General features: G+C 48.3%; 79 protein-coding genes, 1 pseudogene and 6 riboswitches. Of the genes and pseudogenes, 29 read left to right on the forward strand and 51 right to left on the reverse strand.

What is annotated here, in order from left to right; genetic code table 11:
* Nucleotides 1-309 precede the first annotated feature (309 nt).
* The 5 genes from B3S86_RS00205 to B3S86_RS00220 form a co-directional block, all read right to left on the reverse strand.
* Complete coding sequence (locus tag B3S86_RS00205) at nucleotides 310-1,230, reverse strand: proline dehydrogenase family protein (protein WP_290747889.1); 921 nt, start codon at nucleotides 1,228-1,230, stop codon at nucleotides 310-312.
* Between the two features lie 75 nt (nucleotides 1,231-1,305).
* Complete coding sequence (locus B3S86_RS00210) at nucleotides 1,306-2,661, reverse strand: NCS2 family permease (RefSeq protein ID WP_052019119.1); 1,356 nt, start codon at nucleotides 2,659-2,661, stop codon at nucleotides 1,306-1,308.
* A gap of 84 nt (nucleotides 2,662-2,745) precedes the next feature.
* A riboswitch (purine riboswitch) is annotated at nucleotides 2,746-2,847 on the reverse strand.
* A gap of 183 nt (nucleotides 2,848-3,030) precedes the next feature.
* Entirely contained in the window at nucleotides 3,031-4,035 is a 1,005-nt protein-coding gene (locus B3S86_RS00215) for a DUF2382 domain-containing protein (RefSeq protein ID WP_290747891.1), read from the reverse strand.
* A 279-nt stretch (nucleotides 4,036-4,314) separates the two neighbouring features.
* Nucleotides 4,315-4,416, reverse strand: a riboswitch (purine riboswitch).
* A 398-nt stretch (nucleotides 4,417-4,814) separates the two neighbouring features.
* Nucleotides 4,815-4,880, reverse strand: a complete 66-nt coding sequence (locus B3S86_RS15375; RefSeq protein ID WP_414651160.1) for a hypothetical protein — start codon at nucleotides 4,878-4,880, stop codon at nucleotides 4,815-4,817.
* Between the two features lie 166 nt (nucleotides 4,881-5,046).
* Nucleotides 5,047-6,099: a hypothetical protein gene (locus B3S86_RS00220; RefSeq protein ID WP_290747893.1), complete on the reverse strand. Its 1,053-nt coding sequence runs from the start codon at nucleotides 6,097-6,099 to the stop codon at nucleotides 5,047-5,049.
* Nucleotides 6,100-6,338: 239 nt separating this feature from the next.
* On the opposite strand from B3S86_RS00220, the pseudogene B3S86_RS00225 reads away from it, so the two are divergent.
* A pseudogene (locus tag B3S86_RS00225) lies at nucleotides 6,339-6,447 on the forward strand (transposase); the annotation flags it as partial.
* Between the two features lie 246 nt (nucleotides 6,448-6,693).
* Here the strand turns inward: B3S86_RS00225 and guaA are convergent.
* From guaA to mtnK, 9 genes are all read right to left on the reverse strand, one after another.
* The gene (gene guaA, locus B3S86_RS00230; RefSeq protein WP_052019142.1) at nucleotides 6,694-8,214 is read right to left on the reverse strand and encodes a glutamine-hydrolyzing GMP synthase; all 1,521 of its coding nucleotides are present in this window, start codon (nucleotides 8,212-8,214) and stop codon (nucleotides 6,694-6,696) included.
* 129 nt (nucleotides 8,215-8,343) lie between these two features.
* Nucleotides 8,344-8,445: riboswitch (purine riboswitch) on the reverse strand.
* Nucleotides 8,446-8,485: 40 nt separating this feature from the next.
* Nucleotides 8,486-10,558, reverse strand: a complete 2,073-nt coding sequence (locus tag B3S86_RS00235; protein ID WP_035410940.1) for a transglutaminaseTgpA domain-containing protein — start codon at nucleotides 10,556-10,558, stop codon at nucleotides 8,486-8,488.
* Nucleotides 10,555-11,637, reverse strand: a complete 1,083-nt coding sequence (locus B3S86_RS00240) for a DUF58 domain-containing protein (RefSeq protein WP_035410944.1) — start codon at nucleotides 11,635-11,637, stop codon at nucleotides 10,555-10,557. Before B3S86_RS00240 ends, B3S86_RS00235 begins: the two co-directional genes overlap by 4 nt.
* Nucleotides 11,634-12,590, reverse strand: coding sequence for an AAA family ATPase (locus B3S86_RS00245; protein ID WP_035410946.1), 957 nt, complete (start codon nucleotides 12,588-12,590; stop codon nucleotides 11,634-11,636). Before B3S86_RS00245 ends, B3S86_RS00240 begins: the two co-directional genes overlap by 4 nt.
* A gap of 364 nt (nucleotides 12,591-12,954) precedes the next feature.
* Complete coding sequence (locus B3S86_RS00250; RefSeq protein ID WP_056063700.1) at nucleotides 12,955-13,959, reverse strand: ABC transporter permease; 1,005 nt, start codon at nucleotides 13,957-13,959, stop codon at nucleotides 12,955-12,957.
* A complete protein-coding gene (locus B3S86_RS00255) occupies nucleotides 13,956-15,464 on the reverse strand; it encodes a sugar ABC transporter ATP-binding protein (protein ID WP_035410952.1) in 1,509 nt (502 codons plus the stop codon). The genes B3S86_RS00250 and B3S86_RS00255 overlap by 4 nt, the downstream gene beginning before the upstream one ends.
* Nucleotides 15,461-16,540, reverse strand: a complete 1,080-nt coding sequence (locus tag B3S86_RS00260) for a sugar ABC transporter substrate-binding protein (RefSeq protein ID WP_290747905.1) — start codon at nucleotides 16,538-16,540, stop codon at nucleotides 15,461-15,463. Before B3S86_RS00260 ends, B3S86_RS00255 begins: the two co-directional genes overlap by 4 nt.
* A gap of 11 nt (nucleotides 16,541-16,551) precedes the next feature.
* Nucleotides 16,552-17,601 carry an S-methyl-5-thioribose-1-phosphate isomerase gene (gene mtnA / locus B3S86_RS00265; RefSeq protein ID WP_290747908.1) on the reverse strand — a complete coding sequence of 350 codons (1,050 nt, stop codon included), beginning with the start codon at nucleotides 17,599-17,601 and terminating at the stop codon, nucleotides 16,552-16,554.
* Entirely contained in the window at nucleotides 17,598-18,764 is a 1,167-nt protein-coding gene (gene mtnK / locus B3S86_RS00270) for an S-methyl-5-thioribose kinase (protein ID WP_290747911.1), read from the reverse strand. Before mtnK ends, mtnA begins: the two co-directional genes overlap by 4 nt.
* Before the next feature lie 77 nt (nucleotides 18,765-18,841).
* Nucleotides 18,842-18,945, reverse strand: a riboswitch (SAM riboswitch).
* 205 nt (nucleotides 18,946-19,150) lie between these two features.
* A riboswitch (SAM riboswitch) is annotated at nucleotides 19,151-19,252 on the forward strand.
* A 70-nt stretch (nucleotides 19,253-19,322) separates the two neighbouring features.
* Between mtnK and B3S86_RS00275 the strand changes: the two genes are divergently transcribed.
* The 6 genes from B3S86_RS00275 (at nucleotide 19,323) to B3S86_RS00300 (ending at nucleotide 23,769) form a co-directional block, all read left to right on the forward strand.
* Entirely contained in the window at nucleotides 19,323-20,513 is a 1,191-nt protein-coding gene (locus tag B3S86_RS00275) for a 2,3-diketo-5-methylthiopentyl-1-phosphate enolase (protein ID WP_290747914.1), read from the forward strand.
* Entirely contained in the window at nucleotides 20,510-21,169 is a 660-nt protein-coding gene (locus B3S86_RS00280) for a 2-hydroxy-3-keto-5-methylthiopentenyl-1-phosphate phosphatase (RefSeq protein ID WP_290747918.1), read from the forward strand. The genes B3S86_RS00275 and B3S86_RS00280 overlap by 4 nt, the downstream gene beginning before the upstream one ends.
* Nucleotides 21,166-21,786: a methylthioribulose 1-phosphate dehydratase gene (locus tag B3S86_RS00285; protein WP_290747921.1), complete on the forward strand. Its 621-nt coding sequence runs from the start codon at nucleotides 21,166-21,168 to the stop codon at nucleotides 21,784-21,786. Before B3S86_RS00280 ends, B3S86_RS00285 begins: the two co-directional genes overlap by 4 nt.
* Before the next feature lie 16 nt (nucleotides 21,787-21,802).
* Nucleotides 21,803-22,339 (forward strand): 1,2-dihydroxy-3-keto-5-methylthiopentene dioxygenase, encoded by a 537-nt coding sequence (locus B3S86_RS00290; RefSeq protein ID WP_035410968.1) that lies wholly within the window; start codon nucleotides 21,803-21,805, stop codon nucleotides 22,337-22,339.
* 125 nt (nucleotides 22,340-22,464) lie between these two features.
* A complete protein-coding gene (locus tag B3S86_RS00295) occupies nucleotides 22,465-22,953 on the forward strand; it encodes an arsinothricin resistance N-acetyltransferase ArsN1 family A (protein WP_056063724.1) in 489 nt (162 codons plus the stop codon).
* 60 nt (nucleotides 22,954-23,013) lie between these two features.
* A complete protein-coding gene (locus tag B3S86_RS00300; protein WP_056063727.1) occupies nucleotides 23,014-23,769 on the forward strand; it encodes an MBL fold metallo-hydrolase in 756 nt (251 codons plus the stop codon).
* Nucleotides 23,770-23,817: 48 nt separating this feature from the next.
* Here the strand turns inward: B3S86_RS00300 and B3S86_RS00305 are convergent, their stop codons facing one another.
* On the reverse strand, nucleotides 23,818-24,456 hold the full coding sequence (locus B3S86_RS00305; protein WP_035410976.1) for a pentapeptide repeat-containing protein: 639 nt from the start codon (nucleotides 24,454-24,456) through the stop codon (nucleotides 23,818-23,820).
* Nucleotides 24,457-24,632: 176 nt separating this feature from the next.
* Between B3S86_RS00305 and B3S86_RS00310 the strand changes: the two genes are divergently transcribed.
* The 8 genes from B3S86_RS00310 to B3S86_RS00345 all read left to right on the forward strand — a co-directional run bounded on the left by B3S86_RS00310 (nucleotide 24,633) and on the right by B3S86_RS00345 (nucleotide 31,159).
* On the forward strand, nucleotides 24,633-25,955 hold the full coding sequence (locus tag B3S86_RS00310; RefSeq protein ID WP_290747927.1) for a DNA polymerase thumb domain-containing protein: 1,323 nt from the start codon (nucleotides 24,633-24,635) through the stop codon (nucleotides 25,953-25,955).
* The gene (locus tag B3S86_RS00315; protein ID WP_214856048.1) at nucleotides 25,939-26,268 is read left to right on the forward strand and encodes a YolD-like family protein; all 330 of its coding nucleotides are present in this window, start codon (nucleotides 25,939-25,941) and stop codon (nucleotides 26,266-26,268) included. Before B3S86_RS00310 ends, B3S86_RS00315 begins: the two co-directional genes overlap by 17 nt.
* Before the next feature lie 51 nt (nucleotides 26,269-26,319).
* The gene (locus B3S86_RS00320) at nucleotides 26,320-27,132 is read left to right on the forward strand and encodes a ZIP family metal transporter (protein ID WP_023467025.1); all 813 of its coding nucleotides are present in this window, start codon (nucleotides 26,320-26,322) and stop codon (nucleotides 27,130-27,132) included.
* A gap of 331 nt (nucleotides 27,133-27,463) precedes the next feature.
* Nucleotides 27,464-28,300 carry an undecaprenyl-diphosphate phosphatase gene (locus tag B3S86_RS00325; protein ID WP_035410984.1) on the forward strand — a complete coding sequence of 279 codons (837 nt, stop codon included), beginning with the start codon at nucleotides 27,464-27,466 and terminating at the stop codon, nucleotides 28,298-28,300.
* Between the two features lie 108 nt (nucleotides 28,301-28,408).
* The gene (locus tag B3S86_RS00330; protein WP_029340715.1) at nucleotides 28,409-29,002 is read left to right on the forward strand and encodes a LemA family protein; all 594 of its coding nucleotides are present in this window, start codon (nucleotides 28,409-28,411) and stop codon (nucleotides 29,000-29,002) included.
* Entirely contained in the window at nucleotides 28,999-29,739 is a 741-nt protein-coding gene (locus B3S86_RS00335) for a TPM domain-containing protein (protein ID WP_290747933.1), read from the forward strand. The genes B3S86_RS00330 and B3S86_RS00335 overlap by 4 nt, the downstream gene beginning before the upstream one ends.
* 17 nt (nucleotides 29,740-29,756) lie before the next feature.
* Nucleotides 29,757-30,020, forward strand: coding sequence for a DUF1294 domain-containing protein (locus B3S86_RS00340; RefSeq protein WP_290747935.1), 264 nt, complete (start codon nucleotides 29,757-29,759; stop codon nucleotides 30,018-30,020).
* A 176-nt stretch (nucleotides 30,021-30,196) separates the two neighbouring features.
* A complete protein-coding gene (locus tag B3S86_RS00345; protein ID WP_290747937.1) occupies nucleotides 30,197-31,159 on the forward strand; it encodes an EAL domain-containing protein in 963 nt (320 codons plus the stop codon).
* Nucleotides 31,160-31,205: 46 nt separating this feature from the next.
* Here B3S86_RS00345 and B3S86_RS00350 read toward each other — a convergent pair whose 3' ends face one another.
* On the reverse strand, nucleotides 31,206-32,231 hold the full coding sequence (locus tag B3S86_RS00350) for an iron-containing alcohol dehydrogenase family protein (RefSeq protein WP_035410994.1): 1,026 nt from the start codon (nucleotides 32,229-32,231) through the stop codon (nucleotides 31,206-31,208).
* Between the two features lie 132 nt (nucleotides 32,232-32,363).
* Here B3S86_RS00350 and B3S86_RS00355 point away from each other — a divergent pair, with 132 nt between their 5' ends.
* On the forward strand, nucleotides 32,364-33,179 hold the full coding sequence (locus tag B3S86_RS00355) for an aldo/keto reductase (protein WP_056063749.1): 816 nt from the start codon (nucleotides 32,364-32,366) through the stop codon (nucleotides 33,177-33,179).
* 111 nt (nucleotides 33,180-33,290) lie between these two features.
* Here the strand turns inward: B3S86_RS00355 and B3S86_RS00360 are convergent, their stop codons facing one another.
* The 3 genes from B3S86_RS00360 to B3S86_RS00370 form a co-directional block, all read right to left on the reverse strand.
* Nucleotides 33,291-34,034 carry a general stress protein gene (locus tag B3S86_RS00360; RefSeq protein ID WP_056063752.1) on the reverse strand — a complete coding sequence of 248 codons (744 nt, stop codon included), beginning with the start codon at nucleotides 34,032-34,034 and terminating at the stop codon, nucleotides 33,291-33,293.
* Between the two features lie 128 nt (nucleotides 34,035-34,162).
* Complete coding sequence (locus B3S86_RS00365; RefSeq protein WP_035411003.1) at nucleotides 34,163-34,480, reverse strand: DMT family transporter; 318 nt, start codon at nucleotides 34,478-34,480, stop codon at nucleotides 34,163-34,165.
* Nucleotides 34,477-34,806: a DMT family transporter gene (locus B3S86_RS00370; RefSeq protein ID WP_290747947.1), complete on the reverse strand. Its 330-nt coding sequence runs from the start codon at nucleotides 34,804-34,806 to the stop codon at nucleotides 34,477-34,479. The genes B3S86_RS00365 and B3S86_RS00370 overlap by 4 nt, the downstream gene beginning before the upstream one ends.
* A 269-nt stretch (nucleotides 34,807-35,075) precedes the next feature.
* On the opposite strand from B3S86_RS00370, the gene B3S86_RS00375 reads away from it, so the two are divergent.
* Together B3S86_RS00375 and B3S86_RS00380 are read left to right on the forward strand one after the other, a co-directional pair.
* Entirely contained in the window at nucleotides 35,076-35,630 is a 555-nt protein-coding gene (locus B3S86_RS00375; protein ID WP_035411009.1) for a GNAT family N-acetyltransferase, read from the forward strand.
* 141 nt (nucleotides 35,631-35,771) lie between these two features.
* The gene (locus tag B3S86_RS00380; RefSeq protein WP_290747951.1) at nucleotides 35,772-38,327 is read left to right on the forward strand and encodes an SH3 domain-containing C40 family peptidase; all 2,556 of its coding nucleotides are present in this window, start codon (nucleotides 35,772-35,774) and stop codon (nucleotides 38,325-38,327) included.
* Nucleotides 38,328-38,382: 55 nt separating this feature from the next.
* Here B3S86_RS00380 and B3S86_RS00385 read toward each other — a convergent pair whose 3' ends face one another.
* The gene (locus B3S86_RS00385; RefSeq protein ID WP_035411012.1) at nucleotides 38,383-38,676 is read right to left on the reverse strand and encodes a putative quinol monooxygenase; all 294 of its coding nucleotides are present in this window, start codon (nucleotides 38,674-38,676) and stop codon (nucleotides 38,383-38,385) included.
* Between the two features lie 77 nt (nucleotides 38,677-38,753).
* Between B3S86_RS00385 and B3S86_RS00390 the strand changes: the two genes are divergently transcribed.
* Complete coding sequence (locus B3S86_RS00390) at nucleotides 38,754-39,932, forward strand: M20 metallopeptidase family protein (protein ID WP_035411015.1); 1,179 nt, start codon at nucleotides 38,754-38,756, stop codon at nucleotides 39,930-39,932.
* Between the two features lie 62 nt (nucleotides 39,933-39,994).
* Nucleotides 39,995-40,098, forward strand: a riboswitch (SAM riboswitch).
* A 94-nt stretch (nucleotides 40,099-40,192) separates the two neighbouring features.
* Entirely contained in the window at nucleotides 40,193-40,723 is a 531-nt protein-coding gene (msrA, locus tag B3S86_RS00395) for a peptide-methionine (S)-S-oxide reductase MsrA (protein WP_056063762.1), read from the forward strand.
* Nucleotides 40,724-40,799: 76 nt separating this feature from the next.
* Here the strand turns inward: msrA and B3S86_RS00400 are convergent, their stop codons facing one another.
* From B3S86_RS00400 to B3S86_RS00415, 4 genes are all read right to left on the reverse strand, one after another.
* On the reverse strand, nucleotides 40,800-41,282 hold the full coding sequence (locus tag B3S86_RS00400) for a DMT family transporter (protein ID WP_214748566.1): 483 nt from the start codon (nucleotides 41,280-41,282) through the stop codon (nucleotides 40,800-40,802).
* A 12-nt stretch (nucleotides 41,283-41,294) separates the two neighbouring features.
* On the reverse strand, nucleotides 41,295-41,963 hold the full coding sequence (locus B3S86_RS00405) for a Crp/Fnr family transcriptional regulator (RefSeq protein ID WP_035399014.1): 669 nt from the start codon (nucleotides 41,961-41,963) through the stop codon (nucleotides 41,295-41,297).
* A gap of 15 nt (nucleotides 41,964-41,978) precedes the next feature.
* Nucleotides 41,979-42,407, reverse strand: coding sequence for a DMT family transporter (locus tag B3S86_RS00410; RefSeq protein WP_035411027.1), 429 nt, complete (start codon nucleotides 42,405-42,407; stop codon nucleotides 41,979-41,981).
* Between the two features lie 135 nt (nucleotides 42,408-42,542).
* Nucleotides 42,543-43,481: an NAD(P)H-dependent flavin oxidoreductase gene (locus B3S86_RS00415; protein ID WP_290747962.1), complete on the reverse strand. Its 939-nt coding sequence runs from the start codon at nucleotides 43,479-43,481 to the stop codon at nucleotides 42,543-42,545.
* Nucleotides 43,482-43,572: 91 nt separating this feature from the next.
* Between B3S86_RS00415 and B3S86_RS00420 the strand changes: the two genes are divergently transcribed.
* Nucleotides 43,573-44,112, forward strand: a complete 540-nt coding sequence (locus B3S86_RS00420) for a gamma carbonic anhydrase family protein (protein WP_290747965.1) — start codon at nucleotides 43,573-43,575, stop codon at nucleotides 44,110-44,112.
* Between the two features lie 46 nt (nucleotides 44,113-44,158).
* Here B3S86_RS00420 and paaX read toward each other — a convergent pair whose 3' ends face one another.
* From paaX to B3S86_RS00480, 12 genes are all read right to left on the reverse strand, one after another.
* A complete protein-coding gene (gene paaX / locus B3S86_RS00425; protein WP_290747967.1) occupies nucleotides 44,159-45,043 on the reverse strand; it encodes a phenylacetic acid degradation operon negative regulatory protein PaaX in 885 nt (294 codons plus the stop codon).
* 73 nt (nucleotides 45,044-45,116) lie between these two features.
* On the reverse strand, nucleotides 45,117-45,884 hold the full coding sequence (locus tag B3S86_RS00430; RefSeq protein ID WP_290747969.1) for an enoyl-CoA hydratase-related protein: 768 nt from the start codon (nucleotides 45,882-45,884) through the stop codon (nucleotides 45,117-45,119).
* On the reverse strand, nucleotides 45,881-47,089 hold the full coding sequence (locus B3S86_RS00435) for an acetyl-CoA C-acyltransferase (protein WP_290747972.1): 1,209 nt from the start codon (nucleotides 47,087-47,089) through the stop codon (nucleotides 45,881-45,883). Before B3S86_RS00435 ends, B3S86_RS00430 begins: the two co-directional genes overlap by 4 nt.
* Complete coding sequence (locus B3S86_RS00440) at nucleotides 47,086-47,952, reverse strand: 3-hydroxyacyl-CoA dehydrogenase (protein ID WP_290747974.1); 867 nt, start codon at nucleotides 47,950-47,952, stop codon at nucleotides 47,086-47,088. Before B3S86_RS00440 ends, B3S86_RS00435 begins: the two co-directional genes overlap by 4 nt.
* Nucleotides 47,953-48,026: 74 nt before the next feature.
* Nucleotides 48,027-49,535 carry an aldehyde dehydrogenase family protein gene (locus B3S86_RS00445; RefSeq protein ID WP_058703594.1) on the reverse strand — a complete coding sequence of 503 codons (1,509 nt, stop codon included), beginning with the start codon at nucleotides 49,533-49,535 and terminating at the stop codon, nucleotides 48,027-48,029.
* A gap of 5 nt (nucleotides 49,536-49,540) precedes the next feature.
* Complete coding sequence (locus tag B3S86_RS00450) at nucleotides 49,541-50,320, reverse strand: enoyl-CoA hydratase/isomerase family protein (RefSeq protein WP_290747981.1); 780 nt, start codon at nucleotides 50,318-50,320, stop codon at nucleotides 49,541-49,543.
* Complete coding sequence (locus B3S86_RS00455) at nucleotides 50,298-50,621, reverse strand: EthD family reductase (protein ID WP_023466996.1); 324 nt, start codon at nucleotides 50,619-50,621, stop codon at nucleotides 50,298-50,300. The genes B3S86_RS00450 and B3S86_RS00455 overlap by 23 nt, the downstream gene beginning before the upstream one ends.
* A 15-nt stretch (nucleotides 50,622-50,636) precedes the next feature.
* The gene (gene paaD / locus B3S86_RS00460; protein ID WP_290747986.1) at nucleotides 50,637-51,128 is read right to left on the reverse strand and encodes a 1,2-phenylacetyl-CoA epoxidase subunit PaaD; all 492 of its coding nucleotides are present in this window, start codon (nucleotides 51,126-51,128) and stop codon (nucleotides 50,637-50,639) included.
* 14 nt (nucleotides 51,129-51,142) lie between these two features.
* A complete protein-coding gene (gene paaC / locus B3S86_RS00465; RefSeq protein ID WP_056063799.1) occupies nucleotides 51,143-51,928 on the reverse strand; it encodes a 1,2-phenylacetyl-CoA epoxidase subunit PaaC in 786 nt (261 codons plus the stop codon).
* Entirely contained in the window at nucleotides 51,925-52,269 is a 345-nt protein-coding gene (paaB, locus tag B3S86_RS00470; protein ID WP_023466991.1) for a 1,2-phenylacetyl-CoA epoxidase subunit PaaB, read from the reverse strand. Before paaB ends, paaC begins: the two co-directional genes overlap by 4 nt.
* A gap of 14 nt (nucleotides 52,270-52,283) precedes the next feature.
* Entirely contained in the window at nucleotides 52,284-53,255 is a 972-nt protein-coding gene (gene paaA, locus B3S86_RS00475) for a 1,2-phenylacetyl-CoA epoxidase subunit PaaA (RefSeq protein WP_035411059.1), read from the reverse strand.
* 18 nt (nucleotides 53,256-53,273) lie between these two features.
* Nucleotides 53,274-54,551 (reverse strand): phenylacetate--CoA ligase family protein, encoded by a 1,278-nt coding sequence (locus B3S86_RS00480; RefSeq protein WP_290747992.1) that lies wholly within the window; start codon nucleotides 54,549-54,551, stop codon nucleotides 53,274-53,276.
* Between the two features lie 330 nt (nucleotides 54,552-54,881).
* Here B3S86_RS00480 and B3S86_RS00485 point away from each other — a divergent pair, with 330 nt between their 5' ends.
* The 7 genes from B3S86_RS00485 (at nucleotide 54,882) to B3S86_RS00515 (ending at nucleotide 61,715) form a co-directional block, all read left to right on the forward strand.
* A complete protein-coding gene (locus B3S86_RS00485) occupies nucleotides 54,882-55,283 on the forward strand; it encodes a thioesterase family protein (RefSeq protein WP_290747994.1) in 402 nt (133 codons plus the stop codon).
* Between the two features lie 37 nt (nucleotides 55,284-55,320).
* On the forward strand, nucleotides 55,321-56,463 hold the full coding sequence (locus B3S86_RS00490) for a Glu/Leu/Phe/Val family dehydrogenase (RefSeq protein ID WP_035411065.1): 1,143 nt from the start codon (nucleotides 55,321-55,323) through the stop codon (nucleotides 56,461-56,463).
* Nucleotides 56,464-56,476: 13 nt separating this feature from the next.
* Entirely contained in the window at nucleotides 56,477-57,526 is a 1,050-nt protein-coding gene (pdhA, locus tag B3S86_RS00495) for a pyruvate dehydrogenase (acetyl-transferring) E1 component subunit alpha (protein ID WP_290747998.1), read from the forward strand.
* A gap of 1 nt (nucleotide 57,527) precedes the next feature.
* The gene (locus B3S86_RS00500) at nucleotides 57,528-58,526 is read left to right on the forward strand and encodes an alpha-ketoacid dehydrogenase subunit beta (RefSeq protein WP_056063806.1); all 999 of its coding nucleotides are present in this window, start codon (nucleotides 57,528-57,530) and stop codon (nucleotides 58,524-58,526) included.
* A gap of 13 nt (nucleotides 58,527-58,539) precedes the next feature.
* Nucleotides 58,540-59,736, forward strand: coding sequence for a dihydrolipoamide acetyltransferase family protein (locus B3S86_RS00505; protein ID WP_290748003.1), 1,197 nt, complete (start codon nucleotides 58,540-58,542; stop codon nucleotides 59,734-59,736).
* A 1-nt stretch (nucleotide 59,737) separates the two neighbouring features.
* Nucleotides 59,738-61,135: a dihydrolipoyl dehydrogenase family protein gene (locus tag B3S86_RS00510; protein ID WP_290748006.1), complete on the forward strand. Its 1,398-nt coding sequence runs from the start codon at nucleotides 59,738-59,740 to the stop codon at nucleotides 61,133-61,135.
* A gap of 79 nt (nucleotides 61,136-61,214) precedes the next feature.
* The gene (locus B3S86_RS00515) at nucleotides 61,215-61,715 is read left to right on the forward strand and encodes a methylated-DNA--[protein]-cysteine S-methyltransferase (RefSeq protein WP_290748008.1); all 501 of its coding nucleotides are present in this window, start codon (nucleotides 61,215-61,217) and stop codon (nucleotides 61,713-61,715) included.
* Nucleotides 61,716-61,795: 80 nt separating this feature from the next.
* On the opposite strand, the gene B3S86_RS00520 is transcribed toward B3S86_RS00515, so the two are convergent.
* From B3S86_RS00520 to B3S86_RS00590, 15 genes are all read right to left on the reverse strand, one after another.
* On the reverse strand, nucleotides 61,796-62,800 hold the full coding sequence (locus B3S86_RS00520; RefSeq protein WP_290748010.1) for an aldose epimerase family protein: 1,005 nt from the start codon (nucleotides 62,798-62,800) through the stop codon (nucleotides 61,796-61,798).
* Nucleotides 62,797-64,293, reverse strand: a complete 1,497-nt coding sequence (locus B3S86_RS00525) for a UDP-glucose--hexose-1-phosphate uridylyltransferase (protein WP_290748014.1) — start codon at nucleotides 64,291-64,293, stop codon at nucleotides 62,797-62,799. Before B3S86_RS00525 ends, B3S86_RS00520 begins: the two co-directional genes overlap by 4 nt.
* Nucleotides 64,294-64,323: 30 nt before the next feature.
* Nucleotides 64,324-65,322 carry a UDP-glucose 4-epimerase GalE gene (gene galE / locus B3S86_RS00530; protein ID WP_290748018.1) on the reverse strand — a complete coding sequence of 333 codons (999 nt, stop codon included), beginning with the start codon at nucleotides 65,320-65,322 and terminating at the stop codon, nucleotides 64,324-64,326.
* Nucleotides 65,323-66,495 carry a galactokinase gene (locus B3S86_RS00535; protein WP_290748020.1) on the reverse strand — a complete coding sequence of 391 codons (1,173 nt, stop codon included), beginning with the start codon at nucleotides 66,493-66,495 and terminating at the stop codon, nucleotides 65,323-65,325.
* Nucleotides 66,492-68,615, reverse strand: coding sequence for an alpha-galactosidase (locus tag B3S86_RS00540; RefSeq protein WP_290748023.1), 2,124 nt, complete (start codon nucleotides 68,613-68,615; stop codon nucleotides 66,492-66,494). Before B3S86_RS00540 ends, B3S86_RS00535 begins: the two co-directional genes overlap by 4 nt.
* 14 nt (nucleotides 68,616-68,629) lie before the next feature.
* Entirely contained in the window at nucleotides 68,630-70,624 is a 1,995-nt protein-coding gene (locus B3S86_RS00545; RefSeq protein WP_290748025.1) for a beta-galactosidase, read from the reverse strand.
* 25 nt (nucleotides 70,625-70,649) lie between these two features.
* Nucleotides 70,650-71,435 carry a carbohydrate ABC transporter permease gene (locus B3S86_RS00550; protein WP_035411101.1) on the reverse strand — a complete coding sequence of 262 codons (786 nt, stop codon included), beginning with the start codon at nucleotides 71,433-71,435 and terminating at the stop codon, nucleotides 70,650-70,652.
* A gap of 13 nt (nucleotides 71,436-71,448) precedes the next feature.
* Nucleotides 71,449-72,411 carry a carbohydrate ABC transporter permease gene (locus B3S86_RS00555; RefSeq protein ID WP_035411105.1) on the reverse strand — a complete coding sequence of 321 codons (963 nt, stop codon included), beginning with the start codon at nucleotides 72,409-72,411 and terminating at the stop codon, nucleotides 71,449-71,451.
* A 72-nt stretch (nucleotides 72,412-72,483) separates the two neighbouring features.
* Complete coding sequence (locus B3S86_RS00560; RefSeq protein WP_056063835.1) at nucleotides 72,484-73,794, reverse strand: ABC transporter substrate-binding protein; 1,311 nt, start codon at nucleotides 73,792-73,794, stop codon at nucleotides 72,484-72,486.
* 29 nt (nucleotides 73,795-73,823) lie between these two features.
* The gene (locus B3S86_RS00565; RefSeq protein ID WP_035411111.1) at nucleotides 73,824-74,306 is read right to left on the reverse strand and encodes a hypothetical protein; all 483 of its coding nucleotides are present in this window, start codon (nucleotides 74,304-74,306) and stop codon (nucleotides 73,824-73,826) included.
* A 420-nt stretch (nucleotides 74,307-74,726) separates the two neighbouring features.
* Nucleotides 74,727-75,887, reverse strand: coding sequence for an ROK family transcriptional regulator (locus B3S86_RS00570; RefSeq protein WP_056063838.1), 1,161 nt, complete (start codon nucleotides 75,885-75,887; stop codon nucleotides 74,727-74,729).
* A 110-nt stretch (nucleotides 75,888-75,997) separates the two neighbouring features.
* Nucleotides 75,998-76,702 (reverse strand): hypothetical protein, encoded by a 705-nt coding sequence (locus B3S86_RS00575; protein ID WP_035411117.1) that lies wholly within the window; start codon nucleotides 76,700-76,702, stop codon nucleotides 75,998-76,000.
* Nucleotides 76,703-77,015: 313 nt separating this feature from the next.
* Entirely contained in the window at nucleotides 77,016-77,864 is an 849-nt protein-coding gene (locus tag B3S86_RS00580; RefSeq protein ID WP_290748041.1) for an MBL fold metallo-hydrolase, read from the reverse strand.
* Nucleotides 77,865-77,948: 84 nt separating this feature from the next.
* Nucleotides 77,949-80,615: an MMPL family transporter gene (locus tag B3S86_RS00585; RefSeq protein ID WP_290748044.1), complete on the reverse strand. Its 2,667-nt coding sequence runs from the start codon at nucleotides 80,613-80,615 to the stop codon at nucleotides 77,949-77,951.
* A 31-nt stretch (nucleotides 80,616-80,646) separates the two neighbouring features.
* Complete coding sequence (locus B3S86_RS00590) at nucleotides 80,647-81,090, reverse strand: MarR family winged helix-turn-helix transcriptional regulator (protein WP_035411126.1); 444 nt, start codon at nucleotides 81,088-81,090, stop codon at nucleotides 80,647-80,649.
* Between the two features lie 134 nt (nucleotides 81,091-81,224).
* On the opposite strand from B3S86_RS00590, the gene B3S86_RS00595 reads away from it, so the two are divergent.
* The gene (locus B3S86_RS00595) at nucleotides 81,225-81,416 is read left to right on the forward strand and encodes a hypothetical protein (RefSeq protein ID WP_035411129.1); all 192 of its coding nucleotides are present in this window, start codon (nucleotides 81,225-81,227) and stop codon (nucleotides 81,414-81,416) included.
* Nucleotides 81,417-81,433: the final 17 nt, after the last annotated feature.

The raw sequence follows: 81,433 nt of genomic DNA on the forward strand, positions 1-81,433 counted from the left end.
TTGCTCGTTGTGTGACCGAAGCCACGATTGACGAAGCTTGCGCTTCATTCGTTTTTGTATTCCGTAGAATACGATTTTTGCCTCATCGTTCAGTTTTCAAAGTTCGTCTGCCGCCTTAGCGACTTTAATAGATTAACAGGTTGTTTTGTTTATGTCAACCATGCTTTTTAAAAAACTTTTCAGCCCCAACGAACCGTTTATAAAAGGCGTCTCGCTGGAACATTTATTAATATAACAACAAAATTCGACAAACACAAGCATTATTTTAAAAAAACTTTGCAAAGAGTTTAAATCCTCTTCGCAAAGTCTTTACCTTCTTAACATGGCGCCTACTATAAACGCGATATTCGCTGGGCGTTCTGCTAGCCGTCTCATCAAATACGTATACCAGTCCAAACCATGCGGAACGTAGATGACGACACGATAACCTTGTCGAACTAACTCTTGTTGTCGTTTTGGTCGCATGCCTTGAAGCATTTGAAATTCAAACCGTGATGGATCAATTTGTTTCATTTGAGTAAAGTCAATGATTTGCTGAATAACTTGTTCATCATGTGTCGCGATTTGCGTGTAGTTGCCTTCTAACAAATTAATCTTTACTAATTGAAGGTACGTCTCATCGACGGTCTTTTTAGGTTGAATATAGGTTTCATCGTCTCCATCGTATGCGCCTTTGACGACACGTACTGTTGCCTGAAGACGTTCTAGATCAAAACGACTGCGGTATACATTTGCCTGTAATGCAATTCCGACGTTCGGATATCGTTCATGCACGCGTTCAAATATTTGCACAATCGACTCAACCATCGTTGCTTCTTCCATGTTGACTGTCACACGCATATTTCTCTGATCAGCAACCTCTGCAATACGACTCAACTGTTGATAGGCGATATCTGGATCAATCCTTAATCCGATTGAAGTAAGTTTTAAAGATACTTGTGCATCTAGATCATATGCTTTGATTTGTCCGATGACTTTGATGCATTCGTTCGCAATCTCTACCGCGTCTTGTTCAGTCTCGATGAATTCGCCTAAACAATCTACTGTCGCCGCTCGTCCATCTTGATTGAACTGTTTGACTGTGTCGAGTGTCTCTTCCGCGCCCTGCCCTCCGACGAACAATGTTCCACCAAGTGGTAACCCGACTTTTCTGGCTAATTGAATCAGTAACTTATTCTCAGCCAAGTACTCGAATACAGGTCCAGTAATCTGCTGTAACATCTGAATCATCCTCTCTCTTCTCCCTTACCCTCTCCCTAACAAAAAAACGTCTTTCTTCTATATAGAAGAAAGACGCAGTTTGAATTAGTGTAACCAGATGAAGTAACCGAGGAATCCAAGTGATAATACGTACATGATTGGGTGTACGTCCTTTGCTCGTCCTTTTGCGATCATCGTGACCGGGTAGAAGAGGAAACCGAATGCAATCCCTGTTGCGATTGAATACGTTAATGGCATCATGATGACGGTCAAGAAAGCCGGAACCGCATACTCGAATTTTTTCCAATCGATTTGAAGCAATGAAGCTGCCATCAATACACCGACGATGATCAATGCGGGAGCTGTGACCGGTGCAGTGATGATCGCGAGTAACGGTGAGAAGAATAAAGCGAGACCGAAGAACAATGCTGTAACGATGGCTGTCATCCCTGAACGACCGCCTGCTGCGACTCCAGCACTGGATTCAACGTATGAAACCGTCGTCGATGTTCCGAGAATCGAACCGGCTACGGTTGCTGTTGAGTCAGCGATTAATGCGCGACCTGCGCGTGGTACTTTATTTTCTTTAATTAAACCCGCTTGGTTTGCTACCGCAACCAACGTGCCCGCCGTATCAAAGAAATCAACGAAGAAGAAAGTCAGGATGACGATCATCATTTGGACCGTGAAGATTTCATTAAAGTGAAGAAATGCCTGTCCGAAGGTCGGTGCAATACTTGGTGGTGCTGAAACGATTTCACCAAAACTAGTCGGAACTGGAATTAATCCGAAAATCATTCCGGCAATGGCTGTTATAATCATTCCGAAGAAAATCGCGCCTTTGACACCGCGTGTCATCAAGACAGCTGATACGACAAGACCGAATACTGCGAGAAGTGTTGTTCCCTTGCTTAGGTCACCGAGCGAAACAAGTGTTGCTTCGTTCGCGACAACTAAACCACCTGTTTTCAAGCCGATAAAGGCGATGAACAAACCGATACCTGCTGCGACTGCCATTTTCAACGGCTCTGGAATCGCATTGATGATCACTTCACGAATGCCTGAAGCCGTTAATACCATGAAGACGAGACCTGAGACGAGAACGCCCGAAAGTGCAGTTTGCCATGGAATACCCATGCCAATGACGACACTATATGCGAAGAAGGCGTTTAAACCCATACCCGGTGCAAGCGCAATTGGATAATTCGCAAATACTCCCATTGTGATGGAACCGATGATTGCGACGAGCGCTGTAGCACCGAATACCGCTCCCGCATCCATGCCTGCCTCTGCTAATGTGTTCGGGTTGACGAATAAGATGTACGCCATCGCGAAGAACGTCGTCATGCCGGCGATGAACTCTGTACGCATGTTCGTACCAAGCCCATTGAAATCAAAGAAACGCGCAATCGCATTTTCTTTTGCTTTCGGTTGGTGTGGCTGTTTCAATTGTGTGCTCATGATTGCCTTCCTTCCAAATAAGCCGTCTCCTTGAAAACAAAAAACGGCCCTTACCTAAGCGGTAAAAGCCGTTTCAATAAGCGCACGATGTTGCGTGTGCGCCGTAGTAGGAACCTTTACGGTGTTCCTGTAGAGACTTCCGGGCCCTATCCCCAGAATTATACGGCATTATTTATGTTTTTTTAGTGGTATGAAAAATAAGAACAGACACATCGTAGCATGCTCAAATTCACGGGTCAACCATAAAAACGAAATTTAACCACTTATTTTATCCGAACGTTCGGTTTTGTAAGCGTTATTTTTGAGTTGTCTTTAATTTGCAGTAAAAAAGGAGATAGCTGATCGCTATCTCCCTCTTAGTTTGGTCCATTACAGTCGTTTATGATCGTCACGGTCTACGTCCGTTCTCGTATCCGTACCTTCATCAATATCTGCTTCCTCGCGTCGTACCGTTTCAGATACAGTTTCTGTATCTCGCACTTTACGTTTTCCAACAACAATTTCTTCAGAGACTACATCTTCTTTTGATACTACTACCTTTTCTTCTGAAAGCGGTACGTGGATGGAGTCGTTCTCATCTACAAAAGCATCTGTTCCCGACGCATTATGATCCACTTTACGCCGTTCCACATAAACTTCTTCCCTCTCTACCGGCACCTCGATCGATTGTTGATCTTCGACTACGTGTTTACTGACGTTTACTTCCCCTGTTTGCACTCTTTCTTTATCTACATTTAACCGTTCTTCATGCAGGCGAAGGCGTTCTTCTTCTGTATCACTGTTCGTTTCAGTAACGCCAGTCCGATCTGCACCAGACCGATCGACCCCTGGAGTATCGTCATAGTCTTGGCTTCGGTCTGCACTTAAAGCGTTGTCGTAGCCTTGGTCTCGATCTGTGCGGGAAAGAGAGCCGTTATCAGAGAGATGGTCGTTGTGATCCCGATTTGCTTCGACTCCCGTGCGATCATATTGATTATCGTTTACTCCAGAAGTTTGGTTGTAGCTTTGACTATGCTTTTCGTAAGAATCGCCATAGTCGCTGTCTACATATAAAACCAGCTTGCCACTTTCTACCTGACGACGGTATTCTTCTGATTCATCATGCGATAAGCCCATTCCGCGGAATGCTTCCGTAGAAGAGTCGTCTGAAAAGGCAGCCATGAATTTCCCCATAAATCCTTGGTGCTCTTGTTCACCGGCAGTATCTACATTGACGTTTGTCTGATTCTCTACCATGGAGAAGGAATGTTTATCTTGAGCCACGACATACATATCTCTTTCGTCATATCCCTGCGCTTTCAATTCGTTTACTTTACTCAGTACTTCCGCTTGGGTATTAAATACTTGGATAAATGTATCTTCTTTTCTCGTCATGATCTCTTCCTCCTTTTTAATAAATGCCACAAAAAATAATATTTAGCTCTTGAAAATCAATCTTATATGCCAACAGTTTGAATTTCCCCTACTTTTTTTCTGATTAAACCTGATTTTTTTGTACATCTTTTTTAATTATTGAAGGCTTTTTGGAATGTATTGATCCTGTTTACTAGAGCATGTTCATTATTAAAATTTTTCCTGTTTAAAACGTTTTAGTCATGCTACGCAACAAGAAAAGACCCTTACCTAAGAAGTAAAAGCCGTTTCAATAAAGGTACGATGTTGTATGTGAGCCATAGTAGGAATCATTACGGTGTTCCTGTAAAGTCTTTCAAACCCTGTCCCCGGAATTATACGATAATATTTTTTATTGATATGAAAAACAAAGACAGCCACATCATAGCATGGTCAAATTTATGACTAAACCATAATCTAGTCGATCGACTTCAGCTCATGCCCAATCTATTATGAGAGCGTGCATCCTATCCGTTTAATGATTTATTATATATTCCAGTAAAAACTAACAAAACATCTCGATACATCTTAATTGAATCTCTCGAATAAATTGATTTTGTCTAATGTCATCCAACAGTTCGATGCGATTGGTTACGAAAAAAGCTCACTTCCATTCACAAATAATGTGAACAAAAGAGAGCTTCATTTTGAAATCGAATTATCGAATTGTTGAAGGTGAAACAGACTTCATTTCACCTATCCCCTTTAACACATTGATAGGACAGGCTTCATGAGACGAATTTTCTCAGCAAGTCTAGTTCTTATTCCCACTCAATCGCTGAAGGTGGTTTCGACGTCACATCGTACAGGACACGGTTAACGAGTATAAAAACTTTGTTATATCGAGGTTTTCAATCCTGTTTTAATTTTTTCGAAAATTTAAAAAATCTAATTTTTCACGATAATTCTACATTTCAACAAAACAAGCAGTCTATTGATTCACAAATGCAATATATTACTTTTAGTACATGTTTGATATATAGTACGGAAGCATTATGTATTGTCTATATTGTCGTTTATATACATTTTCAAATCGCCAACTACTTCCATCGCTAATCGAGCAACCTCTACCAAAAGCGATTCGAAAGCTACTAGATAATCTTGTGCATCAGTCGCTAAGTCATCTTTTATTTCATATGCACTTTGAACAAATTCTTGCACATATTCATCCAGTACATCTTCAGTCATATATATAATATTCTCTTCCATTTTTTCTTGAATAAATTCATTTTCATCAAAATTTACAAGTTCAATTATTTTCGGATCTATTTCATAGTTATCTATTAAGTCTCGAAGATGAGTGATGTTTTCAATTAATCGAAGTTGTTCTGAAGTTAAATTTTCTTCAGAAACGTCATTTTCAATTTCTTTGATTGAATCATTTGTAGCAATAAAAAAATCAATTTTGAAATTATTAAATGCATCTATAACATTTATATCTAAACTCATATCAGTTCCCAAATAGTACTCTCCTTGTTCCCTACCTTGAAAGTCCCATACACCCCAAATATCTTCATGTATCACTGTTATAAGTTCTTCAAGTTCTCTTGCTAAAAATATTAACGGGAAGATATTATATGCATAATATGGTTCTGATACACTTTCGATTTCTTCTTCAATAATACTTTTTATTTGATTAATCATATTTTCATCTTGAAAAATCACCCCTGCTTCAAAATTATTTGCTGACTCAGAAGAATAATTTGCTGAACCAACATAAGCTATGTTGTTGGTCATTATAATTTTTGAGTGATTATCAAAAACGAACATACTTTGAAATTTTGCATTAAAATTTTCGGGATCCAACTTGTCTTTATAATTATCAATTTGGACTTTTGCTCTAGTTTTTGCCCATTCATAGTAGTATTGGTCAAATCTACTCGGAATGTTAGTATACAATTTAATTTCTGTATCAGGTGGGCATTCATTTATCTTTTCCAAAAGCGATTCATCATCTTTAGATATGTTATATGTCACAATATAAATATACTCTGCACTCTGAAAGTCTTCTAATACCTCACTATAACCAAGTTCATCTCTAGTCATAACGAACTTACACCTTCCGTAACCTGATTCTCTTCTCACTTTGAAATCACCATCCCTTAGCTTTATTGAAATCATATCACTTATTGCAAGTAATTATAAAATATAAGAAAAAAATAACCATTCTCAGTCGAAGGTATTCTCACATGGAAAACAACGTATATTTAAGCGAAGTGAAACGGGTAATTGTCAAGGACAAACGGAGTGGTGAGTTGATGAAAAAATAGATCATGGAGAAATAGGGAATCAAAAACAAACCGCAGATCAAGACGTGGATGAGATGGTACCAATCTAATGAACTCTATCGATTTGATCAACCAATTGGAAAACAATATACCTATGGACAAGGTTCTGATTTTGCGAGTGAGAAAAACAAGAGAATACGACAAATGTCTCACCTGAAGATTGAGGAAGAAATCTTTAAAAAGTACTTTGGTCACAAAAAAGCCCCCTTCCATTCACAAATAATGTGAACAAAAGAGAGCTTCATTTTGAAATAGAGTTGTTGAAGGTGAAACAGACTTCCTTTCACCTGTCCCCTTTAAAACGTTGATACCACAAGCTTCATGAGACGAATCGTCTCAGTAAGCCCAGTACTTACTCCCACTCAATCGTTGAAGGTGGTTTCGACGTCACATCGTACAGGACGCGGTTAACATTCTGGACTTCGTTGACGATTCGAACCGAGATCTTCTCAAGCACGTCCCATGGGATACGTGCCCAGTCTGAAGTCATCCCGTCAATTGACGTAACAGCGCGGATTCCGACAGCATAGTCGTATGTCCGCTCATCGCCCATGACACCAACCGAACGGATTGGAGGAAGGACTGTGAAGTACTGCCAGATTTCGCGCTCGAGTCCAGCTTTTTTAATCTCATCACGAAGAATGAAATCAGATTCGCGAACGATTTCGAGTTTCTCATCTGTGATTTCACCAAGGACACGAATCCCGAGACCTGGTCCTGGGAACGGCTGACGCCAGACGATTTCATCAGAAAGACCAAGTTCTTTCCCGAGTTCACGGACTTCATCCTTGAACAACGTGTTGATCGGTTCGATCAATTCAAACTGCATGTCTTCCGGCAGTCCACCGACGTTGTGGTGTGATTTGATTGTTTGTGCCGTATCCGTACCACTCTCGATGATATCCGTATAGAGTGTACCTTGTGCAAGGAAGTCCATATCCGTCAGCTTCGAAGCTTCTTCATCGAAGACATAGACGAACTCGTTGCCGATGATTTTACGTTTTTGCTCCGGATCCGAAATACCACGGAGTTTATCGAGGAAACGATCCTGAGCATCAATCTTGATGACGTTCATGTGGAAGTGATCCGCGAATGTCTTCATGACGCTTTCCGCTTCTCCCTTACGCAGTAAACCGTGATCGACGAACATACATGTCAATTGATCACCGATTGCTTTGTGGATCAAGGCTGCGACGACAGACGAGTCGACACCACCTGAAAGGGCACAAAGAACTTTTTTATCGCCGACTTGTTCTTGGATCTTCGCTACTTCGATTTCGATGAAGTTCTCCATTGACCAGTCGCCTGCACATTTACAGACTTCAAAGAGGAAGTTCTTGAGCAATTCTTTTCCAAAGACCGTATGGTTTACTTCTGGGTGATACTGCACACCATACATTTTCAACTCTTCGTTCTTGATCGAAGCGATTGGACATGACACGTTCGTCCCATCAATAACGAATCCGTTTGGCACAGATGTGACGAGGTCACTGTGACTCATCCAGACCGTTTGTTCTAGCGGTAAGTTCGCATACATCGGTGACGGGTCTTGTAACGTCAATGTGGCTTTTCCATATTCACGATGTCCCGCACGTTCCACTGTTCCGCCGAAATGTTGTGACATGAGCTGCATGCCGTAACAGATTCCGAAGATTGGAATACCGAGGTCGAAGATTTCCGGGTCACACCGGTACGCATCCTCCGCGTAGACGCTACGTGGACCACCTGAGAAGATGATACCAGCAGGTGCGATTTCTTTTACTTCAGCTGCAGTGATTTTATGCGAATGCAATTCACTGTAGACACCAAGGTCCCGAATACGACGTGTGATCAATTGATTGTACTGTCCTCCAAAATCGAGGACGAGAATCATTTCCTGGTCCAAATGTGCTTCCAAATCTGTTCCCGCCTTTCTGATTTCATGCGTACCCTATGAAAAAAGCCCGCTCTTCGCCCATGGATAAAATGGAAAAAGAGCAGGCCGCTTCACAAAAAAATGTATACGAAGGGTCTGCTCCTTCATAGTCAGGTCGTTTAAGGTGACCCGGTAGAGACTCTCGCGCCATATTCGCGAGTATATACAAAGGAGATTGCATGTGTGTGATTTACGTTGTTCCCATTGTACCTGTATCGTTTCGTAAATATCAACCCTCTACATGACGAATGATATTTTCGAAATATTCACGTTTTTTATCAGCCGATAATGATTCTCCACCATAAACCATCCGCTCGTAAGCATCCGTCAACGGTCGCATCGCGTACGTCTCGTAGTACCCATCGACTTCGTGAGCAAGTTCCGCAAGCGTCCGACCATCTTGATAATGGAATCCTTTTTTATCAAGACGCCGCAAGAGATACCGATACATCCGTCGGAATCCTTCCGGTCGTTCAATCTGTCTCCGGAAGAAGAGAATCGCAAGCGTCCGAATAATCGGTTTTCTGAACAAGTAGAGGAACAAGAGAGCAAGTGCCGTCAGGAAGATTGGCCAAAATGGAATTGACTTCTGCTCCGTCTGTCCGGCGCTAGTCGTCTGTTCTTCATCGAGAAGATTTTCTTGAGGACGATTTGGCGTCGTTGTCTCCGTATTATCTTCTGTCTCACGTTGCGGATTTGCTTGTTCCGTCTCGTTGTTCGTTTCCCGATCGATCGTGTATTGTCCTGCTCCATCGAAACTGACTGTCGGTTCAAGCGGTACCCAGCCTGGTCCTTCAATGTAAACTTCGACCCACGAATGGGCATTTTTATTGCGTACTGTATAACTCGTCACGGCAGCTCCGATGACGTCGGATTCGCCCCCCGTGAATCCTTTCACCCAGCGTGCGGGTAACCCAGCTGCCCGAAGTAATACAGTGGCTGATGTCGAGAAGTTATCACAGTATCCGAGTTTCGTCTCGAACAGGAACTGATCGACGTAATCCTGATTTTCTTTCGGTACAGCAACATCTTCTGTATTGTATTCAAAGTTTTCTTCTTCGAAATAATTTTCAATCGCCCGTGCTTTGTCCCATGGTGTCTCCTCACCCTCGACGATTTGTTCCGCTAAATCACGAACTCGTTGCGGTAAACCTTCCGGCAGTTGGAGATACCGCTCCGTTTCATTCTCAGATAAATTGACGGGTTCATCTGTCTGGAGCTGTTCTTCCGTAAAGAGTGGGTACGAATAGTCGATTCGATAGTTCCGTTGACGATCCGCCTCGTCGAGATACGAAATTTTTTGATTCTCGGGGTCAACCAACACATTTTGTCGTTGTTGATTCACTTCGACCCGTACATTGTCACCATTATATGGCACGAATGGTAATTCACGCGCCATTTCAAATGTTGCTGTCTCTTCGCGGGTCTTGACCTCTGTACCGAAGGTCGAGAAAAAACCACGTCCATCGATTTCAGGGTTTGACTTCGATAAGACCCAGCCTTTACCAGTATAGATGTCTTTCGTCTCGACTCGCCAGTAGCGGTTCCCTTCACTTTCGACTTGGAAGACTTCCCGGTCGTCCATTTGGAATGGTCCTCCGAGTTGCTCATCGTTGTTACCGTATCCGACCTTTTGAATCGCATTTGTCGGCTCCCCTTCCCCTTCAAGATCAGACGTCAAATCATACCAACTGTCTTGCCATGTCGCATTGATGACAGGACTTTGGACAGCAGCGACGATAACAGCCCCCATGATGAATAAGGCACTTAGTGGGCGTACGTAGGAAGCACGCGGTCGTTCATTGACCTCCGTCGCATACAGCAATACCAAAGACAAGATGATCGGATAAAGAATGAACGTCTCTCCCGAGTAATCCGTCCAGGTATCGCAATAGGCGATGAACCCGATGACTCCGAAGGCAAGTCCGAAGACGAACCCACGATTCGGGAACGTCCGGCGCGCGAGATAAGCGATCAAGAAACTGATCAAACCAATCGACAGCGCAAAGGCTGGTCGTCCCGGTAATTCACCATTGATGACACTTCGAATATCCGAGCTGATTTCCGTAAAAATTCCCCACGGTGCAGAACCCGGTGTCAAAATCAAGTAGAACGACAATAGTAGCCCCGCGAGACTGCCAAGTAAGAAGTAACGTCGCGCGAGATGCGATAACAGTAAAGGCAGGAACAGCATCGGTAAGAAGGACCAAAGATGCTCGAATGTAGTCAGTTCGAGAAGTGGTGGCATGAAACAAGTCAAAAGGGCTGCTGCGATGGCGTTCCAGATTAATCGTCGTATCATCGCACTCCCCTCCGTTCTGGTGTATAGACATGAACGGTGGCTTCTTGATTAATCTTCGAAATCCATAGTTCATTGTTTGATTCAAGATCCGGTGTGATAAAGAGGACATTCCCGCTCAATCGAAGCGCCTTGGACGAGTACTCCCATGACTCGATGAACGTCCGCGTCCGACTCGGTTGCGCCGTCATCAGGTAATGCGTCAGTTTCGCTCCTTCAAGTGGTAACGACAATGATTGAACGGCATGCCCGACGAGATGGATCCGATAGCTCAGTCGTCGTTTGTTCAACTGATCCGTCGTTTCTGCGAGCATCGAGATGACACGTTCGAAGGCTTCACCCGCCTCCGTTCCCTCATCAAAGACGATCGTCGTCTCCCGTTCTTGCTCTCGTTCGAACGTCTTCGTCATCAACCCTTGGCGTTTCGCTGTCGCTTTCCAGTCAATCTGATTCATCCGATCCCCACTGACGTATTCCCGGACCCCGACGACGGTAAAGGACGACTGGCGAAGATCAAGTGACACCGGTGAGATCCCGCCATCGCCACGGTCTTCCTCATGGGGAAGCTGAACGGCAAGGCGCGCTGGTTCAATCGCAAGATACGTCTCGACCGGAAACATCCGCTTCCGCTTGAATAACCCGAATGGATCCGTGATTTCGACGATACAGCCTGGAATCTGATACACCCCTCGACGAATCGATGGTATCGTGTAATCGATTTGCTCCGTCTTCCGGTAATGGGCTCGGAGTGGACGGCTGATATCGAGTTTTTCTTCACTGAGTTCGTTCGGAATCACCTCCGTCACTTCGACGGCTCCGACGAGAAACGGAAAACGTCGACGAACCCGTAAGGAAACCGGGATATCGGTTCCAGCAACGAGCATCTTGTTCGATACTTCGCGCGTCGCAAGTGCCTGCGTGACGGGCCAAACGAGGAAGAGCGTCCAGTAGACGGTCAGACCAGCCATGACGTAAAACAGCAAGGAAGCGACATTTCCGCCATCAACGCGCGCATATGCCCATAAGGCTGCCGTCGTCAAAAGTAATACAGCGTAACGCCAACCAATTTGCCACTTCGTCATAGGGACTCCACGTCTTGTTGGATCGGTACAGCAACCTCTTTTTTGATCTGTTCTAAAATCCGTTCCGACGATTGACCGTGATAACGCGCATCCGCTGTCAAAATCAGGCGGTGTGACAGGACTGGAATCAAGAGATGTTTAACATCATCCGGCAAAACGAAACTGCGTCCTTCCATGTACGCCCACGCTTGCGCGACCTTCATCAAGGCGATCGAAGAACGAGGACTCGCGCCGAGGTAGAGTGACCCATTCGTCCGTGTCGCTTGAACGAGATGGACGATATATTTTTTGACAGGCTGTGAGACATGGACGTTCTTGACGTCTTCTTTCATTTGGAGCAATTGCTCGCGACCAATTACAGCTTCGAGTGTTTCGATTGGTTCATCCCGTTCAAAACGCGTGAGCAACTTCATTTCTTGCTGGAAATCAGGATAACCCATTTTGACTTTGACGAGAAAACGGTCGAGTTGTGCTTCTGGTAACGGATACGTTCCTTCATGTTCAATCGGGTTTTGTGTCGCCATGACGAAAAAAGGATTCGGAAGCGTATGAATCTCACCATCGACGGTGACGTTCGCTTCCGCCATTCCCTCGAGTAAGGCAGATTGAGTTTTTGGTGATGTTCGGTTGATCTCATCGGCTAAGACGATGTTTCCCATTAAAGGACCCGGTCTATATTCGAACTGGCTTGTTTTCTGATTATACATCGATACACCCGTCAAATCTGACGGAAGTAGGTCTGGCGTGAACTGAACACGTTTGAAGGTCAACCCGATCGATCGGCTGAACGCACGGACGAGCATCGTCTTCCCGACTCCCGGTACGTCTTCTAATAGAACGTGACCGCCCGCTAGTAATGCTGCCAATGATTGTGTGATGACATCTTCCTTACCGATGATGACTTTCTCTACGTTGTCGATAATCGCTTGAATCTCCTTAGTGTATGTTCGCATTGTCAGGCCCCTTGCTCTCATAGTAGTTGAATTTTCTGACTTTTTATATCATCTCATATTCCGCTATACTTTTAAAGAAATACGAGCAGTTTCAAGCACGTGAAAAAGGGGGAACGCCGTAGCGTTTCCCCTTATTTGTTTCAGGAACGAACACATGCCGTGATCCGTTCTTTAACCGTGCAGTTGCACGTAAAACACGAATACATCCGTGTCAATGGACAACGTTCGTCAAGTCCGGTGATCCTCTTCTTTCAGAAGCGACATGCGATCGTTCCCTCTACATTGGTAATCATTCATGTGCATCACCATCCTTTCATATATTGAATATTACCGAATATGTTATAAACGAAACTTCGAATTTTAATTATTTTTTCCGATACCGCGCATAGGTCGTCGCGAGTGCGACCGCAAGGACCAGCCCTTTGATGATATTCAACGAATAGTATGGAACAGACAACATGACAAGACCATTTTCAAGAATCCCGACGAGACAAGCCCCGACGAGTGTGCCAAGGGCATTCGGTTTCCCTTGCCCTGCGAACGATGAGCCGATGAAGGCAGCTGCGACCGCTGGCATCAAGTAACCGGACCCGGCGTTGATTTGCGACGATCCGACTTGTGACGCAAGCAAAATCCCACCGATTGCAGCGAGTAACCCAGCAATCAGATATGCGAGTGCCCGGTAGCGGTTGACACGAATTCCCGTCAGTCGTGCGGCTTCTGGATTTCCACCGATGATATAGAGAAAACGACCGTGTCGCGTATGACTTAAAAAGACATGTGTCATAGCGACGACGACGAGCATGATGACGATGATCCAAGGCGCCTGGCTGATTTTCGCGAACGCCTCCGGAATTGTGCCGACTGTTGGTGTACCGTCTAAGCGTGGCATTCCGGCACTGATTGAACCACCACCGGTATACGTCATCGCGGCACCTTCGACGATGAACATCGTCGCAAGCGTCGCAAACAAATCCGGAATCTTAAACCAGACGATAAGTAAGATGTTCAACAAGGCGACACTTAAAGACAGAAGGAGTGCTAGACCAATCGAAACACCGAGTGGCAGACTGTACCAAACGAAGAATGAGACGACGAAGGAACTTGCAAGTGTTGCAGTTGATCCTACGGATAAGTCAAATCCATTAATCGTCAATGAAACCGTCAAACCAATCGCGATGATCGTCACGATGGAGATACTTCGTAAAATATTAATCAAATTCGTCCCTTGTAGGAATGTTGGAGCCGTCGTCGCAAAAAACAGGACGAGGGCAAGGATCGCGAGGACGATCCCCCAGTCGTTCAAGAATCCAAGGACCGGACGTAAACCTTTCCCCCGATTCGTTTGTTTTGATACTACCTCATTCATCGTTGCCCTCCTCCTGTCGCATACCACAACAAGGTTTCTTCTGATGTATCCGCCGTCTTCGTTTCATGGACAATCCGTCCATCGAACATGACGTAGATTCGGTCCGTGACGGTCAAAAGTTCATCCCATTCACTCGTCGCGTAAAGGATCCCTTTTTGTTGTTGCGCGAGTTCGTCAATCAGACGATAGATATCTTGTTTAGCTCCGACATCGACACCTTTCGTCGGTTCATCTAAGACGAGGACAGAAACATCGGTCAGTAACCATTTTCCGATGGCGACTTTTTGTTGATTCCCACCGGATAGTTGACCTACGTCCTGTTTCACGTCTGCCACTTTGATGCCCAGCTCCTTGACCCATTTCGATGCCTGTTCGACTTCTTTACGACGATCCATCAGTCCCCAGCGGTTGACGAAATCATGAGCTGCCGCTGCTGTCAGGTTTTCTGCGACAGAATCGGCAACAAGAATTCCTTCTTTTCGCCGTTCTTCCGGAACGAGACCGATTCCCGCTTGAATCGCAGCTTGTGGATTGCAAAGGCGATGGGCTTTTCCACCTATACGAACCTCCCCTTCCTGAAACGGGCGATCACCGAATAATGCTTTGCATAATTCCGTTTTACCGGCACCGACAAGACCCGCGATACCAACGACTTCCCCTGCTTGAACCGTCAAGGAGATGTCGCGGACGTCCGCATTCGTGGCACTCTCGACCGTCAGTACGTTCGTCGCATTGATCCGTGACGTTTTCGCGACAGACGTAAGCTTACGCCCGAGCATCTGCTCAACGACAGCTTCCTTCGTGATGTCTGTCAAAAGATGTCGCGAGATGAGTTGACCGTCGCGCATGACCGAGATGGAGTCGCAAATGTCATACAATTCTTGTAGGCGGTGGGAAATGAAAATGATCCCAAGTCCCCGTTCCGCTAAACGACGCACGACTGAAAAGAGATGGCTTGTTTCCGCCTGACTGAGAGGTGCCGTCGGTTCATCCAAAATTAAAAAACGACGTTCCTGAACGAGGGCGCGTGCAATCAATACGAGTTGCTTTTCAGCAAGACGTAATTCTTCGACACGTGTCTTGACGGAAATATCCGCCTGTAATGTCGCTAACGCTTCTTTCGCACGCTGTATGTAACGGCGTTGGGATACCAAACCCGTCATTGTTCCGTCCGTCAACAGATCGAGACAGATATTCTCAGCAACCGTCAAATACGGGACAAGCGCCACATCAACCTCTTGTTGGACGAGATCGATCCCGATTCGTTTTGCATCACGCGGAGATTGAATTGACAGTTCTTTCCCGTCAAGACGGATGATTCCTTCATCCGCTGTTTCCGCTCCAGATAAGACTTTCATCAGCGTCGACTTACCGGCACCATTCGCACCGACAAGCGCATGAATTTCACCAGACTTCACCTCAAAGGAGACTTGCTTGAGTGCCTGGACTCCCGGAAACGCAAGTGAAATCCCGGTCATTTCCAGGTGATGATTGATAGACGTCATTGTTTTTTATGGACGTCACGCAACCGGTCCATCCACGGCTCATTGAATTTATCCGACGTACTCCAACCTTTGATGATCGTATCGAGATTATACATCGTTGTGTCCTGCTTCAATGCCTTCTGCTCAACGAGTTTCGCATCGAGATCAAAGCTATCTGGTGTCTTCTCTCCGGCGATTTTCTTAGCCAGTAGTCGCATGTCCGTTTGTCCAATCAGGAATGGATCCACCGCACTCGTCGAAACCCAGTTGCTGCCTTTCTCACGCATCAGGTTGATGTCCTGATTTGAGACATCGATCGAGATCAATGGGATTTCTTGACGTTTATTATCCTTGAGCGATTTGTAAGCGCCTTTTGCGACTTCGTCCCATGCTCCCCAAACGGCATCAACGCTTCCTTTCGGGTATTTCGCGAGAATGGCATTCATCTTTGTCGCGATATCCCCTTGGACATCTTGGAAGTTCGTCGGTCCAACCGTCTCAAGCGTTTTGATTTTGCCGTCTGCTTCGTACGTCTTATAGATTTCTTGACGACGATCGAGCGGGGCAAAACCTGGTCCGAACCAGAGTTTGATGACACGGACCGGCTTTTTGTCCGTCACCTTCGTCACTTCATCGAGTGATAGCTTCGCAAGTTGATGATCGTTTTGGAACGTTTCCGTCACGTCTTGTAGAGATGCCCCTTTTTTCTTCGTGACCGTATCGAACGTCACGACCTTTAGTCCTTTATCGACTGCTGGTTTGATCATGTCATAGGCATAGTCTTCCTTACCGTGCGAAATGATGAGCCCATCATAATCTTGCTGAATCGCCTGCGCGACCAGTTCCTTGAACTTGACATCGTTACCTTCCGAAATGAACGTGCTGACTTTAAAGCCGAGCGCTTCTCCTTCACTTCGTGCGCCATCAAGGAATTGTTTCGTATGGTCGTCCGATGCGAGGTTACGGATGACGGCGATCTTGACGTCCGATTGAACTCCTTTTGGTACATCCTTGACGACTTTCGTCGTCGCTTCTCCATTCGCACAAGCCGCTAGTAATAAGGCCGGTGCTAGGACGGCGTAAGCTAGTTTTTTCATGAATTGTCTCCTTATCCGAGGGGTTGAAGCCCCGTTAATTGTTCAATCGTTTCTTCATTCGGTTGCGTGATAATACCAAGTTCGGTAATGATGCCCGTGATTAAGGTGTGTGGTGTGACATCAAAGGCCGGGTTGAAGACAGTAACTCCTTCTGGTGCTGTCGCAACACCTTGGACAGTCGTCACTTCCTGCGGATCACGTTCTTCAATTTCGATCGCGTCTCCGGAAACAAGTGAGAAATCAAACGTCGAGAGCGGTGCTGCGACGTAAAACGGGATACCGAAAGCTTGAGCGAGTAATGCTAGTTGGAACGTTCCGATCTTATTCGCCGTATCTCCGTTTCGTGTAATCCGGTCCGCCCCGACGATGATTGCATCGATCTGTTTTTCTTTCAGCGTATGGGCGACCATGTTATCTGTAATTAGCGTGACATCGATGCCGGCACGTTGTAGCTCCCATGTCGTCAGTCGTGCTCCCTGCAGTAATGGTCGCGTCTCACTCGCAAAAACAGATAATTCAATGCCGCGTTCTTTTGCGATATAGAACGGCGCAAGTGCTGTTCCATAAGCAGCGGTCGCAATCGATCCAGCATTACAGATCGTTAGGATCCGGTTGCCTGACTGGAACAATTCCAGTGCATGAATCCCGATTTGACGTGACGTCTGCGCATCCTGATCGTATAAGGCAATCGTCCGCTGCTCGAGCCGTTCGCGGATCTCTTCTACCGACGTCCCGTCTTGAATGATTGGATTCAATTGATCAAGGACATTTCGTAAGTTAACAGCCGTTGGTCGTGTCGCGAGTAACGTCGCTGATGTCTCAAGCAAGGCTTGCTTATAGATCGACAGTTCTGCTTCAAACCGGTACGCCTCTTGAACGAGTACGAATCCGCCAAATAAACTGATCGCAGGCGCCCCTCGGACGCGCAGTTGTTTAATCGCTTCGACCGCTTGTGCAAGATCGGTAATGACTTCATAGTGTTCTTCCTGCGGTAGACGTGTCTGATCGAGAATCGTCAAGACACGGTCTTCATAACGAATACTTTGAACGAATGTACTCATCGGCTAAGTTCCTCCGTTACGTCGAAGTTTCGTAAATCATCAAATGTCCGGCATTCGGTCCGACGTTTGATTAACGCCGATCCTAAACGTAAAGCATGTTGTTTTCGTTCTAGTCGTTCCGTCATAGAACTAATCGTTTCTAAATCAGCGACTGGTGCGAGTCCGATCGTCCGACGAATCAGTTCGCAACCGGCAAAGCCGAGTGCATCCTGCAAGATCGTGCTCAGTACATCGTCGACGAGTCCCGATGTCCGGAATGGTTCGACGGCTTCGCGTTCCCATAAGGCGCGGAACGTCGAAGCGAACGTCAGCCAGAACGTATCGATGTCGCGAATCCGGGCATCACGAAGTGCTGAATAATCCGGGTATGCTGCAAAGAATAAGTGGGCGATGAACTGTCCGACATCGAATCCGAATGGACCATAAAAGGCGAATTCTGGATCGATGACTTTCGTTTCTGTTGCCGAAGCAAAGATGCTTCCTGTATGTAGATCGCCGTGTAGCAACGCATCTCCTTTCGTGATGAAAAGCGCTTCGAGTTTTGCGACTTCGCGTTTCAACTCATCGTCCGCCCACAGACGTGCCACCTCTTCTTCAAGCCCGGCTTCAATCTCGTTCGTCTCCGCGTCATGGAACGGATCCGTGAAGATTAATTTTTCCGTGATGTCGCACAAGTCCGGATTGTAGTACGTTCGGGCGACGCGTTTTTTTTCAACCGGACCAAGCGCAAAGTCCGATGTATGGAATAAAGTCCGAGCGAGATAAGAACCAATATGTTCCGCAAGCAACGGATACTGTTCACCTGCGAGTAAACCGCTTCGAACGATTGTCAGATGTGAAAGATCTTCCATGACCGTATACGCCTCGTCGTGACTAGCATGAAAGACACGCGGTACGAACGGCACGGCATGCCGGGCGAATTCACGGAGTGCGGATTGCTCGATCCACGCCCGCTCGAGTGATAGTGGCCAGCTCTCACCGACGACTTTCGCGTACGGGAGTGCTTGTTTTAGAATCAATCGATGTTCACCTTCTCGAATTCGAAAGACAAGGTTCAGATTGCCGTCGCCAATCTCTTCTGCTTCGACGGTTCCGTCGCCGATCAGTCCTAGTGAGCGGACCCGTTCGATCGCGTCCTGTTCTGTAAATGCTTTGTATGTCATCTCAGTTCCCCCTATGTGATACACGAAAAAGCGCCTCTTTTCGTCATCGAAAAGAGGCGCAGGAAAGTCACTGCGTCCTCTTATCTCTCAGACGAAACGTCTGTTGGATTTAGCACCGTGCCAAGTGGTCGGTTGCTGCGGCGTCATCGGGCCAATTCCCTCTGCCAACTCGCGATAAGAGTCGTATGTAGTTGTCGTGTGTGATATTGATTTGAATCTTACGCAATCCTCTTCCCTGCTGTCAAATCGAAATCAAGCAGAAACGGATATCGTTTTCGCTCCATATATAGAAAGAGTATTTTCAAAAAAATAAATTTTCTAAAAATAGTTTGACAAGTCGTGACTCTCATGTAAAAATTGCAATTAGATTTCACAATTTCATCCAATTCTTATCAAGAGCAGACGGAGGGACAAGCCCTACGATGTCGCAGCAACCGACCTTTTGGCACGGTGCTAATTCTTGCAGCTACTAAGCTGACAGATAAGAGTCCACGTTCGAATCATTCATGGTCTCTTGTCGCTGACAAGAGACCATTTTTTTATTGAAGGAGGAAAGACATGGCTTACATCACAGCTACTTATCAATTGACCGCCCGCGATCGACTGGAGCAACGCGCCGAACAACTCGCGCTTGGTCTGACGGTTGGTTCCTGGACGGAGCTGAATCATCTTGAGCAACAACAACTCGCCTCATTCAAAGGAGAAGTCGTACATACGGAAGAGCGCGACGGTAAAGGCTATATCACGATTCGTTACCCGGAACACAATGTATCGCGCGACTTTTCTGCGATCTTGACGACCGTCTTCGGGAAACTCTCACTCGACGGTGAAATCAAATTAACAGAACTGCTACTACCCGATACATTCACGTCGGATTTTCCAGGTGCGAAGTTCGGGATCGAAGGGGTTCGTTCCTTGATTGGTGTCGAAGATCGTCCACTGTTAATGAGCATCTTCAAAGGGGTCATCGGACGCGATTTATCGTTCCTTCGTGATCAACTCGAAGGACAACTTGCTGGTGGGATCGATCTCGTCAAGGACGATGAGATCCTATATGACAATCCGTTGACACCGACGATTGATCGGGCACGGATAGGACGTGAGGTTATCGATGCTCATTTCCACCGGACCGGTAAACGTGCGTTGTATGCGATCACACTTAGTGGTCCCGTCTTTACGCTCAAGGATCAAGCCAAACGATTGATTGACGCTGGAGCAACTGCTTTCTTGTTGAATACCTTCACATACGGACTCGACGTCTTACGTGAATTGGCAAGTGATCCGGAGATCAACGTTCCCATTTTCAATCATCCGGCTTACAGCGGTGCATTGATTGCTAGCCCGAACCACGGTGTTGCAGCGCCTGTCTTACTTGGCACATTACCGCGCGTTGCTGGTGCAGACTTAACACTATTCCCGTCACCTTACGGCAATGTCGCTCTTCCGAAGGACGTCGCCCGCGGCATCGCGGTCGAAGCGACTCGCCTCGGTCAGACGAAAGCGATTTTCCCTGTCCCTTCAGCCGGTATTCACCCAGGACTCGTTGCTCAACTCGTACGCGACTTCGGGATCGATTCCGTCATCAACGCTGGTGGTGGCGTACATGGTCATCCGCAAGGTGCTGCGGCTGGTGTTATCGCTTTTCGTCAAGCACTTGATGCGGCACTCGCAAATGAATCCCTATCGAATGCTGCGTCACGACATGAAGAATTACGAGTCGCGCTCGACGCTTGGGGGATCAAGTCATGACCTTACGAATTCTTTGTGACTTCGACGGTACCGTGACGATGCAGGATAACATCATTGCACTCATGGAGGTATTTGCGCCAGTGAATGACTTCGAACCGTTGAAACGTGGCGTGCTCGACCGGACGTTATCGATCCAAAGTGGTGTCGGGCAGATGTTCGCGCTTCTGCCGTCCGACGGTAAAGCGGACTATCTTGATTTCTTGATGGAGCGCGCTGTCATTCGCGAAGGATTTTCGGAGTTGCTTCAGTACAGTCGTCGTCAAGGAATCCATTTTTCGATTGTTAGCGGTGGAATGGACTTTTTCGTCGAACCGATCTTAGCACCGTTCCTCGAGCAAGAGCAGATTTACTGTAACATTGCCGATTTCAGTGGTCCATTCGTCCACATCGATTGGCCACACGCCTGCGATGTCCATTGCACGAATGGATGCGGCTGTTGTAAAACATCCGTTGCCCGTACATTATGCAAAGACGATGACGTCATCATCGTCATCGGTGACTCAGTGACGGACTTCGAACTCGCAAAACAAGCGGATCGTGTCTATGCCCGTGATTATCTGATCACGTTGTGTGAAGAAAATGATATCGCCTATACACCTTTTGAGACGTTCCACGATATCGTTCATGATTTAGCACGATCGGAGGTGACGATATGACATTCATGCGACGGTATGAAGAACTACGCGCCATCAAACAAGAACTTGCAGCGCGCGATTGGTTCCCTGGTACGAGTGGTAACCTCGCCATTCGGACGTCCGGTATTCCGATTGAATTTCTTGTGACGGCAAGTGGGAAAGATAAGCGGCAGACGACTCCTGACGACTTCGTTCATGTCGATGCGACCGGTCAATTGATCGGCGAGCAATCCGGGCGCCCTTCTGCTGAGACATTGCTCCATGTCGAAGTGTTCAACCGAACGAACGCCGGATGTTCCCTGCATGTCCATACGATTGCGAACAATGTGATTTCGGAGTTATATGGCGATCAGGGAAGTATCACCTTCTCCGGTCAAGAAATCATCAAGGCACTCGGTCACTGGGAAGAAGATGCGACGGTCACGGTGCCGATCATTCCGAATCACGCGGACATCCCGACACTCGCTGCTGCTTTTGCGCCATATGTCACAGCGGACAGCGGTGCCGTCCTGATTCGCAATCACGGAATCACGGTCTGGGCACCGACCGCCTTTGAAGCAAAGAAACACCTCGAAGCCTTCGAGTTTTTATTCAACTATACGTTGACGTTGCAATCATGCCGTCAATCTATCTATTAAAAGGAGGAATCATCTCATGGCAACAGTCTTATTCCAAGAAACAAACACACGGTATACGGATCAAACGGAAGTCGCTGACTTCCTCGCATCGCGCGGCGTTCTTTACGAACAATGGGACGTCTCAAAACTACCAGCACCTCTCGTCGAGAACTTCACACTGACGGATGCCGACAAACAAACGATTCTCGATACGTTCGCTCCAGAAATCAAAGACGTATCAGAACGTCGTGGATATCAGACAGCTGATATCATTTCACTTTCGGATACGACACCGAACCTTGACGAGTTGCTCGTCAACTTCCAGAAAGAACATCATCACACGGATGATGAAGTCCGTTTCATCGTAAGCGGTCACGGCGTCTTCGCGATCAAAGACGAAGAAGTCGGCTACTATAACATCGAACTCAATCCTGGTGATTTGATTTCTGTTCCTGTCAATACACGCCACTACTTTACGCTCCAAGAGGATCGGAAAGTCGTCGCTGTTCGAATTTTCGTCACGACGGATGGCTGGGTTCCAATTTACGAGAACGAGACATCCACGGTCTCTTAAGAACGACAAAAGCGTTGATTTCTTCTATATAAGGAGAATCGGCGCTTTTTCTTATCTCACAAACATATCACTACATCGACACGTAACAGATATAATGAGGGAAAAGCGATTGGGGAGTGAGCAACATGCATATTCGTCCTGTAACGGAACATGATTTACCCGCCGTTCTATCCATTTATAATGAAGGCATCGAAGACCGAATCGCAACGCTTGAGACGGATCGAAAAGATTTATCGTTCATGACCCAGTGGTATGCAGAGCGTACGCATCGCTACGCTGGATATGTCGCAGAAGATGAGACAGGTGTCCTCGGCTTCATTTCTCTTGATCCGTATAACCCGCGTCCTGTCTATGCGACAGTTGGTGAGATTTCCGTCTACATTACTCGAACACATCGCGGACAAGGGATCGGGACACAGTTGTTAGAAACTGCCGAACAACATGCGCGCGATCATCAGATGCATAAGCTGATTCTCTTTACCTTCCCGTTCAATAAAATCGGACAAAAGCTCTACATCCGTTCCGGATTCCGGATTGTTGGGACATTTAAGGAACAAGGTCGCTTGAACGGCGAATACGTCGACGTCATGGCGATGGAGAAACGCTTACGATAGGATTCATTGAATGCCAGACGGGGAATAATCAATCCGAGTCATTGAGAGAGGATGAACCTAATGGATATTCAACAAATTCGTAATGCGACGCTTGTCGTCACGTATGCCAATCAAGTTTTACTAATCGATCCGTTTCTCGGCGAAAAAGGCAGTCTACCTCCTTTCGGTCAAACGCCGAATGCCGTCGCCAATCCACTCGTCGACTTACCGGTCGATGTTAAGACACTGCTCGATCCTGACGCTGTCTTCGTCACGCATCTGCACGCGGATCATTTCGATGATGCTGCAAAACAATTTCTACCCAAGCATTTGCCATTCTATGCGCAGCAAGAAGAAGACGCACGGCAAATCCGAGAAGCCGGCTTCACGAACGTCTCTTCCTTCGATTCCGGTGTGACGATCGGTGATATCCAGGTCCATCGAACAGGTGGACAGCATGGTGTCGGTGAAATCGGTGAACGAATGGGACATGTCTCCGGACTCGTCCTCACGCATCCGGACGAACCGACGCTTTATATCGCAGGTGATACGATCTGGTGTGACGAGGTCGCGCATGCGATTGAACAACATACACCAGATATCATCGTCGTCAACAGTGGGGCTGCCCAGTTCCTGACGGGAGAACCGATCACGATGTCGCAGCGTGATCTCCTTGCCGTACACGAAGCAGCAGCGGAAGCAACGATCATCGTCTCGCACCTCGAGTCCGTCAATCACTGTCTCCTACGGCGCGACATGATTGCTGACTTTTTAGCTGCTTTCCACCTCTCTGCCCATTTCCTCATTCCGGAAGATGGCGAAACGATGTCATTTTAAGAACAAATCAAAAGTCTCTTTTCGAAATTCATCGAAAAGAGACTTTTTTCATGGAATGACCAATCCTAATAATCGAGCGAAGGCGACTGCTTGTTCTTCCGTAATGACTGCGCCCGGTAAAAATCGCGGATCGATTGTGATACCAGAGAGTTCCGTCTGCCGGAGATCAAGACCTTTTAATGGTGTTTCAATCCATTGGCTATCAGTAAGCCGGACCGCTTCGAGTTTCCAATGGGTCGGTTTCACTTCGAAGAACTGTGCTTCTTTCATCGTCGTTTCACTCCAATGCTGATGACGGACAGTACTACGAATGAACTGGGCATAGTCTGCGAGTCCTTCTTCGATCGTCAGATGATCAAGCGTACAATCTTCAAACTGAACACCCGTCATCCGGCATCCGACGAAAGACACGCGGTGAAAACGGGTTTCTTGGAAGTGACATCCTGTTAAGTCACATTGCTCGAAACGAATATCTTCGAACGAACCGCGGTCAAAGGTGAGGTTCGCGAACGAGACATTTTGAAAACATACTTGATAGGCATCGATACGCTCCGTCAGTTCGACAGGCATCGACTCCTTTTCATAACGTGCTCCTTTCAGATATGGATCGTCGATTTCGACTTGATCGAACGTCTCTGCTTGAAGCGTTTTCGGTAATTCTGGTAAACGGATAACGATCTCTTTCATAGAAATTCCCCCTTTTTCTCTCCTTTAGTGTATCAAACTCCTCTTGCATAAGGGTCAATCGTTCGAATTCCCTCTTTTTTCAACAGTTTTTTATTTTGAGACACTTTGAGACCATGCTATAGTCAAAGAAAATCAAAACAAGAACATATGTTCTTTTATGTAAAGGAGTGATTCAAATGTTTCCTTCCGTCGTTTTACCACAGAATAAACGTATTTTTTGTGTTGACAGTGTTTCCTTCTACGCCAGCTGTGAATGCCAGTATCGCAATCTCCCTCCCTTAACGACACGTCTTGCGGTCGTCTCCGATTTAAGACGAAGCGGATCCGTCATTCTCGCCGCTACTCCCGCCCTAAAAGCGCTTGGAATCAAGACAGCCGGTCGACTGTACGAAATCGAGCAATTACCCTACGCCATTCGTCGTACGATTCAACTCGTCGAACCGCGCATGCTCGCTTATATGAAAACGTCGATTCGTGTTTTAGATGTCCTGCATCAATTTGCCCCACCTGAAGCGATTCGTGTCTATTCGATTGACGAAAGTTTCATTGACATGACTGGAACCGATCGCCTGTTTGGTTCCAATCTGCAAGCTGCCAAAAAGATTCAAGAAGCGATTCTGAAGCAGACCGGCATTCATGTCCGCATCGGGATTGGTCCAAATAACGTCATCGCGAAACTGACGCTTGACTTAATCGGGAAAAAAGAAGGCATCGCACAATGTGGATACGCTGATGTCGCACGACGTCTCCATGATTTTCCGATTCGGAAGATGTGGGGAGTCGGACACCGCATGGAACAACATCTGCAGATGATGGGGATTGAAACGATTGGTGACCTTGCCATGCGCCCAGTCGAAGAGTTACATGAACGCTTCGGTGTCATCGGCGCCGAACTATGGCACCACGCTTGGGGTCTTGACGCGTCACCGACACTGCTTGCCCCTCGCCATTTGTTCGAGAAAGCCCCTCAACGGACGATTGGACACGGTGTGACCTTGATGCAGGACTATTATCAATTCGAACGTATCCGGAATGTGCTCAACGAACTCGTGCAGGATGTTGCGGCACGTTGCCGCTTTTCGAATCAAGTCGGTTGGACTGTTCATATCGGTGTCCGCTATTCTCGAAACGTCGTCCGAAGTGGCTTCTCGCGTCAAGTCCGGTTGCCTTATCCGACATCCGATGAGCGAATCATTCTGCGTCATGTCTTACAATTATTCGAACCGAATTGGCTTGACGGGGAACCCGTTCGTTTTTTATCTGTCGCAGTGGGACATCTAACTGCCGATCAAGGCACCTTACAGTTATCCTTGTTCGAGGATAATACGCGACTCTGGAAGCGGCGGCGGTTATTAAAAGCAATGGACATCGTTAACCTCCGCTACGGAAAAGGAACGATTCGTCTCGCTGTCTCGTTTCTCGATACGAGCATCGCCAAACGGCGGCTTCGTTTCGTTGGCGGTCATCCAGGAGGTGATCTTCATGACAGCGTATCGTGATCGAGGGAATTTAAAGTGGATCCCTTTTCTCATGCCGGAGCACTTGCAATTGCTCCGGGAGTATTATGTCCAAATGCATCAGCTCGACTTGCCTGAAATCGATGAACAACTGCAAGAATCGTGGCACTTTCTACTTCAAGAGGCTTTAATAGAAGGAAACGAACTCGAAATCACGTATTATAAGGAAAGTAGCTACGTGACGGTCGTCGGTTTTGTTGAACGGCTAGAGCCTGAACGTTCTGTTCTCTTTCTGCGTGGTCGTGTTGTAGTAGAAATCTCCTTCACACGAATCGTTCGGATCGAAAACGGGTAAGCTTTCATACAGATAGCCGCTTCAAATCGTGCCCGGAAAGAAGGAATAGTCATGTTGGATTGGTTCACTTCCCTCCCCGTCGTCGTGCAAGCATTACTTGCCGGTATGATGACTTGGGGATTAACCGCACTTGGTGCGGCACTCGTTTTCGTCTTTACAACGATTGAAAAACGCGTCATGAACATGATGCTTGGTTTTGCAGCCGGTGTCATGATCGCCGCTTCATTCTGGTCTTTGCTCGCCCCAGCGATCGAATTCACGGAGCAGGACGGTGGCATCGCGTGGATTCCTGCTGCAATTGGATTCCTTGCGGGTGGATTTTTCGTCCGTCTCCTTGACTTCGTCACACCGCATTTGCACTTATCCGCACCACTTGAAACAGCTGAAGGTCCTTCAACAGGACTTAAGAAAACGACGTTGCTGTTTCTTGCGATCACGTTGCATAACATTCCGGAAGGTCTTGCGATCGGTGTCGCTTTTGGTGCCGCTGCCTTGAATATGGACGGAGCGACCGTCGCCGGGGCTTTGACACTCGCACTCGGGATTGGCATTCAAAACATGCCCGAAGGTGCTGCGTTATCGATTCCGTTACGCGGTGAAGGGATGTCGCGCCGGCGTGCCTTTCATTACGGTCAATTGTCAGCAATCGTTGAACCGATTGCCGCGATGGTCGGTGCGGCGGCTGTCTTCTTCGTTCAACCACTTCTACCATATGCGTTATCGTTTGCTGCTGGTGCGATGATTTTCGTCGTCGTCGAAGAATTGATTCCGGAATCACAAGCAGAGAACGGATCCGATTTAGCGACACTTGGTCTAATGGTCGGTTTCACGGTCATGATGATTCTCGATGTCGCTTTAGGTTGAGCTCAAAAGCAACGAGCAGTGGATTGAATCCTCCACTGCTCGTTTATCTATTCCCATTCGAATCATTATTCAATTTGAAGTTGTCCTGACCTTGTGTGATAAGCGGAGGATTTTATTCAAGATGCCGTCCTACACACAAACTTCGTCTTGAAGTTTGCGTTGCTGTCCTAAGTATTTCGTCTCTCTTGCTTTCTATGATCGAAGTGCGTCTTCACGGATCAGATTGGTCACGTTCCCTCAGACCTGCGCCCGATATTCCGATTGGTTCTATCTCACAAGAATAAAACATGATATGTTTTTACATAGCACATCATTATAGAAGGAGATTACCATGCATATCATTGAACTCTTGAAAGCTCTTTTACTCGGTTTCGTCGAAGGAATGACGGAATTCGCACCTGTCTCTTCAACAGGTCATATGATCATCGTTGATGACATGTGGTTACAAACAACCGAATTTCTCGGTAAATACTCAGCGAACACCTTTAAGGTCGTCATCCAGCTCGGATCAATCCTTGCGGTCATCGTCGTCTTTTGGAAACGTCTCTTCAGTTTGATTGGTCTGTATAAAATTGAAGGAGAACACGATGCGACGGGTACACACAAGTTAAAACTACGTCACGTTTTGATCGGTCTATTACCTGCTGCTATCCTCGGATTATTATTCGAAGACTTCATCGATGAGAACCTCTTCTCGATTGAAACAGTCATCATCGGTCTTGCGGTCGGTGCCCTCTTGATGATTGCAGCCGACAAACTCGGACCAAAGGAACCGAAAACGACATCGCTTGATCAGATTACATATCGCCAAGCAGCATTCGTCGGTCTGTTCCAATGTATTTCCCTTTGGCCTGGCTTCTCCCGTTCTGGTTCAACGATTTCAGGAGGGGTCTTCCTCGGCATGAATCACCGGACGGCAGCTGACTTCACGTTCATCATGGCCGTACCGATCATGTTCGGTGCCAGTTTCCTCTCACTCGTTAAGAACTGGGATAACATTCATGCGAGTGATTTCGGTTTCTATGCCGTCGGATTTATCGCATCGTTCGTGTTTGCTCTCTTATCGATTCGCTTCTTCTTGAAGCTGATCAACAAGATCAAACTCGTCCCGTTCGCGATCTACCGTCTTGTCTTAGCAGCTGTTCTTGCTGTCATCGTCTACATGTAAATTCTAACCGTTAGCTATTTTAGCTGACGGTTTTTTATTTTTTTTGAAACTAATTCATTCGGTTAAGGGTATATAGGGATGAGACATACTTAAAGGAGTGAACGCCATATGGCACGCAGAAGTCGGAGTCGATCAAAACTCCCATTAATCATCGGAGTCGTTGTCGTCGTCGTGATTGCGTTTTTAGCAATCGGCCAATACAACAGCCTCGTCAATGTAGAAGAAGATGTATCGAATAAATGGTCGCAAGTCGATAACCAGATCAAGCGTCGTGCGGATTTAATTCCGAACCTCGTCGAAACGGTCAAAGGTGTCGCGGGTCAAGAAGAAAAAGTATACGGTAAAGTCGCTGAAGCTCAAGCTGGTCTTGCGCGCGCCGCGTCAACCGAACAACGGATTGAAGCCGATCAACAAGTCACGTCTTCGCTTCGTGGATTGATTGCTTTGCAAACCACTTATCCGGAACTAAAATCAAGCGAACGATTCCAATCATTGATGGATACGCTGGAAGGAACAGAAAATCGTCTCGGGATCGCCCGCAAGGATTACAACGATGCCGTGACGCTTTATAACAAAAAACGTCGGAGCTTCCCAACAGCACTCTATGCCTCTGCATTCGGATTTGAGAAAAAGCCGTATTACGAAATTTCAGACAGCGACCGAGAAAATCCGACTGTCGACTTTAACAGTGATTCGAAATGATTCGGCGGTGGACGCGACTTCTGTTGAGCGCGTTCCTCGTCTTCTTCCTCTTCGTTCCGACGGCTAGTGCCGTTTCAGAACGAACGGGAGCAGCCTTTTTCATTCAAGATGATGCTCAGTTGCTCACACCGTCGGAAGAAGCCGAACTCGCGCAACTCGGTCAGGAACTCGAACAGTACACGACGGCGCAAGTCGTGCTGAAGACGGTTTCCGATCTAAAAGGACAGGACTTAAGTTCTTACGCCAATGAAACATTCCGGCGACAAGGAATCGGTCAAAAAGGAAAAGACAATGGTGTACTCGTCGTCGTCGCTCCGAACGAAAAGAATCGCCAATTTCGGATCGAGGTCGGTTATAAACTCGAAGGGGTTCTGACCGATATCACGGCCGGTCGTATCCTCGATCAATACGCGGTTCCTTATAAAGAGAATGGTCAGTATGGAAAAGCAGCAAGCGAAACATACAAAGCTGTCGTCAGTGTCATTTCAAAAGATCAGTCGCTTGAGTCGCAAGACCCTCCGAAATCTCAAAATGATGGTGGACTTCCGCTGTGGACGAAGATTCTGATCGGTGCCGGATTACTGATCTTATTGTTCCTCGACATGAAGTTCACCGGCGGTATGTTCTTCTTTGCGATTTTGAACATTTTTTCCGCGATCATGCGCGGTGGCGGTGGTGGAAACGGCGGTAGTCGTGGTGGTGGCGGAAGTTCCGGCGGCGGTGGTGCCGAACGTTAGAAAAGGAGTCAGTTTTCATGAGGATTATCTTAGGTTATTACATCCTCCTGACACTCATCGGATTTGGCTCGATGTGGCAGGATAAACGTCGAGCACGACAACATGCTTACCGGACACCGGAAGCGACACTATTGACGATTGCTTTTCTCGGTGGTGCGCTCGGTTCTTGGATCGGTATGTATACAGTCCGGCACAAGACACGGAAAGCGAAATTCCAATGGTTGGTGCCACTTGCAGCTATGTTGCATCTCGCTTTTTGGATATTTTACACTTCACAATGAAATCATGTGACCGATAGAGAAGAGAACGTACGGAAATGCATCCGTCGTTCCCTTCTCTTTTTTATATGAGGTCAATGATTATGAAAAATAGGTTTAATTTCTTTTTCTCTCAGGGTAAAGAGTTTAACCAATTTAATAAATACATCTTTTGATGTATCGAGAGGTGGACATCTTTTATGTGGCATCCTTGCGCCGAATGTACGACATCAATCCGTTTCGTCGAAGCTGGAGCACTCCATATCCAATCACCAACACCAGAAATCTATTCCTATCAATCGTTCGAACAACTCGAACAGTTACTAACGTCGCTCTTGCGTGTAGCGGATTATTCGGTATCCTGTCGCGCCACACAATCGCGTTATGTGACAGCACCCATTCTAGCTTCAGCACTTCTAGAACAACTAAAGCATCGGTCAGCAATTGATTTTATCCAACACGGTGTCATGACGAGCCATTTGCAACCGATTTATGATATTCAACAAAATGTACTCGTTGCGAATGAAGCATTACTGCGAGCAGCAGATGACAACACTCCTATCTCACCAGGTGTCCTATTCTCAACAGCATCGAAGATGGGGCTTCATTCTCGGCTTGATCAACGGGCGCGCGAAGAAGCGATTCGCGCGACACATCATATCGGTGGCACAACAAAAACGTTCATCAACTTTCTCCCTTCGACGATCTATAATCCGGAGTACTGCCTGCGCCATACGTTTGAAATCGTTGAGCGTTATCAAGTTGATCCAAGTCGGCTTGTCTTCGAAGTCGTCGAAACGGAAAAAATTGAAGACGTCAACCATTTGAAACACGTCTTCGAACAGTATAAAAAGCAAGGCATTCAAGTGGCACTAGACGATGTCGGCGCTGGTTTCTCAACACTTGATATGTTGTCCTTGCTTCAACCGGATTATATTAAGATCGATCGTTCCTTCATCGATCACTGCGATACGAACTCAGAAAACGAAGCGTTCTTACGAAAAGCCCGTTATCTAACGCGAGAAATGGGGATTCAAATCTTAGCTGAAGGCATCGAACGTCAAGAAGAACTCGATTTTTGCCGCGAACTCGGCTTTGATCTTGGTCAAGGATACCTACTCGGTCGTCCCACTCCTTACGCTCATTTGGCGAAAGCACAATAAAAATACGCACATGGACCGTCTGACGGAACATGTGCGTATTTTTAGGTTAAGAAGTCGAAACGGAAACTGTCTCGTTCTGTGTGATGGCATCGACTAGTTGTTCTGCTGATACGATTGGACGCAACAGACGGCACAGCTCCTCTTTCGATGTTTGAAAAGCAAGTGCTTCGACAATGTTGAGCGAAACTCCGAAATCAGTGAGTGTCGTTGGCTGCTCTTGTGCAAGAAGGTAGTCACGCAACTCTATATAATCATCATCATGTCCGAGCAGCTTCTCTTGGACGAGTAACCCGTAACCGACCTTACTCCCATGTAAGAACGCATGAGTTTCTGGATAAGGAGATAATGCGTTATGTACCGCGTGTCCGATTGCACCGCGTGTCGCCGCATCACCAAAACCTCCAATGCTTCCGGCTAATGGAATGACGGTCTCGACGAGGTATTGGATTTCAGCTGGATATTCACGAAAACGTTTTTCTGTCACATTCGTCGACAAAATGAGGTCCTTGCATCGCTCAGCTGTCCGGAGTGCCGTCTCGATGACGGGATCGCTTGCTGTAGACCCACTCAAGGCACGTGCTTCATACCATTTTGCTAGCGTATCGACGAGTCCGGCGACAAAATAATCATACGGACTCGTTGCGATGATACGATGATCGAGTAAAAGAGCTTCAATCACGACAGGAAACGTGTCAAATCGAATATACTGTCCCTGTTCGTTATACATGACACTGAGCGGAGTCCACGGGGCACAGTTCGAGACAATCGTCGGAATGACGATGACAGGACGTTGTAATTGAAACGCGACCTGTTTTGCCGTATCGATGACACTCCCACCTCCGAGTGCGAGAATCACATCATACGGAGCACATACTTGTTTGAAGAATGCCACCTGTTGATCCGTACAATGTCCTTCAAATAAAAAGCGGGGAACATCCGGTAAAGCAAAAGCAGCTGCTTCGTAGGCTTGACGTCCATGAATCAAGACTGCCGAACGGTTACCTATTATTTCTTCGAGTTGATCGAGTGCGTGTTCCTCATGTATGTATTGTAAAACAGCTTGTCGAATCACAGAATCGCCTCCTAATATTTGTTATCGCTCAGTATACGCAAAAGAACGCGCTTCGGCAATCATTCGATTTTTATAGGAGGAGCGCGTACACTAGACAAGAAAAGAATTTACTATAAAGGAGTCGATGAATCGATGCAACAGATCACGTTAAATAACGGTATCAGTATGCCCCAACTCGGATATGGTGTTTTTAAAGTACCGGAAGAAGAAGTATATGAAGCGGTCAGCGAAGCGCTTCGCGCCGGGTATCGCTCAATCGATACGGCGATGATTTATGAGAACGAAGAAGGCGTCGGTCGTGCTCTGCGTGACTCGGGTATTCCCCGGGAAGAGATCTTTCTGACGACGAAAGTCTGGAATTCCGATCATGGCTATGAAGAGACACTTGCCGCTTTTGAGACGAGTCTGCAAAAGCTCGGCGTTGATTATGTTGATTTGTATCTGATTCATTGGCCAATGCCTAAAGAAGATCGCTATGTCGAGACATGGCGAGCGCTCGAGCATCTCTATGCAGAAGGGAAGACGCGTGCCATCGGTGTCTCGAACTTCCATATTCCTCACTTGGAACGAATTTTAGCCGAAGGATCGGTTGTTCCTGCCGTCAATCAGATTGAACTCCATCCGTTTCTTAGCCAAGAAGCGATTCGAGACTTTTGCCGCAAGCAAGGTATCGTCGTCGAAGCATGGAGTCCGTTGATGAAAGGACGCGATGCGTTGACGCATCCGGTCATCGTCGATATCGCCGACCGTCATCAGAAAACACCTGCTCAAGTCGTTCTCCGTTGGCACTTGCAACATGACATCGTCGCGATTCCGAAATCCGTCACACCAAGCCGGATTCGCGAAAATCTCGATGTCTTCGACTTCAGCTTGTCAGACACTGATATGCAAGCGATTGATCAATTGAACGCTAATGTGCGTACAGGATCAAATCCGGATGATAAATAAAACGAGACGATTCTCGTTTTATCTCCATACAAAAAGAAGGTACTTTTCAGATTTTATCCGAAAGGTACCTTCTTCGATTATGACCCTGACGTGTGATTCCATTCTATTATTTTAGCGGTCTAAATTATTTCCATGGTCTTGCTTGGCAATGTCATTCGATTGATGTTTGGATTGACGATGTTCTTCACCGTCTTGCGTTGCATCCTGTTCTTTTTCCTCGTATTCTGTTTCTGGACGCCGGAAATCATCATCCCGACGCATCGCAATATTCGGTTCTCGGTTTCCATCGAGCTTTTTCGAATGATCGATTGCTTGCTCGTCTTGCGGCATCTTATCGGTACCTGCGCGATGCAAATCAATCTCCGCGTGCTCTTCCTTTGAATCCTTATCAACGTCAAGCGAATTACCTGAGCCAAGCTGTGCGTTAGAATTAGCGTCTGATGACGTATGCGTTTCTTCTCCACTACCATAACGGACTTTTACATCAGGATGTGTGTTGTCTGTATTTAAATGTGGATCGAACTGGATGTCTTGGACTTCAAGTAACAGAACGAAGCCCCCACCTTCGACTTCCGTTTTTCGTTGTTCGATTTCATTATCTGATAGATCAAGTGACTCGAACAGATCATCGACTTCTTGATCACGACCTTTGTTCCCACGAATCCGGTCCATCCAAGACGGTTTTGTTGTCGCGATTTCTGCGTCCATCTGGCTACGGACGAGTGCGATATTCGACTTCTCCTTGACGATCACGTAAAAGTCTTCTTCCCGATGTCCTTGAATGTGTAGTTCGTCCATTTTTGAGATCAATTCGTCTTCTGAATAGAACGTTCCGATATATTGTTTCGTTTTCATGGATGTTCTCCCCTTATTAACACGATTTGTCATGCGTAGCTTCTATAAGGAGTATTTCCTCTTTTGCATTAAAATATGCCAAAAAATATGCGTTCCGTTAAAACGTCATCTGTTTGACATGTAAACGGTCATTCGCCGACAAGTTTTAAACCGATCGTCGCACTTAAGACAAGACCGATACAGACGAGCCGTTTCCAGTCTTTTGATTCGTTATAAAGCACCATGCTGAGAATCGCTCCGCCCGCTGCTCCAATTCCTGTCCAGACCGCGTACGCTGTTCCCATCGGTAAGCCATTCATTGCAAGCGTCAAGAATAGAAAACTGAGTCCGAACCCTGTTCCCATCAACAGTAGATTCTTCGCATTCTTATTTTGATTAAATGTATTGATCAAGACGACACCAAACATCTCAAAGATTCCGGCAATGACTAAATACACCCAACTCATGCTGATTTCTCCTCTCCACTGACTAATTTTAGACCGATGACGCCAACGAGTAAGACAGCGATCAATGCTAATTTCATCACGGAAGCCGCTTGATCGAACAACACGATGTCCGTCAAGACCGTCCCTGCCGTCCCGAGACCAACGAAGACAGCATAGACCGTTCCGACCGGTAAATGGTTACTTGCTTTAATCAATACGGTGAAGCTAATGATGATACAGATGACTGTCGCTCCCCATTCGAATGGTGTTGCCGCATGTTTTAACCCGATGACCCAACCGACTTCAAAACACGCTGCGATAATGATCCCGATCCAATACTTTGCCATAGTAATTGCCTCCTAATAGATGATTTCAAATGAAAAAGCCCGGGAGCAAGCGAGACGATTCGCTTTACTCCCGGGCTTTTATCCCTCCGTTGCATGGACAAACGTCCATGTTCCTCCCTCGGTCCAGCCGTACGGAACCCTAGAGGATACTGCCTATTTCATTCGATACGTCCACCCTAGCACGCCCTTTTTCCCGTGTCAAACAGGAATTCGTCTTCGATTTGTCTAATAGAATTAAAGTGACTTCATCTGAAAGAGGAGGATGCTGCATGCGTTATAAAATCAATGACCAACTTCGGATTCGTCGTTTTACACCGGAAGACGTAGAAGCGGTCCACGCCTATGCGTCACAACCCATCGTCAGCCAATTTCAGTCGTGGGGACCGAATTCCGAGACCGATACGAAACAATTCCTGCACGATGCACTAGAAAGTGAACTCGAGACACCAAGACGTCGTTATGTCTTTGCCGTGACATTTCCAAGTGACGTCGTCATCGGTGCCGGTGAACTCGTCATTACAGACGTGGAACATAAAATCGCCGAAATCGGATATGTCCTCTCACCCGATGAATGGGGAAATGGGTACGCGACGTCAATTGCCTCTTTCCTTCTTCAATTCGGTTTTGAAAAACTAGAATTACACCGAATCACAGCGACATGTGATCCACGGAACGTCGCTTCTGAACGTGTCTTACAAAAAGTCGGTATGACAAAGGAAGGACAGCTTCGCGAGACGGTCTATTTAGAAGACCACTGGCGCGACTCTTTAATTTACGGCATGCTCGACTGGGAATGGCAAGTCGATCATGAGGACGATGACTAAAATATGACTTCAAACGGTGTGCTTCGGCATACCGTTTTTTTATGCCCAATCTCCTATTTTTTTGATTTTCATCAATTTTTAAACAAGCGCATGCTACACTATTCCTAATGACAAATTTTAAGAATTGGAGTGAACCTCTTGATGAAAAAATGGACTGCTCATGTTGCTGGACTCGCTGCAACATTGATGTTGAGCTCGGTTCTACCCGCACCTGCTTTCGCTGAATCGCCACCTGCTCAACCGACGGCAGAAGTACAAACAGTCACAGAAACGACAGGAACGGCTTATTTGAAAGAGAATACCGCATTGCTACAAACAGCTGACTCTACCACTGTCATCCAACAACTACCAGCAGGAATGACATTCAAGACGCTCGATACGGACGGTGACTTCACTCGTGTCAGTTGGCAAGAAGGAATTGCTTATGTCGCAACAAGTGCGTTAACGCAAACAGCGCCTGTCTTCCAAAAACAAGCAACGTTGACTTCGAAAAGTCCACTTTCATTAGTCGCTTCACCTTTTGACTCCACCGTCGTGACGACACTTCCCGCTTATCAGCGAATCGATACATACGGCACTTTTGACACGTTCACACGCCTGAAATGGAAAGAGCAATACGTCTACGTACCTACGACACAACTCGAGCAACTTCCGAAATTGGTTGGAACACAGTACGTCAAACGAGCAACTTCCCTTTTCGTTGAGCCGAAGACGACAAGTACAAAGACAGCCGTCACTCAAAATCAAGCATTCGAGACATTCGGTACGGTGGGTACCTTTACGCGCGTGGCGACTGAAACAGGTTATGCCTTCGTATTGACGACTGATTTAGCAGATGCGCCGGTCGAAAATTATCCGGAAACAGGACTGCGTTATGTTAAACGAACAACTTCACTTTTCGTTGAGCCGAAGACGACGAGTACGAAGACAGCCATCGTTCAAAATCAAGCATTCGAAACGTTTGGGACGACGGGTACTTTTACGCGTGTGGCGACTAAAACGGGTTACGCTTTCGTATTGACGACTGATTTAGCTGATACGCCAATCGTGAACCATCCGGAAACAGGGCTACGTTACGTCCAACAGCAGACGACGGTCTATGCTACTGCGACTACGAAAGGAAAAGTCGTACAATCGCTTCCTGTGAATACTTCGCTTCAAACGTACGGCATCGAGGGTTCATTTACACGAATCAAACGAAACGACGAGTATGCCTATGTGCTGACGGCACATCTTGGGACACTAAAGTACTATCCGAAGACCGCACGCCTCTATGTTCAGCGCGCTACACCCATCTATTCGGATGCCAAATCTTCAAGTCCTATCTTAAAGCAACATCAAACGAATACTTTACTGACCGTTTACGGGACGAACGGTGTCTATAGTCGAATCAACTTCCGCGGGATTCATGCTTACGTCAAGACAGCTGATCTCGGTACTGGAAAAGTCTATGCATCAACCGGGACACGATACGCGAAACGCAACCTGTCTGTTTATACGTCGGCTTCGACGAGCAGTAAAACAGTCTATACTGTTAAACGGGCTGATCAATTGACGATTTACGGAACGAGCGGTAGTTACACACGCTTGAAAAAAGGATCGATCTACGGTTACGTCAAGACGACGGATCTCGTCACGAAAAAGCCGGATCTGTATGATGTCTCTGGTCAACGTTACGTGACAGAAGACGACGTCGTCATCCGGTCGCAGGCAAAACTGTCGGGTAAAAAAATCGGTACATTAAAAAAAGGTGCCTCGATCTCGATCTACGGAAAAAGCGGTTATTATACACGTGTCAAATACAAAAATACCTTTGGTTTCGTCGATTCGAGTCGTATCGGACTGAACAAACCGATGGCAAAAGCAAAAAAAGGGACGACGTTTTATGTTCATCTAGATCAAACTCCCCTCTTCTCTGCCGACGTCGCTTACAGTCGTCCGGCCGCTTATTTGAAGAAAGGGACGAAATTAGTCGGTTTGAAATCGATTGATGATGACTTTTGGCAAGTCCGCTTAGTCAGTGGTCAAACCGGTTATGTCCTCAACCCTTATATCAGCACGAGTAAACCCGATATGAGCCTGGCACAAAAAGCGATCGACCGGGCGAAAATCTATACCGTCAAACAGACGACATCCTTTTTCGCAAGTCCGACGAGCCCAAAAGGCAGTGGACTTGTTGAACAAGGCAAACGCGTCTATCCGCGTCACCGGGTCGGAAATTTCTATGTCATCCAATCAGGTTGGACACCTGTCTATCTTCCGGTATCCGCCGTGACGATCACGTCGGATAAACGAGTCGTCAAAAAGAATAATACGCGTGGTGAAAAGCTGATCCAAGCAGCCGTCCAGCATATCGGAACACCCTACACATGGGGTTCGCAAGATGCCGTAAACGGTGGCTTCGACTGTTCCGGACTGATTCACTATGCGACGAACCAAGCTGGAAAATACGGTGGTCGGACGAACGTTCGTGGCTACTGGTATGGTGCGTTCTTCACGAATCGCCGGACGAGCATCTCAAGTGGTAAACGCTCAGATATCGTCTTCTTCCAGAACACCTATACAGACGGTCCATCGCATATTGGAATCATGCTTGATAACGAACACTTCATCCATGCGGGTGGTTCACAGCTGCAAATCAATTCAATCTATGAACCGCGTTGGCAGGAGCATTTCCTCGGCTTTAAATCGATGTAATAAAAAAGACGAATCCGTCGGTTTCGACGGGTTCGTCTCTTCTTATCGCAACACGTCAGAAAGTCATCTCGACGTATTTCGCCACTTGTCGGTCCATCAAGTATAATTCGATCTGTTCACGGTAGGCTTTATAGTGGTCGGATGCGATATGCGCTTCAAGCGCTTCTTCGTCCCGATACACTTCATACAACATGAATTGATGCTCATCCTCGATCGATTGGTGCAAGGAATAACGTAAGCATCCTTCTTCTTTTTGTGAAGCATGATAGACCGTTTGTAAAATCGGGAAGACTTGATCCGCAAGTCCAGCTTTGATTGTAAGTACAGCATTGACGACGATTTCTCCCATGTTACATTATCCCCTTTCGTGATTACCTGTATCTGTACCCATTTTCGCGAAAAGACACACGTTAAAGGAGCTTGAACATGCAAACTCAACTTTTTGAAGCACTCGAACAATTCGAACCGACGATGATCGCGTTACGTCGCGATTTTCATCGACACCCGGAACTCTCTTTCCAGGAAGTCCGCACACCAGAACGGATTGCCGCCTTTTACGCAGAACAGGGAATTCCTCATCAAACAGCCGTCGGAGGTCGTGGTGTCGTCGCGACGATCGAAGGCAAACAGCCTGGTCCGACGATAGCGGTCCGTGCCGATTTTGATGCTTTACCGCTTCAAGAAGAGACGACGCTTGCCTTCCGGTCGATCCATCCCGGGGTCATGCATGCTTGTGGACACGATGGTCATACGGCGATCGTGATGGCCCTTGCTGCTACTCTCTATCCGTTACGCGATCAATTGCAAGGAACGATTCGGATCATCCACCAGCATGGAGAAGAGGTCTTTCCCGGTGGAGCAATCCAAATGATCGAAGCCGGCGTCCTCGAAGGGGTCGATGCAATTTTCGCGACACATCTCGAAAATGATTTACCGGTTGGCACGATCGGGTTCCGGGAAGGACATACATTGTGTGCGATCGACGAATTCGAAATCATCGTCCATGGTCAAGGTGGTCATGCCCAGGCACCGCATAAAACAAAAGATGCTCTCGTCGCTGGAGCGCAACTCGTCTGCAACTTACAACATCTCGTTAGTCGACGGGTTGATCCGTTTGAGCCGGCTGTTCTCGCAATCGGTTCTTTCCATGCAGGAACAGCACCAAATATCGTTACGGGTGAGGCACGCATTGTCGGGGAAATCCGAACGTTCAACGAGACACTTCGGCATCAGCTCCGGCAAGAAGTCGATCTTGTCGCTAAGACGACGTGTGCCGGCATCGGTGCTTCGTATTCGATTGACTTCACGACTGGTTACCCGGCGCTCTGGAATCACCCGGATGAGACAAAACTCGTTCAGGAAGCTGCTGCTTTCTTACCGGAAGCATCCGTCCGGGCACTCACACCAATGATGGCGGCGGACGACTTCGCACATTACTTAACACACGTCCCGGGTAGTTATTTCTTTACCGGCTCTGGCTATACGGACGGTCGCGTCAACTATCCGCAGCACCATCCACAGTACGAGATCAATGAACAAGCGTTGTTGATTGGTGCGAAGACACTTGGAGCAACCGTTTTACGTGCCTTAAATTCTAAGGATTGACTTTATTTCTTTGTGAATGGTATCATCACAACAATGATAACGAATGACATCAACTTCATATACCCTTATCAAGAGTGGACCGAGAGATCTGGATCGATGACGTCCCAGCAACCTGCGCATAGCAAGGTGCTACGACCAGCAAAGCGAAAGCTTTGGTTGATAAAAAGCGGCGACTCCTTTTGCAACCAAGCGAAGGAGTCGTTTTCGTTTTCTCGCTGTCAGACATACAATGGGGATTTCCCACGGAGAGGAAGAGACAGATGGAAAAAGCAACATTTGCAGGTGGATGTTTTTGGTGCATGGTGACACCATTTGAAGAATTACCAGGAATCGAGGGAATCGTATCAGGTTACATGGGCGGACACGTCGATAACCCGACATACGAGCAAGTCAAAACAGGAACGACGGGACACCTCGAGGTCGTCCAAATCACGTTTGATCCGAGCCTGTTCCCGTACGAGCGTTTACTTGAACTCTACTGGCCCCAAACGGATCCGACGGATGCAGAAGGTCAATTCCAAGATCGCGGTACGCAGTACGCGCCAGCAATCTTCTATCATACGGATGCGCAGCATGAAGCTGCGATTACTTCTCGTGACGCTCTTGCTGCAAGCAACCGTTTCAAACAGCCAATCGTGACGCGGATCGATGCCGCTTCTGAATTTTATCCAGCGGAAGAGTACCATCAAGACTTCCATAAGAAAAATCCAGAACACTACAAAAAAGATCGTGCTGCTTCTGGTCGTGATGCCTTCATCGAACAGGAATGGAAAGATACGACGACGGTCTGATTCAAAAAAATGTATATAAAAACAGGTCAGTAAACGTTAGTTTGCTGACCTGTTTCATTGTTATGGAAAAAGTAAGTCATGAAACACGTTCTAGTTGATCCTTTGCCTGTTGTTCCGGTGCCACGACTTGATACCGTTTCAAGACGAAGATGCCACACACCATGACAGCGAGACCGATGAGCTGACCAAACGATAAATCGATTTGCGGCAAACCGAACCAACCGAACGTATCGACAGCGAGGGCAAAGCTTAACTGCGAAATCAGAACGACAGAGATCGCGACGGACGGACCAAGCAATTGAATTCCACGCATGACACAAAAGACGACGCCAACACCTACGAGTCCACCGAACCAATAGAGTGGCGATACGTTTTGAATCTGTCCGATTGTTCCACCACGAAACAGAACATACGTGACACTTGCTCCGATGAAGCCGACGAAGAAAACCAGCGTCGTCGTCGCCCATGCGCCGAATGCATCACTCATCCGAGCATTCAATACCGTCTGCAAACTGATTAACATTCCAGCCAATACGGCACACACAATGCCTATTATCATGTTCGTTCCTCCTTACTCATAGCTGTTACCGTTCGCTTTCTCGCGAATCCGTTCCAAATCGACGATGATGATCTTGCCACGTCGTCGAACAAGGATCTCTTCCTCACACAACTTCGTGATAATCCGGTTAAGGTGACGATAACTCGTTCCAAGCCAGTCAGCGACGTCATGTAGATTCGACGTCCGCATCTCCTGATAAAACAAACTGTCACTAGCTTCGGACGCAATCGATAATAAGTAGCCTGCAAATCGCTCCTCGACCGTATAGAGTACGTGGTGCGACGCTGATTTCGAATCGGCATACCATTTCGCTGTAATTGTTCGTAGTAAAAATTGCAGAAAGACATTCGTCGTATTGTGCTCGCGTAAAATCGCATACGGCACGCTCAACACATCGACATCGGTCACCGCCTCAACTGTATTCAACACTTCTCGTTCATTGATGAACTCGGCGTCACCAATCACTGTCAGTGGTGTTTTGAATCGTAAAATCCGTTGTTTCCCTTCTGACGAAGCAGCAGAAATCTTGACCTTGCCTGCGACGATGAAGTACATCCGGTCGATTGTTGCACCGGTCGTACAGAGGAGTTCTCCTTTTCGGAAGGTTTCTTCACGCAACCAAGCGCGCGTCTCTTCCGTTAAAATCGTATCCAGTCCATATTGTTGGATGACGGTTTCCATGTTCGTTCCCTCCCTTTAGGCAAGTGAGAAAATCGCAACTCCTGCAAGCATGAGACCCACACCAACCCACTGACCACGATTTCCTTGTTTTTTTAAGACACCGAACCATCCTTTTAAATCAATCAGAAAGGCACATAAAATCTGCGCGACGAGTAACAAACACATCGCCCATGTCATGCCGAGTTTTTGGATCGCTGTGAGTTCCGTTACGACGACTAGCACGCCAATCAAACCACCGCTCGCATAAATCCACGGTAACTGACGGAATCCGCCGATTTTCCGATCTCGTACGAAGCTATAAATGACTAAACAACCCATCAGACCAACAAAGTGGACGATCAATACGGATAACCACGGTCCGACGCCTGTCGCAAGGCGCGCATTGAATATACCTTGCAGGGCGATGAACAGACCGCTCATCAAAGCAAACACGACTCCTTGCACGTCATCTCCTCCTTTAATCTCTACACTAGAGTAGACCTTATTTGTGCCTCACTTGAAAAGGACAAATGTCCCATTTTCAAAAAAACATGAAAAACCCGCTTTCCAAAAGCGGGTTTACGGGTCATCATTGTATGTTCATGTCGCAAAACGAGCAGTCGTCCGCTTCAGCTGTTCCTCTGCTTCCTCCATCATGCGCGTAAACAACTCAGCAACCGTTGGCACATCACGAATCAAACCGGCAACCAGTCCAGCGTTGACATATCCTTTCTCTTCATCGCCTTCAAGAGCGCCTGTAATATGATACGACTCATTCGTCTGATCGAGAAAAGCAGCAGGTGTCTTGGCTGTGAGCTGTTCGACGTAAGGACCATCAAGGACACGTCGGACAAATCCAACGGAGCGCCCGATGATGCGTGTATCGGTATCTGTCGCATCCGTTAAGCGCGATTTATAAACTGGGTGGACCTTCGCATCTTCCGTCGCGATCAACCGTGTTCCGAGCTGGACGCCGGCAGCACCAAGCAACAGGACAGCTGCTAGCCCACGCCCATCGCCAATCCCACCCGCTGCAAGAACCGGAATCTTGACCCGGTCGACAAGCTGCGGAATCAAAGTGAGGGTCGTCAGTTCAAGCGGGGAATTGATACCTGCCGCTTCAACTCCCTCCGCTACGAGTACATCAGCGCCTGCCTGTTCTGCCTTTACTGCCTGTTTGACTGAAGCGACAACAGCGATCGTTTTGATGCCAGCAGCTTGAAGTCGCTCTATGTATGGTGCCGGATTTCCTGCCGACAAAGAGACGACCGGAATCTTTTCTGCAATCGCGAGATCGATCAGTGCTTCCGTATAAGGAGATACACGAATCGCGATGTTCAAGGCAAATGGTTGCTCCGTCAGGGTTCGTGTCTCGTGAATCCGAGACGCTACTTCATCGACCGACAACGTACCGCACCCAAGCGTTCCGAGTCCTCCGGCATTCGACACCGCTGCCGTGAGTGCTGCATGACTAATGTTACCCATCCCTCCTTGGATCAATGGATAACGAATGTTGAATAGCTCACAAATCGGAAACATATCTTTCCTCCGTTCTCGACTCCCACCGCATGATATACTGACAGGGAATGAATAGTAGTTCATCTTATCCTAGAAATGAGGTCGTTCTGTTATGAAGATTCCGTATCAATCGATTCATCCGAACGTAGCATCCGATGTATTCATCGCTCCTGGCGCTTATCTGATTGGAGACGTCACGATCGGTTCCGAGTCTACCATCTGGTTCAACGCTGTATTACGCGGTGACGAAGGACCGATTACAATCGGCAAACGCTGCAGTATCCAAGACAACGCAACGATTCATCTGTACGAAGGCGCACCTGTCGTCATCGAGGATGAAGTGACGGTCGGACATAACGCGATTTTACACGGCTGTAAAATCGGACGTCGTTCGATCGTCGGAATGGGCGCGACCGTTCTTGATCACGCAGACATCGGTGAAGAATGCATCATCGGGGCGAACACGTTGATTCCATCAGGAAAAGTCTTCCCACCCCGTTCGCTGATCATCGGCTCACCGGGTAAAGTCGTGCGTGAACTGACGGAAGCGGACCTCGCGATGATTCAGGAGTCGATTGATTCCTATGTCGATAAAGGTTACGCTTTCCGAAACATTCTCGCAGGATCAACCGAACAAAACACATCTGAATGACACGAATGCGGGGCGGATTGCGTGATCCGTCCCGCTTTTATATATATCATCGTTCCGCAAACAGCGGGTGTTCTGTTGCATCATACGAAGCGCTACGTTGTGACACATCGTGTGTCTCTTCAAAGATTGATTCAAAGAACCGGCTCGCTGGTTGCGCAAGCAGACGGTAATATTGCTCGAACAACAGTGCCGCATGGTGTCCGCTCCAAGCATCCGGTAATAGTTCTTGCGGGAGTCCCGGATCCGTGAAGAGGAATTTTCGGTACTCATGTACGAGCATCGTCCGTTCGACGAAACACTGCTCATCCGTCATTTCTCCTAGTTGGAGCTGACTCTGATGGACGATGTATTGCCGGCTATAATCCGTGATGAACGTTTCGTAACGTTCCTGCAATTCCTCTAGTGGAAAAGCGCGCTCAACAAGGGATTGGTCTTGCTTCGGACCGTGGTATTCACCGACGAAGAAATCGACATACTCTTCGATTTCGTACGCTTCAATCAATCGTTCCGCCTCTTTTTCAAGCGGGTTCGGTGAAATCCAAACCCCATTCGATAGGTTGCCAAACCCACTCCACGTCAGTTCTTTGCGGAGCTCATCGCGAATCTGGCGTTTATCCTCCGGAATCGTGTACATCAGCGTCCGCCACTTCCCGTCCCAGTCGTGCGGTGTTGATCTGTAGATCCGACGTGCAGCCTCCTCCATCCGTTCCACCCCACGTGGTGTCAATGAATAGAAGCTTTTATTTCCTTGTTTCTCGGAGACGAGCCAGCCTTGTTTAACCATCCGGGACACAGCAACCCGAACGGCCTGCTCGTTATGTCCGAACTCTTTGACGAGTCGAATTAAACTCCCGACCCAGATTTGATTGCCGTAATGGCGGATATAATCGCCGTAAATCGTAAAGATCATCGATTGGGTGTTCGCACTCATGGTATTCACTCTCTCTTCAGTCGTTCATAGTGTGTATCGTTAGTATACGGGTTATTTCAAACGTCGACCATCCTCATCTTCCTTCAAAGCGTGGTGGTCGTTTTTCAGCGAAGGCTTGTAGCGCTTCCTGACGATCAGCCGTCGGAATGACGACTTCATAGGCTTCCGTCTCGAGCTGTAGTCCTTTCTCGAGTGAGACATCCCGTCCTTGATCAATCGCTCGCTTCGCTTGGCGCAAGGCAATCGGACCATTCTGTAACATCTGACCGGCAAACTCAAGACACGTCGTCATCAACGCTTCCCGGGCAACAACGGCTGTCGCGAGTCCGTACCGTTCTGCTGTCATCGCATCGATTTTTTTCGCCGTGAAGATCAATTCCTTTGCCCGCGTCTCCCCAATCAGTCGTGGCAAGCGTTGTGTTCCACCGGCTCCTGGAATGATCCCGAAGCTAGTTTCCGTCAAGCCGACGAGTGCATCCTCGACGAGAAAACGGAAATCACAGGCAAGGATCCACTCGAACCCACCGCCGAGCGCGTGACCGTTGACGGCTGCGATTGTTGGTTGCGGCAATTGTGCGATCGAAGTGAAGACATTCCGGATCGCAAGGACATTGCGCCGGACTTCTTCTTCGTTTAAATGCACGCGTTCTTTTAAATCGGCGCCGGCGCTAAATGCTTTCCCCGTTCCCGTAAACAGGACGACCCGCGCTTCCGGGTCGACCGATAACGCATCGACCTGTTCTTGCAAAGCGACAAGCGTCGGATAATCGAGACAGTTCAAACGTTCTGGACGATCAATCCGAACGATTGCGATATAGCCTTCTCGTTCTAAGTGAATCATACGAGCCCCTCCCGATCGACGACAAGTGCGATACCCTGTCCGACTCCGACACACATCGTCGCGAGACCATACGTCCGGTTCGTCCGGCGCATCTCATGCAATAATGTCGTCAAAATCCGCGCCCCACTTGCACCAAGTGGATGACCGAAGGCAATCGCACCGCCGTTGACGTTGACTTTTTCGCTTGGTAAACCAAGTGCTTCGATACAGGCAAGACTTTGAGCCGCAAACGCTTCGTTCAACTCGATTTGATCGAGCTGTTCGACCGTCAACCCTGCCCGTCGGAGGACTTTTTTCGTCGCGTCGATCGGTCCGATCCCCATGATGGCAGGTTCGACCCCTGCCGTCGCACTCGCCCGGTAATACCCAAGCGGCGTCAAACCGAGTTCGTTTGCTTTTTCTTCACTCATCAATAACAACGCCGACGCACCGTCGTTGACACCAGATGCATTCCCCGCCGTCACGGTACCGTTCGGGAATAACGGACGAAGTGTCGCCAGTTTCTCACGTGTCGTCTCAGGACGAGGATGTTCATCGCGGTCAAAGACGCTGACGTTACCTTTCCGGTCCGTTTGTGTGACCGCAACCAGTTCGTCCGTGAAGTGCTCTGCCTCGATCGCTCGTTTTGCGCGTTGTTGGCTTTCGAACGCAAAGTCGTCCTGTGCTTCGCGCGAGATTCCGTACTGACGGGCGACGTTCTCAGCTGTTTCCGGCATCGAATCCGTTCCGTATTGATCTGCTAAACGATCATTGACGAAGCGCCAACCAATCGTCGTATCGTACATCGTCTGATTGCCACGTGGGTTGGCCTGATCCGGCTTCGCGAGAACGAACGGTGCACGCGTCATGCTTTCCGTCCCACCAGCGATATAGATATCACCTTCACCTAAGGCAATTCCGCGCGCCGCCGCGATGACGGCGTCGAGTCCTGATCCACATAAACGATTGATCGTCGTACCGGCTACTTCGACCGGTAGACCAGCTAGTAGTCCCGACATCCGGGCGACGTTGCGATTGTCTTCTCCCGCCTGATTCGCATTGCCAAAAATGACTTCCTCGATCGTCTTCGGATCGACTTGTGGATTACGCTCAAGCAACGCTTCGATGACGCGTGCTCCTAAGTCATCCGGGCGAACTTGACGCAACGCGCCGTTATAGCGACCGATCGGTGTCCGAACGGCATCGATGATGGCGACCCGTTTCATGATGTCACCTCGCGATTCGTATAATCATAGACACCACGACCTGTCTTACGACCGAGTCGACCCGCTTTGACATACTGTTCGAGCAGTGGTGCCGGACGGTATTTTTCGCCGAGCTTCTCATGCAGATACTTTAAGTTGTGGAGCCGAGTATCAAGTCCGACCAAGTCCCCGAGTTCGAATGGTCCCATCGGGTAGTTTAAGCCGAGTTTGATCGCTTTATCGATCTCTTCCGGTGTTCCAAGTCCTTCTTGTAACATGTAGAACGCTTCGTTTCCGACGAGCGCACTAATCCGCGAAGTGACGAACCCAGGAAACTCACGGATGACGACCGTTTCCTTCTGCATTTGACGCGCTACCTGTTCAAGAGCTGCAACCGTCTCATCCGATGTCTCAAGACCACGAACGAGCTCGATCAGCGGCATCAGATGGACCGGATTGAAGAAATGCATCGCCATGACCCGGTCCGCCCGGTTCGTAAAGGACGCAATTTCCGTTGGACTCATCGTCGACGTGTTCGTCGCGAAATAACAGTCCGGACGTGCATTTGCTTCTAGCGTTTCAAAGACTTGCTGTTTGATGCTGAGTTGTTCCGGTACTGCTTCAATGACGAGATCCGCTTGTTGTGCCGCCTCAGCTAGGTCGGTCGACAGATGCAGTCGATCGAACAGTCCCTCGACCTCATTCGCGGATATTTTCCCCCGCGCGATGCCTTTCTCCGCGATGCGTTCGAGTTCTTGATAGGCACTTTCGACATACGCTTCTTTAATATCAACGAGTGTCACCTGAAATCCACGGTGTGCGGCAACGTACGCAATGCCACGTCCCATGACGCCGGATCCGACGACAACGATTTGTTCTACCATCTGATTTCCCCCTTATCCCCTGTGCTGTTAAAAAAGGCTGGACTTCCCGACGGAACTCCAGCCTTCCCTCTTGCTTATAGTCCGAACGGATTGAGTGGACGACTGCCGTAATACGACAAGATACTCTTCGTTTCTGTGTACAGATCAAGTGTTTCGATACAGAGTTCACGACCGAATCCTGATTGTTTATACCCACCAAACGGTGTACCTGGGAAAGCAGAAAACGGACAGTTGACCATGACGATACCGGCTTTGATTTGGTTGGCAACGCGCGTCGCTTTTGCACCGTCTTTTGTCCAAACCGCTGATCCGAGTCCAAACGACGTATCATTCGCTAAACGAATCGCTTCTTTTTCATCTTTGAACGGCATGACGACGACGACCGGTCCGAAGATTTCTTCATTGACCGCTTTCATCTCGTGCGTGACATCGGTGATGATCGTTGGTGCGTACCAGAAGCCTTTTTCGTATCCTTCTGGTGCTGTCGCATGACCACCTGTGACGATTGTCGCTCCGTCTGCTTTCGCTGACTGGACGTATCCATCGATGACATCGACTTGTTGTTGGTCGATGATCGCTCCGACGTGTGTCCCTTTATCAAATGGATTGCCGAGAACGAGTTGTTTTGTCTTCGCGACGAATTGCTCCATGAATGCGTCGTAAATCTCTTCGTGAACATACAAACGCGAGCGTGCTTCACACGATTGACCGCTGTTATAGAAGATTCCGAACAACGAACCATCAACGGCTGCTGTCACGTCTGCATCTTCAAAAACGATGTTCGGCGATTTCCCACCGAGTTCGAGCGTGACTCGTTTTAGTGTTTCCGACGCACGTCCCATAATGTCTTTACCGACTGGTGTCGAGCCCGTGAAGGCGACTTTATCGACGTGAGGATGCTCAACGAGATGGTTACCGATCTCGCGTCCGGATCCCGGAATGACGTTGACGACACCCGCTGGTACACCAGCTTCTAGACAAATCTCACCAAGAATGATCGCTGTCAACGGAGTCAACGTCGCTGGTTTGACGACGACCGAACAACCGACTGCGATTGCTGGTGCGACTTTCCAAGCTGCCATCATCAACGGATAGTTCCACGGGATGATTTGTGCACAAACACCGACCGCTTCTTTTTCTGTGTAGTTATGGAATTGTCCCGGCACGTTATTGACGACACCGCGGTGACCGACGATCGCACCTGCGTAGAACTCAAAGTCTTCAATCGCTTGCGTGACTTGTCCTTGCGCCGCTGCTAGCGATTTCCCTGTATCGAGAATCTCCAGTTCGACGATTTCGTTGAAGCGGGAACGCATTATGCTCGCAATCTTATTTAAGATTTGCGCGCGGCGTCCGACTGGCCACATCTTCCACTTCCCGTGATCAAACGCATCCCGTGCCGCTTGAACGGCACGATCAGCGTCTTCCTTCGACGCTTTTGCAACTTCCGCAATCACTTCACCTGTTGCCGGATTATATGTTTTAAATGTCTCGCCTGTTGCACCTTCGACTTGTTCGCCGTTAATGAGCAAATGATAGACGGACCGTTTCATTTCAAGTGTTTTTTCATGTACTGTCGACATTGTATTCACTCCTGTTCCTGTTGATTGAAAATCGGTGGGCGTTTTTCGAGAAAAGCTTGCATACCTTCTGTTTGATCGGCTGTTGCGAACAACAGATAGAAGTTCCGGCGTTCGTGCTCCATCCCATCTTGTAACGACAAATCGACGGCTTTGTTTGCTGCGTCCTTGATCAGTCGTAACGCCATGCTCGGCTGGTTCGATAACCGCTCTGCCATCGCCAGCACCGTCGCTTCAACGTCCATCGTCACTCGATTGATGATGCCAAGTCGTTCTGCTTCATCTGCCTGCATCCAGTCACCCGTGAAGAGCCATTCGAGCGCCCGCGTTCGACCAATGCATTTCGTCAAACGTTGCGTCCCGCCTGCTCCCGGCATGACGCCGAGTCCGACTTCTGGAAAACCGAACTGAGTCGCGGGATTGGCGTAGATTAAATCACAAGCGAGCGCCAGTTCGAAGCCGCCTCCGAGAACAAAACCGTGGACACCTGCGATGATCGGTTTTTTGATTCGGCTGATTCGGTCCCAGTCCGCGAACGGATCGAGGAGTTCCATCGAGATCGGTGTCGCTTCGAGCATCTCCTCGATATCAGCACCTGCTGAAAACGACTTTCCGTTTCCCGTCAAGACGATGACCGTCACCTGATCGTCACGATCAAATATCTCCATCGCCTCGACGATTTCGCGGACCATCGTCCGGTTCAGCGCATTGTATCGTGCCGTCCGGTCGAGGCGAATTCGACCGATCCGACCAACCATTTCCGTCTTAACGTACTGTTGTGTCGGCATGGACATCTTCACCAATCATCAATGTGACGAGATCCCCCGCAAAGCTCATCAAGTCTTTCCCTGACGCTTTTCCTTCGAGCGAACGCATGCCAGCTTGCATCGCTTCCTGACTTTCATAGACCATCTCGCACATCAAGTAGTACTTTCCGTCTCCACCCATTGGTGAACCGACGATTTTCGTGACGTTCATTTCTTGTAGTCCTGGAATTTTTGCTGTTAACGGACCATGGACCTCAAAGTAATGCTGATCGAATGCTTCCTTGTTTTCCGGGTGTTTGTAAAGTGCGATTAATTTTGCCATATTGATTACCTTCCTTCACATGAGAGTAGAGACGGGTTTCATCGCCTCGAATGGATTTTTACATGATTTACAGTAGAGAATACTTCGACATGCCGTCGGTCCGAATAAGTTTTCCATCGTCACATACGTCGATCCACAATACGGACAGTCGATCTCCCACTTCCCTTGTTCGAATCGAGGGGGTGCGATGCCGAATGCTTTTAATCCTTGCATCCCTTGTTCTGTGATCCGGTCTGACGTCCACGGTGGATCAAACCGGAACTGGACATCGACCTGTTCGACGTTCGGAATCACCTGCAAGGCAGCTTCGGTATTTTTTTTAATGATTTCAAGCGCCGGACAACCGAGAAACGTCGGGAGAAGCGTGACGTGCACCGTGTAGCCATGCGCCGTCGCTTCCGCGTCCATCGTCTCGACCATGCCAAGATCTAAAATACTGACGCTATCGATTTCTGGATCCTTCACCCCGTTCAGGGCTTCACGGATCGCATGTTGAAGTGTCGTCATGCTTCCCTCTCCTTTCACCACGTCGCCGTTTGATCGATCAGATAGACTTCTCCGAGTGTCGCGAGTGCGTCATTCAAGTCTTCCGTGTGATCGCCGTCCCGTCCATTGCGTGTCATCTGCATTTCTGGGAGGGTCACGTTCAATTCGACGAGTAACGGTGTGATCGTCTGATACCAACGATCAAGTAAAATCCCTTGCCCTTCGATCAACCGCATCTCTTCGATCAGTTGACCGTGTTCACCATAATCGAACATGTCGCCGAAGTCATAGAGGACTTTTTCTAGGGCTGCGTCCATCTTCTGGCGAGCTGTCTCCGTCGATTGGTAGAGCTGGGTGAACCATGTTTGCCAGTGCAGCAAATGATAGTACAACTCCATGTTGATCTTGACGGCAGCAGCAGCGAGTGGCTCGTAACTGCTCGATTTCAACGCATCAATCCGGATCTTTTTCGCGACCGTATAGCAATAGTTCCGGACGACAGCGAATGCCCAGTCATATTCGGGTTTTTCCATATAATAGCCGGGTCCATTGACACGTTCGACAAGAATCGAGTTCTTCCGTTCGTGTGCCAAGCGGACATGGGCTAACGCATCGGCATTGCCTTCACCAAGTTCCTCGAGGAGTTGGTAATACATTGCCGCATGCCCCATCGAATCTTGCGCGATCGAGGATGAAGCGACGTCCTCTTCGATATGCGGTGCAAGTCCGAGCCATTCCGAACCACGATACGCGTAGAGGAAATCATCATCTGCGAGTTGATACAGTAAGGAGGCGAGTGCCGTCCGTTCTTGTTCCGTCATTTGGAATCGCCTCCTTGCCACGACATGATCTCTTTTTCATCGAGCATCTGTTGCTCGTAATGTCGCCATTTTTTCTTCAAGTAGCCATATCCTTTAGTCGTCCGGTAGTCCTTATTATCAAGGCGTTGGAGCATCTGCTTTTCATCGGGTGACAAACCACGGATATCTTCACGTTTGACGACCCAGATATCGACGACCGGTTCCCGGCGCATGAAGTTTTCTTGTGCCATCAGTAACGCCATCTCTTTATTTGGAGCAAGTAAACTGAATTGATGCGTGAACGCCGCGTTCGGCGTCCGTTTGCTAAAGACTTCGAATTCGTGATAGAACGTCTCGTTCATCGTACCTTCCCCTCTCATGCCTTCGTTTCAGCGAGTGCATCCCGTACCCAAGCATTATTCTCATAAGATGTCCGGCGCAGATCTAGTCGCTCTTTCGAACGCGGTCCTCCACCTTGGATGATCGTCTTGAATTTCGTCCAGTCCGGCTGTGCGTATTCCCATTGCCCTGTCTCTTCATCAAAACGTAACGTCGGGTCTGGAATGACGAGTCCGAGCGAACGAATCCGCGGCACGTACTTTGTAAAGAAGTTTTGCCGGAGCTCTTCATTCGTTTTCGTCCGAATCTTATAAGCGATCGTCACGTCCTGTTTCGATGTCCCGGTCGTCTCTTTCGAGGCTGGTCCAAAGAACATCAACAAGGATTCCCACCACTCATCCAGTGATTCTTGAATCATTGCCCGCTGTTCCGGTGTTCCTTCTGCGAGTGCCATGATGATCGACTCTCCGTGTTGTGCGTGGAAGACTTCCTCTGCACAGATCCGTTGCAAGGCACGCGCGTACGGTCCGTACGAAGCGCCGAGCATGTTCGTCTGCGTGATGATCGCCGCGCCATCGACAAGCCAACCAATCATTCCGGCATCGGCCCATGACCGTGTCGGCATGTGGAAGACGTTGTGAAATTTCAATCGTCCCGTAAATAAATCATCCATCAAATCCCCACGTGTCTTGCCATACGGCTTCATCAAATCCTCAACGACACGAAGCAACAATTGCCCGTGCCCCATTTCATCCTGGACCTTCGCCATGATGCCAAGTTTTCGTCGAAGCGATGGTGCTTTTGGAACCCATTCTTTTTCCGGAAGTGCACCCATGATTTCACTGATACCGTGCATCGAAATCAGTTTAATCAGTGTGTCTCGGTAAAAAGCAGGCATCCAGTCATCGGCTTCGATCTTTTCACCTTGCTCGATTCGTTCTTTGAAGCGTGCTAATTTTTCGTCTTCCGTCAGTTGGACGGGTTCGAACAGTTGTGTTGCATCATACATGCTAGTTCCTCCTTTGAATCAGACGAGTGATGTCGAGCGTCGATCAACGACCCGGACGGCTTTACCTTCCGATCGTGGTAACCCTTGATTCGGGTGACAGACGAGATCAATGGAAATGAGACATTCCGACTTGATGGCGTCACATATCGAACGCATTTGTCGTTCTGAGATATTTTCGAATTCGATATGTAGCTCAACAGCATCGAGTCCGGCTTTACGTACGAGATGGATTTGATAATGTGGCGTCACGTCCGGTTGTTGGAGCAAGACCCGCTCGATTTCTGACGGAAAGACGTTGACCCCTCGGATAATCAGCATGTCGTCCGTCCGCCCTTTGACACGTGACATTCGTGTCGTCGTCCGACCACAAGCGCACACTTTACGTGTGATCGAAGCTAAGTCGCCTGTCCGGTATCGAATGATTGGAAGCGCTTTCTTTTTCAAGCTTGTAAAAACGAGTTCCCCGACCATGCCATCTGGTAACGGTTCCCCCGTAACGGGATCGACGACTTCCGTAATGAATAAGTCATCCATGATATGCAGACCTGCCTGCTCTTGACACTCCATTGCGACACCCGGTCCCATGATTTCGCTGAGTCCATAGATATCGAATGCCTGCAGATCAAAGGTCTGTTCGAGTGTCTGCCGCATCTCCTCAGACCAAGGCTCGGCCCCAAAGATGCCATAACGCATACTTGTTTTCCGTGGATCGATACCACGTTCAATCATGCGTTCTGCCAAGCGTAAAATATACGAAGGCGTCCCACAGATTCCGTCCGGTCGGAAATCCTCGATCAATGTGATTTGGCGATCCGTGTTGCCACCGGAAATCGGTAAGATCGTCATGCCTAGTTTTTCTGCCCCTGCATGAAGCCCGAGACCACCTGTGAACAATCCGTAACCATACGCATTGTGCAGCAAATCAGCTGGTGATCCACCGGCTAAGACTAAACTGCGTGCCACGGCACCGGCCCAGTCTTCTAAATCTTCTTGCGTATATCCGACGACGGTCGGTTTACCGCTCGTTCCAGACGAGGCATGAATCCGGGTGACCTCTTCTCGTTCGACGGCAAATAGTCCGAACGGATAATGATCGCGTAAATCTTGTTTACGTGTGAAGGGAAACTTTCGTAGATCCTCGATCGTTTGAAAATCGTTCGCCGTCATCTGTAAGGTCTGCAGACGTTCTTGATAGAACGGGACGCGCGTGACGTGTTCCATCGTTTGGCGCAATCGCTCCATCTGCAACTGCTCCCGCGTTTGAGCATCCATCGTTTCGTGATGTTGATCGTACATATCTGCACCTCCTCATCATGTATACAATAATAAAACGGTCGTTTGTTTTTAGTTATATGTTTAACGTACGATACGTTCACAATGTTGTCAATCTTGTTTTGTTAAATGCTCCCAAACGTTTCTCACTTTATCACTTCAACGCACTTATCGATAAATTAATCAACATTAAACAAGAGATTTCATGATAGACAGTCTTTTTTTGGAAAATATTTTTGAAATGATTTGCTCATTTTGTAACGGGTTGATAAAATATCGTGTGACAAGTGTTATACTATTTTTGGTAAGACCACTTGGTTGAATAAAGATGCGGTGTTGTGAAAGGGGATCACGATGAAACTAGGGTTAGCTGTCGGGGATACAGCAGAGATTCAAGCGGTCGTCTCGGAAGATATGTTTGCACGATTCGAAGGTCAGCTCGTTCATCCAGCATACTCCACCGTTTCGATGGTTTATCACATGGAATGGGCAGCACGTCAACTGATCTTGCCTTACCTAGAAGCTGGTGAAGAAGGTGTTGGGGGTGCAGTTTCACTGAAGCATCTTGGTATGGCAGCGGAAGGAGCACGATTGATCATAACTGCGACAGTAACGTCGATGACCTCACGTCGCGTTGACGCGAGCATTGAAGTCCGAGACGGACAAACGATCATCGGTATAGGGGAAGTCACACAATTCATTTTAGAAAAAAGCCGGATTCAAGAAAAATTACAAAATAATGTTCCGACAAAATGAAAGCGCTTACTTATATTTGATAGAGGAGGACTCTACTATGAACATGTTAAACCCATCTACGAATCCAACGCTCTCGATCATGGAAAAAATCGCTGGTCACGAACAAGTCGTCTTTTGCAACGACCCTGTCTCGGGGTTACAAGCCATCATCGCCATTCATGATACGACGCTCGGTCCTGCTCTCGGTGGATGCCGCATGGCGCCTTATGCTTCTGTTGATGAAGCACTTGACGATGTGCTGCGTTTGTCGCGCGGTATGACGTACAAATGCGCTGCCGCTGATGTTGATTTTGGTGGTGGTAAAGCCGTCATCATCGGTAATCCAGCGACGGATAAATCACCAGAGCTTTTCCGTGCCTTCGGTCGCTTCGTCGATTCGCTCGGTGGTCGGTTCTACACGGGAACGGACATGGGCACGACGATGGATGATTTCGTTCATGCTAGCCGAGAAACATCACGGATCGTCGGCATTCCGGAAGCATTTGGTGGTAGTGGTGATTCATCGATTCCAACGGCTGAAGGTGTCGTCTATGGACTGCGGGCGACGATCGAGACGTTATTCGGTTCAGATGAATTAAGTCGGGCAACCTACGCGATCCAAGGACTCGGAAAAGTCGGCTTTAAGGTCGCCGAACAACTGTTGCTCGCCGGGGCGACGATTTATGTCTCTGACGTCAATGAAGCGGCACTAGCAGCAATCGTAACCCAAGCAGAAATGGCGCCTGGCACGGTTCGCGTCGTCTCGCCTCATGAAATTCATCTGACGGATGCTGATATTTTTGTCCCGTGTGCATACGGTGGTGTCATTCACGCTCAAAACATCGCGCTCTTACCGTGCAAAGCCATCTGTGGTTCGGCGAACAACCAACTCGCGGAAGAACAACTTGCTCACGTCTTGATGGATCGTGGCATCTTATATGCCCCAGACTATATCGTCAATGGTGGTGGGCTGATCCAAGTGGCAGACGAACTGTATGGAGCAAATCACGAACGGGTTCTCCTAAAAACGCGTCACATCTATGACGCAGTTCTCGAAGTCTTCAAAGAGTCGCAAGCAGAAAACATCACGACGGTCGAAGCAGCGAACCGGATGTGTGAAAAACGGATGCAGATCCGGGCGAAACACAACAACATCTTCACGAACACGACAAAACCAAAATGGGATATCCGTAACCACTGAAGGAGGGACTGACATGGAGCAACATTTTCCGATTCAACGCATCATCGATGAAGAAGGTCGTATCATCGATGCCTCAAAAGAACACGATCTGACAAAAGAGCTTGCCCTCACCCTATATGAACAGATGCACCGAATCCGGACGTTCGACCGGAAGGCGATCAACTTACAACGCCAAGGGCGCCTCGGCACTTATGCACCGTTCGAAGGACAAGAGGCAGCGCAAGTCGGTAGTGCACTCGCGTTGTCCGATCAAGACTGGTTGTTCCCGACGTACCGGGATCACGGCGCAACGTTGACGTTCGGTGCCGACATGGTGCGGACACTCCTCTACTGGAACGGTCGTGTTGAAGGCTGCGTCCCGTCTGAGAAACACATCTTTCCTCCTGCCGTACCGATTGCGACGCAAATTCCGCATGCCGTCGGTGCCGCATGGGCGGAAAAACGAAAAGGCACGACGAATGTCGCGGTCGCCTACTTTGGTGACGGAGCGACGTCTGAAGGGGATTTCCATGAAGGAATGAACTTCGCGAGTGTCTTCCAAGCACCAGTCATCCTGTTCAACCAAAACAATCAGTTCGCGATCTCTGTTCCGATCGAAAAACAGATGCATTCTGAGACGATCGCGCAAAAAGCGATCGCCTACGGGATGCCGAGTGTTCGGATTGATGGAAACGATGCCTTTGCCGTCTATTTCACGATGCAAGCAGCCGTTGAACGTGCCCGTTCTGGTGGTGGACCAACATTGATCGAAGCCGTCACGTGGCGATTTGGTGCCCATACGACAGCAGATGATCCAACAAAATACCGGGATCAAGCACGCTCGCGCGACCGAGTTGATCCGCTCGATCGACTCGAACACTTCTTAAAACACCAAGGCTATTTTGACGAAACATGGATGCAACAGCTGCAGGAACGGCATCAAACAGAAGTCGAAGCGGCAGTAGCTGCGATGGAGCAATTCAAGGCACCAGACATCAATGACTTGTTCGATCATACGTACGCGACCTTACCGGTTGATGTGCAGCAACAAAAAGAAGCGTATTTGCTAGCAAGGGGGAAATGAGATGGCAACACCAATCAATCGTCAAACAGAAATGACACTCGTTCAAGCTGTCACGGATGCCCTGCGGACAAAATTGTCGGAGGATGAGACGACACTCGTTCTTGGAGAAGATGTCGGAAAAAACGGTGGCGTCTTCCGAGCGACGGACGGCTTACAAGAAGAGTTCGGTGAAGACCGGATCGTTGATACACCGCTCAGTGAAGCCGGCATCGTCGGTACATCGATCGGTCTTGCCATCAATGGCTTTAAACCGATCGTCGAGATTCAATTTCTCGGCTTCATCTATCCTGCCTATGAACAAATCATGACCCATGTCTCTCGTATCCGGATGCGAACGATGGGACGCTATAGTGTGCCGATGGTCATTCGTGCGCCTTATGGTGCCGGCATCCGGGCACCGGAAATCCATTCCGATAGTACGGAGGCGCTCTTTACATCAATGCCCGGTCTCAAGGTCGTCTGTCCGGCGACACCGTACGACGCAAAAGGGTTATTGATTGCTGCGATTGAAGATCCAGATCCCGTGTTGTTCCTCGAGTCGATGCGTAGTTACCGTTCATTCAAGGAAGTCGTACCGAGCGAGTCCTATACCGTCGAGATCGGAAAAGCGCGCTGCGTCAGTGAAGGGACGGACGTGACGTTGATCGCTTGGGGGGCAATGGTCCAAGTGGCTCACAAGGCAGCGATGGCTGCACAGGAACGCGGTATTTCTTGCGAAGTCCTCGACTTACGGACGCTCTATCCGCTTGACCGGGACACAATCGCTGCTTCCGTTCAAAAGACCGGTCGTGCCGTCATCGTGCATGAAGCCGCAGCGATGGGTGGTCTCGGGAATGATCTCGTCACGTTGATCAACGATACGGCGTTTCTTTATTTACGGGCACCAATTGCCCGTGTGACAGGTTTTGATGTTCCGGTTCCACTGTTCGCCCTCGAAGACCATTACATTCCGACGCCGGAACGAGTCCTTGCGACGATTCAGCGTACGGTCGAGTTTTAAGGAGCTGAGTCCCATGATCGAAGTCAAGTTACATGATGTCGGGGAAGGTATGACGGAAGGTGAAATCGCGCATTATCTCGTTCAAGTCGGAGACCACGTCACGACCGATCAACCGGTCGTTGAGGTTGCGACCGATAAGATGGTCGCTGAACTACCGGCTCCTGTCTCCGGAATCGTCAAGGAAATCATCATTCCGGTCGGTCAGACGGTGCAAGTCGGTACGACGTTGTTGCACATCGAAGCAAGTAACGCTTCTGAAGTGTCGCGCGTATCTGAACCAGCGCCTGTCGCTGTCGCGGCCCCACCTGCTCAAGCATCTCCATCAAAACGGGTCCTTGCGACACCGTACACACGAAAAATTGCTCGTGATCACGGAATTGATATCGAATCTATCACGGCCTCCGATCCATCAGGTCGAGTCTCGGAGGACGATGTGCTTCGCTTCGTCAATGCTGCAGTTGCTCCACAGGAGACGGTTCCATCCATCGTCGAGGAGGAGGTTACGCAACAACAAACGCCACCGGAAACGATTCCGTTCCGCGGCATTCGTAAGCAAATCGCGAAAAAGATGACCCAGTCGCTGTACACGATTCCGCACGTCACCCACTTTGAGGAAGTTGACATGACGCGCTTGCTCGCACTACGCGCAGAATGGAAAACCGCTGGACGAAATATCAACATCAATGCTTTCTTCATCAAAGCCTTGATCGTTGCCTTAAAAGACTATCCCGTCTTCCATGCCAAACTCGATGAAGCGAATGAATGTATTCGATTAGAGCAGGATTTCCACTTTGGCATGGCAACCGAGACACCAGACGGGTTAATGGTGCCAGTCATCCGTCATGCCGATCGGCTCTCACTGACGGAATTGCATGATCAACTGATTTCGTTGCAACAACGTGCTCAAAACGGTGCCTTACGTGCAGCGGACTTAAAGCCAAGTACCTTTACGATGAGCAATGTTGGTCCACTGGGCAGTACGGGGGCTACACCAATCATCAACTATCCGGAAACGGCATTGATTGCCTTCCACAAGACGAAAAAACGAGCCTGTGTCGATGAAGACGATCAAATCGTCGTCCGCTCGATGATGAATTTGTCGATGTCGTTCGATCATCGCGTCGCAGACGGGGCAACGGCCGTTGCCTTTACAAATCGATTCGTTTCACTGATTGAACATCCGACTACCCTACTTTTGGAGTTGATCTAACATGGTTGTTGGCGAACTTACACAAGAACGGGATCTCCTGATCATCGGTGGGGGTCCTGCAGGTTACACGGCAGCGATCCGTGCTGCGCAAGGCGGTCGTAAGGTGACACTGATTGAACAAGCTGAACTCGGTGGACTTTGTTTGAACCGAGGCTGTATCCCGTCCAAGGTTTATGCGCATGCGGCAGAAGAAATGTTACGCTTGCCTCATCTTGAAGACCTTGGATTCACCACCCCTACTGTCCATGACTTCAGTAAACTGAATGCTTACCGCAATCGTGTCGTGCAGCAATTACGTCAAGGTGTCGTCGCCCTCTGTCAGGCGAATCAAATCGAGCATATTTCTGGTGCAGCTTCCTTCCTGTCAGAGGACCGGATCGGTGTCGAGTCGGGACATCAGTTCGATACGTATCGATTCCAAGATGTCATCATCGCGACCGGTAGTCACAGCATCCAGCACGAGGAATCGTGCCGACTGAATGCCGAACAGCTTTATCAACTCGAGCAGTTACCAACCAGCTTATTGATCATTGGCTCCGACACATTAGCACTTGAAGCCGCAGCCTGTTTCCATGCTCTCGGTACAGAGGTGACGTTGTTTGCCGATCGATTGTCGCTTGAACCAAGCGTTGAAAAGGAACTGAAGCGGACATTCAAAAAGCAAAAAATCCGTCTCGTGTCGGATGTCGTGACACAGATCGATGCTTCAGTAGACGCGACCGTCACGGTCATGAAAAACGGTGAAGAAGTCACCTATCATGGCGCCTATCTGTTCCAATCCCTCGCCCGGATTCCGAACAGTTTGACGCTCGGTCTCGAACGGATCGGCGTGACGCTTGCAGAAGACGGGACGATCCCCGTCGACGCATACGGACAAACCAATCAACCGCATATTTACGCGATCGGTGATGTGACCCCGGGTCCACAGTTCGCCACTCGTGCGATTCACGAAGCGAAGCGGACAGCAGCTCACTTGTCCGGTCAAGACGTCGATCCGACGACACCGTATTATCCGACCGTTCTGCGAACGTTTCCTCCGATTGCTTCGGTCGGGATGACGGAACAGGAAGCCCGTGAAGCCGGACATACTGTTCAGAGTGGACAGTTCCCACTAAATGCAAACGGAACGACGACGATTGAAGGTGGCAGTGGGTTCGTCAAGGTCATCGCTGACGAACAGACATCACTGATCCTTGGTATTCATATGATCGGTGACGATGCTCATCGTCTCGTCGGTCAATTCACCCAAGCACTGGAACTGACAGCGAAACGAGAAGATCTCCTCTTCCCTGTCATGGCACATCCGAGTAGGGTCGAAGCCTTGACGGAATCGATGGAATCCTTATTTGGTCAATCGATCCATCTTCCACCACGTCAACAGGTCGGTTCGCGCGCGTAATCCAAAAGAGGTGCCTCTGCGTCAGAAGCACCGCTTTTCGATTCATCACTTCATTTCGTGTAGAAAGGAAAACATGGTCATGGAACTGTACTTCACTCGCATGCAATGGAACAACCATACGTTTCCGGTCGCCGCTACAGCGGATGGTCTCTGTTATGTCGGTGCTTGGGATGAACCGGAGGATTTATTCGACGACTGGTCGCGGAAACACTTGCCTCGGGCGGAACGAATTGCTTCTGATACCGCGCTTGCTCCATATACGGAGCAACTGCTGGCCTACTTGAATCAGCAGTCGACGACACTCTCCTTTCCAATCGCACCAGTCGGTACTCCGTTTCAACTTGAAGTCTGGCATGCTCTACGTGCGGTACCGTACGGTCAAACCGCCACCTACTCCGATATCGCGGAACGTCTTTTCCGACCGAACGCGACTCGCGCGATTGGCACGGCAATCGGCAAAAATCGATTACTGCTTGCGATCCCGTGTCACCGGATTATCGGCAAAAAAGGCGATTTGCTCGGCTATCATGGTGGACTGAATATGAAGCGGACGCTACTCGCGCTCGAACAACGTCTGTGAATTGAGACTTTTCCTTCCCTGTTCTACCACAAATAAGCCCCGCTTCCCTGTCCAATTGGACACGGGAAGCGGGGCTTATTTCAAGATACTACACTAAAACGATAAGCTGTTTTCCAGTGATAGGTCTCACCTGGTGACAACAAGATTGATGGAAAATCAGATTCATGGACTGCATTCGGATGGACTTGTGTTTCAAGGCATAAACCAAGTGATGGTCGAGCAGGAACACCGTGAACCGTATAATCGGTCAGTAGTTGCGTTCCCGTATAGAGCACGACCGCCGGCTGATTCGTCGTGACGTCGACGAAACGACCGGATACCGGATCTGCGAGTCGAAGTGTGTTATCCCGCAACACGAAGGGATGATCGTAGCCATTTCCGACAGCGATCGTCTCAGGATGCTCAAGCGTAATTCCCTTACGAATCGACTGACCGTTCCGGAAATCGAATGGGGTTCCGGATACATCCCGTTGTTCGCCTGTCGGCAAGCCGTCTGGCTGGACCGGTAAGTAACAGTCGCTTGGTAACGTCAATACATGATCTAACACATCTCGCTTCGCATTTCCAGATAGGTTGAAGTACGTATGATTCGTCAGATTGAGTGGTGTCGTCTGATCCGTCACCGCCGACATCTCAAGTGTCAATGTCGTATCTTTTAGTCGATAAAACACATCGAGTGTGACTGTTCCCGGATAACCTTCTTCTCCGTTTGGACTTTTTAAGCGCAAATGGAATAATGTATCCGTCGCTTCGATGACATCAAACCACGCTTGATCAAATCCGTGAATTCCACCATGCAGATGATTCGCCCCGTCGTTTGCGACGAGCTGATAAACGTCTCCCGCTACTTCGAAACGTGCCTGTCCGATTCGACCAGCGACGCGTCCGACGATTGCCCCGAAGTACGGCGAGTGTTGTTGATAGTCTTTCACCGTCTCTAGACCTAAGACGACGCTTTCCAAATGACCATCCCGATCAATCGTCCGGATGTCCTGGATAATGCCGCCATAGTTCCAGAGTGTCACTTCGATGCCTTCCTGACGTAATGTATGTCGAATCAACTCTTTCTCAAGTAGTCGTGTCATCGTTGTTCCTCCACTGGTTGGCGCGTCACGAGTTGAACGAATCGTCCGAACGCCGCCTGACCTTCCTCTGTCTGTTTAAAGACGCCACAGTCCTCAAGACCACGTACGAATTTTGCAGCAACTGCTTGCTCGACGTATGTCGTGACATCTTGACTGTCATACGCTTGTTTTAGTTCTTGCGCCCAGTCAGCATGAGCGACAGCTACTTCGTCGACTTCACCTGTGATGAACTGTTCGACCTGTTGCAGCTCTTGTAGCAAACGTGCCGGTAAGACCGCCAGTCCCATCACCTCGATCAAACCGATATTTTCCCGTTTGATGTGGTGAATATCGGCATGCGTATGGAAAATACCGTCCGGATGTTCTGCTGACGTCCGGTTATTCCGCAAGACGAGATCGAGCTCGAATTGTCCGTCGCGTTGACGAGCGATCGGCGTCACGGTATTGTGTCGCGTCTCGCCTGTATGTGAACGGATCTCTTGGCTCTCATCCGTGTACGTCAACCATGTCTCATAGACGGTCGCCGCAGCATTGAGTAATGCCGACGCATCTTTACTCTTCAGACGCAACACACTCAGTGGCCAGTGTAATGTCTCCCCAGTGACTGTCGGCTGATCCGGGAACGTAAAGGATGTTAAAGTTTTTGCTCGGTCCATCGCAAACGTATAGCGTCCGCCCTGATAATGATCATGCGTCAGGATCGATCCACCGACGATTGGCAGGTCAGCGTTCGAACCAGCGAAGTAATGTGGAAACTGCTCAACGAAGGCAATCAGACGTGCAAAGGCATCCCGATTGATGACCATGTCACGATGTTCCTGCGACAGGATGATGCTATGTTCATTGTAGTAGACGTATGGTGAGTATTGCAGTGCCCACGATTCTTCCATCAGTGTCAGCGGAACAACCCGGTGATTCGCACGGGCCGGATGATTCGCACGACCCGCGTAGCCGACATTTTCGACGCACAACAGACAGGTTGGATAGTTCGACGCCGTTGGTGCCTCTGTCCGAGCTGCTGCGATTTCACGCGGATCTTTTTCCGGCTTCGATAAGTTGATCGTGACATCGATCGTCCCGTAAGCCGTATCCGCTTGATAGCGTTTATTTTTAGCGATCCGCTTCGTTTGGATGTAGTTACTCGCTTGGCTCAGTTGATAGAAGTAATCTGTTGCCGCTACCGGTGATTCAGCGTACAGACGGCGGAATGCCGCCGTCACGTCAGATGGACGGGCAACGAAAATGTCCATCACATCTGCTGCGAACTGCTCTTTGTCTTCAAGACGCGCCGGCAACTGCCCACTTACGATCAACACTTCAATCATGTCGTCCAAAATATCGGGAATTGGGCGAGATGGTACGTCTGCCTGTTCTTCAAAATCGGCTTGACCGATTCGCGCTAGAATCCGGTTCCGGGCGTAGATCGCATCTTCCGGTTCAATCAAGCGTTTCTGGATCGCTTGCGCTACTAACTGTTGGATGAGTTCATTCATCGCCGTCACTCTCCTCATTCTGTCTCTCTATTAACGAACGCTCGTCCGGTACCCTTCTGGATTGTGCGCATGCCAATTCCAAGCATCACGGATGATCGTTTCGATGTCGGTACGTTGTGGTGTCCAGCCGAGAACTTCTTTTGCTTTGGCAGATCCGGCGATTAAGATACTCGGATCCCCTGCACGACGTTCAATGATCCGTTCTGGAATCGGATGTCCCGTCACGCGACGGGCTGCTTCAATGATTTCCCGAACGGAAAACCCTTGGCTTGAACCGAGGTTAAAGACCGTACTCTCGTTTCCATCAGCCAAATAATCAAGTGCTCGCATATGGGCGTCGATCAAGTCCTCGACATGGATGTAATCACGAATACAGGTACCGTCAGGCGTTGGATAATCATCGCCATAGATCGAAATTTCTGACCGTTGTCGGTTGGCAACTTCGAGGACGAGCGGGATTAGATGGGTTTCCGGCGTATGATCTTCCCCGATTTCTCCTGTTACGCGCGCACCGGCAACGTTGAAGTAACGTAATGCGACATAACGTAAGCCATATGCTTGTTCAGACCATCGCATCATCTTCTCCATCATCAACTTCGTCTCACCATAGGCATTCGTCGGACGCGTTTCTGCTGTTTCGAGAATCGGCATCTGCTCCTGTTCACCGTATGTGGCTGCCGTCGAAGAAAAGACGATCTGTTTAATGTCATAGGCAATCATCGCTTCGAGCAACACTTGTGTCCCGTAAACGTTGTTATCAAAGTAGCGTAATGGTTCTGTCATCGACTCGCCAACGAGTGAAAAAGCAGCGAAATGGATGACCTGCTCAATCGTCTCTTCCGTAAAGACGCGATCGAGAAAAGCACGATCGCGTATGTCTCCTTCATATAGACGTGCCCGCGGATGAACCGCTTCACGGTGACCGGACTGCAGATGGTCGATGACGACGACATCCTTTCCGGCATCAATCAATTGATAGACAGCATGGGAGCCGATATAACCAGCTCCACCTACGACTAAAGTTGCCATTTAGATGACCTCCCGTTCGATTTCACGTGCTCCGTCACCGACCGTCGCTGTATAGAACGTCGCTGGGTAACCGATCCGTGCTTCATATTGTTCGCCGACAGCTTGTTTGAACGCGTCGACTGCCTCGTCTTCAACAATCGCAATCGCACAGCCACCAAAACCAGCACCTGTCATCCGTGCGCCGAGCACACCCGGTTGCTCCCAAGCGGCTTCGACGAGTGTATCGAGTTCAATCCCTGTCACTTCATAATCTTCCCGTAACGAGACGTGTGAAGCATTCATCAACTGACCGAACGTCTTCAGTTCTCCCGCTTCGAGTGCCGCTAGTGCTTGAAGTGTTCGTTCATTTTCTGAAATCGCGTGTCGGGCACGACGCATCAAGATTTCGTCTTCCCATGCGACTTTCGTGAATTCTGACTTCGTCCATTGTCCAAGCGTTTCCCGTGATGTGAACTGATTGAGATAAGCGAGTGCTGCCTCACATTCCGCCCGGCGTTCATTATATTTCGAATCTGCCAGTTCACGGCGTTTGTTCGTATTCATGATGATGATCGTATATCCCGTCAAATCGAGTGGAGCATACGTATAGTCGAGCGTTTCACAATCGAGCAACAATCCCGCTCCCGCTTTCCCCATACCGATCGCAAATTGATCCATGATACCACTATTGACGCCGATATAACGGTTTTCGACCTGTTGACCAAAGCGGACGAGATCAAGACGTGGAATGTCTAATCCATACAATCGATCGAGCAAGACTCCGATGACGAGTTCAAGTGAAGCGGATGACGAAAGACCGGCTCCGTTCGGGATGTCACCTTGAATCAGGATGTCACATCCTGAATCGATTCGGTACCCTGCTTCCTGTAAGACTGTAATCATACCCTTCGCATAGTTCGCCCAACCGTGCTTCGCGTCATACGCCAGTTCTTCGAGTGCGACTTCGATGATGCCGTCCTGCTCAAAATTCAGCGAGTAGAAGCGGAAACGTTGATCGTCTCGTTTTCGCGCGATCGCATGCGTACCGAACGTCAACGCACATGGAAAGACGTGACCGCCATTGTAATCCGTATGCTCACCGATTAAATTGATCCGACCCGGGGCAAAAAAGCGATGCGTCGACGGTGAGCCAAACCGCTGTTCAAATTGTGCTTCTAACGTCTGGTCTGTCATACGATCGTCTCCTTTGATTCGAGTAGTGAGAGCGCACGATGGACCGGCTGAATCCGCAGACAGCGGGCTTCATAATCCGTCGTGTATGAGAACGTCAAGCCTTGTTGCATCAAGTAGGCACCGCTTAACGTCCGGTCCTCGACTTGGTAGCGCATTGTTGGGTCGAGTCCTTTTAGCTTAAAGTGATACTGATGTATTCCGTATTGCCGAAGTGGCGCGATCGCGAGCAAGACTGTTTCTTCTTCCGATGTATACTGCATGACGCTTGGTGTCTGTTGCGTGAAGGATGAAAGACGGTACTGGATGCCGCGTTGGATTGTCGGACGAATCGCTTGATAGGTCTCGATCCAGCCTTTTGCTTCCGCTAACTCATCCGTCGACCACTCGCTTAAGTTACCACCGATCCCGAGCGTTCCTTGCATCGAGGAGACGAAGCGTGTCGCAAGTGGCACGTTGCGTCCATTTAACCAGTTCGGTCCGTCCGTTACCCAGCAGCTCATCATCTTCGCGTTATAAGCGTAAGAGAAGTCATGCTGAATTTGTAAGCGATCGAGTGGATCCGTGTTATCACTTGTCCAGACTTGCTCCGTCCGTGCGAGGATCCCGAGATCAATTCGTCCGCCACCACCGGCACAGGCTTCGAAGTCGACCGTCGGATGCAAGCGACGCAATTCATCAAAGATCCGGTACAATGCATCGACGTGACGTTTCCATAATTCCTGTTGGCGATCCGTCTGGTCTTTTGGAACACCCGGTTCCGAGAAGGCACGGTTCATGTCCCATTTGATGTAGTCGATCGCGTGATGCGTCAGCAAGTCATCCATCATCTCGAGAATGAATTGCTCAACTTCTGGTAATCCGAGATTTAAGACGTATTGATTCCGTGACGTCGTCCGAACCGCATCCCGTGCATGATAAATCCAATCCGGATGCGCCCGGTATAGATCAGAATCCGGGTTGACCATCTCCGGTTCGACCCATAGCCCGAACTGTAACCCTTGTTGTTTCACATATGAGATCAAAGGCTCTAGACCATTCGGAAACTTTTCCCGATTGACGTGCCAGTCCCCGAGTCCCGCTTGATCGGAATGGCGTTCACCGAACCAACCGTCATCGACGACAAACAGTTCACAGCCGATTCCTGCTGCAAGATCGACGAGTTCACGTTGACCAGATTCCGTCACATCGAAATAGGTCGCTTCCCATGAATTATAGAGAACTGGACGATCAGTCGCACGCGGCATGATGACGTCTCGCTGGAACGCATGTGCATGGGCACTCATATCCGCGAAACCGTCCGCATAGCCGATGTAGAACGTTGGTGTCGTCAACTGTTGTTGATGTGATAATTTCCAGCTGAAGTCAAACGGATTCATCCCGCCCGATAGCTGAACGAAACCGAACGCATCTTGTTCGACGTGAATCGCCCAGTTGCCGGAATAGGCAAAATGTCCGTAGACGATTTCACCGCCATCTTCTGTCGCGTCCTGTTCGAGTGCGAACCAAGGATTCGCTTGATGACTCGTCACCCCACGCCGACTTTCGATCGTCTGACGTCCTGGTGTCACTGGTGTGATCTGTTTCTTGAACTCCCCTGTCCACATCCCAGCGAAGTGATGCAGTTTTAAATGCGGTTGATGCCAGCGTCCCATCGCAAAGGACTGGGCTGCTGTCAAGCGTACTGGTAGTCGTCCCGTGTTTTCGACGACAATCGAACGACCGATGATGTCGTAATCAGCGAACACTTCGTACTGAACCCCGACACGCATCTCCTGCAAGGGATCAAACAGCCAGAGCGTCAATTTCGTTTCTGTCTGCTCGGAGCGTTCAAACTGGAACTGGTGAATCCGCTGTCCGTCCTCTCGTTCCGATTTCAAAGTCGGTTCCGTGTACAACATCTCGCCGAATGGTACGAAATCGTACGTCGCGACGCCGTCTGGCGATTCAAACGAACTGTGCGCGACGACCGGACTCGGTAACGCTTCATAATCATCCCGGTACGGTAACTTGGCACCGAAATAGGTGTGAATCAGCTTACCGTTCGCACCGACCGTGACGACGTGAGCGACCCGTTTCCCTTCGACGACGAAACGACGTCCTGCTACTTCAAAGATTGCCATGGTTCTCTTCCTCCTTACGTCGTCAGAATCAGTGTCTCAAGTGGTGCGAGCTGGACCGTTCCACGATATGTCCCATCTTTTGTCAATGCTTGGTATGTTCCGTCGAGCGTGACGTCCCGTGCTTCTTTCGTGTCATGGTTCATCAAGAAGAGGAAATCCCGTTGTTCGCCGTGACGACGAATGATTTCAACTTGATCCGGAGCATCGATCATCTCGATGCCAGCCTCTGTGAACGCTTGACGGTAAATTGTATCAATCATCGCATCATCAATCGATGAGCCGATGTAGGTAATCATTCCTTTATAGGCATTGCGCGTCACAGCCGCTACACCCTCGTAGAACGTATCTTCATAGACAGCAAGCGTCTCTGCTGTCGTTGGTGTGATCAAGTCACACCAGAGGCGCGCTGTTGAGGATTGTCCTGACATCTCGCCGATACCTGCCACCTTATGTTGCTGAACGGATTGAAGTGACTCATATTCGTCGATTTCAATACCCGCATACGGTGCGAATTTACCCGGTAACGTCGTCGGTACGACATGATTTTGTGCATCTTTGACACCTGTCCGGTACGTGAAGATGACGTGACCGCCTTGTTCCATGTACGCAATCAAGGCGTCATCGAACGTAGGATTCGTCAAGAAATAGAGTGGAACAATGATCAGTTTATAACGAGATAAATCATCACCTGGGAAGACGATGTCGGTTGCGACTTGTTGACGAACCGCTCCGCCATAGAAGCGGACGAACTCCGTCCTAAAATCAAACGCATCACTGTGCGGCTGATGCGTCCACGCCCAGACGTTTTCTTGATCGAAATAGACACCAACCTTCGCGTCGTAACGGCTCGCGTTAATCTCATCGCCATACGTATTCAGTTCCGTCATGATCTGTTTGACTTCTTCGAATTTCCGTTTCGGTTTTCCATCATGATCGATGATGCCGTGACAGAACTCCTCTGTTCCAAAATGAGCAGCCCGGAATCGGAAGTAGACGATCGCTTCTGCTCCCCGCGCGACTGCTTGATACGTCCAGAGACGAATATGCCCTGGTCGTGGCAAGTAACCGATTTTACTCCAGCCTTGTGCGCCACTCAACTGTTCCATGACCCAGAAGCCTTTTCCTTGCTTCGAAGAGCGGCAAAGATCATGATCGCTTGCCATCTTCTCGAACCGGTTCGGCTCCGGTAAGCCACCCCAGACCGGGTAGTTATCGAACGCGACGTAATCGAGATCTTGCGCCATTTGCTGTTGATTGACCGCCATGTCACTGTAGACGAGGTTGTGCGTGATGAAGACGTTCTCTGGGATGTAGCGACGTAAGACATCGACTTGTAATTTGTTGTAGTACGTATAGCCGTCGGCACAAAAACGATCGAAGTCGACGAGCAGGGATGGGTTATGTTCCTGATAGACTTTACGCGGTACCGGGATTTGATCCCACGCCGTGTACGTCTGACTCCAGAAGACGGTTCCCCATGCTTCGTTCAAAGCATCAAGCGTTCCGTAACGGTTCTCTAACCAGCGCTGAAAAGCAGCGCGGTCGACATCACCGTAAGAACGATCCGATTTCTCATGCCCATATTCATTATCCGTTTGCCACCCGATAACACGAGGATGTTGACCGTATCGTTTCGCCATCTCTTCCGTGATCTTGACGGATAGTCGTTGGTACGTTTCGCTGTGGACCGTATAATGGCGACGAGCACCAAAGCTGATCGTCACACCGTTCTCATCGACCGGTAAGATTTCTGGATACTTCGTACACAACCACGCAGGTGGTGTCGCGGTTGGTGTCCCGAGTACGATATCGAATCCTTCCGCACTCAAACGTTCGATGACGTCATCCCAAAAACTAAAGTCATAGACGCCTTCTTCCGGCTCCATCATCGACCAAGCGAATTCTGCGAGACGAACGACGTTGACACCAAGTTCCTTCATCAGTCGGAAGTCTTCCTCCCATAGTGCTCGTGGTGTTTGTTCTGGATAATAATCGACTCCTAAATACATTGTGCTCCCCCTTACGCAAAAACAATTATTTTACTGCACCCGCCGTCATCCCTTTTTGGAAGAAACGTTGGAAGAAGATATAGAAAATCATCGTCGGTAAACTGATCAAAACAAGTGAAGCGTAGATTTTCCCTGGGTCTCCACCAAGCGCATCCTTGAAGAAACTTGGTGCCATCGTGACTGTCTGATAAGCAGGGTCGGTCATGAACGTAAGAACCATCAAGTATTCGTTCCATGAGTTAAGGAACGCATAGATTAAAGCTGTTGCGAGCGCTGGTTTTGCGAGCGGTAGCATGACTTTGAAGAAGACTTCAAGAATCGTCGCACCATCGATATACGCTGCTTCCATCAATTCGTTTGGCAATTCATCAAAGTATCCTTTGATAAGCATCAGACCGAATGGTAAGAAGAAGGCAACTTCCGCTCCGATCAGTCCCCAGTGGTTGTTCAGCCCGTCAAATGAACGAAGCGTGAAGAACAAGGGTACGATCATCGAAGCGACCGGTAACATGAGTCCAGCGAGGACCATGTTGAACAAGAGACGTTTTCCAGCAAACTCAAGCTTCGAGAAAGCGAACGCTGCGAACGCCAAAATCGTGATCGAGATGATGATCATGAAGAAAGCGACAAAGAAACTGTTGAAGACGAATGTCGGGAAGTTCGGGTTTTGCAATGTCGCAATATAGTTATCGAATCCATTGACGCGAAGACTCTCTTTGAACATGACGAAAATTGGGAATAACCAGACGATTGACGCAAGCGCCAATACGAGGTTAATCATCCAGCGGCTTTTTTTAGATTCTACATCCATGGGTCGTTCCTCCTTAGTTATCCATTTTCTTTTGTACACGCAATTGGAAGTACGTGATCAGCAAGGCGATCGTCAGTAGGATGATGGCAACAGCACTCGAGAAACCAACTTCCTGTTGCAACATCGATTTTCGGAATAGGTATGTCGAAATGAACTCCGTCGACGATCCTGGTCCACCAGCTGTCGTGATCCAGACTAAATCGAATGTCTTCAGACCACCGATAACTCCGAGAATCGACAGAGTGAACGTCGTTCCTTTCAAGTTCGGGAAGACGATGCTCCACAGTGTCCGGAAGAATCCAGCTCCATCGATTTTTGCTGCTTCGAAGATTTCCTTCTCAATCGTCAACATCGCCATGTAGTACATGACCATCGAAGAACCCGTCCACTGGAAGATGTTGATCGCAATGACGGAATAAAGCGCGATGTCCGGATCACCAAGCCAGTTCTGCTCGAGGCTACCGAGACCAATCGCACGGAGGAACTCATTGATGTAACCAAACTGGAAATCATAAATTTGTGAGAATGCCGCACCGAGTACGACAGGACTCAAGACGACCGGAAAGAAGAAGACCGACTTCATCGCCGTCCGCAATGGTCCCGGTGTATGCAGGAAGTACGCCAAGACGAGACCGATACCAGCTTGAATCGAAACGGTCAAAATCGTGAAGATGAATGTGTTCTTCAGCGAGAGATAGAAGTCCGGATCTTGGAACATCTCAGCATAGTTGTCGAGTCCGACGAATACTTTGTCAAACGAAATCCCGTCCCACGAGAAGAATGAGTTATAGGCATTATAGAAAATCCCATAATAGATGAAGCTGACGACGAACAAGACGATCGGAGCAACGAAGGCCCATCCGACCATGTTTCGCTTCATGTTCTTTTTCTTCTTCGGTGCGGGCGGGCGTGTCGCCACCGGCTGGAGCGGTTCTGCTTTTGGTTTAATCGGCAATTCCTGTCGCTCTGTCTGCATATCGATTCCCCACTTTCCTCAAGTCCAAAAATCAGGAAGTGGCACGCAGGCGTACCACTTCACTGTCGAGTCTTATTTCGCTGATTGATCCGCTGCGTCTTGAACGCGTTGTAATGATTCTTTCGGATCTTGTCCTGTCGCGATGTTTTGAAGTTCCTTACCGAGGATATCGTTTAATTTCGTATCTCGGATACCACGGCTAGCAACCGCTTTTGCTAATGTGTCGTTTAACATCTTGTACGATTCTTTTTCGCCTTCAGATGTGAAGGCAGCGTCTGAATCGACTTTGACATCCTTGATACCAGGTGCCATTTCAAACTCACCCATGTAGACTTCTTGTCCTTTTCCTTGACTCATGAAGGCGATGAACTCTGCTGCACCTTCTTGTTGTTTCGACTCTTTATTGACACCAAGTGCCATATCGATCGATGCGATGACCGGTTGCTCTGTTCCACCTACTAAGTTCGGGAGTGGAACGAATCCGAGTTCATCTTTGATTTTCCATTTGTCTTTTTTCTCAGCTGTTGTCATCGAGTGTGCTTCCCATGAACCGATGACCCACATCGCTGCTTTTTTATCAAAGAATTGGTTCATCCCGTCATTGTATGTCGCTAGACCAAGCGCTCCTTCTTGGAAAACTTTATCTTTGAAGAGATCTTGCCAGACTTGTGCTGTTTTAACCATTTCGTCGTCTGTCCATTTTGCTTGACCCGAGAGGACTTTTTGAATGTAACCTGGTGCGACCTGGTGGCTGAGGACGTTGTAGACATCGATGTCAATCCATGCATCTTTTGCTCCGAGCATGAGTGGGATGACTTTATCACCTGAGTCTTTAATCTTCTTGACTGCGCTGACTGTTTCTTTGTAGTTCTTCGGTGGTGTCACACCGTATTTATCAAGCATCGTCTTGTTGTACATCAAGTACGCTTGACCTGTGAAACCAATTGGAACTGCATATTGTTTGCCGTCAATCGTTGTTTGTTCGATTCCAAGCTCGACGAACTTATCTTTCCAGCCTTTACCTGCTGCTTTATCCATGTACGAATCGACCGGTACGACGCGATCCTTGTACTGCTGAATCATCGGTTCTTTCAGACCGATGATGTCTGGACCTTTACCTGACAGCATCGCGACCTGTAATTGTTTTTCGTAGTCTTCACTGTATCGTTTGAATTGAACGACGTATTTATCTTGTGATTTATTGAAAGCATCAACGACAGTTTTCCCCGCTTCTGGTTGCGGTGCCCAGCCCCACCATGTGACGATCGTCTTACCGTCTTTTGTTTTCGTTTGTTGCTCGTCTTCGCCACCACAAGCGGCGAGGAATGCGGATAATGTTAGGACTGATGCTGCAGCAACGAGTTTCGTTTTTTTGAATTTCATGTAAGAGCTCCCCTTTTATGTGTAAGTAGTCAAGCGTATCGTCTAGCGTGTTCCCCTTCGATTAGTGCTTGTCGGCACCATTCTTCGATCACCTTCGTCTGAATCGGCATTCCCTGTAGCTGAATCAATACACGGGCGATCAATCGAAGACGGTATGCCAGCGTATCGACGTCCGGTCGGACGAAGAGATATAACTCTCCACCCAGCGTCAAACAACCGGCAGAGCGCATGTGTTGCATGAGTGCGCGTAATTCAATGTATCCGCTCTCATTTTTTCGAATGTGTAGCTCGGATGAACGGATCGTCAGGACCCCTTGTACCGATGACATCCGGAATTGAAACACACCGTCACGTCGTGGTCGGACGAGCACGATATCCTGCTCGTCTGTCGGGACATCGCCTGGACCCTGTTCTGTCATCTGTTGCGTTGACCGATGAAAATAAAAACCGCGGATTGCTCCGTAACGCCCGAAAGCTTCACGGTACGAAACCCATGGATCGTGTGGTTCCATTGCGCGATGCCTCCCTTTCCTGCTTCAGCTTGATTAGCCCCTGCTAACCTGCATCCACCTCCACTTAGTTGACCATGAACTTAGTAAATTAAATTTATTATCTAACTTTATATCGACTATAGCACATTGGTTTTTGACTTGTAAACGGTTTCAATAAATTATTTTTTGAATAACAAGGGGCTGACTCAAAAGTCAGTCTCTACAAAGATAAGGATGGCAGAATGATGATCTGCCATCCTTATCTCGTAACAAAAAGAATGACGCGTTTCGCGCCACTCCTACAGGAAAAGCGCATTTATGCGCTGTCAGAGACGAACAAGACCCGCTTTCCTGCTTCAACGGAGCAGGAAAACTGGCTTGTGTCTCGCCTGAGGAAAGGGCGTGAAAAGACGCGTCATTCTTTTTTTGAGTCAGCCTTCATTAAATCGTTTGAAATAAACTATTTGTCGCAAGGGCAGCCGCACTGAGTGCTCCTTGTTTTTCACCCCACGGGACCATCTTGACATCGGTTTCACGTGAAGCAGCGGTCAACGCCGTGTGCTCGACCCGTTCCTTGATTTGATCAACGATCGTGGGTGCGAGCTCAAACATCGGTCCCCCAAGTAAAATCCGGCGTGGATTCAGGAGATGAATCGTATTCAAGACACCGATTCCGATATATTCCCCCGCCCGTTCATATGTACGAACTGCTTGTTCATCGCGTTCGTTTAACCGTTTGCGCAAATCAGCAATCGTCATGACTTGCGGATCCACGACAGCATAATCCCGTAACAATGCTTTTTCGCCTGCTAATGCTTCTAGGCATCCTCTGTTCCCACACGAACAAATCGGTCCATCGAGATCAAGACGCATATGTCCGACCTCTCCCGTAATATGATGTTGTCCGTCGACAAGCTGTCCATCGAGCACATAAGCACCCCCGATGCCTTCCCCGGCATAGAGATAAAAGAATTGTTCGACCCCAACACCTTCACCGAATAATAGCTCAAACGAAGCGAGTGCTCGAACATCGTTTTCGATGAAGACAGGATAGTCAAAGCGTGCTTCAAGTTGTACCTTCAACTCGACGTCATGCAGGTGGAAACGTGGTGCAAACAAGATGACACCTGTCTCCGGATTGACCATCCCGTGGACGGAGATCCCGATACCGTGAATCGTTCCCCGTCCTTGTGTCTGTGCAATCAAGGTCTCGCATAATCGACCAATCGCTTCAATCAATTCTTCATTCGTCTCAAAACGTCCCACGGCTTCGGACTCATGAATCGTATTACCACTTAAATCCGCGACGACTCCGATGAATTGGTGACTTGTCGCATCGATGCCGATGACGTATTGCTCTGTTGCGACGAGTTCGAGCATGATCGGTTTTCGTCCCCCATTTGATATCCCAAGCTCTCGCTCCGTCACGAGTTGTTCTGCAATCAATTCACTGACGATGTTCGATACCGTCGGCTTCGTTAAGTTCGTCCGTTGTGCTAACTCAACCCGCGAAATCGGTTGATGCATCCGAATCAGTCGCAAGACGAGTGCCCGATTATAGGAACGCATCCATTTAGAATTACGCGGTGTTTCTTTCGCCATGTCCCCATCAACCCCTTTGGTCTGTCTCTTTACTATCTTCGCATATTTTGTAAGGGATTTCACGGTCTCACTTAAAAACCGTTCATCTGCTGAACGGTTTTTGTGCACTTTCATGCTTCGTCATATGGTTGTTCTAAAATCAGGACGCGTGAACCGTCCGGATTCTCGGTCAGTTCGATCTCAACGATTGCCTGACCGACGAGCAAAACGATTGGTAGAGAGGGATCATTCTCGCGAAAGAAACCGATTTTTCCATGGTGTGCGTCCATATAGTCCGCATATAAAAACGTTCCATTGACGTGCAGCTCATCCTTCATTCGATTGAACGACAAGCGCGGGACACCATACCAGGCTTCCCCGTTCAAATAAAGCAAGGGACGCTCGCCGACCGATTCATTCGTCGCCCGCCGGACCTCGATTGCTCCCGTCGTATCGTAATACAATCGATCTTGACCACGTGTCGCGATGACGATCGGATGTTTCTGATACAAGACGACTTCTAAAATTTCATCCGCTTGTTCGACGAAATAACCAGTCTCATCCGACTGGGCAAAACTAATCGTATACAACTGCATCCAGGAAACGATATCCGTCACTTGAACCGGTTTATGAAAAAGTGCAGAAACAAGTAGTGTTTCTTCCGGGGTGACAAACAGATTGACGGAGATATCCGCTAAGCGGATCGTCCGGATTTGTGTCGAAGGATACGTATGGTCATAACTCGGTACAAGCATCGCTTCATAGTGATCATCCTTTTCGACCAATTCAATCGATGGCATGCGTCGATCAAAATCCGCAATTTGAATTCGTTTCATCCGACATCTCCTCTCACTTTCACTAACAGTCTCACGCAAGTTATTACCCAATATCTGGTTTTCGTGCACTCCCCTGAATTCAAAAAATCGGAACGCATGCGTTCCGATCATTGTACGTACAGATCATATAGTAGATATAGAATGCCTCCCACGATAACCAAAAATGAAAAGATGCCCGCTTTTCCAAAAAAAACGCGATCGATGGTTTCATCCCGTTCGAATTTTGGCTTTGTCATATAGTACCGCTCCCTTTAACAAGCTCGTAGTACTTTTTTATTTCGACGTCCTCCGTTTTATCCCTTGTTACGATCTGTCATTTCACTCCATTTGCAAAATAGATCAATGTTTCGGTTTCGTCTTCCGTCAACGATCGTCCTGTCTCTTCTGCATATAAAGTCCGCATATCCTTCAGTCGTCCTCCGGTCGCTTCCGTTACACGAATGGCTCGACGCAAAATGTTGACCTCTTCTTCAAATTCAGACTTCGGCATCGCTTCTCCATGCGACCAGACATAATAATCGGCTTCTAAACGATCGATTGTTGCGAGTAAGCGCGTCGTCCGTTCGACCGTATAATTCCACTTCGATGAAAAGATATCCGCATAAATCGCGTCTCCTAAGAACACGACGCGTTCTTCCGGAATGTAGACGAGTAGGCTACCAGGAGAATGATCATTTTCGATTTCAATCAGTTGGCACTGCACGCCACCTAAGTCAATTTCCAATTGTCCAGTAAAGCCAATCGTCGGTAAGACGACTTCGATGTCGCGTGTCGTACCAAACTCGAGCTTGATCGCATCCGCACAAAACGGAATCTCGATCCCTTGATCCATTCGTTCTTGTAACGCTGCATCCGTCCAAGCGTATGGTTGCATCTCTTTCATGCGGGCGATTGTTTGCTGTGTTGCCATCGATGGCAGACGGAGATGTTTCATCCCAAAAATATGATCCCAGTGCCAGTGGGTCAGGGCCAATAAGTCAGGTGATCCAAGATTGTGTTTTTTCATTTCTTCTAAAAACAAAGCGGCATGGGCTGACGAGTTTCCGGCGTCAATCATCAATTGATGCTTCTCCCCACGCACGACGGCGAGAATCGGGCGATCCGTCTCGCTGACCGGTGTCTGATACCAAATCCGTGAAGTCAGTTGTTTGAAGTATTGCATGTTCTACCTCCTTATACTCTGCTCTTAGTATACGTCATGAAAAAACCGGATTCATCTAGAAGACGAATCCGGTTTGATTAGTTCTTATTTTTTGGCATTTGATCGAAACGGCCACCAGACCCCTTTACCAAACGAAACTGTAATCGCTGGAATCAAGAGTGGTAAGACGATTAATCCATACAAAAGTAGACCTGTGATGACGATCGTCGCGATTTGAACGAGACTCAAGACACCAGACGGCATCATCGCTCCGAAGGTTCCTGCAAGAATGATCGCTGCCGTGATGATGACAGATCCCATCTTTTTCATCGACAGGAACATCGCTTCCTTCGTATCGAGTCCCTTGATCGTCTCTTCGCGGAAACGATCGAGTAGGAAGATCGAATAATCGATACCAAGGGCAATCAACATGACGAATCCGAAGAACGGAACAGCCCAACTGATGCCGTCATATCCGAGACCGTTGACGAAGATCAGCTCAGCGATCGACATCGACGTATAATACGTCAGCAATAACGAACCAATCATGAACAATGGCATGATCAACGAACGGAACATGATCGCTAAAATCACAAAGAGACTGATCAACATGACAGTCACTGTTCGTTTGAAATCGGCTTTCGACGTATCATTCAAGTCACTGTTGACGCTTGAAATCCCGCCATATGCGACAGTGCTGTCTTCAAACGGTGTCCCTTTAATCGTATTCGCTGTCGTCTTTTTGATTGCAGCGACGGTTTGAATCGCTTCTGGTGAATACGGATCATCTTCGAGGATGACTTCAAACTTCAATCCGGTTTGCTGATCAATCGCGTAACGGTCAATTGCTGGTTTAAAGGCCTTGTCCGATAACGTATCTTTTGGCACGAACACACCTGTCCCACGGATCGATGTCGCTTGTCCCATCTCGGTTAACAAATTCGAGATGTCATCTAGGCCATCACTAATTTTCGCAAGCCCTGTGTTTGCTTGACCAACACCATCCGCAAGTTGTGTCAGCCCACTTCCAAGTTGACCGGCTTGTGCTCCTTGTGAGGCTATTCCACTTGCTGCTTGACTGATGCCAGATTGAACTTGGCTCAATTGACCAGACAAGGCATTTAATGTCCCAATGGTTTGCGGGATATTTTGAGTCGATTGCAGACCTTGACCGACGAGCGTCAACTGTTGGTTGATCTGTCCAAGTCCGTCTGCTGCTTGTTGCAACTGACTTGCTCCTGCTGAAGCCGAGTCTCCTGCCGGTAGTTGTCCTGTAATACCGTTGAGATTGTCTTCAACTGTCGTCAGACCAGACTGAACGTCCGTAAGACCGGCGGTTGCTTTCTTCATGCCGGAAGCAACTTGTTTTAATTGACGATCGACGTAGAAGTCATTAATGATTTCGCCTGTCGGACGAGAAATCGAACGAACCGATTTGACCCCGTCGATTTTCACGAGCTCACGACTCAACTGTTCCGCATAAGGAACTGTCTTTTCTGTAATCAAATCTTTGTCGCTCTTAAGAATGACATTGACCGGGAGCGACTCACCTGCTCCAAATCCATCCGAGATCGCATTCAGTCCTTTGACCGTATCATACTTCGCACCAATCTCATCGACAGTATTAAACGAGAGGTCATCATCATACGTAAAGAGTGTCGGGACCGTGACGATCGCAACGATGATCATCGCAAGTAAAGGACGACGGATCGATAACCCACCATAATGTGACCACAGTTTGCTATCTTGGTGACTCGCTGCCTTCTTTGACGGCCAGAATAATTTTTCTTTGAGTGTCGCCATGAAGAAGGGGACAAGTGTAAATAAGACGAGTAAGAGGACGGCAATCCCAACCGCAACAGCGACCGATGATTTGAAGATTGGGAAGTCCGCAAACCCAATCGCTGAGAAACCGACAAGAACAGCAAGACCACTGATTAGTAACGTACGCCCTGCTGTCTTATACGTGTTGACGATCGCTGTCTCGACATCGTGTCCTGCCGTCAATTCTTCCTTATACCGGCTAAGTAGCAAGATACAGTAATCCGTCCCAATCCCAAACAGGATGGCAACGAGGAAGATTTGCGTATAGTTCGATACCGGGAATCCGAACCAGTCGACGAAAAAGGCGACGAGTGATTGGCTGATCAGGTACGTAAAGCCCACTGCCACAAGTGGTACGAACGGTGTGACGATGGAACGGAAGACGAGCAGAAGTAGTCCGAAAATCAACCCGACGGTAATCAGTTCCGTCCGCTTCAACCCTTCTTGTGAGCTTGTATTGACGTCATCGTTGATTAACGCTTCACCCGTTAGATAAATCGTTTGATCCTTTGGCAAGAGATCTGTCCGAATTTGTTTTGCCAGTTTGACGATTTCTTCTTGCGAACCGTCGACCGTGATTGGAACAAGGACTGTCTTTTGATCTTTTGAGACGAGCTGTCCTTCCGTCTCTTTGTTTTCAAACGGATTCAGCACATCCGTGACCGGACGATCGAGTGCTTCTAAATCTTTAACGATTTTCCCAATCGACTTTCGATCAGCATCGCTGACTTTGTCTTTGAGCGGAATAACAAGAGAGATCGTTTCTTCACTTGCTCCCGCTTTTTCTAAAATATCTGCTGCCCGCTGTGAGTCAGCGTTATTCGCAAGCTGAATCGCCCCTGCGTCCTCTGCTTGTTTTGCCAAGTTTGGTGCCGTAAATAGTAAACCTACTGTGACGATGAGCAATAATGCAAGAATTGCCCAGCGCCATTTGACGATTTGTCGCATGTCTGATTCTCCTCTTCCTTCTATTCTGTCTTTAGACGTTCAACTGCAGAATCTCTTTGATTTTCTTAAAGGTTTCGATGAACTGGATGATTTCTTCTTCCTCGACCTTTCCTTCAATCAAACTTTCGAGATACGTATAGATTTCTTGCTCCGCCTCTGTCGCAACCAATCGTCCTGCTTCGGTCAACGAGATGTACTTCGTTCGGTGATCATCTTCTCGGCGTTCGACGATGACAAGTCCTTTTTCCGTCAACTTTTTCAGCCGATTGGAAATGGCGCTTTTATGTACGCCCTGTACTGCCGCGAGACGCCCCGATGAGATTGGTCCGTATTTTCCAACGAGCTTCAACACATGGAGTTGTTCCGGTGAATACATTTGCCAAACAGGCGCTTCGACTGACTTCAGCACACGTTCAGTTCCATGGATCATGACTTCTTCGAACAGGAGGACTGCTTCACGTAAATTATCTTTCATTTTTAGTTTACCCCCTAAACTTATGAAGTTAGTTTAGCCCCTCAACTAGTACGTTGTCAACTTTAAACTGTCACAACTTACCACTGCAGAACATGACCATTTTCTGTATGATAAAAGAAGAGAGGAGCATGCTTATGTTGACTTTATTTTGGATCGCATTAGTCATTTGTCTCGTCGGACTCATCTTTACGTTGCGGATTGCTAAGCAACCAGCAGAAGAGCAGTACGATCACAAGACTTCGGCAAAAAATATGTCTTGGATGTATTTCATTTTTCTCCCGATCATTCTGATTTTATTAGGCATTTTCTATTACTTTCTAACGTGACATAAAACAGCACACAT

This window comes from Exiguobacterium sp. UBA3968, from assembly GCF_002385115.1.
In the GTDB taxonomy this organism is placed as follows: Bacteria; Bacillota; Bacilli; order Exiguobacteriales; family Exiguobacteriaceae; genus Exiguobacterium_A.

Excerpts from the sequence above, each read along its gene's own strand:
- B3S86_RS00205 (WP_290747889.1), bottom strand. The coding sequence starts at position 1,230 with ATGATTCAGATGTTACAGCAGATTACTGGACCTGTATTCGAGTACTTG.
- B3S86_RS00210 (WP_052019119.1), bottom strand. The coding sequence starts at position 2,661 with ATGAGCACACAATTGAAACAGCCACACCAACCGAAAGCAAAAGAAAAT.
- B3S86_RS00215 (WP_290747891.1), bottom strand. The coding sequence starts at position 4,035 with ATGACGAGAAAAGAAGATACATTTATCCAAGTATTTAATACCCAAGCG.
- B3S86_RS00220 (WP_290747893.1), bottom strand. The coding sequence starts at position 6,099 with ATGACTAGAGATGAACTTGGTTATAGTGAGGTATTAGAAGACTTTCAG.
- guaA (WP_052019142.1), bottom strand. The coding sequence starts at position 8,214 with ATGATTCTCGTCCTCGATTTTGGAGGACAGTACAATCAATTGATCACA.
- B3S86_RS00235 (WP_035410940.1), bottom strand. The coding sequence starts at position 10,558 with ATGATACGACGATTAATCTGGAACGCCATCGCAGCAGCCCTTTTGACT.
- B3S86_RS00240 (WP_035410944.1), bottom strand. The coding sequence starts at position 11,637 with ATGACGAAGTGGCAAATTGGTTGGCGTTACGCTGTATTACTTTTGACG.
- B3S86_RS00245 (WP_035410946.1), bottom strand. The coding sequence starts at position 12,590 with ATGCGAACATACACTAAGGAGATTCAAGCGATTATCGACAACGTAGAG.
- B3S86_RS00250 (WP_056063700.1), bottom strand. The coding sequence starts at position 13,959 with ATGAATGAGGTAGTATCAAAACAAACGAATCGGGGGAAAGGTTTACGT.
- B3S86_RS00255 (WP_035410952.1), bottom strand. The coding sequence starts at position 15,464 with ATGACGTCTATCAATCATCACCTGGAAATGACCGGGATTTCACTTGCG.
- B3S86_RS00260 (WP_290747905.1), bottom strand. The coding sequence starts at position 16,540 with ATGAAAAAACTAGCTTACGCCGTCCTAGCACCGGCCTTATTACTAGCG.
- mtnA (WP_290747908.1), bottom strand. The coding sequence starts at position 17,601 with ATGAGTACATTCGTTCAAAGTATTCGTTATGAAGACCGTGTCTTGACG.
- mtnK (WP_290747911.1), bottom strand. The coding sequence starts at position 18,764 with ATGACATACAAAGCATTTACAGAACAGGACGCGATCGAACGGGTCCGC.
- B3S86_RS00275 (WP_290747914.1), top strand. The coding sequence starts at position 19,323 with ATGGCTTACATCACAGCTACTTATCAATTGACCGCCCGCGATCGACTG.
- B3S86_RS00280 (WP_290747918.1), top strand. The coding sequence starts at position 20,510 with ATGACCTTACGAATTCTTTGTGACTTCGACGGTACCGTGACGATGCAG.
- B3S86_RS00285 (WP_290747921.1), top strand. The coding sequence starts at position 21,166 with ATGACATTCATGCGACGGTATGAAGAACTACGCGCCATCAAACAAGAA.
- B3S86_RS00290 (WP_035410968.1), top strand. The coding sequence starts at position 21,803 with ATGGCAACAGTCTTATTCCAAGAAACAAACACACGGTATACGGATCAA.
- B3S86_RS00295 (WP_056063724.1), top strand. The coding sequence starts at position 22,465 with ATGCATATTCGTCCTGTAACGGAACATGATTTACCCGCCGTTCTATCC.
- B3S86_RS00300 (WP_056063727.1), top strand. The coding sequence starts at position 23,014 with ATGGATATTCAACAAATTCGTAATGCGACGCTTGTCGTCACGTATGCC.
- B3S86_RS00305 (WP_035410976.1), bottom strand. The coding sequence starts at position 24,456 with ATGAAAGAGATCGTTATCCGTTTACCAGAATTACCGAAAACGCTTCAA.
- B3S86_RS00310 (WP_290747927.1), top strand. The coding sequence starts at position 24,633 with ATGTTTCCTTCCGTCGTTTTACCACAGAATAAACGTATTTTTTGTGTT.
- B3S86_RS00315 (WP_214856048.1), top strand. The coding sequence starts at position 25,939 with ATGACAGCGTATCGTGATCGAGGGAATTTAAAGTGGATCCCTTTTCTC.
- B3S86_RS00320 (WP_023467025.1), top strand. The coding sequence starts at position 26,320 with ATGTTGGATTGGTTCACTTCCCTCCCCGTCGTCGTGCAAGCATTACTT.
- B3S86_RS00325 (WP_035410984.1), top strand. The coding sequence starts at position 27,464 with ATGCATATCATTGAACTCTTGAAAGCTCTTTTACTCGGTTTCGTCGAA.
- B3S86_RS00330 (WP_029340715.1), top strand. The coding sequence starts at position 28,409 with ATGGCACGCAGAAGTCGGAGTCGATCAAAACTCCCATTAATCATCGGA.
- B3S86_RS00335 (WP_290747933.1), top strand. The coding sequence starts at position 28,999 with ATGATTCGGCGGTGGACGCGACTTCTGTTGAGCGCGTTCCTCGTCTTC.
- B3S86_RS00340 (WP_290747935.1), top strand. The coding sequence starts at position 29,757 with ATGAGGATTATCTTAGGTTATTACATCCTCCTGACACTCATCGGATTT.
- B3S86_RS00345 (WP_290747937.1), top strand. The coding sequence starts at position 30,197 with ATGTGGCATCCTTGCGCCGAATGTACGACATCAATCCGTTTCGTCGAA.
- B3S86_RS00355 (WP_056063749.1), top strand. The coding sequence starts at position 32,364 with ATGCAACAGATCACGTTAAATAACGGTATCAGTATGCCCCAACTCGGA.
- B3S86_RS00360 (WP_056063752.1), bottom strand. The coding sequence starts at position 34,034 with ATGAAAACGAAACAATATATCGGAACGTTCTATTCAGAAGACGAATTG.
- B3S86_RS00365 (WP_035411003.1), bottom strand. The coding sequence starts at position 34,480 with ATGAGTTGGGTGTATTTAGTCATTGCCGGAATCTTTGAGATGTTTGGT.
- B3S86_RS00370 (WP_290747947.1), bottom strand. The coding sequence starts at position 34,806 with ATGGCAAAGTATTGGATCGGGATCATTATCGCAGCGTGTTTTGAAGTC.
- B3S86_RS00375 (WP_035411009.1), top strand. The coding sequence starts at position 35,076 with ATGCGTTATAAAATCAATGACCAACTTCGGATTCGTCGTTTTACACCG.
- B3S86_RS00380 (WP_290747951.1), top strand. The coding sequence starts at position 35,772 with ATGAAAAAATGGACTGCTCATGTTGCTGGACTCGCTGCAACATTGATG.
- B3S86_RS00385 (WP_035411012.1), bottom strand. The coding sequence starts at position 38,676 with ATGGGAGAAATCGTCGTCAATGCTGTACTTACAATCAAAGCTGGACTT.
- B3S86_RS00390 (WP_035411015.1), top strand. The coding sequence starts at position 38,754 with ATGCAAACTCAACTTTTTGAAGCACTCGAACAATTCGAACCGACGATG.
- msrA (WP_056063762.1), top strand. The coding sequence starts at position 40,193 with ATGGAAAAAGCAACATTTGCAGGTGGATGTTTTTGGTGCATGGTGACA.
- B3S86_RS00400 (WP_214748566.1), bottom strand. The coding sequence starts at position 41,282 with ATGATAATAGGCATTGTGTGTGCCGTATTGGCTGGAATGTTAATCAGT.
- B3S86_RS00405 (WP_035399014.1), bottom strand. The coding sequence starts at position 41,963 with ATGGAAACCGTCATCCAACAATATGGACTGGATACGATTTTAACGGAA.
- B3S86_RS00415 (WP_290747962.1), bottom strand. The coding sequence starts at position 43,481 with ATGTTTCCGATTTGTGAGCTATTCAACATTCGTTATCCATTGATCCAA.
- B3S86_RS00420 (WP_290747965.1), top strand. The coding sequence starts at position 43,573 with ATGAAGATTCCGTATCAATCGATTCATCCGAACGTAGCATCCGATGTA.
- paaX (WP_290747967.1), bottom strand. The coding sequence starts at position 45,043 with ATGAGTGCGAACACCCAATCGATGATCTTTACGATTTACGGCGATTAT.
- B3S86_RS00430 (WP_290747969.1), bottom strand. The coding sequence starts at position 45,884 with ATGATTCACTTAGAACGAGAAGGCTATATCGCAATCGTTCGGATTGAT.
- B3S86_RS00435 (WP_290747972.1), bottom strand. The coding sequence starts at position 47,089 with ATGAAACGGGTCGCCATCATCGATGCCGTTCGGACACCGATCGGTCGC.
- B3S86_RS00440 (WP_290747974.1), bottom strand. The coding sequence starts at position 47,952 with ATGGTAGAACAAATCGTTGTCGTCGGATCCGGCGTCATGGGACGTGGC.
- B3S86_RS00445 (WP_058703594.1), bottom strand. The coding sequence starts at position 49,535 with ATGTCGACAGTACATGAAAAAACACTTGAAATGAAACGGTCCGTCTAT.
- B3S86_RS00450 (WP_290747981.1), bottom strand. The coding sequence starts at position 50,320 with ATGCCGACACAACAGTACGTTAAGACGGAAATGGTTGGTCGGATCGGT.
- B3S86_RS00455 (WP_023466996.1), bottom strand. The coding sequence starts at position 50,621 with ATGGCAAAATTAATCGCACTTTACAAACACCCGGAAAACAAGGAAGCA.
- paaD (WP_290747986.1), bottom strand. The coding sequence starts at position 51,128 with ATGACGACACTTCAACATGCGATCCGTGAAGCCCTGAACGGGGTGAAG.
- paaC (WP_056063799.1), bottom strand. The coding sequence starts at position 51,928 with ATGACGGAACAAGAACGGACGGCACTCGCCTCCTTACTGTATCAACTC.
- paaB (WP_023466991.1), bottom strand. The coding sequence starts at position 52,269 with ATGAACGAGACGTTCTATCACGAATTCGAAGTCTTTAGCAAACGGACG.
- paaA (WP_035411059.1), bottom strand. The coding sequence starts at position 53,255 with ATGTATGATGCAACACAACTGTTCGAACCCGTCCAACTGACGGAAGAC.
- B3S86_RS00480 (WP_290747992.1), bottom strand. The coding sequence starts at position 54,551 with ATGTACGATCAACATCACGAAACGATGGATGCTCAAACGCGGGAGCAG.
- B3S86_RS00485 (WP_290747994.1), top strand. The coding sequence starts at position 54,882 with ATGAAACTAGGGTTAGCTGTCGGGGATACAGCAGAGATTCAAGCGGTC.
- B3S86_RS00490 (WP_035411065.1), top strand. The coding sequence starts at position 55,321 with ATGAACATGTTAAACCCATCTACGAATCCAACGCTCTCGATCATGGAA.
- pdhA (WP_290747998.1), top strand. The coding sequence starts at position 56,477 with ATGGAGCAACATTTTCCGATTCAACGCATCATCGATGAAGAAGGTCGT.
- B3S86_RS00500 (WP_056063806.1), top strand. The coding sequence starts at position 57,528 with ATGGCAACACCAATCAATCGTCAAACAGAAATGACACTCGTTCAAGCT.
- B3S86_RS00505 (WP_290748003.1), top strand. The coding sequence starts at position 58,540 with ATGATCGAAGTCAAGTTACATGATGTCGGGGAAGGTATGACGGAAGGT.
- B3S86_RS00510 (WP_290748006.1), top strand. The coding sequence starts at position 59,738 with ATGGTTGTTGGCGAACTTACACAAGAACGGGATCTCCTGATCATCGGT.
- B3S86_RS00515 (WP_290748008.1), top strand. The coding sequence starts at position 61,215 with ATGGAACTGTACTTCACTCGCATGCAATGGAACAACCATACGTTTCCG.
- B3S86_RS00520 (WP_290748010.1), bottom strand. The coding sequence starts at position 62,800 with ATGACACGACTACTTGAGAAAGAGTTGATTCGACATACATTACGTCAG.
- B3S86_RS00525 (WP_290748014.1), bottom strand. The coding sequence starts at position 64,293 with ATGAATGAACTCATCCAACAGTTAGTAGCGCAAGCGATCCAGAAACGC.
- galE (WP_290748018.1), bottom strand. The coding sequence starts at position 65,322 with ATGGCAACTTTAGTCGTAGGTGGAGCTGGTTATATCGGCTCCCATGCT.
- B3S86_RS00535 (WP_290748020.1), bottom strand. The coding sequence starts at position 66,495 with ATGACAGACCAGACGTTAGAAGCACAATTTGAACAGCGGTTTGGCTCA.
- B3S86_RS00540 (WP_290748023.1), bottom strand. The coding sequence starts at position 68,615 with ATGGCAATCTTTGAAGTAGCAGGACGTCGTTTCGTCGTCGAAGGGAAA.
- B3S86_RS00545 (WP_290748025.1), bottom strand. The coding sequence starts at position 70,624 with ATGTATTTAGGAGTCGATTATTATCCAGAACAAACACCACGAGCACTA.
- B3S86_RS00550 (WP_035411101.1), bottom strand. The coding sequence starts at position 71,435 with ATGGATGTAGAATCTAAAAAAAGCCGCTGGATGATTAACCTCGTATTG.
- B3S86_RS00555 (WP_035411105.1), bottom strand. The coding sequence starts at position 72,411 with ATGCAGACAGAGCGACAGGAATTGCCGATTAAACCAAAAGCAGAACCG.
- B3S86_RS00560 (WP_056063835.1), bottom strand. The coding sequence starts at position 73,794 with ATGAAATTCAAAAAAACGAAACTCGTTGCTGCAGCATCAGTCCTAACA.
- B3S86_RS00565 (WP_035411111.1), bottom strand. The coding sequence starts at position 74,306 with ATGGAACCACACGATCCATGGGTTTCGTACCGTGAAGCTTTCGGGCGT.
- B3S86_RS00570 (WP_056063838.1), bottom strand. The coding sequence starts at position 75,887 with ATGGCGAAAGAAACACCGCGTAATTCTAAATGGATGCGTTCCTATAAT.
- B3S86_RS00575 (WP_035411117.1), bottom strand. The coding sequence starts at position 76,702 with ATGAAACGAATTCAAATTGCGGATTTTGATCGACGCATGCCATCGATT.
- B3S86_RS00580 (WP_290748041.1), bottom strand. The coding sequence starts at position 77,864 with ATGCAATACTTCAAACAACTGACTTCACGGATTTGGTATCAGACACCG.
- B3S86_RS00585 (WP_290748044.1), bottom strand. The coding sequence starts at position 80,615 with ATGCGACAAATCGTCAAATGGCGCTGGGCAATTCTTGCATTATTGCTC.
- B3S86_RS00590 (WP_035411126.1), bottom strand. The coding sequence starts at position 81,090 with ATGAAAGATAATTTACGTGAAGCAGTCCTCCTGTTCGAAGAAGTCATG.
- B3S86_RS00595 (WP_035411129.1), top strand. The coding sequence starts at position 81,225 with ATGTTGACTTTATTTTGGATCGCATTAGTCATTTGTCTCGTCGGACTC.